This is a genomic window from Microbacterium sp. zg-YB36 (assembly GCF_024623575.2).
GTDB lineage: Bacteria > Actinomycetota > Actinomycetes > Actinomycetales > Microbacteriaceae > Microbacterium.
Genome location: NZ_JANJFD020000001.1, coordinates 1,562,921 through 1,673,449, shown reverse-complemented (window position 1 = coordinate 1,673,449; position 110,529 = coordinate 1,562,921). Strand labels below are relative to the sequence as shown.

Below are 110,529 nucleotides of genomic sequence, written 5' to 3'. Positions count from 1 at the left end.
CGCGGGGGACGCCGCGGCCGCGCTGCAGGCGCCCAGCGCGCTGCATCCGTTCGGCACGGATGCCACCGGGCGCGACATGTACGCCCGCGTCGTCTACGGCGCGGTGCAGTCGCTGTCGGGCGCCCTCGTCGCCGTCACGGTGGGACTCGTGGCAGGCACGTTCCTCGGGGTCGTCGCCGGCACCGTCGGCGGGTTCGTCGATGACGTCATCATGCGGATCGTCGACGTGCTGCTGGCCATCCCGGGGCTGCTGCTGGCGCTGAGCCTCATCATCATCCTGGGTTTCGGCACGGTGCAGGCCGCGATCGCCGTGGGCATCGGGGCGATCGCGAGCTTCGCCCGCCTCACCCGCGCCGAGGTGCTGCGGGTGCGGGGCACCGACTACGTCGAGGCCGCCTATGCCAGCGGCGGCCGGTTCTGGGCGGTGCTGCGCCGCCACATCCTGCCCAATTCGCTCACCCCGGTGCTGGCGCTCGCCGCCCTCAACTTCGGCGCTGCGATCCTCGCGATCTCGGCGCTCGGGTTCCTCGGCTACGGCGCCCCGCCGCCCATCCCGGAGTGGGGGCTGATGATCGCGGAGGGCCGCAACTACATCGCCACCGCGTGGTGGCTCACCACCCTCCCGGGTGTCGTGGTGGTCATCGTCGTGCTCAGCGCCAACCGGCTGAGCGCCGTCGCCGCCGAGAAGGGACGTCGCTGATGTCGCAGGACGTACTGACCGTCGCCGGCCTCGAGGTCGCCTACGAAGTGGGCCGTGCCCGGGCCCACGCCGTCCGCGGCGTTGACTTCACGATCGCCCCCGGCGAAGTGCTGGCGCTGGTGGGCGAGTCGGGGTCGGGCAAGACCACCACGGCGCAGGCCGCGACCGGCCTGCTGGCTTCCAACGGCAGCATCACCGGCGGCCGGGTGCTGCTGGGTGACCTCGATGTCACCGGCTGGACCGACCGGCAGTTCCGCTCGGTGCGGGGCACCCGCATCGGGTGGATCCCGCAGGACCCGCATTCCTCCCTCAACCCGGTGGCCCGCATCGGCGACTCCGTCGCAGAGGTGCTGCGCGTGCACCGCTGGCAGGACAAGGACGCACGCAAGCGCCGGGTGCTGGAACTGCTCGACCGCGTCGGCATCCCCGAGCCCGACGTACGCGCCCGCCAGTACCCGCATGAGCTGTCCGGCGGCATGAAGCAGCGCGTGCTCATCGCGGCGGCGATCGCGCTGCAGCCGGCCCTGCTCATCGCGGACGAGGCGACCAGCGCGCTGGACGTGACGGTGCAGAAGACGATCCTCGACCTCATCGACGACCTGCGCCGCGAACACGGCACCGCCGTGCTCATGGTCACCCACGACCTGGCCGTCGCCGCCGACCGCTCCCACCGCATCGTGGTGCTGCAGGACGGCCGGGTGCAGGAGGCGGGCGACACCACGCGGGTGCTGGAGGACCCGCAGAGCGCCTACACGCGCCAGCTGATCGCCGACGCGCCCTCGTTCGACATCGCGGTGCGCGCGCCGCGGTCGGTGCCGGCAGCGGGGACGGATGCAGCGGCATCCGTCGAGCCCGCCATCGTCGTGTCCGCCCTCACCCAGGAGTTCCCGCGCGGCCGCAAGCGCGCACCCCTCCGCGCCGTCGACGACGTGTCGTTCCAGGTCGCGCCGGGCACGACCCACGCGATCGTCGGCGAGTCCGGGTCCGGCAAGACCACCATCGCCCGCATCGTGATGGGGTTCCAGCGGCCCACCGCCGGCTCCGTCGTCGCCGGCGGGCACGACGTGGCGCGGCGGGACCGGGCCAGCGCCGCGGCGTTCCGGCGCGACGTGCAGATGGTCTACCAGAACCCGTTCGCCTCGCTCGACCCGCGGCAGCAGGTCGCCGCGATCATCGCCGAACCGCTCGTGAACTACCGGCTCGGTACGGCCGACGAGCGCCGCACGAGGGTCGCCGACATCGTCGACCGGGTGGCGCTGGCATCCACCGTGCTGCAGCGGCATCCCCGCGAACTCTCCGGCGGCCAGCGCCAGCGCGTGGCGATCGCCCGCGCACTCGTGCTGAACCCCCGCGTCGTCGTGCTCGACGAAGCCGTGTCGGCGCTGGATGTCACGGTGCAGGCGCAGATCCTGCGGCTGCTGGAAGACCTGCAGCGGGACCTGGGCGTGACCTACCTGTTCATCTCGCACGACCTGGCCGTCGTCCGCCGCATCAGCGACACCGTCTCGGTGCTGCGGCAGGGACGGGTCGTGGAATCGGGCACCACCGAGCGGATCTTCACCGACCCGCAACACGACGACACCGCACGACTGCTCGCCGCCATCCCCGGCGGCGCGCGGCGATCCGCGCCGCTCCCGGCAGCCGTGCCCACCGAAGGAGTACCGGCATGACCAAGCGCCTGGCACTGTTCACCCGCCTGCTGGACGACGCCCCGCCGGCGGAGCGGTTCCGTCTCGCCACGGCGCAGATCCAGCAGGCCGAGCGGTTCGGGATCGGCCGCGCCTGGGTCGCGCAGCACCACTTCCGCGCCGAAGAGGGCGGCCTGCCGTCGCCCTTCGTCTTCCTCGCGCACGTCGCCGCGCACACCGAGGCGATCCGCCTGGGCACCGGAGTGGTCACGCTGACCCTCGAAGACCCGATCCGCGTGGCGGAGGATGCCGTCATCGCCGATCTGCTCTCCGGTGGGCGCATCGACCTGGGGCTGGGCAGCGGCGGCTCGCCGGCGACCTTCGTGCCGTTCGGCATCGAGCCGCACGAGAAGACGCTGCAGTACGAGCGCAAGCTGGCGGTGCTGCAGGCGGCGCTGTCCGGTGGCGACATCGGTGGCGGCGCGACCCTGTATCCGGCCGCCGGGTCGCTGGCCCAGCGCGTCTGGCAGGCCACGTTCTCGGCCGTCGGCGGCACCCGGGCGGGCGTGAGCGGCGACGGGCTGCTGCTCTCGCGCACCCAGCCGCGGCCGCATGACGCCCCCGACGCGACGCTCGCCGAGATCCAGGATCCGATCATCGACGCGTACCTCCAGGCCCTCCCCGCGGGCGCGACGCCGCGCGTCACGGCCTCCCGCACGGTGTTCGTCGCCGACGACCGGGACGAGGCCCGCCGGTATGCCCAGGTGGGCCTGCGCCGGGCCGCCGAGGGGCTGCGCCGGTCTGGTCACGTGCTGCCGGACGATCTCGACGGCCTCATCCGCGCCACCGACACCCACCTCGGCACGCCGGAGGACGTCGCCGCGTCGCTCGCCGCCGATCCCGTGCTCGCCCGCGCCGATGAGATCGCGTTCCAGGTGCACTCCATCGACGCGCCGCACGAACTGGTGCTGCGCTCGATCGAACTGTTCGCCACCGAAGTCGCGCCCGCGCTGGGCTGGCAGGCTGCGGCATCCACCCCGTCCCTCGAATGGAGCCACGTATGAGCACCGCCACCCCACCGGACGTCGTCGACGCGATCGTCGGCATCGAACCCGGGTCCGCCCTCGACGCGCTGCGCCGCCGGCGGCCGGTCACGCGCACCGAGACCCAGACGAGCTTCGACGCACTGTTCGCGCCGCGCAGCGCCGACGAGGTGACCGTCGCCGAGCGGGCCCTGGTGGCGGCGTTCGTCACGCGTGTCACCGGCGACGACGACACCGCCGCGTTCTACCGCGACCGGGCCGCGGCGATCGACCCCGACCGTGCCGGGATCGTGGCCGCCGAGGCATCCGCCGCCGCAGCATCCGGACCCTTCGGCCGCTACGCCGAGCCGGGCCTACAGCACGAGAACACCGAGGGGCTGCGCTATCGGGCGGACGACGCCGTCCGCGCCGAGCTCGGCGAGCGCCTTGCCACTGCGCTCGAACACGCGCACCTGCTGGTGCTGCGCCCCCGCGAGGCGGATGCCGCCGCACTCGCAGCCCTGAGCGACGCGGGGTGGTCGGTCGACGGCGTCGTGACGCTGTCGCAGCTGATCGCGTTCCTGTCATTCCAGCAGCGGGTCGTCGCCGGCCTGCAGACCATCACCGAGGAGGCCGCGGCATGAGCACCACGACACCCACCACGAGCGTGCCGGAGCGCTTCACGCAGGACCAGGTCGGCTGGACGCCGCACCTCGAGCCCAAGCCCATCGACGACCTCGACGAGCGCGACTACGACGGCCTCGTCGACCGGGGGCGGGCATCGAGCGACTACTTCCGGCTGCTCGTGCGCGACCCGGAGATCCTGGGCGCGCGCACCCGCGTGGACAAGGACATCTTCTACAACACCGACGGCGGCCTTCCCCGGGCCGAGCGCGAGCTCGCCGCCACGGCGGCGTCGCGGTTGAACGGGTGCGTGTTCTGCGCGTCGGTGCACTCGCGGTTCGCCGCGCACCACTCCAAGCGTCATGACGACGTGCAGCGGCTGCTGGACGAGGGCATCGACGCCGACCTGGGCGAGCGGTGGAACGCCATCGTCGCGGCATCCGTCGCGCTCACCCGCACACCGTCGCAGTTCTCACCCGAACACGTGCGGCGGCTACGCGGCGCGGGCCTGGACGAGCTCGCGATCGCCGACGTCGTGCACGGGGCGGCGTTCTTCAACTGGGCCAACCGGCTCATGCTGTCCCTCGGCGACCCCGTCGCGCCGGCCTGACCCGCGCCGCGCGCGGGGTCAGGCGACGCTGAAGTTGTCGCGGAACAGCACCTCGGGGTCATAGCGGCGCTTCACGTCGCGCAGCCGCGCGAGCGTGGCCGGCGGGAACGCCTGCTCGATGAGGGCCGGGTCGGTGCGCGACTCGAAGCTGATCGCGGTGACCGAGAACGCGGCATCGCGGTGCGCGTACGCCGTGGCATCCGCCGGCACGTCGGCCACCGCCCCGCCGACCGAGCGGATCTGGAACCACGGGCTCGCACCGGAGGCCACCAGCGCAGCGATGGCGTCGGCGGCGGCGTCGAGGTCGCGCAGCAATCCGGAGCGGAAGCGGGGTTCGCCCTGCCCGTTGTGCACGGCATCCGCGGCGTTGGCCATCACCGTGGCGTACGTCGACAGCTGCACCGACTGGCCCACGAGCGGCGCCAGCTGCGCGAACGGCTGCAGCCGCTGGATGATCGTGTCGGGGTCGGGGTGGTCGACGACGCCGTACACCTGCGCGATCGGCGGTTGGCCGTCACGTCCCGGTGTGAGGATCGCGAACAGCGTCACGTCGCGAGGCGCCGCCTGCATCGTGGCGCCGAATCCGCGGACGAAGCCCGCCAGGTCGGTCGCATCGAAGGCGAGCTGCACCCAGCCGAGGTCGCCGACGGGCGACGCCTCGAATTCGAACGCCACTACGATGCCGACGTTGGCCCCGGCGCCGCGGACGGCCCAGAACAGGTCGGGGTTCTCGTCGGCGCTGGCGCGCACCACCGTGCCGTCGGCGAGCAGCACGTCGGCCGCCACCATCCGGTCGATCGTCAGCCCGTGCTCGCGGGCGAGGAAGCCGATGCCGCCGGCCGTGGCGAGTCCGCCGACGCCGACGCCGCCGTAGTCGCCGCTGGAGATGGCCCACCCGTGCGGTTCGAGCGCGCGGGCGACCTGCATCCACCGCGCACCCGGGCCGATCCGCACCCGGCGGGTCGCGGGGTCGAGCACCTCGATCTGCGCCAGCGCCCCGAGGTCCACGACGATGCCGCCGTCGTTGGTGCTGCGGCCGCTGACGCCGTGCCCGCCGCTGCGGATGCCGAAGGGGAGGTGCCGATGCCGGCGGGCGAACGCGACGGCATCCGCCACTTCCGCGACATTCCGCGGTCGCAGCACGATGCCCGGGGACCCGCCGCGCAGGTAGGTGGAGCGCACCGTGCGGTAGGCGAAGTCGCCGGGTTCGATCGCGGTGTCCTGCAGCGACGCGGGCACGTCGTCGTAGGCGATGCCCTCGCGCCGGCGGGAGATGGCCGCGGCGCTGCGCCCGGGCGCGGCCACGCCGACGCGCGTGCGTTCGGCGGCGACGGCCTCGCGCACGGCGGGGATCGTCTCGGCGGCGAAACGCTGCAGCAGGGCGGGGTCGTCGCTGCTCACGATGAACGCCGACATGCCGTCCTGCAGGGCGAGTTCGATGAGCTGGTCGGCGCTCTCGCCGCCGGAGATGTTGAGCAGCCGGCGCACTTCGCCCGGGTGGCGGCCGACGCCGGATGCCGCGTCGTCGATGCGGGCGTTGCCGGCGGCGATGTCGCCCGGCTTCATATACCCCAGCGAAGGGAGCCAGCCGTCGGCCTTACGTCCCGTCAGGCGCAGCATCCGCGGCTTGTAGGCGCCGAGCCAGATGGGCACGTCGTGCGCGGGGGCGGGCCCCCGCTTCGCGCCGTGCACCGGATAGTGCTCGCCGCCGTGCACTGCTCCGCGCTCGCCGGCGGCCCACAGCTCCCGGATGAGGTCGATCGCCTCCTCCAGCGCTTCGACCGATTCACCGGCGGTGAGCCGGGGGACCCCCATCGCCTCGATCGCGTCCCAGAACGCCCCCGCACCGAGGCCGAGGTTCAGGCGCCCGCCCGAGAGCAGGTCGAGGGATGCCGCGGCGCGCGCGAGCACCGGCGCCGGTCGCATCGGCAGGCTCGTGACGTTGGGGGCGATCTGGATCGTCGTGGTGGACGCGGCGACGTACGACATCAGCGTCCAGGTGTCGAGGAACCGCGGCTGGTAGGGGTGGTCCTGGAAGGTCGCCAGGTCGTAACCCAGCTGCTCGCTCAGCTGAGCCAGCTGCACGACCTGCTGCGGGTTGGCCGCCGCCGGGGTCAGAAAGGTGCCGAAGAGCAGGTCATGTCCGTAGTCCACACCCGACGCAACGTGCCGGGGGCGCGTTTGCTTCCCGCGCGGCATCCGACGACACTCCGACACGGGGCGTCATACGACGAAAGGCGTTGTCACACACCGCGCACGGGGGTGACGCGGCGCCGCGAAGTTCCTAGCCTGAAGGCACCGCCCCTGCCTGCTCGTGACGCCGGCGACCGACCCCTCGGGAGAACCATGTCCCTCCTCATCACCCCCGACGCCCTCGCCGACCTGATCGCAGGTTCCGCCCCGGTGCGCATCCTCGACGTGCGCTGGCGGCTGGACCGCCCCGATGGGCGCCCGGAGTATCTCGCGGGTCACATCCCCGGCGCCGTGTACGTCGACCTCGGCCGCGAGCTGGCCGCCCACGGCGAACCGACCGACGGGCGCCACCCGCTGCCGTCGGCGACGCAGCTCGGCCAGGCTGCGCGGCGCTGGGGCATCGACGACGGTGACACCGTGGTCATCTACGACGACTTCACTTCCTTCGCCGCGTCGCGGGCGTGGTGGGTGCTCGCCGACGCGGGCCTCCCCGACGTGCGCATCCTCGATGGCGCTCTCGCCGGCTGGGTCGCCTCCGGCCGCCCGCTGGAAGAGGGCACCGTCGTGCCGGAGCCCGGCGCCGTGACCCTCGGCAGGGGGTTCCTGCCCCGTCTTTCCATCGATGACGCCGCTCGGCTGCCCGACAGCGGGGTACTGCTGGACGTGCGTGCCGCGGAGCGCTACCGCGGGGACTCGGAACCGCTCGACCCGCGGGCAGGTCACGTGCCGGGTGCGGTCAACGCGCCCACGACCGGCAACGTCGACGCGGACGGACGCTTCCTCGAGCCCGAGGCGCTGCGGGAGCGCTTCGAACAGTTCGGGGTCGGCGACGACCGGCCGGTGGGGGTGTACTGCGGCTCCGGCATCACCGCCGCACACTCCGCGCTCGCGCTGACGCTCGCCGGATTCGCGCCCCAGCTTTATGCGGGGTCGTGGAGTCAGTGGTCCAACCATCCCGACCGCCCCGTGGCGCTCGGGTCCGAGCCGGGCGGGCGTCCGTGAGTCGCTACATCGTCGTGGGTGCGGGGGCAGTCGGGGGGCTGCTGGCCGCGCAGTGGACGCTCGCCCAGGTTCCCGTCGTGCTCGTCGCGCGGGAGCCGGCACACACCGCGATCGTCCGCGACGGGCTGCGCGTGCGCCGGCCGCACGGTGAAGAGGTCGTGCCGATGGAGGTGACCGGCTCGATCACCGACGCGCGCCCGACCGGGGCCGACACGATCGTGCTGGCGGTGAAGGCGCAGGATGCCGAGCGCACCGTCGCCGCGATCGCCTGGGTGCCGCTGTCCGACGGCCGCGGGGTGGTCGCGGACCTGCCGATCCTCACGGTGCAGAACGGCCTCGCCGCCGAGCGCATCGCGCTGCGCCGGTTCGACACCGTCATCGGGGTCTCCGTCGGCGTCCCCGCCAGTCACCTGGAGCCCGGAGTGATCGTCTCGGCCGCGCACCCCATCGTGGGTGCGGCGTGGCTGGGCGGGTATCCGCGGTCGCTGCCGGCCGAGGAGGAACGGCACCGCCTCGCCCTGGCGGCCGCGGGATTCGCGGCATCCGTCGAGCCCGACATCGCTGCGGCCAAGCGCCGCAAGCTCATCGCGAACCTGCGCACCGTGATCGACGTGTTCGATGCGACGCGGGAAGAGGCCGAGGATGCCGAGGCGGCGCTGGCCGACGAGGCGCGCGCCGTATTCGCGGCGGCAGGGCTGGCGGTCGCGCCGCCGCCGCGGGACGGCGCACGGCTGCAGGTGGGAGAAGTGCCGGGCCACGAGCCCGGGCGCGGGTCGACGTGGCAGAGTTTCGCGCGCGGTGCCTCGAGCGAGGTCGACTACCTCAGCGGCGAAGTGGCGCTCGCGGCCCGGTCGGCCGGAGTCGCGGCACCGTTGAACGCCGCGGTCGCCCGGGCGCTGGGTGTGTTGGCACAGCGCCGGGGCGGCCCGGGGGAGCTGCCGCTGCCGGTGGAATTCGGGTTCGAACTCGTCGGTGGGGCAGCCGAGCGGTCGCGCCGATGACGTCCGGCGCGGGGCCGCTGCGCGTCGTGGGCGTCTCCGGATCGCTGCACGCGCCGAGCAAGACCACCGTTTACCGGGCGTCGTTCACGGGACTGTTCAAGCACCTGTTCGACTTCGTCGAGCAGTACGCGCTCGTCGGGACCCCGGTCTTGGTGGCGGCCACCGGCGGCGACCGGCACGCGCTCATGCTCGAGCACCAGCTGCGCCCGCTGTTCGGGTTCTTCCAGGCGCTGACCCTGCCGGTGGGCGTCTACGCCAGCGCGGCGGACTTCGACGGCTACGTGCTGCGCTCGCCGGCGGTGCACGCCCGCATCGATCAGGCCGTTGACGGCGGGCTGCCGCTCATCCGCAAGGCCGCCGCGCAGGAAGTGTCGCCGTACGTCTCGACCTGGTGAGGTGCGGCGGGTGGCATCCGCCCGGTCAGCGCTTCTTCTTGGGAGCGTCGGTGACGTCAAGCTTGTCGTGCCCGCCGAGCGAGGACCAAGCGCTGGCCACGCCCTTCGCGGCGTGCTCGGCCGCGCGCACGGCTCGTTCGTCGGCCCACTCGTTGAGCACGTGGCCGCGGTGGCCGCGCACGTGCTCGAGCACGACGTCGGGAAGGCCCGCAGCCCGGCGCGCGTCGCGGGCGACGATGAGCTGCTCGAGCAGCTCGCGGTTCTTGGTGGCGGCGCCGGTGGAGGTCTTCCAGCCGCGGCGGCGGTGGCCGTCCATCCACGACTGGTAGGTGTCGATGGCGTACTTCGAGTCGGCCTGGATGTGCAGGTTCGGCTCGTCGGGGTGGTCGGTGATGGCCTTGAGCAGCCCCATCAGCTCGCCGATGTTGTTCGTGCCCTGCGGGATGGCCCCTGCCGCCCAGTTGCCGTCCGCGGCGACCCACGCCCAGCCGGTCGGTCCGGGGTTGCCTTTGCAGGCGCCGTCGGTGGCCACGATGTAGGGGGAATCCGGGGAAGTCACGGCCGCAACGCTACCTTCCCCAGGGATGACACCCCGACCGGCTGGTCCCCGCCGCCGCGGTTCGGTCGTCACGAACGTTCCGTCCCGGGGCGCGCGAGGGCCCTTCGTGACGACCGAAGTGGATGCCGGTGCGCTCGGTCGTCGCAAAGGGACCGGTGCGGGGCGGAAAAGGGACGTTCGTGACGACCCAGTGCGGAGGGTGCGTCAGCCGCGCCGCCACCAGCGGCGTCGGGAGCGCGCCGCAGCGTCGGCGTCGGCGACGGATGCCGCGGCGTGCCGCCGCACGCGGCGCTCGTGCCACGCGGCCACCTCTTCGTCCACGTCGCGCAGCGGCGTCACGACCGGTGGCCCGCCCTGCAACTGCCGGCGGGCTTCGATCACGCGGCGGTTGAAGTCCTCGACGTACTCGCGCACATCCTGTTCGCGGTGAAGTGCGTCGGCCCGCTCGGCGAACTCCGCGTGCTCGGTACGCAGCATCAGCGACGGCGGCCCGAGCCCGGTGAGCTTCTCGGTCTGGATCTTTCGGCGGATCCACCAATTCGGGTCGTGCTGCTCGCCGAGCCCCTCGAGCGGCTTGCCCGCACCGGGCAGGTCGTCGAACTCGCCACGACGGATGGCCTGCTGGATCGCGGTCTCGACGTACGCGGCACGATCCGTCGCGGTCGAGCTGCCGGGACTGGAGCGCGCGCGGTCCGCCTCGGGTGCGGCATCCGGCTCCGGCTCCGGTTCGCCGTCCAACTCACGCTGCAGCTTGTCCACGCGATAGCGCGCCGCCTGCAGCCGGGGATCGTCCGTCATCTGCCACCTCCCGCTCCTCCACGGTAACGCGATCCCGGCTAGACATCCCAATACCGCGTATGTATATACTCAGAAATCACATACGCAGTATGCATTGATGGGAGACACGATGTCGGTACGACAGAGCCTGCTGGCGATCCTCGATCAGGGGCCGTGCTACGGCTACCAGCTGCGGGCGGAGTTCGACCGTCGCACCGGCTCGACCTGGCCGCTGAACGTGGGCCAGATCTACAACACCCTCGACCGCCTCGAGCGCGATGGGCTGGTCGAGAAGGGTGACATCGACGAGCAGGGGCACGTGTACTGGCAGATCACGGATGCCGGCCGCGCCGAGGTGCGCACGTGGCTCGGTTCCCCCGTCGAGCGGGGGCAGGGAACTCGTGACGAGCTCGCCATCAAGCTCGCCGTCGCCGCAACGCTCCCCGGCGTCGATGTCGCCGACGTGATCCAGACCCAGCGCCGAGCATCGCTCACGCAGCTGCAGGAGTTGCAGCGTGCGAAGTATGCCGGCGCCGACCCGAACGGGCCGGAGGAGCTGGCCTGGTCGCTCGTGGTGGACTCGATGATCTTCACCGCCGAGGCCGAGGTGCGCTGGCTCGACCACACCGAGCAGCGCCTCGCGATGCATCCGCGTCACGCGATGACGCTGGAGCTGTCCACCGACAAGCCCAAGCGCGGACGCCCCGCCAAAGCACAGGCCGAGACCGAGGCCGACACGAAGCACGAGGTCGTCCGATGACCGAACCGGTGCTGCGCCTGGTCGGCGTCACGCAGCAGTACGGCGTGGGGGAGACCGCCGTCAGCGCACTGGCCGGCGTCGATCTCGACGTGGTCCGCGGCGAGCTCGTCGCCGTGATGGGCGCCTCGGGCTCGGGAAAGTCGACGCTGCTGTCGATCGCCGGAGGCCTGCAGCAGCCGACCACCGGGGAGGTCATCGTCGAGGGCACCTATCTCTCCACGGCATCCCAGCGCGAACTCGCGCAGTTGCGGCGCCGCTCGCTGGGTTTCGTCTTCCAGGACTTCAACCTCATCCCGACCCTCACGGCCATGGAGAACGTCACGCTGCCGCTCGAGCTCGACGGCTTCCGGGCCCGGGTGGCGCGCCGGGCCGGCAAGGACGCGCTCGCCGCAGTCGGTCTCGACGACAAGCTCGACGCCTACCCCGACGACCTCTCCGGCGGACAGCAGCAGCGCGTCGCGATCGCCCGTGCCGTCGTCGGCGGCCGCCGGCTGATCCTCGCGGACGAACCCACCGGTGCCCTCGACTCGGTGACGGGAGAGGCCGTGATGAAGATGCTGCGCACGCGAGTGGATGCCGGTGCCGCCGGCATCCTCGTGACTCACGAGCCGCGCCACGCGGCGTGGGCCGATCGCATCGTGTTCCTGCGCGACGGCCGGGTCGTCGACGAATCCCGCCGCGCCAGCGCCGACTCGCTGCTGAGCGACGCCCGATGACCGTCACCGCCCCGGCCCCCGACCTCGCGGGGCCGCCCTCCGCCGAACCCGCCGAGCGACCGCCCGCCGAGCGCCGCTCGCCATGGCCACGCCTGCGCGCCGACCTGCGCCTCGCCTCGCGGCAGGTGCGCCGCGGGTGGGCCTCGAGCCTGCTCGTGGTGGCCCTCATCGCCCTGCCCATGACGCTCGTTTCCGGCGGCATCGTGTTCGGCATGAGCCACGTGCCCACGACCGAGGAGACACTCACGGCGGAGCTAGGCCAGGCCGATAGCTGGGTCGCGATCGTGAACGGCCCCGATCCGTCACTGCGCCAGTACCTCGACGAGCCCACATGGTGGGAACTCGACCGTGAGGACATGACCGGCATCCCGGTGAACCCGGAGCAGCCGATGCCCGAGAGCGCCGCGCCGCTGTTGCCGGCCGGGCTCGACCCGATCGAGATCGGCTTCGGCGCCGTCACCGCAGAGACCGCGGGCGGCACCGGCTCGCTCGCCGCCGTCATCGGCGACGCGTGGGACCCCGTCCTCGAGGGACGTTTCGAGATCCGCGAGGGCCAGGCCCCCCGCGCCGCCGACGAGGCGATGGTCTCGCCCGGCGCACTCGAGCGCCTCGGCGCTCGGGTCGGCGACCACCTGGTGCTCACCGAGCCTGCGGCATCCTTCACAATCACGGGAGTCATGACGCAGGCCGAGGACCCCGATGCCGCCGAGCTCGTCTTCCTGCCGGCGACCGCGTCACTCCGGGCCCTGCAGGTGGACGTGACGTCCACGCGCTGGTTCCTCCCGGAGTGGAGTCCCACCGCCGACGACGTGGCAGAGCTCAACAGCGAAGGCCTCGTCGTGCTCGACCGGCAGCTGTACGCCAACCCGGGGGCCGGTGCGGCGCCGGGCTCGTCCGCCGCCTCGGTCTGGTCGATCGTGGCGATCGTGGCTGCTGCCGCAGCGTTCAGCGGCTACCTCGTGGTGCTGCTGGCGGGTGCCGCGTTCTCCGTCAGCGCCCGGCGACAGCAGCGCGCGCTCGCTGTCGCCGCGAGCGTCGGCGCCGGTCGCGGAGACGTGTTCCGTATCGTGCTGCTGCAGGGCACCGTGCTGGGTCTGGTCGGCGGCGTCATCGGCTCCGGACTCGGCATCGGGCTCGGCATCCTGTTCCTGCACCTGCTCGACGACGGTTCGGCTGCCGCGTTCTGGGGGCTGCACGTCCCGTGGCCGGCGCTCGTCGGTGTCGTCGTGTTCGCCGCGATCGTCGGCACGCTCGCCGCGCTGATGCCGGCGCGCGCCGCCACCCGCGGCGAGGTCATCGCTGCGCTGCGCGGCGCGCGGCGCCCGGTGCGCGTGCGCACCGACCGGCCGCTGTGGGGCTCGCTGCTGCTGGCGATCGGCATCGGCGTCACCGCGGCATCGGGGACCGTGCTCGCCACGGTCGAACCGATCGAAGGGGGCTCCCCGCACCCGCTGTGGGTCGCCGGCATCATCGGCATCATCGCCGGCCCGCTGCTGCTGCAGGTGGGCGTCATCCTCGCCGGTCACTGGCTGCTGACATTGCTTGCCCTCGTGTTGTCGCGGCTGGGCCTGGCCCCGCGCATTGCGGCCCGCGACGCCGCGGCCAATCCGGGCCGCATCGTTCCGGCCCTCGCCGCCATCGCCGCCGTTGCGTTCCTGTCGTCGGCTGCGCTCGGTGGGGTCGCGGTGGGCTTCGGTGCCGCGGAGCGTGGCTGGTTCTACCAGGCACCAGTCGGCGGCGTCGCCCTCGTCGCGTCGCTCGGGAACGGGGACGGGGACGACCGGGATGCGCTGCTCACCGTCGGCGAGGAGCGAGCGCGATCGTTACTCGCCCGCACCGACCCGGCAGCGGTCGCGCTCGTGCGCACCCAGGGCTGGCCCGGCGTGTACGACGAGTCCGGCCGGTTGCAGAATCCCGAAGCCACGGTGGTCGCCCCGGCGCTGCAGGACTACGTCGACTGCGCGGATGCTGCGCCGGGAAACATGGACTGCCTCCCGGCCGGTGCTGCGGCCCTTCAACACCACCACGCCCTGGCCGTGGTCGACGGCGCCGACCTCGAGGCAGCGCTCGGGCTTGCCGTGCCAAGCTCCGCCCGCGCGGCCTTCCGCGCCGGCGCGGCCATCGTCACCGACCCCCGGTTCCTCACCGACGACGGCCGTGTCGAGGTGGGCACGGTGACCGTGAAGCAGATCGACGGTGCCTGGGATGCCACCATAGGGGAGTCGCGCGAGGGCCGCTCGCTCGAGGTCGTCGATCTGCGTGCGCCCGTGGCGTTGCCGTGGGGCGTGGTCATCGCGCCGCAGACGGCCGAGCGCCTCGGCGTCGGGTACGGCGGTTTCACCCTCGTTGCCGCGTACGACGAGCCGCTGTCCGTGACCGCGATGGACCGGCTGCGCGCCGGCACCGAGGCCGCGTCGCGGACAGACGGCGACGTCTATCTGTGGCCCCACTTGGAGAGCGGCCCGCCCGCACCCGCCAGCTGGCTGTGGCTCATCCTCGGCGCCACGAGCACGCTCGTGGTCGCCGCGAGTGCGGTCGCTCTCGGCCTCGCGCGGGTCGAGCGCCGTCCTGACGACGCGACCCTCGCCGCCGTGGGTGGCAGCAGGCGTCTGCGCCGCGGCATCGCGCTGTGGCAGGCGCTGGTGATCACCGGGCTGGGCACCGTGACGGGTGCGATCGCCGGCATCCTGCCGGTGTGGGGCGTCGTGCTCGCCAGCCAGAACAACTACAACCCTCCGCAGCTCACCGACCTGCCGTGGGGCTGGCTCACGCTGCTGGCCGTCGGTCTGCCGCTGGCGATCGCGATCGTGTCGTGGCTCGTGCCGCCGCGGCATCCGGATCTCACCCGCCGCACCGCCATCGCATAGCCGCCGCGATCGGGTGGCCGGGGCAGATCCCGGCCGCCCAGAACTCCTCACCAAACCTCTTGTGAGCGCTAACAGTGAGCGCTAACATCATGGCCACGATCCCAGCCGGGTCGCCCATGCACCAAGGCGCACAGCCGCGCCGAGGGGGGAACAGGGAGGTTTGTTCAATGAAGAAGAAGCTCATCTCGATCGCGGCGGCAGCGGGGCTGCTGCTCGGTCTCGCGGGCTGTGCCAGCGGGGGCGGCGGAGCCGGAGGCGGCGAAACCGAAGGCCCCAAGGCCGTCGAGGATCTCGTCGTCGGCTTCGCCCAGGTCGGTGCCGAATCCGGGTGGCGCACGGCCAACACGAAAGACATCCAGTCCGCGTTCGAGGAGGCCGGCATCGAGCTGAAGTTCTCCGACGCGCAGCAGAAGCAGGAGAACCAGATCAAGGCGATCCGCTCCTACATCCAGCAGGGCGTCGACTACATCGCCTTCTCGCCCGTCGTCGAGACCGGCTGGGACGCGGTGCTCAACGAGGCCAAGGCCGCCGGCATCCCCGTCGTGCTCACCGACCGTGCCGTCGACTCGCAGGACGAGTCGCTGTACGTGTCGTTCCTCGGGTCCGACTTCATCGTCGAGGGTGAGAAGGCGGGGCAGTGGGTGCTGGAGGAGTACGCCGACACCACCGAGCCGGTCAACATCGTGCAGCTGGAGGGCACGACCGGCGCCGCACCGGCGCTGGACCGTGCCGAAGGGTTCGCCGAGGTGATCTCGGAGAACCCGAACCTCACCGTCATCGCCAGCCAGACCGGCGACTTCACCCGCGCCGGCGGCAAGCAGGTGATGGAGGCGATGCTCAAGTCCAACCCCGACATCGACCTCGTCTATGCGCACAACGACGACATGGGTCTGGGCGCGATCGAGGCGATCGAGGCGGCGGGCATGGTGCCCGGCGAGGACATCAAGATCGTCACGGTGGATGCCGTCAAGGACGGCATGCAGGCCCTCGCCGACGGCAAGATCAACTTCATCGTGGAATGCTCGCCGCTGCTGGGCCAGCAGCTCGTCGACATCATCACCACCCTCAACGAGGGCGGCGAAGTCGAAAAGCGCATCATCACGGAGGAGACGACCTTCACCCAGGAGCAGGCGATCGAGGCGCTGCCCGACCGCCAGTACTGATCGGAAGGACGAGGGGCGGATGCCGCCGGGCACCCGCCCCTCGCCCCACGCCCTGACCGACGCCGGCACGTTCGACGGAGAACACGCACATGACCGAGCCCACCCGCCCCGCTCCACCGGCCGGCCACCCCGACCCGATCGTGGAGATGACCGACATCACGATCTCCTTCCCGGGAGTCCGCGCGCTGGACGGTGTCTCCTTCCGCATGTTCCCGGGCGAAGTCCATTCGCTCATGGGCGAGAACGGCGCCGGCAAATCGACCCTCATCAAGGCGCTGACCGGCGTCTACCAGATCGACTCCGGCTCGATCCGGCTCGCCGGCGACGAGGTGCTGTTCCGCACCACCGCGCAGGCGCAGGATGCCGGCATCTCCACGGTGTACCAGGAGGTCAATCTGCTGCCGAACCTGTCGGTTGCGGAGAACATCATGCTCGGCCGCGAACCGCGCCGATTCGGGTCGATCGACGTCCGGCGCATGAAAGCGCAGGCCGCCGAGGTGCTCGAGGGCCTGGGCCTGGCCATCGATGCCGGGTCGCTGCTCGGCTCGCATTCGCTGGCCATCCAGCAGCTCATCGCCATCGCCCGTGCCATCAACGTCGACGCCCGGGTGCTCGTGCTCGACGAACCCACCTCGAGCCTGGACGCCGACGAGGTCGCGGAGCTGTTCCGCATCATCCGCTCCCTGAAGGAAAGCGGCGTGGCGATCCTGTTCGTCTCGCACTTCCTCGACCAGGTCTACGAGATCGCCGACCGGCTCACGGTGCTGCGCAACGGACGTCTCGTCGGCGAGTACTTGACGCCCGACCTGCTGCGCATCGATCTCGTGCAGAAGATGATCGGCAAGGAGATCGCGACCCTGGAAGACCTGGAGCAGCGGGTGCGGGAGGATGCCGGACCGGGCGACGCGACGGTGTTCCTGCGCGCGCGGGGTCTCGGCCGCAAGGGCGCCGTGGCACCGCTGGACCTGGAGATCCACGAGGGCGAGGTCGTCGGCTTCGCCGGCCTGCTCGGCTCCGGGCGCACCGAGATCGCGCGGCTCCTCGGCGGCGTCGACCGTGCCGACACCGGGGAGCTCACGGTGCGCGGCGACGCGCGGCGGCTGCGCACGCCGCGTCAGGCGCTGTCCGCGCGCATCGCGTACTCCAGCGAGAACCGCCGCAGCGAAGGGATCGTGGACGAACTGACGGTGCGCGACAACATCATCCTCGCGCTGCAGGCCGACCGCGGCTGGTTCCGCCCGATCCCGAAGAAACGCCAGCAGGAGCTGGCCGACAGCTACATCCAGGCCCTCAACATCCGCACCCCGGACGCGGATGCCATCGTGCGCAACCTCTCCGGCGGCAACCAGCAGAAGGTGCTGCTGGCCAGGTGGCTGGCCGTCGCCCCGCGCCTGCTGCTCCTGGACGAGCCCACCCGCGGCATCGACATCGGCGCGAAGGCCGAGATCCAAAAGCTCGTCGTGAGCCTCGCCGAGAACGGCATGAGCGTCGTCTACATCAGCGCCGAGCTGGAAGAGGTGCTGCGCCTGAGCCACCGCATCATCGTGATGCGTGACCGCGAGAAGGTCGCAGATCTCCCCAACGACGACCTCACCGTCGACAGCCTGCTCGCCCTCATCGCCGAGGGTGAGCCCTCCGAATCCGAGTTGCCGCTCACCGACCAGGGAGAACGCGCATGACCGCCGCCCTTGCCCGCTTCGTCTCGAACCGGCTGTTCTGGCCACTCGTGATGCTCGTGGTCCTCTTCCTCATCAACGTGGTCGCCTTCCCCGGGTTCTTCACGATCACGATGCGCGACGGCAACCTCTACGGGTCGCTCATCGACATCCTCCGCAACGGCGCACCGACGCTCATCATCGCCGTCGGCATGACGCTCGTGATCGCCACCCGGGGGATCGACCTGTCCGTCGGTGCGGTGTGCGCGATCTCCGGGGCCGTGGCCTGCAGCATCCTGCTCGGGGCGTCGAACCCCGCCGATCCGGGCGTCGTCGCCGTCGCGGTGCTGACCGCCATCGCGGTGGGCCTGGTGTGTGGCCTCTGGAACGGGTTCCTCGTCTCGGTGCTCGGCATCCAGCCGATCATCGCGACACTCATCCTCATGACCGCCGGCCGCGGCATCGCGATGCTCATCACGGAGGGGCAGATCCTCACCGTGAACAGCCCGCCGTTCAAGGTGCTCGGCGCCGGGTTCTGGTTCGGCATCCCGGTGGCCGTCTACATCGGCGCGACCGTCTTCCTCATCGCCGCCGCACTCACCCGGCGCAGCGCGCTGGGGATGCTCATCGAGTCCGTCGGCATCAACCCCGAAGCCAGCCGTCAGGCCGGTGTCCGGGCGCGGGTGCTGCTGTTCGCCGTCTACACGTTCTGCGCCCTGTGCGCCGCCGTGGCCGGTCTCATCCTCACCGCCAACACGATGGCGGCGGATGCCAACAACGCCGGCCTGTTCATCGAACTGGACGCGATCCTCGCCGTCGTCATCGGGGGCACATCGCTCGCCGGCGGCCGCTACTCGCTCACCGGCACGCTCATCGGGGCGCTGGTGATCCAGACGCTCGTGACCACGGTGTACACCGTCGGCATCCCGCCGATCGCCACGATGGTGTTCAAGGCCGCGGTCGTCACGATCGTGTGCCTGCTGCAGTCGCCGACGACCAACGAGGCGTTCCGGGGATTCCGGCGACGACTGGCCCTGCGATCGGGCAAGGGGGTGGCAGCGGCATGACCATCTCCCTGGCCCCGACGCCCGCCCCCGTGCGCAGCCCGCTGCAACGGGCGACCGGCGGCATCCGTGGCACCTTCACCAGCCCGAAGTACGGACCCGTGCTGGTCACCCTCATCCTGTTCGTGGCGGTCTTCATCGGCGGCGGCATCCGTTACCCGGGCTTCTTCTCCGGTCAGGTGCTGCTGAACCTGCTCGTGGACAACGCCTACCTCATCGTGCTGGCCGTCGGGATGACGTTCGTCATCCTCACCGGCGGCATCGACCTGTCGGTGGGCGCCGTCGTGGCGATGTCGACGATGATCGCGGCGAGCCTGCTGCAGTCGGGATGGCCGGCGTATGCCGTCATCCCGCTGATCCTGCTGGCCACGAGTCTGCTCGGCCTGCTGGTCGGGATCATGGTGCACTACTTCAAGGTGCAGCCGTTCATCGCGACGCTCGCGGCGATGTTCCTCGCGCGGGGCCTGTGTTACATCATCAGCCAGAACTCCATTTCGATCAGCGACCCGACGTTCATCGCCCTCGGGGTGGGCCGCATCCCGCTGGGTGGCGGGCTGTCGATCACCCCGAGCGTCATCATCGCGGTCGTCGTCGTGGTCATCGCGGTGTGGGTGCTGCACCGCACCCGGTTCGGGCGCACCGTGTATGCCCTCGGTGGCAGCGAGCAGAGTGGTCTGCTCATGGGCCTGCCGGTGGCGCGTACCAAGGTGCTGGTCTACGTGATCAGCGGGCTGTGCTCGGGGATCGCAGGCGTGCTGTTCACCCTGTACACGCTCTCCGGGTACCCGCTGACGGCGATCGGCACCGAACTCGACGCGATCGCCGCGGTCGTCATCGGTGGCACGCTGCTGGCCGGCGGCTACGGCTTCGTGCTCGGGTCGGTGCTGGGAGTGCTCGTGCTCGGCATCATCCAGACGATCATCTCGTTCGAGGGCACCCTGTCGTCGTGGTGGACCAGGATCTTCATCGGGGCGCTGCTGCTGGTGTTCATCGTGCTGCAGCGCGTGTTGACAGCGCGACGCCGATGACCGCCGGCGCGGAACGGCCCCGCGCCCCCGGGATAATGATGGGCGAGGCGCGGACGACGACGGCGCCCGAGGGGAGCCGGCGGAGCAGGTGAGTGGCAACGGCGGTGATCGCGGGCGCGTCGCGACGATCTTTGATGTCGCGCGTCTGGCCGGCGTCTCGCACCAGACCGTGTCGCGTGTGCTCAACGACCTGCCCAACGTGCGCACCGCCACCCGCGAGCGGGTGGAGCAGGCGATCACGGAGCTGCGGTACGTGCCCTCGCAGGCGGCGAGGGCCCTGGTCACCCGCCGCTCCCGCACGATCGGGCTCGTGGCCACCGGGCTGCCCGATTTCGGCCCTGCTAGCACCGTGCGCACCGTCAACGAGTCGGCGCGCGACGCCGGCTATGCCGTCATCACGATGAGCCTGGCCGATGCCGAGGTGCCGTCGCTGCGCTCGGCGGCGGAGATGCTCATCCGCCAGTCGGTGGAGGCGATGGTGCTGGTGGTCGACGAGCGCGCCGCACTGGCCGCCTTCGACGGCTGGGAGCTCGGTGTGCCCCTCGTCGCGGTGGCATCCGACGCCCGGCGGCGCGCGCAGCGCGTGACGATCGACCAGTGCGAGGGCGCCCGTGCCGCCGTGTCGCACCTGCTCGAGCTCGGGCACCGCGACATCCGCCACATCGCCGGCCCCGAGGGGTCGATGGATGCCGAGGAGCGGTTGCGCGGCTGGCGGGAGCGGCTCGACGAAGCGGGTGCGCCGGTTCGCCCGGCGGTGCGCGGCGACTGGTCGCCGGATTCGGGGTTCCGCGCCGGGCAGCAGCTGCTGGCCGACGGCGTACCAGGTGCGGTGTTCGTGGCGAGCGACCAGATGGCCGTCGGGCTGCTGCATGCCCTGGAGGCGGCGGGGCTGCGGGTGCCCGACGACGTCAGCGTCGTGGGGTTCGACGACATCCCGGAGGCGGCGCACTTCTCGCCGCCGCTGACGACGATGAGCCAGGACTTCGTCGGGCTCGGCCAGGACGCGATGGCCGCGGTGCTGGCGATCCTGCAGGACGAGCAGTCGCCGCAGTACCCCGAGCCGCGGGTGCCGCAGCTGGTGCTGCGGGCGAGCACGCGCCGGGTCTAGCGCGCAATCGCCTGATCACCGTAACTTCCAGGAAACCCGCCGCCGAGCCACAGAAGTTTCGTGGCAGGCAACCTACGCATCCGATCCGCTCCACGGCGCGGGGGAGAGGATCCAGAGGAACTCGGCCGGGACCGTCCCGTCGTTGCGCCACGTGTGTGCGTCTTTGCCGCGAAAGGTCAGGGTGTCGTGCGGCCGGAGCGCGATCTCCTCATCCGTGAAGACCAGGGTGATCGAGCCGCTCAGGATGAGCACCGTCTCGCTCTCGCAGTTCATCGAGTAGAGGTCGCGCCCGCCGGAGGCGCCCGGGTCCGCGCGTGACCACAGCAACTGCGTGCGGGGCTCGCTGCGGGGGGTGAGCAGCCACTCGGCGACCCCCCTGCCGCCCATGTTGATTGCAGGCGCCGTGGCGAGCGAGATGACTTCGCGCTCCGGCGTGGTGAACAGGCTCCCGATCTCCAGGGACAGCACCTCGCACAGCGCGACCAGAGTTGCGACGCTGGGGGATGCGACATCCCGTTCGAGTCGGCTGATGAAGCTTTTCGTCACACCAGCGGCGTCGGCGACCTGCGCGATGGTGAACCCGCGCTGCTGCCGCGCGTGGCGCAGGCGCGGACCGATCTGCGGCGGGGCCGTCGTGGGGGTCGGCACCACAGGTCGCATGGAAACTCCTCGATTGGTTCTTCGTGCGCGGGATGCGAAAAGGTGCGTGAGTGTCAACTTCCTGGCCTCGCCGCATCCGTCGGCGGCGAGCGGGAAGGGAAACCTGTATGTAACAACCGTTGCCTAGTGTTCAACACGTTACTTCCTCGACGGATCCCGAACCACCGAGCACCAGGAGACTCCCCATGCCTCAGCGCACCCTCGGCCGGATGACTTTCGCCATCACCGGCCTCGCCCTCAGCGCCGTCCTCGTTGCCGGCTGCGCCGCCACCTCCGATGCCCCGGCATCCGCTCCCGATCCGGCAGCGAACGCCGAGAACGAGTTCTTCCAGGCACTCCCCGCCGCTGTGCAGGAGGCCGGCTCGGTCAGTGTCGGCACCGAGGCGTACTACCCGCCCTATGAGTACATCGACGCCGACGGTTCCACGATCGTCGGCCTCGACATCGACCTGTTGGATGCCGTCACCGAGCGCCTCGGCATCGAGTACGAGCTTGACAACGTCGCCTTCGACACCCTGTTGCCTTCGCTGGACGCGAAGCGCTACGACCTCGTCGTCGCGGGGATCACTGACACCGTGGAGCGCCAGGCCAACTACGACTTCGTCGACTACTTCGCCGCAGACCAGGCGATCATCGTCGCGGCAGGCAACGAGGCGGGCATCTCGTCGATGGCCGACCTGTGCGGCCTGACGGTGTCCGTGCTTGTCGACTCCACGCAGCAGAGCCTGCTCGAGGAGGAGAACGCCGGTGCGTGCGCGGGCGAGCAGATCGACATCCTCACGCAGCAGAGCGACACCGAGGCGCTCATGCAGGTGCAGTCCGGCCGCGCCGCGGCGCTGCTGACGCAGGAAGCCGTCGGCATGTACAACGCATCGCAGATCGGCGGCGGCACGGCCTTCGAGGTCGCCAACGAGGGATCCATCGAGCCCATGCCGCTCGGCTACGTCTTCGCCAAGGGCAATGACCAGCTGCGCGACGCGTTCCAGAAGGCGCTGCAGTCGCTCGTCGACGACGGCACGTACGGCGACATCATGAGCTCCTACTCGCTCACCAACGCCGCCCTCGACGAGATCACCGTCAACGGCGCAGAGTGACCCGACCCATGACCGCGACACACATCTCCGAGGCGGCGGGACGCAGGGTCGTGCCCGTCCGGCACTACGGACAGTGGGCCGCCGCCATCGTCGTGCTCGCCCTCGCGGGTGCGCTCGTCTGGCAGGTCGCCACGCGCAGCGTCGTCCGCTGGGAGCTCATCTTCTCCCGCGTCGGTGCGACGGCGATCCTCGAAGGCATGACGATGACGGTGCTGTTGACCGTCGTCAGCATGATTGTGGGGGCGGCGCTCGGAGTTGTGGTCGCGGTCATGCGGGTCTCCGGCAACCGGATGCTGGCCTCGGCGGCGTGGCTCTTCGTCTGGATCTTCCGTGGCACCCCCCTGCTCGTGCAGATCCTGATCTGGTTCAATCTGGCCCTGTTCATCCCCACGATCGGGTTCGGCGCCGCGGAGATCAGTCTCAACGTGCTCATCTCCCCGTTCACCGCCGCGATCCTCGCGCTCGCACTCAACGAGGCCGCCTACGTGTCGGAGATCGTCCGGGGCGGACTGCTCTCGGTGGACCGGGGCCAGTACGAGGCAGCGGATGCCCTCGGCATGGGCCGCGGCCAGGCCCTGCGTCGCATCATCCTGCCGCAGGCGATGCGGTCGATCCTCCCGCCTATGGGCAACGAGCTCGTGACCCTCCTGAAGGAGACCTCCCTCGTCTCGGTGATCGGCGCCGGAGAGCTGCTCTACCGCGCCCGCCAGATCGGAGCCGCCGACTACAGCGTCATCGAGATGCTCTTGGTCGCGAGCGTCTGGTACCTGATCCTCACGACGATCGCCGGCATCCTGCAGGGCTGGCTGGAGAGGCGGTTCTCGCAGAGCCTGCAGCAACGTCAGCCCGGGTGGGCGGCGCGCATGTTCGGGTTCCGTCGTGATCGGGGCGGTGAACCGGCGCTTTTGACCGGACCGGCCCCCGTCATCGCCACCACTGACAGTGTCCGCACGGATGGAGGATCCCGATGACCGGCATATCGAACCCGCCCCTGGTCGTCGTGGACGGCGTGCGGAAGGCGTTCGGCCCACACGAAGTGCTCACCGATGTCAGCCTCCATGTGCAGGCCGGCGAAGTCGTCGGCATCCTGGGGCCGTCGGGATCAGGGAAGTCGACCCTGCTGCGCTGCATCAACCACCTCGAGGAGATCGACCGCGGTGAGATCCGCGTCGACGGCGTCCTGGTCGGGTATCGCGAGCACCGCGGGCGCCCACACGAACTTCGGCCCCGCGAGGTCGCCGAGCGCCGCCGGGAGATCGGGATGGTGTTCCAGCGGTTCAATCTGTTCGGGCACATGACCGCCTTGGAGAACGTGGCTGAGGCGCCCGTCCGGGTGCTGCGCCGGTCCAAGACCGATGTGCGCGCCGAGGCGCTCGCCCTCCTCGACCGCGTCGGGCTCGCCGATAAGGCCGGTCACTACCCTGCCCAGCTGTCCGGGGGACAGCAGCAGCGCGTGGCGATCGCGCGCGCGCTGGCGATGCGCCCCAAAGTCATGCTGTTCGACGAACCCACGAGTGCGCTCGACCCCGAGCTCGTCGACGACGTGCTGGGCGTCATGCGCTCCCTCGCTGATGACGGCATGACGATGATCGTCGTCACGCACGAGATCGCCTTCGCCCGCGACGTCTGCGACCGGGTGGTGTTCATGGCCGACGGCGTCGTCGTCGAGCAAGGACCGCCCGCGCAGGTGATCGACGACCCGCAGCACCAGCGGACCCGCACGTTCCTGCGCCGCGTGCTCGGTTGACCCGTACACGATCCAAGGAGACCGAACGATGAGACTTGGCGAAGCCGTCGCCCACCAGCTGGCGCTGCGCGGCGTGGATACCGTGTTCGGCATCCCCGGCGTGCACACGATCGAGATGTACCGGGGGCTCCCGGCCGCAGGCATCGCGTCGCACCCGGCCCGGCACGAGCAGGGCGCCGGCTTCATGGCCGACGCCTACGCACGGCAGACCGGCGAGGTCGGCGTCGCACTCCTGGTGACCGGCCCCGGACTGCTCAATGCCCTCACGCCGCTCGCGCAGGCCTGGCACGACTCGGTGCCCGTCCTCTTTCTCGCCGCGGACACTGCGACGGCAGACCTCGGTCGGGGACGAGGCCCCCTTCACGACGTGCGCGATCAGGTGATGGCCGCGTCGGGGGTCACCGCTCACGCGTGGCGACTGACGGATGCCGCGGACCTCCCGGCGCTCCTCGACGCGGCCTGGCGGGCCCTGCGCGCACCGCGACCGCGACCGGTCGTCATTTCGCTGCCTATCGACCTGCTCGCCGCCGATGTGTCGGACGCCCTTGCCGCCGCTGCGCCGGCACCGCTGCCGGCGCTCGCCGCGCCGGACCAGGAGACCGTGGAGCAGGCGGCGGCGGCCCTGCGCACGGCGTCGGCGCCCGTCATCCTCTGTGGGGGAGGCGCGCGGGGCGCGACGGCGCAGGTGCGCCGCCTTGCCGAACTGCTGGACGCCCCGGTCATCACCACGGGAAACGGCGCCGGCGTCCTGCCGGGCGACCACCCCCTGTCCGTGGGGCCGCTGCTGCCGCTGGAGGGCGGGCACGCGCTCGTGCGGGACGCCGACGTGGTGCTCGCGGTGGGCACCGAGTTCTCCGGCGCGGACATGCTCTACAGTGGCCGCACCGTCGAAATGACGGGCACCCTCGTGCGTATCGACACCGATCCCGCGAACCTCCACACGCCGCTCGCCGCCGATATCGCCCTGTGCGCCGACGCCGCACTCACGCTCGATGCCCTCGTGGCTGCTCTCCCGGTGCGCTCGCCGGCCACGGGGGACACGGGGGCCGCGCGAGCTGCGGCGGCGGTCGCTGCGAGCGACTGGACCGACCAGTCCCTCGCCCACCTCCCGTGGGTGACGGCGATCGGACGGGCCATGCCGAGCAATGCCGTGCAGGTGCTCGACTCCACGCAGCTCGCGTACACGCTGCATCAGGTCGTCACCCCGGACGAGCCGACGGCGCGCATCGCCCCGTACGGACTCGGCACGCTGGGACCTGCCCTGCCCATGGGCATCGGCGCCGCCATCGCGGAGCCTGAGCGCCCCGTACTCGTGATCGCCGGAGACGGCGGCGCCCTGTTCACACTGACCGAGCTCGCCGGCGCCGTGGATCTCGGACGGCAGTTCACGCTCCTGATCTGGGACAACCGCGGGTACGGCGAGATCCGCGACTCGTTCGACCGGGCGGGTGCTCAGCGCATCGACACCGAAGTGACTGCGTTCGACCACGTGCTGATCGCGCGCGGCTTCGGCGCCGAGGCCGTGGGTGTGGAGACTCCCGAGGCCCTCGAGCGGGAACTCTTCGCCGCCATGCGGCGCGACATCGCGACGGTCATCGTCGCCCGAGGATTCTGACCGCGTCGACGGTCGATCAGACAGTGGAAGAAGGACGCAGATGAGCGAGTTCGATTCGACGATGGAGGTTTCCGACGGGCGGTTCCACCGCCTCATGGGTCCCGAGGGTGCCCCCGGCTTCCTCGACCATGCGGAGCTGGAGAGCACGTGGGGGCGCCGCTGGGGAGCCGCCGACGAGGTCGGCCGTCTTCGCGCTGTCCTCATGCGCCGGCCCGCCGCATGCCTGGCCGAGCTCACCGCCGACATGTACGACGCGTCCGTCGACGCGCTCGTCGAGCCGCACGGTCGCGGGTACTGGACCGGCCGGGAGGCACCGGACATGGACCGGGTTCGCGCCGAGCACGACGGGTTCGCCCAGCTCCTGCGCGACAACGGGATCGAGGTCGTGTACGCCCCCGATCTCCCGACATTCCCCAAGGCGGTCTACACGCGCGATCCACTCGTCACCATCCCGGGTGGGGCCATCATCGCCCGCACCGCCGCGCGCATGCGCCGAGGTGAGGAACAGACCATCACGCAGGCCGTCGCGGGGGCGGGAATGCCGATCCTCGGCACCATCACGGGGGAGGGCATCGTGGAGGGCGGTACGTTCGTCAAGGTCCGCCGCGACCAGGCGTTCCTCGGCACCTCGGTCCGGACCACACCGGAGGGATACCGCCAGCTCGCGGCCCTCCTCGACATCCACGGCATCACGCTGCACCGGGTATCGCTGCCCGGATACCTCATCCATCTCGACATGTGCTCGTCGATGGTGGACGACGATCTCGCCCTGGTCAACACGCGCCTCGCGCCGTACGACTACATGGCAGCCCTGGAGGCTCTCGGTATCGAACTCGTCGAGGTCCACCCCGCGGAGGAATGGGCCAGCAACCTGCTGGTGCTCGACCGCCGCCGCGTCGTCATGCCCGATCACCTGCCACGTACGGCCGAGCGGCTCGCAGCGAAGGGCGTCGAGGTGCTGACCGTCCCGTACCGCGAGATCCTGAAGAACGGTGGCGGGCTGCACTGCTCGACCATGGAGCTGCAGCGGGACTGGGCATGAGCGGCGTCGACGCGCAGGACTTCCTCGCCGACTTCGTCCGGATGTCGGCTTTCGGCGCGACCGCGGGCGGCGGCGTCGACCGGCAGGCCGGAACGGACGCCGACGGCGATGTGCGCGCCTGGTTCGCCGAACTGCTCCGCGCACACGGCTTCGTGGTGCACCAGGATGCCATCGGCAACCTCTTCGGACAGGTCGAACTCGTCCCCGGCGCACCGTATGTGCTGTTCGGCTCGCACCTGGACAGTCAGCCGCTCGCCGGCCGGTACGACGGCGCGTACGGCGTGCTCGCCGCCGTACACGCAGCCGTCCGCGTTCTCGCCGCGCACCGCGAGGCCGGGACGCGCCCGCGCTACAACATCGCCGTCGTGGACTGGTTCAACGAAGAGGGATGCCGGTTCAAGCCGAGCATGATGGGTTCGGCTGTGGCAACCGGCAAGCTCCCGCTGGAGGTCGCCCTGGACACGACAGACCCCGCCGGGACCACGGTGCGGGAGGCGCTGGAGCGGCTGGGCGCCGCCGGCGCATCCTCTCTGCCTGAGATCGCCGCCTACGGTGAGATCCACATCGAGCAGGGCCCCACAATGCAGGAAGCGGACGTGACGATCGGCGCGGTCGCGCAGACGTGGTGCGCCAACAAATACGAGGTCGTCGTCCACGGCGAGCAGGGGCATACCGGATCGATGCGGATGGCCGACCGCCGCGACGCCCTCCTCGGGGCCGCGCACGTGATCACGGCGGTGAACGACCTCATCCGCTCCTTCCCGGAGGAGACTCTGCACACGACGGTCTCGGAGATGTACCTGGAGCCCAACTCGCCCGTGACCATCGCGCGGGAAGTGCGGATGCTCATCGACCTCCGGGCCGAGACCACCGACGAGCTCGAGCGTGCGTTCGCACTGCTGCAGCAGCGGATCGCCGACATCGAGGAACGCACCCGCACGCGCGTCGAGTTCCTCTCCAGCTCGGTGTGGCGCTCCGGCCCCTTCGTCGAAGCCGGAGTGCGGCTCGTGGAGGAGGCAGCCGCCGGCCTGGGGCTCACCCACACGCGGGTCAAGACGCTCGCCGGTCACGACGCGACCAACGTCAAGGACATCGTGCCCACGGTCCTCGTGTTCATCCCCAGCGTCGACGGCATCTCGCACAATGAGAAGGAGTTCTCCACCGACGCGGACATGCTGGCAGGACTCGACGTCTTCGAGAGAGTCGTCGCTGGCCTCGCCGACGGCGTCCTCGACGCGGTGCGCTCATGACGGCGCGCCCGGTCGCCCTGATCACCGACGTCACCGATCTGTCTCCGCAGCCGGCGCTCCGCATCCTTGCGGACGCCGGGTTCGACGTCGAGGTGCTCCGCTGGGACATCACGCACGAGGTGCCGGAGCACGCGCGCAGTGCGGTCGCGGCACTCGCCGGCTACGCCCAGCTGGGGCCCGACTTCTTCGCGGCGTTCCCGCACCTGCGATGGATCGGCACAGCGTCCACAGGCAGCGACATGGTGGATGCGACGGCCGCCGCCGCGCACGGCGTGACGGTGCGACCGCTCGCCGGGGCGTCCACGGAGGAAGTCGCCACGCACGCCCTCGCCCTCACGCTCGCTGTCGAGCGAGACCTGCACCGCGCGCAGGGTGTGGTCGCTGCGGGTCAGTGGACGGATGCGTTCGACCGCCTGCCGCGCCGTCTGAGCGAGCTCACGCTGGGGCTCTGCGGGCTCGGACGCATCGGCGCCCGGTTCGCCGAGCTGGCGCGCCCGCTGTTCGCCCGCGTCATCGGGTACGACCCGTCGGCCAACGCCCCCGGCGTCGAGCCCGTGGGCTTTTACGAGTTGCTGGCGCAGAGCGACGTGCTGTCGCTCCACCTGCCTCTGCTGCCGCAGACCCGCGGCCTGATCGGCGCGTCGGAGATCGGGCGGATGCGTCCCGGAGCCTCGCTCATCAATGTGTCCCGCGGGGAGCTCGTCGACCTCGCCGCCCTGGCAGCTGCGCTCGACGACGGGACGCTGCGGGGAGCCGGACTCGACGTGCTCGACGCGGAACCGCCGCGATCCGACCACCCCCTTCGCACACACCCCCGCGCTGTCGTCACACCGCATGTGGGTTTCCTGTCGGCGGCCTCACTGCGCACCTACGAGTGTGAGCCCGCGGAGGCGCTTGTCGCGTGGTGGTCCGACCTCGGCTAGGACGCGATGACCGGGGACGCTCCGGCCGCCGCGATGATCTCGGCGAGGTCGCGCGGACGGCTCCACATGGGCCAGTGGCCGGTCGGCAGGTCGACGAACTCGACATTCTCGAGCTTGGCCACCTCGGCGAACATGGGGTGGCCGGCATCGGCCAGCTCCCTCCCCTGCGCGCTGGGGATCGAGCAGCACACCAGGGTGGCGGGGACCTGCAGCCGTGCCTCGTCGGTCAGCTCCACCGGCTGGCGCAGCACGGGGCCGGGCTGCGGGACGGCGCGGGACCGGAAACGCGCGAGAGCCTCGGCGCTCAGGCCCTCAAGGCTCGCCTGCGCACCGAGCGTCTCGAAGGGCGGCAGCGGAAGCTCGTCGAGGTCTTCGGGGGTATCCGGGGCGAAAGCCATGCCGGGCGTCGCCGGGCCGCTGTCGACCCAGACCACGCGCCGCACCAGTTCGGGATGCCGGTCGAGCACCAGGCTCACCGGGCCGTTGGCGCCGCTGTGCGCCACGACGACCACAGGTTCGCCGTCGGCAGCTGCGGCCATGACCCGCTCGATCGCCGCCACCTGGTCATCGAGGGTGCGGGAGGCTCGTTCGGAGTCCGCCTCGTCGAGGCCCGGCAGGGTCACGGGGAGCGCTCGACAGCCCCTCGTCGTGAGGTGCTCGAGGACTTCATCCCAGGCCCAAGCGCCGAGCCAGTGGCCCGCGATCAGGACGGTGGTCGCCTCGTTCGTGTTCGTCGCCATGTCCCGATCTTCGCAAGCGCTCTGGACAACGGGTTGTCACTATTTCTGGCAGGATTTGTCCCGGGGTGGGCACATGAAGCGAGCGGAGCGGCTCCACGCGATGTCGGAGATGCTGCGGCGCAGCGGCTCTCGCGGATGTACCGCGCAACGGCTGGCATCCGAGTTCGAGGTGTCCGTGCGCACGATCAAGAGGGACCTCGACGCACTCGAGAACAGCGGTGCGCCGATCTGGTCCCGCCCCGGCCCCGGCGGCGGCTACGGACTGGCGGCTGCAACGAACCTGCCGCCGGTCAGCCTGACACCCGCCCAGGCCGTGGCGCTTCTCGCGGCGGTCTCATCTGCCCGCGATGCCCCCTATGCGGATCTCGCTGCGGTCGGCGTTCGGAAGATCTTGGACGTCCTCGACCCTCGAACCCGAATGAAGGCCGACGAGCTCGCCCGGCGCGTCTGGATCGACTCTCCAGCTCCTGCAACCCGGGCGATCAGGTCCGCGATTGAAGAGGCGATGGCCGACCAACGCGTCGTGCGCATCCGTTACACGTCGGGCGACGGCACCGAAACGAGCCGCGACGTCGAACCCCTGATGTTCGCATCGATGAACGGCCGCTGGTACGTGGTCGGCTGGTGCCGACTGCGCAGCGATATCCGGTGGTTCCTCGTGAGCCGCATCCAGCACGCCAGCGCAACCAAGATCCCCTGCGGTGACCACAGCATTCAAGAAATCGGCGCCCCGCCGGCTACAGCCAGATCCGTGGAACGCGTTTAGCGGACTCGCCCCGCGGGGTCCGGCGCCGGTGCGGGCGCCGACGAACGACGGACGATGACCTCCGTCGCGCGCCGTGGAGCCGGCGGTGGCGCGGCGCCCTCGATGCGCGCGATGAGGCGCTGCACCGCCGCGCGCCCGGTGGCGTCGAAGTCGTTGCGCACTGTCGTCAGCGGCGGATCGAAATATGCGGCTTCCGGAATGTCGTCCACGCCCACGACGCTCACATCGTCGGGTACGCGCAGACCGCGCTCTTTGAGGGCCAGCATGACGCCGAGGGCCATCTGGTCGTTTGCGACCACGTAAGCCGTGGCATCCGGGAGCTCGGTCAGCTCCGCCACCGCCCGATACCCCGAGCCCGCGGACCAGTCGCCGTGAAGCGCCCCGGCAGACTCCAGCCCCAGGTGAGCGGTCGCCGTCTCATACGCGTGCTGGCGCCCGCGCGCGGATGACCAGGTCATCGGTCCCGCCATGTGCAGCAGTCGCCGATGCCCGAGCGAGGCGAGGTGCTCGACGAGCGCGGTGGTCGCCGTCTCGGAGAAACTCGAGTGGGTTGCCGCTTCGGTCTCCAACTGCACGGGAACCCCGAAATCCACCTCGGCCAGCGCGCGGAGCATCGCGTCACTGGAGGCAAGGGCCAGCACGCCCGCAAAGGCGTGCCGTGTCAGCAGTTCGAGCGACTGCTCGATCGCGGCGGGGCTGTGCATGTCCACGAACACCAGATCCAGCACGTACCCGGCGTCCCGTGCCGCGGCGCTTGCCCCCTCTGCGATGCGGCTGGGGCCCACCTCCGACGCCTCGTGGGTGAACGCGGCGATGCGGTGCGACCGGCCGGACTTCAGGCTCCGCGCGGTGAGATTCGGGCGGTAGTCCAGCTCCTCGAGTGCCTGCACGACCTTCGCGCGGGTCTCGGGGCGGATTCCCTCATACCCCTTCAGCAAGCGGCTCACGGTCTGATGCGAGACGCCGGCCGCCGTGGCCACGTCGTAGATCGTGGAGGGACGGCGCGACTCGGTCGGCGCCCCGCCCAGCGGCGCCATGTCGGGTGTCATTGGCCGATGTCCTCTCGGGTAGCCCCGCGATCCTACTCTTGACGCGGTGATGTTGTCGGCAACATAGTAGGACGCGAGCCGACGATGTTGTCGAAAACATGCGACGTCCATCGTCCCCGGATACGACGATGGAGCCGAGAAGATGACCTCCCACCCGCGGCCCGAGTCCAGTGGCATCCTCTTCGGAGCCGCTTACTACGCCGAGTACCACCAGAGCGAGCGCACGGCGACCGATCTCGATCTGATGAAGGATGCCGGGTTCTCGGTGATCCGCGTGGGTGAGTCGGTGTGGTCGACGTGGGAACCGCGGGATGGCGAGTTCGACCTCGAGTGGCTGCAGCCGGTTCTGGACGGAGCCCACGAGCGGGGAATTTCGGTGATCCTCGGCACGCCGACGTATGCGGTGCCGCCCTGGCTGCAATCGGCCTACCCCGAGATCGCCGCGGAGGTCCGCACCGGTGAGCCGATGCCGTGGGGGTCTCGTCAGGAGGTCGACTATTCGCACCCCGCCTTCCGGTTCCACGCGGAGCGGGTGATCCGCGCCGTGGTCGCGCGATACGCCGACCATCCGGCCGTCATCGGGTACCAGGTCGACAACGAGCCGGGCATGCTGCTGTTCCACAACCGCGGCGTCTTCCGGGGCTTCGTGCGCTGGCTCCAGGCCGTATACGGCGATGTCGACACCCTCAATCGCGAGTGGGGCCTGACCTACTGGTCGCACCGGCTGGCTGATTGGTCGGAGCTGTGGACGCCCGACGGCAACTCGCTGCCGCAGTACGACCTCGCATGGCGGCGCTACCAGTCGGAGCTCACGACCGACTTCATCGCATGGCAGGCGGGGATCGTGCGCGAATATGCGCGCCCGGGGCAGTTCGTGACGACCTGCATCGCGTACGCGCGCCCCGCCGTCGACGACGAGAAGGTGGTCTCGGCGCTGGATGTCACGGCGGGCAACCCCTATTACGCGATGCAGGATCACCTCGACGCGACGCTCGACCTGCCGCCGGCCACTCCGTGGTCGTCGACGGGGGTGGCTGCCCTGTTCCGGCAGGCCGACCGCCTGTACTCCTCGAAGCAGGACCGGTTCCTGGTCACCGAGACCGACGCGCAGTCCATCGGCGGTGCGGATTTCAACCTCCCGCCCTACCCGGGCCAGCTGGTGCAAGTGGCGTTCTCGCTGATCTCCCGGGGCGCGGCGATGATCGAGTACTGGCACTGGCACACCCTGCCCTACGGCACCGAGACCTACTGGGGCGGCGTGCTGCCGCACAGCCTGCGGCCCGGTCGGGTGTACCGCGAAGTGTCGGAGATCGGCGCCGCGCTGCGGGCGATCGGCGACGCGCTGGACGGCTTCGTACCGGATGCCGACGTCGCGTTGCTGTGGTCGAACGACAGCCGGTACGCCTTCGAGTTCGCCCCACCGCTGGCCGCTGCCGATGGCGGGCCTGATCGTCAGTCGTACCAGCACATCTTCGATGCCTTCCACCGCGGGGTCATCGACGCCGGTTCCCAGGCGCGCGTGCTGCACGTCGCGCAGGCGCACGCGTTGGGTGCGGCGGAGCTTGCCGCGCGCTGGCCGGTGTTGGCGGCGCCCGCGCTGTATGCGGCATCGGATGAAGACCTCGACCTGCTGCGCGAATACGCCGCCGCCGGCGGGCACCTCATCGTCGGGATCCGCACCGGCTACGGCGATCAGGAGGCGCGGGCACGCACGGAGGTCGCGCCGGCCCGGCTGGCGGATGCCGCGGGGGTCAGCTACGAGGAGTTCTCGAACCTGGCATCCGACCTCCCGGTACGCGGCGCCGGCGGGTTCGAGACGACCGACGGGACGGCCCAGCGCTGGGCGGACGGGCTGATCGCAGGCGACGCAGAGGTGCTCGCCCGGTACGACCACCCCCGTTTCGGTGATTTCGCCGCGATCACGACCAACGGGCACGGCGGTGGGCGCATCACGGTTGTCGGCACCGTGCCGTCGCCTCGGCTCGCCGCCGACCTCGTCCGCTGGGCGGTGGCCCGGCCGGTGGCCGAGGCCTTAGCGCCCGAGCGCGCACTGCCGGTCACGGTCTCGTCGGGCACGCTGCACGCCGGCGGCCGCGCCTGGTTCATCTTCAACTGGGGATGGGAGCCGCAGGCGGTCACGCTCGCGGCATCCGTGTCCGACGCCGTCAGCGGAGACACCCTCGCCGCCGGCACCGACGTCTCACTGCCGGCCTGGTCGACGAGGGCCTTCCTCGAGCGGTGAGCACCAAGGGATCACACGATCCGACAATCACAGGAGGAACACCATGAGGAAGTCGCGGAGTACAGCAGTGGTGCTGCTCGGCGGAACCGCCGTGCTGGGGCTGGTGCTTACCGGCTGCACGGGCGGAACCGGTGGCGGCGGGGAAGCGCAGGGTGACATCACGCAGGAGGACATCGATGCGGCGATGGAGACGCCGACCGAACTGACCTTCTGGACCTGGGTGCCCGACATCGACCAGCAGGTGGCGATGTTCGAGGAGACCTACCCAGAGATCGACGTCACGGTGGAGAACGTCGGGCAGGGGCTGCCGCACTACCAGAAGCTGCGCAGCGCCATCGAAGCAGGCGAAGGTGCGCCCGACGTCGCGCAGGTCGAGTACCAGTACATCCCCTCTTTCGTGCTGAGCGAGTCGCTGCTGGATCTTGCCCCATACGGCGCGGACGACATCTCCGACGACTATGTGGAGTGGGCGTGGAACCAGGTCTCACCCGACGAGGCGGTGTGGGCGATCCCGCAGGACGTCGGGCCGATGGGCAATCTCTACCGTGAGGACATCCTCGCGACGGCGGGGATCACCGAGCCGCCCGCGACGTGGGAGGAGTACGCGCAGGCGGCGCAGGCGGTGAAGGATGCCACCGGCTCGTACATCTCCAACCTCGGTGCGACACAGGCCGGCCAGATGATCGGCTTCTTCTGGCAGGCGGGCGTCAAACCCTTCGGCTACGACGGTGCCGAGACCGTCACGATCGATGTCAACAGCGACGAGGCGAAGGCGGTGGCCGACTACTGGACCCAACTGATCCAAGCCGACCTGATCTCCACCGACGTCGACTTCAACGACGAGTGGTACCAGGGCCTGGCCAACGGCAAGTACGCCGGCTGGCTCACCGCCGCGTGGGGTCCGGTGTTCCTGCAGGGCACCGCAGAGGGCACGTCGGGTTTGTGGCGCGCCGCGCCGTTGCCGCAATGGGAAGAAGGAGAGAACGTCTCGGGCAACTGGGGCGGGTCCTCCGACGCGGTGCTCGCCACGAGCGAGAACCCCATCGCCGCCTACGTGCTGGCCGAGTTCATCAACCACGACCAGGAATCGGCGATGAGCCTGGCCACGGAGCAGTTCCTGTTCCCGCCGCAGGTGTCCGTGCTGGAGGATCCGGCGTTCGTCGACCTGAAGTCGGAGTTCTACGGCGGACAGGAGGTCAACAAGCTGTTCGCCGAGATCTCGGAGACGGTCGACACCGACTTCCAGTGGCTGCCGTTCATGGACTACGTCTACTCCAGTTACGAGGAGACCATGGGCACCCAGATCGCCGCCAAGGGTGACATCGCCGCTGCGCTGGATGCCTGGCAGGACCAGCTCGTCTCCTACGCCGAGGACCAGGGCTTCACCGTCGAGTGAGCCACGGGCGGGGCCCGGTCGCACCATCGCGACCGGCCCCCGCCCCCTCACACAACATCAAGGAGCAGCAATGTCGCACTCCCACAGCGCCACCGTCGCCGACGCGCCGCCGCGTCGCGCCGCACCCATGCCGCCGCGGCGCCGCAACGCCGCCACCCGCCGCCAGCATCGCGCGGCGTATCTGTTCATCCTTCCGTTCTTCGCCGTCTTCCTCACGATGCTCGTGGCTCCGCTGGTCTACGCCGGGTACCTCAGCTTCTTCGAGAGCAGGCTCATCGGCGGCGAGCAGTTCGCCGGCCTGGCCAACTACACCCGCGCGTTCGCCGACCCCAACTTCTGGGGCGGCCTCGGTCGCGTGGCGCTGTTCCTGGTCATCCAAGTGCCGATCATGCTGGGGCTCGCACTGTTCCTCGCGCTCGCGCTGGACACCGGCCGGGCTCGGGGATCGCGCACCATCCGGCTGCTGATCTTCATGCCGTACGCGGTGCCGGCGGTGATCGCGACGCTCATGTGGGGCTACCTTTACGGCCCCGACTTCGGTCCGCTCGCGCAGATCGCGCGGGGCATCGGCTGGGGGACTCCGGATTTCCTCTCGCCGGGCAGCATCCTCGGCTCGATGATGAACATCGTCACGTGGGAGTTCATCGGCTACAACATGATCATCATGTACGCCGCTCTCCGGGCGATTCCGATGGAGCTGTACGAAGCAGCCGAGATCGAGGGTGCCGGTCAGTTCCGCATCGCGTGGAGCATCAAGATCCCCTCGATCCGCCCGGCGATCCTGCTGACGGTGATCTTCTCGATCATCGGCTCGTTCCAGCTGTTCAACGAGCCGAGCCTGCTCAATGCGATCGCTCCGGATGCCATCACCAACTCGTTCACGCCGAACTACTACGCCTACAACCTCGCGTTCATCAACCGCGAGCTCAACTACGCCGCCGCGATCGCATTCCTGCTGGGGCTGCTGATCGCCGTGGTGTCCTACGTCGTGCAGTTGGGCGAGCAGCGCCGTGAGCGCCGCGATCGAAAGGGGCTGCGATGACCACGCTCGACACCAGGGCCGTCGTCACCGGCCGACCCGCTCGCGGCGGGCGACGCGCGCTGCGCCGGTATGTGCCGGAGAAGCGGCGCAGCTGGCTGCTGACCGTACTGCTGTGGCTGTGCGCGTTGTACTTCATCCTGCCGCTGTGGTGGCTGATGGTGGCATCCACCAAGGACACCTCCGCGCTGTTCGCGACGTTCGGCCTGTGGTTCGCCCCGGAGTTCTCGCTCTGGGACAATCTGGTCGAGCTGTTCACGGTGCGCGGCGGGCTGTTCGCCCGGTGGATGCTCAACACGGTGGTCTACGCGGTCGTCTCGGCCCTCGGGGCCACGCTGTTGTCGGCGATGGCCGGCTACGCGTTCGCGAAGTACGAGTTCCCGGGCCGCCGGGCGCTGTTCTCCGTGACGCTCGGCGCGGTCATGATCCCGGTGACCGCACTCGCCCTGCCGACCTACCTCCTGTTCGCCCGGGCGGGCCTGACGGATACCCCGTGGGCGATCATCATCCCGTCGCTGGTGAGCCCGTTCGGGGTGTACCTGATGCGCGTCTACGCCGCCGATTCGATCCCCGACAGTCTCATCGAGGCGGCTCGGGTGGACGGCGCGGGGGAGTTCCGCATCTTCTGGCAGGTCGGGTTGCGACTGCTGGGGCCAGGCCTGGTGACGGTGTTCCTGTTCTCGCTCGTGGGGACCTGGAACAACTACTTCCTGCCGCTGATCATGCTCAACACGTCGGAGCTGTACCCGATCACGGTGGGACTGGCGCAACTGCAGGCGGCGGCGTCGGCGGGCGGTGGATCGCAGGCGGTGTTCTCGACCGTCATCACCGGTTCGTTCGTGTCGATCCTGCCCCTGGTGATCGCGTTCCTTTTCCTGCAGCGCTACTGGCAGTCCGGACTCGGAACGGGAGGGGTCAAGGGATGAGGAGACAGCATCGCGCGCTAGCCTGAGCGGCATGCCCGACCCCGCCGTTCCCCGCACCAAGGTGGGCGTGCGCGACGTCGCCGCACTGGCGGGGGTGTCGCCCCAGACGGTGTCGCGCGTGCTCAACGACCACCCGCACATCCGCGACGAGACGCGCCGCCGCGTGCTCGACGCGATGGCGGCGCTGGGCTACCGCGTGAACAACGCGGCCCGCTCGCTCGGCACCGCCACGACCCGCACACTCGGGGTCATCGCCTCGGATGCCACGCTCTACGGCCCCGCCGTCGGCATCGCAGCGCTGGAGACCTCGGCGCGCACGGCCGGCCGCTGGATCGCCACCGCCTACGCGGACGCCGCCGACGCGGCATCCGTCGCCGCCGCCGCGGAGCACCTGCTCGCGCAGGGGGTCGACGGCGTCGTCGTGGTCGCTCCGCACGAGCGCACCCTGGAGACCCTTGCGGAGCTGGGGCTGCCCGTCGCGGAACTGCACGGCGGGCCGGGTGCCGACCGTCAGCGCGAGGGAGCGGCAGCGGCGGTGCGTCACCTCGTCGACCTCGGGCACATGCGCATCGCCCACCTCGCCGGGCCCGCCGACTGGCGCGAGGCCGCCGCCCGCGATGCCGGCGTACGGGCCGCTCTCGCGGCGGCCGGGGTCGAGCCCGGACCGCGGTGGGAGGGCGACTGGTCGGCCGCGGCCGGTGCGGCCCGCGCCGCCGAGGTCGCCGCAGCCGTGCGCGCACCGGGCGGGCCGACGGCGGTCGTCGTCGCGAACGACCAGATGGCACTGGGTCTGATCGCGGGCCTCGCCGCGCGCGGTGTCGACGTTCCGACCGACGTCAGCGTCACGGGCTTCGACGACAACCCGGATGCCGCGTACTACCGGCCCGCCCTGACCACCGTGCGCCTGGATATCGTCGGCGAAGCGCGTCGCTGCATCGGGGACGTGCTGGGTCTGGAGGTCGCGCAGGCCCCCGTGCCTGCGCCGCCGGTGCTTGTGGCGCGCGCGTCGACCGCCCCGCCTCGCTCGTGACACCGATCCCTGTTACCGGTAACATCGACGCAGACACCAATGGAGGATCCGTGAGCATCACGCCCACCGCCACCCGCGACGCCGCGATCGGCGAGGCGATCCGCGCCGGACGCACCTCGCTCGGCATCGAACTCGGCTCGACGCGCATCAAGGCGTGCCTCATCGGGGAGATCCCCACCGACGTGCTCGCCGTCGGCAGCCACGCGTGGGAGAACACGTTCGAGGATCGTCTGTGGACCTACTCCCTCGACGACGTGTGGTCTGGGCTGCAGGCCGCGTACGCCGACCTCGTCGCCGACGTGCAGACCCGGTACGGAGTAACCCCCGACACGTTCGGCACGATCGGCGTTTCGGCGATGATGCACGGCTACCTCGCGTTCGACGCCGCGGGTGACCTGCTGGTGCCGTTCCGCACCTGGCGCAATACCAACACCGGGCCCGCCGTCGCCGTGCTCAGCGACCTGTTCGAGGTCAACATCCCGCACCGCTGGTCGATCGCGCACGTCTACCAGGCCGTGCTCGATGAAGAGCCGCACGTGCCGCGCATCGACTCCGTCACGACCCTCGCCGGCTACGTCCACTGGCGCCTCGCCGGCCGCCGCGTACTGGGCGTCGGCGACGCGTCGGGCATGTTCCCGATCGACTCCGCCACGCACCATTACGACCGCGACCTGCTCGACCGCTTCGCCGGCCTCGGCACCGGCCTGGATCTGGCCGCCCTCCTCCCGGAGGTACTCGTCGCGGGTACTCCCGCGGGCGAGCTGACCGCCGACGGCGCGGCACTGCTAGACCCGACCGGCACCCTCCGCCCCGGCATCGCGCTGTGTCCGCCGGAGGGCGACGCCGGCACCGGCATGGTCGCCACGAACGCCGTCGCCCCCCGCACCGGCAACGTCAGCGCCGGGACGAGCATCTTCGCGATGGTCGTGCTCGAGCACCCGCTGCGCCACGCCCACCACGAACTCGACCTCGTCACGACGCCCGCCGGCGACCCCGTCGCGATGGTGCACTGCAACAACGGCGCCAGCGAACTGGCCGCCTGGGTGGGCATGTTCGCCCGCTTCGCCGAGGCGTCGGGGCAGCCCGTCGACATGGACGCCGTGTACGAGACGCTGTTCCGCGAGGCGCTCACCGGCGACCCCGACGCCGGGGGACTGCTCGCCTACAACCACCTTGCCGGCGAGCCGATCGCCGGCCTTGCCGAGGGCCGCCCGCTGTTCGTGCGCACCCCCGACAGCTCCTTCACCCTCGCCAACGCCATGCGCGCGCAGCTGTACGGCGTGTTCGGCACCCTCGCCCTGGGCATGCGGGTGCTCGAGGACGAAGGCGTGGCGCTGGATCGCATGTTCGCCCACGGCGGCATGTTCCGCACCGCAGGCGTGGCGCAGCGCTTCCTCGCCGGCGCGCTCGGCGCCCCGGTCGCCGTCGGCGAGACCGCCGCCGAAGGCGGCGCCTGGGGAATCGCGGTACTGGCGGCCTACCTGAGCCGCGCAGAAGACACCGACCTGGCCACCTACCTCGACTCTCATGTGTTCGCCGACGCCGATATCGACGTCGCCGAGCCCCGCCCCGAAGACGTCGCCGGATTCGCGACGTACCTCGATCGTTACCGCGCCGGCCTGGCTGTCGAAGCCGCCGCCGTCACCGCACTCTGAACCGCTAGCGAAGGAACTGCCATGCCCCTTTCCACTTCCCTCGACGGCTACGAGGTCTGGTTCGTCACCGGCAGCCAGAACCTGTACGGCGAAGAGACCCTGCGCCAGGTGGCCGAGCAGTCGCAGGCCGTCGTCGACGGCATGTCCGCTCTTCCGGTGCGCGTGGTGTGGAAGCCCGTGCTGAAGGATGCCGACAGCATCCGCCGCCTTGCCCTCGAGGTCAACGGCCGCGACGACGTCATCGGCGTGATCGCGTGGATGCACACCTTCAGCCCCGCCAAGATGTGGATCGGGGGCCTGGACGCGCTGCAGAAACCGCTGCTGCATCTGCACACGCAGGCGAACGTCGAGCTGCCGTGGGAAGACATCGACTTCGACTTCATGAACCTCAACCAGGCCGCCCACGGCGACCGCGAGTTCGGGTACATCCAGACGCGGCTGAACGTCGCCCGCAAGACCGTCGTCGGTCACGTGTCCAACCCGGTCGTGCTCGAGCAGATCGAGCAGTGGCAGCGCGCCGCCGCCGGCTGGCAGGCCGTCCGCACCCTCAAGCTCGCCCGCTTCGGCGACAACATGCGCTTCGTCGCCGTCACCGAGGGCGACAAGACCGAGGCCGAACTGCGCTTCGGCGTGCAGGTGAACACGTGGGGCGTGAACGAGCTGGCGGATGCCGTCGCCGCGGCATCCGACGATCAGATCGACGCCCTCGTGGCGGAGTATCTCGAGCGGTACGACGTCGCCGAGGAGCTCCACCCCGGCGCGGACCGCCACCAGTCGCTGCGTGACGGCGCCGCCATCGAGATCGGCCTGCGGTCGTTCCTCGAGGAGGGCGGCTTCGGCGCCTTCACGACGAGCTTCGAGGACCTCGGTGCGCTCACGCAGCTGCCGGGGCTCGCGGTGCAGCGCCTCATGGCCGAGGGGTACGGCTTCGGCGCCGAGGGCGACTGGAAGACGGCGATCCTGGTGCGCGCCGCGAACGTCATGGGTTCGGGCCTGCCCGGTGGTGCGAGCCTCATGGAGGACTACACCTACGACCTCGTGGCGGGCGACGAGAAGATCCTCGGTGCCCATATGCTCGAGGTCTCGCCGTCGCTGACCACCGCCAAGCCCCGCCTTGAAGTGCACGCGTTGGGCATCGGCGGCAAGGAAGACCCGGTGCGCCTGGTCTTCACCGCCGACCCCGGTCCCGCCGTCGTCGTCGCGCTGTCGGACATGCGCGACCGCTTCCGCCTCGTCGCGAACGTCGTCGAGAACGTCGAAGCCCCCGACCTGCCGAACCTTCCGGTGGGCCGGGCCGTGTGGAAGCCCGCCCCCGATTTCGCCACGAGCGCCGGATGCTGGCTGGCCGCCGGGGCCGCACACCACACCGTCATGACCACTGCGGTGGGCATCGAGGTGTTCCAGGACTTCGCCGAGATCGCGAAGACCGAACTGCTCGTGATCGACCAGGACACCACGGTGCGCGGGTTCCAGAAGGAACTGCGTTGGAACGCGGCGTACTACCGGCTGGCGCAGGGGATCTGACATGGCGCACCTTCCTGCCAGCGGCATCCAGCACACCCTCCGCCACGGCAACTGCGAAGCGGTCGTCGCGAGCGTCGGCGCCTCGCTGCGCTCGCTCACCCACGCCGGTCGCAACCTGGTCGTGCCGTTCGCCGCCGACGAGGTGCGCCCGGCGTATCGCGGCGCGACGCTGGTGCCGTGGCCCAACCGCATCGTCGACGGCCGCTACGTCTTCGCCGGCGTCGAGCACAAGCTCGCTCTCACCGAGCCCGACCGCCGACACGCGCTGCACGGTCTGGGTGCGTGGCTCGACTACGACGCCGTCGACAAGGGTTCCGACCACGTCACCCTGACCGCGACGATCGAGCCGCAGACCGGGTACCCGTGGCGGGTGCGGGTGACCACGACCTTCACGCTCGGCGACGATGGGCTCACCCAGTCGGTGCGCGCCGAGAACCTCTCCGCCCACCCGGTGCCGTTCGGCACCGGCCCTCACCCCTACCTCGTCGCAGGGGAGGGGACGGTGGACGACTGGACGCTGGAACTCCCGGCATCCGACGTGCTGTCTGTCACGCCCGACCGGCTCATCCCGACCACGCTGGGCCCGGTGGATGCCGCGTTCGACTTCCGCACGCCGCGGCAGATCGGCGCGACCGAGATCGACCACGCATTCACGGCGCTGCAGGCGGATGCCGCGGGCGTCGCGACCGTGCGCGTGACCGATGCCGCCGGTCGCGGAGTCGGCATCGCATGGGACGCTGCGTGCCCGTGGGTGCAGGTGCACACCGCCGACCTTCCAGGCGGCCCCGCTCAACCCGGGCACCGCGGCGGCCTCGCCGTGGAGCCGATGACGTGCGCGCCCGACGCGTTCAACGCGCCGCGCTACGACTTCGACCCGGGCCTGCTCGTGATCGAGCCGGGCGCCGTCGCCGAGGCGGGCTGGCGCATCTTCGCGATCTGAGCCGGCTCAGCCCGGCCGGTGCGCACCACGTCGATCGCCGCGCTGTCGCGCGAGGACGCCCGCGGTGGCGCTGTACACGGGCCCGGTCGTCACGGCGGGACGGCCGGCGGCTGCGGCTGAGGTATCCACTCACGACGAAGGGCCCCGGAGTCTCCTCCGGGGCCCTTCGCTTCGTGGGACTTAGTCGCGCAGCTTTTCCTTGACCTCGTTGCGCGTCTGGACGGACTCGCGCTCCGCCTCGGCCTTCTTCACGTCGGATTCGGCCTTGTGCTCGTCGGCCTTGTCCTTGATGCGGTCGGCGGTGTCGTCGAGTGCATCCTTGGCCTTGCGACCTGCGGTCTCGGCGGTACTCTTCGCGTCATCGATGAAACCCATGATTCGCTCCTTTCGTGAAGGCGGCCCGGGTGCTACCCGTCCGTCTAGCGTGACTCCGACGCTATTCGGCGTGCGGCCCGCGGTCACGGGGTTGAATCCGCCGCGCGCAGGTGATATCAGCGCGGGGCACCGCCCGGTCCGCCCATGCCTCCGGCGCTCTGCTGCCCGGCGACGGCGGTGGCGATCGTCGCACCGTCGGCGACGAGCGTGTACGTCTCGCCGTTGGTCAGTCCCGGCGCGGAGAACACCACGTTCTGCGCCTGCTTGGTCGCCGTCACGGTGCCCAGCTGCTCGCCGGACGCGGACACGATCGTGAGCACGGTGCCGGGGGCGATGCCGCCGTTCGCGGTGAACTGCACGGTGGCCTGCGCCGAATCGGCGCTCGGGGCCTGCGCCATGCCGGCGGGGCCGAGGGCCAGCAGCGTGCCGCCGGAAATCGTCACGCCGCCGTCGGCGTCGACGGCGCCGTTCCCGTCGGCGGTGGGGCCGTGAACGATCACCGTGCCGCCGGTGATCTCGATCGGGCCGTTGGCGTCGAGGCCGTCGCCGCCGGCGTCGACCACGAGTTCGCCGCCGGCGATGACGAGGGTCAGCTCCGCCGTCCCGGCGTCGGGTTCGGAGACGTTGATGGCATCGTCGCTGGCGGTGAGCGCGATCGTGCCGTCCTCGACGGTGATCTGCCCGCCCTCGAGGGCCTCGACCGACGAGGTCACGGTGACGTCGCCGTCCGAGACGACCAGCTGCAGTTCGGCGTGCGCCGCGTCATCGCCGCTGGCAAGCGTCACGTCCGCGCCAGCCAGGTGCAGGTAGGCGTTGGTGTTGATGGCGTCGTCCGCGGCGTCGATGTTCACGACTCCCGACTCCAGTACGGCGATCGTGCCGGCCACGATCCCCTTCGCCCCCGACTCGGGGTCGGAGGTCGACCCGCGCCCGGCTTCGATGTCCACGGTGCCGCCGGTCTGCACGACGTCGGTGTACGCGTCGATGCCATCGCCACCGGACACGAGGGCGACGGTGCCGTCCTCGATCGCGACGTAGCCGCGGTCGGCGTCCTCTTCGTTGTCGGCCTTCAGTCCATCCCCGCCGGCGTCGACGGCGATGTCACCGCCGCGGACGACGAGGTGGTCCTTGCCGCGGATGCCGTCGTCCACCGCGTCGACGTCGATGGTGCCTGACTGGATCACGAGGCCGTCGCGCGACGCGATGCCGTCGTTGCCGTTGCCGGCGACCGACAGCGCCCCTGATCCGGTGATCGTGAGGTCGGCGGCGCTGGCGAGGGCCGCGTTCGCCTCGACGTCCTCGGCGTAGCCGTTCGCGTCGCTCAGGGTGCTGGCCGAGCCTTCGGCCAGCACGATCACCGCCTCGTCGGCGGCGGCGATGTCGATGGCAGCGCCGTCGGCGTTGCTGATGTCCACGCCGTCCAGCACGAGGGTGACCGCACCCTCGTCCTCGCTGTCCACGACGAGCTGGCCTTCCAGGTCGCCGCTGAGCAGATAGGTGCCGGCGGCGGAGATCGTGACGGTGGCGCCGTCGATGGTGACGTCGGCCGAGTCCGACGCGCTGGCGCCGGACCCATCGAGCTCGATCTTCACGGCATCCGCTTCGGACCACTCGCCGGCGGCGGGGTCGTCGTGCGTCTGCTGGTTGCCGGCGAGCACCTCCTCGGCGGTGGCGAACCCGGTCAGCGTCGTGTCGACGGTCGTTTCGGGCTCGGCCGTGCTGTCGGGGTTCGCCGCGGGGGTCGCGGCGCCGCTCGCGCAGCCGGAGAGCGTGAGCGCCAATGCGGCGGGAGCAGCCACCAGCCACAGCCGGCGGCGCGACGGGGTCTCGTGAAGGGGTGTCATCTGGTCCTTTCACACGGGGGAAGCAGCGCATTCGGGATGCTTCCATTACGCAAAAGGCAGCTATGTGATCGCTAAGACAGCCCCTAGTCGCCGCTTCGAGTTCACCGCGCGATGGGCGTCGTGGTATCCACCGCGTCCCGCAGTGGTCGGCGCATCACCGCCCAGTAGCGCGTCGGTGTCACGCGGGTGAGCACGTCCACGAGCCGCGCCTGGCGACCGACCATGGTGCGCGGGCGCCGGTGGATCGTCGCGGCGATGATGCGGTTGGCGGCGTCTCCCGGCTCGGTGCGGTACATCGCGGACTGCGCGGCGGCTGCCCGGGCGGCGATGGCCGGGTCGAGCGCCGCGGCGTATCGGCCCCGCAGGATGATCCCCGTCTTCACGCCGGCGGGGTAGATCGCGCCTACCGAGACGGTCGAACCCTCGAGCTCGTGCCGCAGCGCCTCGGTGAACCCCCGCACGGCGTACTTGCTCATCGCGTACGGGATGCGCCCGGCGGGGGCGGCCAGCGCGTAGATCGAGACGAGGTGGGTGATGTGGGCTGCCGGGGAGAGGCGCAGGGTCGGCAGCAGCGCCTGGGTGATGTTGACGGTGCCCCACAGGTTCACGTCCATCAGCCACCGCATCTCGGCCATCGTGAGCTGGTCGATCGACCCGAGCATGGACGAGCCGGCGCAGGTGATGAGGGTCTGCACGTGCCGGTGGGATGCCGCGATCTGCCGGGCCACGTCGGCGACGGCGTCGTCGTCGGTCAGGTCCACGACGTGCGTGGTGTGCCCGGAGCCGGCCAGAGTGGCCGTCACGGCATCCAATCCGCCGGCGTCGTGGTCGATCAGCGCGACGCGCGCGCCCCGGGCGGCGAGGCGTCGGGCCACCTCTGCTCCCATGCCGGCGGCGGCCCCGGTGATGACGCTCGTCGCGTCGCGGACGTCGAGTACTGGCATCCCGGCCCCTTTGCTGGTTTCCTGCGTCGATTCTGGCGCATCCGCCGCCCTAGGATCGTTGCAAGGGGGTGCCGTGGCGCAGCGCAGGAAGGCGAAGCACGACGACATCGTCGCCGAGGGTCTTTACATCGCGTCGGCGGCGACGCGGCTGGCGCTGAAGAACCGCATCCTGGTGGATATCCTCACCGGTGGTCAGGACTTCAAGGTCGAGCAGTTCGTGCCGCACGCGAAGGAGACCCTGCTGGATCTGGCCGAGGAGGCCGAGGCCGACGCGGAGCGCGCCGAGCGCGAGCGCAAGGCGGCGAAGGGCCGTCACTCCGACTCCGGCGGCACGCACGACTACCGCAGCAAGGACGTGCGCAACCTCCGCAAGCGGGTGCGCCAGTCCCGGCACATCGCCAAAGAGCTGCGCGAGCGATCCGAGAACGCCGAAGAGCTCGAGAAGCTGGTGGAGGATGCCAGGGATGCGGCGTGGTCCGAGGTCGCCAAGAACATCGACCGCACGCTGAGCATCGAGGCGGCACGGCCGGACCTCGAGCCCGACTACGGGCAGATGCGCCTCGCGCGCATGCAGGCGCTGCGCATGGTCGACCTGCCGAAGCTGCGCGCACATCGCCGCGCCGTGGAGCGCGCCGTCGCCGACCGCGGCGCAGCCGACGGCTGACGCGCCGACACGGGGCCGATTCGCGCACCGTGCTCACGTCGGGTAGGCTTATCGACGGCCCGAGCGAGAGCAAAGGCCATGCGCCCGTAGCTCAATGGATAGAGCATCTGACTACGGATCAGAAGGTTGGGAGTTCGAGTCTCTTCGGGCGCACACTGTGTTGAGACAGTAAGAAGGCCGGAACTACGCGGATCGCGTGGGTTCCGGCCTTCTGTCTTGTGTGGCGGGTCTTGGTCGGTCCGGAAGGCGAACAGCTCCGGAACAGCTCCTAGCTCCCGACCGCGCGGAGCTGCGTGACCGGGGCGACCTGCTCTCGCGCCCGGGATGCTGCGGCGTCGAGGGCGTCCATGTCGTCGCTGTCGTTGAACAAATGCGTGTAGGTCGAGTCGGTGATGTTGATGTTCGCGTGGCCCATCCACCGACTCACCTTGCGAATGTCATAGCCCGCGTCCGCGCACAGGCTCGCGAAGTAGTGGCGGAGGTCGTGCCACGTCATGCCCTCGATGCCGAGACTGGCGAGCACCGGCTTGTAGTAGTAGCGCTCCATCGAAGGCGCGTCGAACTGGCGGTCGTAGTCGAGCAGACGCACGTCGCCCGCGCCGCCTGGCACCCGTCCTGGCCACAGTGGCGCGTCTGGCTCGTTTCGGCGTGGGTGCTGGGCAAGGTACTCGGTCAGCTCCCCGATGAGCGAGCGCCCAAGCGGCACATCGCGGGAGCCTCGCGCCGTCTTGGGCGTGCCGACCGCCCAGCCACCTTTGACGCGGGCAACGGTGCGGCGGACTTGCACGTGGGGCGAGCGCCCGAACAGCCGCACGTCGCCGACCCGGAGCGCAGCCATCTCGCCTTGGCGCAGGCCGGTGCTGGCTGACATCCGCACGATCAGGCCGTACGGCTCGAAGGCGTCCATCGCGGTTGCGATCGCGGCGACCTCGGCGGGGTGGAAGAAGCGCCGTTCGACGTGCGGCACGCGCGGCTTGTCGATGACGGAGCAGGGGTTCGCGGTGATGAGACGGTGCTTGACCGCGTAGGCGAACGCCTTGGACAGGGCGACGAACGCGCCGTGCACGCTGGCGGGGCTGTAGCGCTCGCCGGTCTTCGGCGCGATCTTCGTCTGCATGTCCGCGATCCAGGCCTCAATCTCCATGCCCGTGATCGTGGCGATGCGCTGATTCCCGAATACCGGGTAGATGTGCAGCCTGTAGGCCATCTCGTAGCCTGCGGCGGTCTTGGGCTTGAGGCGGTGCGCGCTCGCCGTCATCGAGGCCTCGGCCACGTCGCGGAATGTCTTGGAGTTCTTCACGAGCGCGTCGGTGCTGTTGCCGTCTGCAATCTCGTTTTCGACGCGGAGGGCGAACCGCTCAGCCTCGCGCTTGTTCGGCAGGGTCTTGCGTTGGAACTTGCCGGTCGCGTTGCGCCAGCGGATCGTGTAGCTCTTGCGGCCGTCTTGCAAGGTGTTCTCTTCGACGAATGCCATGAGGTGCTCCTTGGTGAGGAATCGGGATTGCGGATTCAGTACTCGCCGGGGAGTGCCCGGTCGAACATGTGGATGGGGTTGAACTTGCCGAGGAACCAGCTCTTGCCGGTGGCGCGTTCCCAGACGTAGTTGCCGTGGATCGTGACGCTGCCTCTCGCCGAGTTGAGCTGCATGATGATGACGGGGTGGTCGAAGTCCTCCATGACCACGTCGCCGACGCGCAGTGCACCCGCCCGCACCCGCTCGGTGTCGGGGCGCAAGTTGAACTCGGTCCCGAGCGACTTTCTGAGAGGGAGCGGGCGGGTGCGCACGTCAGACCGCCAGGACAGCGGCGCGGAACTCGCGCGTGGCGGGCAGGTCGCCCAGGAGTCGAGGCTCGACGCCTCCGCCTTCGTTCGCGTTGACGACATAGACGCGCACTCGGCCGTCCGGGATCGGCACCAGGTCAGTCACGCGGGCGGCGTGCGTGGGAATCGGCAGGCCAGGACGGCCCTTGCGCTCGCGGAGGAAGACGGTGTCTCCGACTTCCAGCGCGCCGACAGTCACGACGGCTCCGGGGTTGTATTCGGCCATGATGTTGCTCCTTCTGTTCAGGCGGCGTGTGCCGCGCTGGTCGGTTCCTTGGTGAGGCTGGTGGCGTCGGCGGTCGCCTTGGCCGAGAGGCGCTTCTGCACCTTCGCGACGGTGTTGACGGACCACGGCTCGCCGGTCGCGGTGGTGAGGCCGTCTGCATTGAGGGCGTCGGCGGTGGCCTGGAGGGTCAGGGTGAGGCGCAGATGCAGAAGGCGCTCGGCGGTCGTGGCCGGCAGCGCAGAGGGGACGCCGAACCGCTGGCCTCGACGCTTTGCGGCCTGCATGGCGGCGCTCGTCCTCGCGCCGATGATCTCGCGCTCCCACTCGGCGACCGACATCATCACGTTCGCGACGAGCCGTCCGGTCGGCGTCGAAGTATCCACGCCCAGGTCGATGGCGACGACAGACCACTTCCGCGCGTTGGCAAGGGCCAGCAGGCCGGAGAAGTCGTGCACGGAACGCGAGAGGCGGTCGAGCTTCGCCACGACAATGCCCTGCACGTCGCGCTTCTTGGGGTGCAGACGCGCGAGCGCGGCCTGGAGCTGTGGGCGGTCGAGCGACTTCGCGGAGACACCGGCGTCCTCGTACCAGACCACATCCCAGCCGTGGCTGTCGGCGTAGCGCTGGATGGTGTCGCGCTGGGCTTCGAGGCCGAGGCCGGATTGTGCCTGCTCGTCGGTCGAGACCCGCAGGTAGCCGATCATGGTGGTCATCGGTTCGTCTCCTCGGTCGGTGCAGATGCGGATGCAGCGGGATAGGTCTGCACCATTGGCTGGGGTTGCCAGCGCTCGTGCACCAACTCCCAGCGGTCGACGCCGGGGATGAGACCCAAGATTGAGCCGTTGCCCCAGGCAATGTGCAGCGTTCCGGCGTCGTCCGTGTGGAGGATGCGGCCGGTTGCGCCAGGGGTGAGGCGGGTGTGCGGGTCGCTGGTCGAGATCAGCCGCACAAGGCGTTCGGGAGTCTCGTCGTACAGGTCGCCCTCGACGTAGCGGGCGCGAGCACCGGTGTTTGGGTGTCGCGCGGTGTACAGATACGTGGCCTCGATGAAGTCGATACGCCAGCCCGCGTCGTGCAGAGCGTCAGAGAGCTGGTCGTCTGCACCATCGCCGAAGAAGGCCTGACCGCTGCTGGGCGGCTCGAACGTGTCGAGGATCGCCTTGAGCCCCGCGAAGGTGTCAGGCCGCTCAGTGCGCACGCGAGTGAGGGTCGCGTCGTATGCGACCCAGTAGGCCTCGATGCCGCTCACGCCTGGGCCTCGATGTCGATGTGCTGCTGCTCGGCGATGACGACGCCCTCGGCCGTGGCGACTGTGCTGCCCTTGGTGGGGCGGCGAGGAGCGCGCTTCACTGTGGCCTTGGGTGCAGCCTTCGGGGTTGCCTTCGGTGCGGGCTTGTCGGCCTTGGGCTCAGCTGCCTTCTTCGCGGCGGCGGCTTCACGCTCGGCTCGCGCCTTGGCCTTCGCCGCATCCTGTGCAGCACGCTCCTTGGCCGAGTCCGCGATGCGCTTCTGGTTGGCCGGGGTCTTCTGGAACGTCGAGCGGAGTTGGCTACCGATGTAGACGCTCATCGGGTCGACCTTGTAACCCGTCTGCTCGGTCAGCCACTCGGCGTACGCGGTGATGACGGGGCTGACCTCGGCCGGGATGCGGTGGGCCAGGGGAGCGGTCGTCTTGGAGTTCTTCGTGGTGGTCATTGCGTTCCTTCGGTGGTGTCGGTTCGAACGGATGTTCGGATGTCCTGACGAGAGAAGAATGCCTGAAGGGGACCCAGTAGGCAAACTGCTTGGTGTACCGGCGAGTCATGGCGCATTGTGCTCAGCACTCGCTGGGCCAGGGAGCCAACGGGATGGCCGTACCCCTCCCGGGGTAGCCGGAGGCCGTTCTCTTGTGGGAGCGGCCATCCTCGTGTGGCTCCGGTGCGCTACCGCTTGCGCCTCTCGCCCCGACCGTCCGTCATGGTCGCCTCGGACGTGCGCGCCCGCCGCTCGCCGGTGCCTCGGGAACCGGCAGCTCGCCCAGCGGCCTCGGCTTCCTCGGTGGTCGCCCCGTTGTCGAGCGCGGCCAGGTACGCGGCGCGAGCGATGGTCGGGTCCACGAGGCTGGTTGACGTGGACTGGTGCTGGGCGAGCGCTTCGGCCTCCAAGCGCTTCCGCTCGGCGGCGCTGAGTCCGGTGCGGTTCATGCGCCTGCGTTCCTCGGCACGACCCTGCTCGACCTCGGCAAACGCGCGCCGGTCGTGGCGGTTGCCGTCGTACACGGCGTCGGGGTCGCGCGGCACGAGCGGAGTGCGCTCAGCTTCGAACTCCTCCACGACGTACGCATCCTCGACATAGTCGCCGTGGTCGTCCATCACGAGGTCTGCAACCACATCGGACGTGATGTCCTCGAAGGTGCGACCCTTCTCCACGGTCAGCTCGACCGCCTGCGTGCCCGACAGGTTCGCCCGGTCGAGTCCGTCGCGGATTGCAACCAGCCGTGCAGCGACCGGCTGCTTGTCGTCCAAGGCGATCTTCAGCAACGCCGCCATGAGATTGTCCGCCTGCATCAGGAGCCGTACCTGAGCCGCCCTGCGTACCTGCGGGGCTGAGCCTCCGTGCATCCGACACACGCTCGCGCCCTTGACGGCATAGTTCAGACACTGCGTTCCATTCCGCCTCCGTGCAGTGCATACGGTCCCCGAGTCCATACGGTCCAGACCTGATTTCGTCATGTCATCTCTCCAACTTCTGTTTCTCGATCGATATGTGTTCCTAGTGGTCATTTGGTCTGCCGGACCGGGCGGGCTGGGCTTCGTGAAACTTCTCCTCGGGAGGCTCATAAGGGAAAAGTTCTCCGTAGGGCGGACCGCCCGGTCCGGCGTGCGTAATTCATGGGTTCTGCTTCCATCGCAATCCCGACCAGATGCGCTGTTTGCCAGTGAGCGGGGCGTCGTCGGAGGGAGTCTTGAAGCGAGGTCCGTTGACGGATCGTCCGGGGCGAGACACATCGAGCGAATCGACGCGCGGACGGGAGCGATGCACGCCGTGATCCTTGAACATCGGGTGCTCCTCGAAGCGATCGGCGTAGGTGTTGTTCGACCAGCCCTGCTTGTTGTGGAGCTTCGCCCAGGCGTCGAAGGTCTCCCACAGGTCGTTGGCGAGGACGACGCCGGTCTTGTCGAAGACCAGGTGCTCCTCGGCGAACTGCATTACGTCGTCTGCGAGCAGTCGCCAGGCATCCGTCGCCGCCACGATGGCGTCGGGAGCGGGGTCGGGCGTGCGCATTCCGAGCGAGTACCAGCGGCGGGCACCCTCAACCAGCCACGCCAGCACGGCCTCCTCGGGAACCGTGCGGAAGTGGTGCCGCAGTGCTGGGTCGCCGCGCTTCTCTCCGCGCTTGAGGGTCGCGGTGCGGACGAACCGATACGGGAACACGATCATCTGCAACCGACGCCAGGTGCCGTGGTCAGTCTCCGTGACCGGTGGGCGGTGGTTCGACGTGACGAACATGGTGTGTGTCGCTTGCCACACGACCGTCTTGCCGTAGAGCGGACGACCGTCGAGGGTCGCCGTGCCGGCCACATCCTTGAGGCGCTTCGTGCTGAGGCGTCCGCCCTGAGGCATCTCCTCCAGCACGACGAGCCGCTTCCCGCGAAGCTCCATCATCTCGGGCACGGACTCACCCGGCTTGGCGAGCATCACCTTCTCGGGCACCGGTCCCGCGAACGACCCCAGGGCGAGCTTGATGCCGTCGAGGATGCTGCTCTTGCCGTTCTCGCCGCCGCCCTGGAGGAAGGTCACCTTGTCGTGATCGGGCGGGAAGCCGGTGATCGCCTGTCCGAACAGAATTTGCACGTGGTCGTGCAGCTCTTCAGGCAACGCTTTGAGCGCCTTCGTCCATCGGGCGGACACGGCCTTGGGGTTGTAGTTGACGCGGGTGATCGCGGTGAAGCGATAGGCGTCGCTGTGCGGCTCGATGATTCCGGTGCGCAGGTCCACGACGCCGTTGGGCGTGTTCAGGTGGTTGGGATGGTTGTCCCATGCGCCGTAGGACTCCTCCAGAATGCCCTTAAGCAGCGCCGCGACATTCTCGATTCGTGCTCGCTTCAAGAGCGCCGTGATTGCGGTGAGATTGGTGCTCTTCGCCAACTCCATGTCGAAGACTCGCTTCAACTCGATTCGCACGGCCTCGACCACTGCGGTGGAGGACGACGGCTTCCAAACCGTTCCCTTGTTCTCCAGCCAGTCTTTGAGCTGCGAGACATAGGCGAACTGACCCCGGAACCGCTCACCGACGTACACGGCCAGCGGGCCATCTTCGAGCGACGGTGCACCCTTGTCTTCGCCCTTACCCGACGGCTTGCGCGGCTCCCGCGACCAGGCTTGCTCGAGATTGACCTTCGCGGCGGATTCCGAATATGGCGGGTCGTCGTCGTCCTCCACGGCCTGCTGATACGCCTCCACGATGGGCCATGCCTCGTCCTGCGTGTAGCGCTCGTCGCGGAGCTGGCACGCCAGCCACAGCCCGGTGTTGTCGCGTCCTTCATCCTCGGACTTGTCGAGCGCCATCCGGAGCAACTCGGTCGAGTCCCGCCGCGAGGTCTGACCGTGGATCGGTGAAGCCTCGATCAGCTCCAGCAGCTCCTCGGTAGTGCGACCGGCCTTGAACCAGTCGTTGAGGTCTGTGCCCTCGGGGAGAGAAACGACGCGCAACTCTCGAACGGCTGGCGCGAGAGCTGCGACCCACGACTTCGTTGCTTTGCGTCCAGCGGCGTCCGCATCGAGTGCGAGGGCCACCCGGCGACCGGCGAGATGGTCAAGGCCGAGCTTCGGCACGCTGCCTTCGCCATTGGACCCGAACACGACGGACATGCCGCGTGATGCAGGCGCGGCCCAGTCGAACTCGCCTCCGCCGACTGTGACCCAGGCGTCGTCATCCGCGAGGAGGTGGATTCCGGCGAGCCTGGTAGGGCTGCCCTGGCCGCGCGTGTTGATCGTCTTTGGGATGTCGCCCTTCGGATTCGGAAGGTGAAGTCGAACGTTGACGACATCCCCATCGGCATCACGGACGGGGATGCCGATGCGATTGCCGACGCGGTGCCAGCCTTCGGACTCGGCGAACTCGCGACTGACTCCGCGCTCGGCGATGTAAGCGAGGTCGCGGGCTGACAAAGGGGCGAGCTTGGGTGGTGTGGGCGGCGGGGTCGCGACCGCCTTCGCTCCGGTCAGCCGGATCGTGCGTGTGCGTGTACTCATGAGCGAGCTCTCTCAGGTCGTCCTTGGTGAGACGGAATCGTGATCGGGAATCTCGGACGGGGTCACTTCACCCGCGCGCTCACGACGGCACACCACCCTTGGCGGGGATGCGGCAGGACTCCAGATAGGCGTCGAGCTGCTGGATCGAGTACCGCACGACGTTGCCGAGCCGGTAGTACTCGATCTTGTGTTCCCAGCGAGCGCGGTCGAGCTGGGAGGCGGTCAGGCCGGTGTACTCCATGGCCTGTGGCTTGTTGAGCAGGCCGCGGGATGCAGGGTGCTCAGAGGTGGATGTGGCGTCCATTGCAGATTCCTTAGATGAATCGCACTCCGCGAGTCGCGGCGCGCATCAAGATCGCGACATCGGTGATGTCGAGATGGATGCGCCGCCTTTTCTCTCAGCGGGCTTCTTGCCGGACGCCTCCGGGCTTTCGCCAGTCTCCTGGACTTCTTGCCGAGTCTCCTCGGTCTTCTGCCGCCTTTGCTTATCAGCGGACTTGTGCCGGCCACCCGGCGCTTCGCTCCGTCCCCGGAGCTGGTCTTGCTTGCCTGCGACGCGGACGCCGCTGGACTTGAGAGGTTACCCTACGCCATTCGCAGGGCGGCGCGGGGCGCGACCCGTTTGAGTGCCGTGGTCAGTCTCACTGTCTCGAACTCGAACGGGTCGGCGCTAGTTGGCATGGAGCACCAAAGCTGGGTGCCGCAGACCGACAGCCGATCGATGCCGCGCAGCACGTCGAGTCCGAGCAGAGGCATGTTGCCGCCGCGTCGACCGTCGCCGTGGAAGAACAACGCTTGGAAATTCAGTGCCATCTCGTAGGCCGACAGGCTGTAACCGCGTCGATCCTTCCAAATCGCGGCGCGGATCGACGCCTCGGTAACGAGGCCTCGGGTGGTCGGTCGCCACGTCTTCGCCGGGGCCGCGTGCAGCTCCAGCGTGGCGAGAGCGATGGCCGGCAGTGCCAGCATCTTGGTTCGCGGGGTCAAGCCCAGTTCCGGCTCGCTCTCCACTTCCCAGAACACGTCGTGATAGGGGTCGAGCGGGGTCGTCAGCGGAACAAATGCCTGGTCAGGTAGGCTTGTTGCTAGGGATGACATGTCGTGTGTTCCTCTCATAGGGTGATGTTCAGATGAGGGCCGGTGCCAGTGGAAGGCACCGGCCTTCGTCATGCTCAGGGGCGACGTGGCCGCAGCGGCCGGAAGCTGGAGTTGGGCATCTTGGCGATGACTTTGTTCTGGACACGGCCATAGGGGTCCTCCATGTTCGGCAGGTGGCTTTCCTCGATCATCTGAAGCGCGCGGACCACCTTGGGGAGCGCCATCGTGATCGCCTGGTTCTGGAGCTGCTTGAACCGCTCGGCGAGCTGGCTGGCGGGCGTCCCCCTTTCGAGCTGGGTGACCAGGTTGTTGAGCTGGGTCACGATGCCCTCGGTGGACTCGAGCAGGCCGGGGGGCACGGTGTCGCTACCCTTGCGCTCGACCTCATCGATCAGGTGCTCGGCGCGAGCGGCCATGCTTGCCTCCACGGGGCGGACGCGGTCGAATGCGGCCTGGTCGATGTCCATGACCGCCTCGATCTCGGCCTGGCGGTTTCCGTACTGGGCTTCGCGAGCGGCGATGCGCGGGCCATCGAGCTGATTCGGACCGATGACGTTGACGATCGTTCCGCCCATGTCGCGGTAGCGGACGTTCTCTTCGGGCTGCACGTCCGGGGTGATGGACTCGGGGCCGGTGACTTTCGTTGCCATGATGGGGTTCCTCTCAGATGCGGCGCTGGTTGCGCTTGTTGGTCAGATTGTCGATGCGAGCCTGTGCGGCTTCCTTGCGGTCCTCAGCGTCCAGTGCGTCGGCGAACTCGCTCAGCGCACGGTCGATGGCGGCTTCGGTACGAGCGATGGTCGTCTGGAGGCTTTTCTGCACCCGGCGGAGCTTGACCTCGGTGCCGGACGTGGATCGCGGGTAGGCCGGGAGGCCGGTGGCTTCATCGAACTGCTTGTGACTCGCGTCGATGATGTATTTCGCGGGCATGGTGTTCCTTTCGTTGGGTTGGTTTCGAACGCCTACGCGGCGCTCGTCTCGGTCACCGGCGCATTGGCGAGTGCGGCGGCGAGTTCGGGGTTGGTTTCGGCGAACTGCTGCAAGCCGATGAGGATCGCCTGGCGCAGGATCGCCGCCTTGCTCACCCCACCGCTCGCGGCCACGAGGTCATCGACCGCCGCGCCTACCTCAGCGGGAATCTGGGTCTTCACGGACACGCTGCCTTCGGGCAGTGTGCGGCGGCGTCCTCGGGGCATTTCAGCTGCTCTCATTTGGTGGGTCAGTAAGTTAAGTCTTCCCTGCCGGTGGGTCGCGCCGCTTGAGAATCAGAGAATCCGATGGAATACCATTCCGCCGCTGATCTGGGACTTTGCAAGGCCGATCTTGCATGCGTCAGGATTACCCCATGAACCCTCCTGGGAATTCCGACATCGTCGCCGGTTTCAACGCGAGCATCCCCGATGCGGAAAAGGCCGTCGTTATGGCCGCGAAGAATGTCGCCACGTATGCCGATGTAAAAGGCGACCTTGACGTGCTGCGGCTTTACTCGAACGTCCAGTTCTTCATCACACAGGTCGATCTGGACATCCGCGTCAGCCTTCGCAATCTCCTCGCCGACCCGTCCGCGCGCATCACGGCGGAGAAGTATCTGGCCTTGGCACTCATCGAGGCCGAGCGAGGCGTCGGCATCTTGCTCAATCAACTTCGGGCGGCTGCAGGAAAGCAGCATGGTCGGCTCGCAACCTTCGTGGAGATAGACAAGTTCCAGGAAGCGCGCGACGCGATCGAGGCTCGCCTGAAACCCATGCGCGAGGACAAGCGGTTCAGCGCTGACCTGACGCTCATCCGAAACGAGGTCGTGGCCCACTTCGTCAGCAAAGAGTCGGGCGTCGAGAACTCGGCGAAGTGGGCGCTGTCGCGGGATGCGCTCGATAAAGGCGAAGACGCCATTCTCAGGAGCAAGATTGTGGAATTTGCCATCGCATTGTCGTTGGGCCTGCGCGAGCTGTCCCAGGGAATGACGAAGGCCACTGAGACCTGGATGAAGGCGAACGTGAAGGTGTGACTCCGCCATTCTGCGCGCGTCCGGCTTCATGCGAATGAATGCCATTCTGGACGCATGAGACTCGCTCCGAAGCTTGCCGTCGTCGTCGTGATGGCTTTTGCGTTGTCCGCCTGCGCACCCAGCACCCCGGCAACACCGTCTGCGACCTCCGAACCCGTTGCCTCCGCTCCACCCAAGACCGCGCCCTCTGAGGAGGTCACAGAGTGCCCACCGACGCCAATCGACGTCACGATCACCTACGAACTGGTGGTCGATGCGAGCGGCGGCATCACAATCGACGCGGCGTCAAACCTTCCGGATGGCGCGGCGTTGGGCGCGAGCTTCTTCGTGGAGGGCGGGTACTTCGCTCAGGACGAGGGAACGCTCGAAGACGGCAAGGTCTCCTTCGGGCCGTTCTCGGACAAGGGCACGCCGCTCAAGGGCACCTATGAGATGTCCATCACGTTGCCGATCGCGAGGAATCAGCCCGACAGCGTTCAGGCCTGTATCGGCTCGGCTGGCGAGCTGTTGACGGGACCGCTGGTGTCGGCGGAAGAGATCACCGGCGACAACGTCGCGAGCCTCGACGTGATCGTCACGGTGGAGTGACCTAACCGCCTGCCCTCGTGGCGAGGATGGCCAGAGACCAACGCAAACGGCGCGGTAGGGGAAGTTGCCCCGACCGCGCCGTTCTCGTGCGCCTACGCCCAGCGTGGGGTCCCGCGGATCGCCGAGTGGTCTGCGAAAATGCGGTCATCTCGCCCGCGCCCGATGGAGGACACCTTGGCCAATACCTATCCGTACATATCTGGCCCTGGCGCGCTCATAAAGACTTTGGAACAATTCCGTAAATCGTTCCCCAGCGCCGTCGACGCCGCCTATTTCAAGCGCATGGGAATTGCACCTGGTAACGAGTCCTACCTCATCAACGTCTTGCGTTTCCTCGGACTGATTGACGATGGGGGTGCGAAGGTCGAGGAAGCTGCCAATGCCTTCTATGGGAGTGACGAGCACTTTCACGAGGGTCTGACTGCGCTGCTTCAGAAGGCCTACAAGCCGGTGTTTGACGAGCTGGGACCCGACGCCTGGGTAGCGAGTCGCGAATCGCTGTCGCACTGGTTCCGGATGGTCGACAAGACGACCGACCTGATCGGCGGGCGACAGGCGTCTACATTCCTCACCCTCGCGGGTGTGTCGGGCAATGGTGCTCCTGTTGAAGCGCGGCCAGTGTCGAAGCCAACGGTAAAGAGCCCCGCGAAGACGCCACCAAAGAAGGCCGCTGCCGCCAGCGATGCGCCGCCGAAGAACGACGTTAACCAGCAGCCCTCAGGTAGTCCGATGCTGAACCACGGGGTGTCCAATGGTGGACCGATCGGGCTCTCTGTGCGTGTCGAGATCAACGTGCCGGTCGGAGCGACGGCGGAAGAGTACGACGCGATGTTCGCGAGCATCCGGAAGCATCTGTACCCGGCGTGAACCTAGACGATCTTGAAGAGCTTGCGCGGGCCTATCCCGCGCAAGCGGTTGAAGTCGAGGAGCGGCCAGCAGACTTGCACCCGTTCGAGGTCCGCAACATCCATCCCGACCTTCCCGCGAAGGTGCGCAGACAATACGACGATGGCTACTTCGATGACGCCACTTTCACCGCGTTCAAGTTCATCGAACAAGAAGTGAAGCGACTCAGCGGCCTCCGTCGCCTGACGGGCAATGCGTTGATGATGAAGGCATTCGATGAGAATGGCCCGGCGCTCCAGATCAACAGCGCCACAACGGACTCTGACCGTGACGAGCAGTTCGGCTATCGATACATCTTCGCGGGTGCCCAGTCTGGAATTCGGAATCCACGCGGCCACGAGGTCGACATTCCAGATGATCCCGACACCTGTCTGGACCATCTCTCAATTGCCTCGGCTTTACTGCGCAAGCTCGATGCCGCAGGTCTGCGGACGTGAATCAGCTCGGAAACAGCTCCGGCGCGCTCCCACGACGGCCTGCGACGACCTCCGAGAGTTCGCCGGGAAGGGCGGAAATACGGGGCTGAACGCGGGTCGGAGCGGGTAGCCGTTGGTGGTCGTAGTGCCACCCGTTCCCTCTACGGATCAGAAGGTTGGGAGTTCGAGTCTCTTCGGGCGCACACTGTGTTGAGACAGTATTGCCGCGGTCACCGCGGGGCCTTCGTTGTTCCCGGGCTGACACGCGCACCGCGACTGGGTTGAATGGATGCCATGTCGCGCCAACAGGGTTCGGAGCGGTCGTTCGTCGTCACCGGGGGAGCGCGGGGGATCGGCGCCGCCATCGCCGCGCGGCTCACGCAGGACGGGCACGTCGTCGTGATCGACACCGCGGACACACTTGGCGACTCGGCACGCCCCTCGACCGAACTCGTCACCGGGGACGCCGGCGATCCGGCCATCGCGAGCAGTGCGGCCGAGCAGGCCGAGTCCGTCGCGCCGCTGGCGGGGTGGGTCAACAACGCCGCGATCTTCCGGGACGCGTCCCTGACCACGGCGACCGCCGCCGACATCCTCGCCCTCATCGACGCGAACCTGCGCCTTGCCGTCACCGGCTGCCACACAGCGGTGGGCCACTTCACCCACCGCGATCGCCCCGGCGCGATCGTGAACGTCTCCTCCCATCAGGCGCAGCGCCCGGTGCGCGGGGCACTGCCCTACGCGACGGCGAAGGCCGCGATCGAGGGACTCACGCGGGCGGTCGCGGTCGATCACGGGCCGAACGGCATCCGGACTAACGCCGTCGCGCTGGGCGCGATCGCCACGGCCCGGCTCGATGAGTACCGCAGCACGCACCCCGAGGTCGACGCACAGCTCGCGGAACTGCAACCCCTCGGCCAGGCCGGCACCGCCGACGAGGTGGCCACAGTCGTGGCGTTCCTGCTGTCGGGCGCGGCGGCTTTCATCAACGGCGCGATCCTCCCCGTCGACGGTGGCCGGTCGGTCAATGGACCCGATCCCGAGGCGGCTGCCAGGCCCCGCTAACCCCTTGGCACTCTCGCTGCCGAGTGCTAATCTGGACTTACTTGAGTCAAGGAGACTCAAGTTTAGAGACCTATGGATGCCGGATGTCCGGCACCGCTCGAGAGGAGACGAAATGGCGACCTACGACCCGCTCCGCGACCTGGAGCGTTTTGCGACCAACCTGATGGACCCCACGCGTCGCGGCCCGCGGCAGATGCCGATGGACCTCTACCGTGAAGGCGACCACTACGTGCTTGCCGCCGATCTGCCGGGCGTCGACCCGGGTTCGGTCGACATCGACGTCGACGGCCAGCTGCTGACGATCCGCGCCGAGCGCACCCTCAACGTCGGAGAAGGCGTGAAGTGGATCACCCGGGAGCGCGAGGCCGGCAGCTTCCTGCGCCAGCTGAGCCTCGGGCAGGGACTCGACACCGAGCACATCGCCGCGACGTATCGCAACGGCGTGCTGAGCGTGAGGATCCCGGTCAGCGAGAAGGCCAAGCCCCGCAAGGTGGAAGTGACCACCGACGACTCGAGCCCCACGCTCGAAGTCAGCGAGTCGCACCAGGCGTAACGCGTCGCAACGACGCCACGGAGCCCCGGACCGCCCGTCCGGGGCTCCTTCTCTTCCGACAGCGCATGGGAGACTGCCCGACATGAAACTGCAGCAGGTGGCACAGCACGCCGACGACCTCGACCGTGCCGAGGCGTTCTATTCGACGCTGCTCGAGACTGAGCCCAGGGCGCGCTTCGACGACCCCGGGCTGCTCTTCTTCGACCTGGACGGCGTGCGTCTGCTGCTGGACCGCAGTGCGCCGTCCGCGCTGATCTACCTGCACGTCGACAACGTGCACGAGACCCTGGAGCGCCTCGCCGGGGTGGAGGTCGTCACCGCGCCGCACGTGATCTTCCGTCACGACGATGACACCCTGGGACCCAGTGGCCATGAGGAATGGCAGACCTTCCTGCGGGACTCCGAGGGCAACCTCGTCGGGCTCATCGCGTTCCAGCGTCCCTGAACACCCGCCCGAGAGGCCTCGAGGTCGTAGGCTCGAGGCGTGAGCGCCTATGTATCGGCGTTCGAGCTGTTCTCCATCGGAGTAGGACCCTCGAGCTCCCACACTGTCGGTCCCATGCGGGCCGGCCGTGACTTCGCCGCCCGCCTGCGAGACTCCGACGGGCTGCCCCGCGTCGCGCGCGTTGCCTGTTCCCTCTACGGCTCCCTCGGCGCCACCGGCATCGGCCACGGCACGCCCGATGCCGTCGTGGCCGGGCTGCAGGGCCACGCCCCCGAGACCGTCGACCCCGACGCCGTGCGCCACGCCTGGACGAACTGGCCCGAGGGGCAGCACCTCCACCTCGACGGCACACATCCGGTGCCGTTCACGAAGGACCACATCACCTTCGCCCCCCGTACCCGGCTGCCGGGGCACCCGAACGCGATGACGTTGACGGCGACGGATGCCACCGGCGAAGCCGTGGCCGAGGAGACGTACTACTCCGTGGGTGGCGGCTTCATCCGCCGCGATGGGGCGCCGCCACCGGTCGCGAGCCGTCCCTTCCCGTTGCTCTACGACAGCGCCGAAGAACTGCTCGCGCTGTGCGACGAACGCGGCATCACCATCGCCGAAGCAGCGCGCCTGAACGAGCAGGCCCTGCGCACCGAGGAGCAGGTCGCCGCGGGCCTCGACGCCGTCTGGGATGCCATGACCGCGTGCGTCGAGGCGGGCCTGCTGGCCGACGGCGTGCTGCCGGGCATGCTCAAGGTCAAGCGTCGCGCCGGCGCGATCCGCGCCCAGCTCGATGAAGCCGAAGCCGGGGGCCGACGCGAACTGCCGGGGGAGTGGCTGGGTGCGTTCGCGCTCGCCGTCAACGAGGAGAACGCCGCCGGCGGCCGCGTCGTCACCGCGCCCACCAACGGGGCGGCAGGCATCGTGCCGGCCGTCGCGATGTACTGGTGGCGGTTCCTCGCCGACTCGGGCCTGGGCTCCGGCAACGCCGTCACCCCTTACGGCGAGCTGGTCGGCAGCGCGTTGCTGGGCTTCCACCCGTCGACGGAGGGTGCCGCAGCGGCGGCCGATGCCCCGGCGCTCGCCGACGCGAATCGCCGCCGCGGCATCCGCCGGTTCCTGCTGACAGCCACGGCCCTGGGGTCGCTCTTCAAGGCGAACGCCTCGATCTCGGGCGCCGAGGGTGGATGCCAGGCCGAGGTCGGCTCCGCGTGTGCGATGGCTGCCGCCGGGCTCACTGCCGTCATGGGCGGCACGAACCGCCAGATCGAGAACGCCGCCGAGATCGCGATGGAGCACCACCTGGGGCTCACCTGCGACCCCGTCGGCGGGCTGGTGCAGATCCCCTGCATCGAACGCAACGCCATCGCGGCGTCCACCGCCGTCACGGCGTCACGACTGGCACTGCGAGGCGACGGCACCCACTATGTCTCGCTGGACGCGGTCGTCGAGACGATGCGCCAGACCGGCATCGACATGTCGACGAAGTACAAGGAGACCAGCGAAGGCGGGCTCGCCGTCAACGTCATCGAGTGCTGACGGATGCCGCGGCCGCGCGCCGCATAGGATCGATGCACCCGAATTCCGGTCCGTCAGCGAGGAAGCCGATGTCCGTCCCCACCCCCACGCCCGCACGCGTACGGCTGCCGCGCGTGGCAGGCCGCACCTGGTGGGTCGTCGTGCTCGTCGGCTTCGTCGGGCAGCTCGCCTGGACCGTCGAGAACATGTACCTCAACGTGTTCGTGTACGACACGATCACGACCGATCCCACCGTGATCGCGGTGCTGGTCGCGGCATCCGCCGTCGCCGCCACGCTGTCGACGATGGTCGTGGGCGCCTGGTCGGATCGGGTGCGCCGGCGGCGCCCGTTCATCGCGATCGGCTACATCCTGTGGGGCCTGACGACGGCGACCTTCGGGCTCGTGCAGCCCTCGGCCGGCGCGCAGGCCGCGCAGTTGGTCGGCACCGCGGTGGTGGCCATCATCCTGCTCGACTGCGTGATGTCGATGTTCGGCTCGGGCGCGAACGACGCCGCGTTCAATGCGTGGGTGACGGATGCGACGACCCCCGCCGACCGCGGCCGGGTCGACTCGGTGCTGTCGGTGCTGCCGCTCATGGCGATGCTGCTGGTGTTCGGCCTGCTCGACGGGCTCACCCAGGCCGGCGAATGGAAGCTGTTCTTCGGGATGATCGGCCTCGCCACCGCGGCCGTCGGCGTGCTCGCCTGGTTCCTGGTGCGCGACGCCCCCGACATCCGGACGCCCTCCGACGGCTACCTGCGCGCGCTCGTGCATGGCCTCCGGCCGTCGACGCTGCGGGCGCATCCGCGGCTGTACATCCTGCTCGTGGCGTGGGCCGTCGTCGGCACGAGCTCCCAAGTGTTCTTCCCGTACCTGATCATCTACATCCAGCGGTACCTGCGCATCGACGGCTACGCGATCATCCTCGGCAGCGTACTGACCCTCGCCGCCGTGATCAGCATCGTCGGCGGGCGGGTGGTCGACCGGGTCGGTAAGACGCGCGCGATCCTGCCGGCGGTGTTCTTCATGATCGTGGGGCTGGCCGGCATGTTCGTCGTACGGGACATGCTGAGCGTGATCCTGTTCGGCACGATCATGATGGGCGGGTTCATGCTGTCGACGGCGTCGCTGTCGGCGAGCGTGCGTGATGCCACCCCGTCGGACCGCATCGGCATGGTGCAGGGCCTGCGCATGATCTTCGTCGTGCTGATCCCGATGGTGATCGGTCCCTTCATCGGCTCGGCGGTCATCATCGGTGCGAATGAGACGTACGTCGACCTGGGTGTGGTCAAGCAGGTGCCCACGCCCTGGATCTTCCCGGCCGCCGCCCTGGTGGCCCTGTTCGTCGTGGTGCCGATGCTCGCGCTGCGGCGGTTGCCGCAGGAGGTGGATGCCGCATGAGTGCACCGATGTTGACCCCCTGGGGTGAGCGGCTCGACCGGGACGCGCCGCTGCCGGAGTATCCCAGGCCGCAGCTGGTGCGCGAAGGCTGGACGAACCTCAACGGTGTCTGGTCGTACGCGATCACGCGGTTCCAGGCATCCGACCCGCTCGACGTCGCCGACCCGGTCGCCGCACCGACAGTGTGGGACGGCGAGATCGTGGTGCCGTTCTCGCCGGAGATGCCGCTGTCGGGCGTGGGCCGTGCGCTCGGCGCCGCCGAGACGCTCTGGTACCGGCGCGCCTTCACGCTGCCGCAACGCGCCGCCGACGAACGCGTCCTGCTGCACTTCGGCGCGGTGGACCAGTCGTGCCGGGTCGCCGTCGACGGCGTCGAGGTCGGCGGGCACACCGGCGGCTACCTGCCCTTCACGATCGATGTCACCGCGGCGCTCGCCGGCGGCGACCAGCACGAACTCACCCTCGCGGTGCGCGATGTGACGGATGCCGCATGGCTCGCCCGCGGCAAACAGTCCAGTCGCCGCGGCGGCATTTGGTACACGCCGCAGTCGGGCATCTGGCAGACGGTGTGGCTCGAGGTGGTGCCGCGCGTCGCGGTGGACGCCCTCGTGCTGACCCCGGATCTTGCCGACGGCGCGGTGGAGATCACGGTCGGGAGTGTTCACGGTGCGGACGCCGCAGCGCACGTGGAGATCTCTGCGGAGGGCGCCGTCGTGGCCACCGCGACCGTGCCGGTGGGTCGCGCCGCCCGCGTCGCCCTGCCGGTGCCGGTGCGGCCGTGGTCGCCGGCGGATCCGTTCCTCTACGACGTGGCGGTGACGCTCGGCGACGATGCGGTGCGCAGCTACGTCGGCCTGCGTTCGTTCAGCGTCGGAGTCGACGATCGCGGATACCCGCGGCTGCTGCTGAACGGTGCACCTTATCTGCCGGTCGGGCTGCTCGATCAGGGCTACTGGCCCGACGGCGGGTACACCGCCCCGAGCGACGCCGCGCTGGAGTACGACATCCGCCTCGCCCAGCGCCTGGGCTACACGATGCTGCGCAAGCACATCAAGGTCGAACCGCTCCGCTGGTACCACCACTGCGATCGCCTCGGCATGCTCGTCTGGCAGGACGCGGTCAACGGCGGCACCCGCTACCGGCCGAGCATCATCACCGCGCCGGTGTTCGGCGCACCCTCGCTCGACGACACCCGGCACGCCCGGTTCGGGAGGGCGGATGCCGTCGGCCGCGAGCGGTTCGAAGTCGAGCTGATCGAGATGGTCGAGCATCTGCGCAGCGTGCCGTCGCTGTCGCTGTGGGTGCCGTTCAACGAGGGGTGGGGGCAGTTCGACGCTGCTCGCATCGCGGTGCTCCTGCGCCACCTCGACCCCACGCGGCCGACCGACCACGCCAGTGGCTGGCACGACCAGGATGCCGGGGACCTCCGGAGCCTGCACGTCTACTTCCGCCCGGTGCGCGTGCCCCGCGGGAGCGACCGGCGCGTGCTGGCGGTCACCGAATACGGCGGCTACAGCTTGGCGGTGCCGCAGCACACCTGGACGCGCAAGGTCTTCGGGTACCGCCGCTACCGCTCCCGCACCGCGCTGCTGCGCGCGATCGAGCGGTTGCACGACCGGGAGATCGCGCCGGCGATCGCACGCGGGCTCGCGGCGACCGTTTACACGCAGCTGACCGACGTCGAGGATGAGGTCAACGGCATGGTCACCTACGACCGCCGATTCGTGAAGGTCGACGAACTCGCCGTCCGGGCGATGAACGACAGACTGCGCCAGGCGGCATCCACCCGCGCCGCGGTGCGAGAGGAGCACGCGTGACCCTGCGTGAACTGACCGAGCCCGTCTCCCTCACCGCCGGCGACGGCCGCGTGCTCAATCGTGCGGCGGTGGGGTGGGCGCGACAGCCGCTGGTCGACGCGTCCCGCGTGCACACCCGCTCGTGGGGGCGCAACAAGCGCTGGGAGTACTGGAACGTCACGACGCCGACGCACATCCTGGCGCTGACGGTGTCGTCGATCGACTACGCCGCGGTGCACGAGGTGTGGGTGCTCGATCGTGCCACCGAGCGCACCTGGCACGCCGAGGCCACCGTCATCCCCGCGCGCGGTGTGACGCTGGCGCCACGGCTGGAGCAGGGATCGTCGCGCGCACGGGCCAAGGGCCTCGAGATCGACATCGACGAGGTGCCGGGCGGCACCCGGCTGCGCGCGCGCATCGCGGGCGTCTCGTTCGACGTCGTCGCGGAGCTCCCCGACGGCCACGAGCGCCTCGCCGTCGTCGTGCCGTGGAGTTCCCGGCGCTTCCAGTACACCGTGAAGGACCTCGCGCGCCCCGCAGTCGGCACCGTGACCGTCGAGGGGGTCACCTCCGACGTGCCGGCGGGACAGTCCTGGGCGGTACTCGACCACGGTCGTGGCCGCTGGCCGTACGACGTGGAATGGAACTGGGGCGCCGGGTCGGGAGTCTCGGGCGGTCGCGTCATCGGCGTGCAGGTGGGTGGCAAGTGGACCGACGGCTCCGGCAGCACCGAGAACGCGATGCTCGTCGACGGTCGGCTGCACAAGATCCACGACGATCTGGTGTGGGAGTACGACCTCGCCCAGTGGCGACGGCCGTGGCGCATCACCGGCGGGGGATTGGATGCCACGTTCGCGCCGTTCTACCGCAAGGTCGGCAGCACCGACCTGGTCGTGCTGTCCTCCCGCACCGAGCAGTGCTTCGGCCACTGGTCGGGCACGTTCACGACCGACGACGGCGAGACCGTCGCGTTCGCGGACATCCTCGGCTGGGCCGAAGAGGTGCACAACCGCTGGTGAAGCGCACCTCTCGCATGTGAGCGACGGCAGGGCCACGATGGGCGTATGACGACGCATGCGGATGCCGCAGTCGACGTGCGCGACCTGGTGGTGCGGCGCGGCCGCACCACGGTGTTCGATGGTCTCGACGTGCAGATCCCACGCGGGCGCATCACGGGGCTGCTGGGTCCCAGCGGCGGCGGCAAGACGACGCTGATGCGCGCGATCGTGGGGGTGCAGATCGTCGCAGGCGGCACGGTGACCGTGCTCGGCGAACCCGCCGGCGCCCCTGCGCTGCGCCATCGCGTCGCGTACTCGACACAGGGCGCGTCGGTGTACGACGACCTCACGGTGGAGCAGAACCTGCGCTACGCCGCGCGGGTCTTGGGCGTCGCGGCATCCGAGGTTCCTCGCGTCATCGCCGACGTCGGCCTCACCCGGCGGCGCACCCAGCTGGCAGGGGCGCTGTCAGGCGGGCAGCGCAGCCGGGTCTCGCTCGCCGTCGCGATGCTCGGCTCGCCCGAGGTGCTGGTGCTGGACGAGCCCACGGTGGGCCTGGACCCGATGCTGCGCCAGAGCCTGTGGGCGATCTTCCGCCGATTGGCCGATGCCGGTGCGACGCTGATCGTGTCGAGCCACGTCATGGACGAGGCGATGCGGTGCGACGATGTCGTGCTCATCCACGATGGGCGGGTGCTGACGCACACCACGCCGCGCGGGCTGCTCGAGATGACAGGCGCCGCCGATCCCGACGCGGCCTTCCTGGCGCTGATCGAGCTGGACGTCCGCGGTGCGGACGAGCATCCGCGGCGTGAGCGCCGTCGCGGGAGCGCGGCATGAATCCCGCTCGGACGTTCGCGACGGCGGGGCGGGTGCTGCGCCAGCTGAGCCACGACCCTCGCTCGATCGCGCTGATGCTGGTCGCACCGAGTCTGCTGGTGGGGCTGTTCGCCTGGCTGTTCAACGACCGGGAGGGGGTGTTCGACACCTTTGGCGGGCCGATCCTGGCGCTGTTCCCGTTCGTGGTGATGTTCCTCATCACCTCGGTCACGACGCTGCGGGAGCGGCGGTCGGGGACGCTCGAACGGCTCATGACGACGCCGCTGGGCAAGGCCGACTTCATCCTGGGCTACGCGCTGGCGTTCGGGCTGATGGCGACGCTGCAGGCGGTGGTGACGGTGTGGTTCGCTGTCGGGGTGTGCGGCCTGCAGGTCGACGGAGCGCTCTGGCAACTGGGGCTGGTCGCGGTGATCGACGCGATCCTCGGCACCGCGCTGGGGTTGCTGGCAAGCGCCTTCGCGCGCACCGAGTTCCAGGCGGTGCAGTTCATGCCGCTGCTGGTGTTCCCGCAGATCATCCTGGGCGGGCTGCTCATGCCGCGCGATGAGATGCCGGACGCGCTCTACACGATCAGCCAGTTCCTGCCCCTCAGTCACGCCGTCGACGCGATCAACGCCGTGACCGCCGGGGAGGACGGCAGCGACCTGTGGGGGCCGCTGCTGATCGTCGTGGCGTTCGCCGTCGGATTCCTCGTGCTCGCACCGCTCACGCTGCGACGGCGAACTCCGTAGTGCGCGGTTTCTCAGCGGTGGCGGAGCTTGGTGGCGAGGTCGCGCAGTTGGCGCAGTTCGTCGTCGTCGAGCACCGACATGCGGGCGGCGATGCGCTGCCCGTGGGCGGACGCGAGTCGGCGGAAGATCGCCGTTCCTTCCGGCGTCGCGCGCACCACCGCGCCGCGGCCGTCGTTCGGGTCGGCGCACTTCGTGATGAGGCCCCGCACGACCATCCGGTCCACCAGGCGCGACACGCTCGGCTGACTGATCAGCATGTTGGCGGTGACTTCACGCAGTCTGGCGCTGAGGTCGGCGCAGCGGGTGACGGTGAGCAGCACGTCGTACTCGGCCTGCGACAGCTCGGCATCCTGGAAATCGACGTTGATCTCCTCGAACACCTCATGCTGCGCCCGAAAGAGCGCCTCCCACGCGTCCACGGCGAGGTGACGGTCGGTCATGGGGACCACTGTAAGCCCCAATAGGCTGTGCACCATGATGCGGATCGTCAGACGAATCAGTGTCGCGCTCGGAGCGATCGCGGTGATGGCGGTGGCATCCGCCGGGGCACTTCTTCCCGCTCAAGCCGACGCGGTGGCCGCCGGGCCGATGCCGGGGGCGGTTTCCGCTGACGTCGACGACTTCACGTTCGACACGCTCGACGTGGACTACACGCTCACCCGCGCCGAGGACGGCACCAGCCGGCTGCGAGTGGTCGAGACGTTCACCGCCATCTTCCCCGAGATCGATCAGAACCGGGGCATGCGCCGCGCGATCCCGTCGTCGTACAACGGGCAGCCGCTGCACCCGTCGCTCGTGTCGATCACCGACGAGAACGGGGCCGAGCGGCCGTCCGAGACCGATTCTGATGACGGCGTGTACGAGATGACCTCGCGCGCCGACGATTTCGTGCACGGCGTGCAGACCTACGTGTTCACGTACGACCTCGAGAATGTCACGTGGACCTTCGACGACGGCGGGCAGGAGTTCTACTGGGACGTCAACGGCGTCGACTGGCCGCAGTCGTTCGGACGTGTGACGGCGACGGTCAAGGTGGATGCCACGCTGGCCGATGCCCTGACCGGCCAGCAGGCCTGTTATGTGGGTGCGCAGGGGTCGACCCAGCAGTGCACTGTCTCTGTGGTGCGGGGGGAGGGCGGCGACACGGCGGTGACGGCGGATGCCACCGGCGTCGGCCCCCACGAGACGATGACCGTCGCGGTGGGGTTCGAGCCCGACACCTTCGCGGAATTCGATTCGTCGTTCTTCGCGTCGGAGTGGGGCTGGGCGCAGGGCAGTGCCATGGTCGCTCTGCTCGCCGCGCTGGGCGGGGCCTTCTGGGCGCGACGGCGCTGGATGCGCGATGAGCAGGGTCGGCCCACGATCATCGCCGAGTACACCCCACCTCCGGGGATCGATGCGCTGGAGAGCGCGGTGCTGCTGGGCAAGACGACGAAGGCGATCCCCGCCGAGGTGCTCGAGCAGGCGATCGTCGGGTCGATCCGCATTCTTGAGGGGTCGCACAAGATGTTCGGCGGCTCGAAGATGCAGGTGGAGCTGGTCGATCGGTCCTTGGCGGACGGGGACGGGCAGATGCTGCTGGACGGCCTGTTCGGCGCGACCACGCCCGCGGGCGCCACCTTCGAGTTCGGCACGCAGGACACCCGCCTGTCGAAGGTGGCATCCAAGATCCTGAAGGCCGCGAGCGAGCAACTGGATCGCCAGGGCCTGCGGCGGCCGGTGCCCGTCGCAGCCCGTGTGTGGCCCGCGGTGGCGGTCGTGACCGCTGCGGCGCTCGTGGTCGTCTTCGGCGTGCTGGCACTGGATGCCGGGGTCATGGCCGTCGGGCCGCTCCTGCTGATCCTCTTCGCCGCTGCGGCCTTCGTGCTGGTGCTGTTTCTGGTATCGCACCGGCCGCTGACTGCGGCTGGCGCTGAGGTGCGGGATCACCTTGCCGGGCTGAAGGTCTTCATCGACTGGGCGGAGGCGGATCGCATCCGCATGCTGCAGTCGCCGATGGGTGCCGAGCGGCGGCCGGTGAATGTCGATGATCCGCGCGAGATGATCTACCTCTACGAGTCGTTGCTGCCCTATGCCGTCGTGTTCGGCCAGGAGAAGAAGTGGGCCGATGAGCTCATGGTGTTCTACGGTGCCGCCGGAGTGACCCCCGCCTGGTACTACGGCACCGGGGCGTTCAACGCCGCGACGTTCTCGTCGAGCATCGCCTCGCTGTCGTCCGCGGCGATGGCGTCGTCGTCGACCTCGGGCGGTTCGTCCGGTGGCGGCTCCGCCGGTGGCGGTGGTGGTGGTGGTGGCGGTGGTGGCGTCTGACCCCGCGCCCCCGCACCAACGGCCCGCCGTCCGGCAGTGCCGGATAGGCGGGCGGGTGCCCCGCACCTAGAACGGTGGGGGTGCGCCGCTGCTGGCGGCGGCGATGAATTCGAGCGTGCGCTGCGGGATGTCGGGGTAGACCCTCCCGGTGGGGCTGGTCCACACCAGGATCCCGCCGGGGTGTTGTTCCACGGTCCAGGCGGTGTTGTGTTTGAGCATGTGGTGCCGTTTGCACAGGTGGGCGAGGTTGCACACCCGGGTGGGGCCGCCGTGGGCGTAGTCGACGGTGTGGTCGATGTCGCAGTGCCACACTGCGGCGCGGCAGCCGGGGAACCGGCAGTGCTCGTCCCGGCCCCGCAGGAACCGGCGTTGCGCCCTGGAGGGCCGGTAGGTGTCGGTGTTGTCGATCGCGCCGGTGCGGAGGTCGTAGAACAACCGGTCCCAGGCGGTGGCGTGGGAAGCGAAGTGGCGGGCAGTGCCCGGGTCCATCGGCCCGTGCCCGACGAAGGTGGCGGGCACGTCCGCGCCGGTCAGGGTCGCAGCGGGCACGGTCACTTGGATGTGCGCGACGATCGCATCCGTCTCACAGACGGTCCCGTCGGACGCTTCCGCGGTCGCGTGCCCGGTGAGCAGCAGATCGGCGAGCACGTCGGCGCGGCGTTGGTCCATCGTGCGGGTGTCGACCGGCTGGGCCTCACCCGCGGCATCCGGGGCGCTGTCGTTGGTCGCCGTGCCGCCGTCTTCGGCGAGCAGCATCCGGGCGCACTGGGTGATCCGGTCCATGATCCCGTGGACGAGGTGCGCGGGGAGCAGAGCACCCAGCTCGGCCATGCCGTCCGCCAGGTCGTGCACCCACACCCGACGGGCTTCCGCCGCGGTCGCATACCGTTCCACGAACGGAACAGGGTCGATGCGTTGCGCGAGCGCGAGGATCGCCGGCCGCGCCCGCCCCGCGGTCTCCTTCTCCGCGACCGCGAGGGCGGCCTGTTCTAACAGGGCGCGGGCATCGGGGTCGGTGAGCCGGGCACCGGCTTCTTCGATCACCCGCAGGTGCCCGATGTCGATGCGGCCTTCTGCCAGTGCGGTGACGGTGGCGGGGAACCGGTCGCGCATCACCCCGGCCTGGTGGATGCGGTTCTGCATCCCCCGATCCGACCGGCGCGTGGCGGCCGCGAGCTCCGCCGCGATCGACCGCAGCGGCAGTTCCCGTTCCCGTTGCGACGAGAGCGGGATCGCGGCGGTCTGCGCCGCCGCAATGTCCCCGGCCCGGCCCAGAAGCACCAGTTGCCGGGCCTGGATCGCGGCGAGCTGCCGGTCGGTCTCCACCATCGCCGCGACCACGTCCGACGCCGACATCACGTCGGTCGGGGTGGTGGTCGGGGAGGCGTTCATACCCCCAAGTCTGCCGACCCCCTCCGACATTGAGAGGTCTAAAACCCAGGTCCCACCCGCATTGTGGAAAAGGCACACAAAAAAATCCTGGGGAGGAAGCGGCGCGAAGAGACGGCAAGAGTAAGGGCCGGTCGGAGAGGCTTCCGACCGGCCCTTGTCCCTTGCACCAAGAGTGTCCTGCAATCACATGTCGGTAGCTGCCACAGCAAAACAACTACCGTGCGAGCACTCTATAACGGAGAGATAACGGGCCACAAGGGTTCGTCGTTACCAATTTGTAATCGATGCAGCGATGGACGATGACGGGCGTCAGGACCCTGTCCGCCGCTCACCGAGCGCGAGGAGCAGGCGTACGCGAAGGTCGCGCGAGCCCTGACAGAACGGTCCTGTGATGGTGGACGGCCTCGGCGAGCGTGCGGATGCCACGGCTGATCTGGTGCTCGTCGACGTTGCCGAATCCGAGCACGAGGGATGGCGGGAACTCGGTAGGGAGCAGGTCCGATTCAGCTTCCGAGTTCACAGGCACGAATCGGTAGCTTGCGAGGCCGCTGACACGAACGCCCATGGTCGCCGCGGTCGACACGACGGCGCGTTCAGATGTGCCGTCGGGGAGGCGCAGCAGGGCGTGGCAGCCCGCCGCCAGCCCATGCAACTGACCTGGCCCGAACGCGAGTTCTGCCTCGGTTGCCAGCATGTCCCGGCGGGCGCCGTAGGTCTCCCGCATGCGACGCAGGTGCCGGTCGAATCGGCCTGTCTCCATGAGCAGCGCCAGCGCCTCCTGGTCCAGTCCGGGCGCTCCGCGGCTGCTGAGCCGCTTCTCCTCGACGATCCCCGACACGAACCGCCGCGGTGTGAGCACCCACCCCAGGCGGATGGCGGGCGCGAAGGTCTTGCTGACCGATCCGAGAGCGATCACACGGTGCGGGTTGAGGCCCTGGAGGGAGCCGACCGGTTGACGGTCGTAGCGGAACTCGGCGTCATAGTCGTCCTCGAGGATCACCCCGTCGACCTCGTCTGCCCAGGCACTCAGCTCACGCCGCCGTGACGGTCCGAGTGCGACACCGGTCGGGCACTGGTGGGCCGGGGTAACCAAGACAGCCCGCGCTCCCGTTCGCCGCAGGCGGTCCACGTCGATGCCGTGGTCGTCGACCGGAACCGGGACAGCGTCCAGGCCCGCGCGGCGCGCGATGACGTCATGCTCGCGTGGGCCTGGATCTTCGAGCGCGATGCGCTGGATCCCGTGCCGCGCCAGCGTCGCAAGGGCGAACACCAGCCCCTGACGGAACCCGGAGACGATAACCGCGTCCTCGGTGACCGCGCAGCCCGACCGGACGCGACGATGGTAGGCGGTGACGACCTCTCTCAAGTGCCTCGAACCGGCCGGAACCTCGTCACCCAGCCCCGCTGTCGGAAGTGTCCGCGTCGCCTCCGACACCGCCCAGCTCCAGTCGGTCAACGGTACCGACCTGAGATCAGGGATGCCGTACTCGAAGTCGACCTCGGCGGACCGGGGTGCGTGCGAGGCTGACGCCGGGCGGCTGTGCAGCGAGTGGCGGGTGGGTCCGCCGTCGGGTATCGCGGCTACCCGCGTCCCCGAGCCGACCGCCGCCTCGAGGTACCCCTCGGCCACCAACTGCTCGTAGGCGTCGACGATCGTGCCACGGGAGATGCCGAGCAGTTCCGCCAGACGACGCGTCGATGGTAGGCGTTCACCGGCGGCGAGCCGTCGATCCCGGATCGCCGCACGCAGCTGGTCCTGAATCTGCACGCCGAGCGGAGCGGCGCCGCTCTCCAGCACCACCAGAAGGTCGGGGCCTCCGCGCGCCCAATCCACGGTCACGCGCGGATTGTATCGAATGGTCCACTCAACCGGTCGACGAGTGGCCCTTAACACTGGACCGTGAGGCTTCTAGGTTGTGTCCCGTGAATGTCGGAATCCTGCTGGCACTCTTGTCGGCAGTCGCATACGGAGCGTCGGACTTCCTCGGTGGCATAGGTGCGCGCCGGTTCTCCCCGTGGCAGATCGTTTTCGGCGGGCAGGTGGCCGGCGGGGTCGTCATGCTCGCTGGCGGCCTGATGCTGCCGGGCAGCCCCACCCCGGCGGACTTCGTCTGGGCGCTTCTCGCGGGCGTCGGTTCGGCGACCGGCAGCATCTTTCTGTTCCGCGGGCTCGCCCGAGGCCGGATGGGCCTGGTCGCACCGATCTCGGCGGTAGGGGCAGCGGTCCTGCCCGTCGTGGCTGGTGTGGCCTTCGGTGATCGCCCCGGCTGGCTGGCCTGGGTAGGCATGCTCGCCGCTCTTCCCGGGATCTGGCTGGTCTCTCGCGGGACCGCCGCAGATGGAGCGGTGCATGCGCGCGGATCGCTCATCGACGGCGCCGTCGCTGGTGTGGGTTTCGGGATCCTCTTCATCGCACTCAGCCAGATCTCCGGTGGTGCCGGCCTGCTGCCGCTCGCCGCCAACCAAGCCACCGGCGCCATCCTCGCAATGGTCGCCGCCGCCAGCCTCGGTCAGCCGTGGCGTCCCTCGCGCGGAGCGCTTGGATGGGCCACAGCGTCCGGTGTGCTCGGTGCCTCGGCCACGCTCGCATTCATGGTCGCGACCGGTGCGACCAGCCTCGGCATTGCCGGAGTCCTCGCTTCCCTCTACCCCGCCGTCACGGTGATTCTGGCCGCCACCTTCATCAGGGAGCGGGTCGGCGTGGCACAACGCGTGGGTATCGCGATCTGCACACTCGCGGTTGCCGCGATGGCGCTGGGCTGAACACCCGCATCTCGCAGAGGAGAAGCATCATGAAAGCGTCCATCAAGATCACGCCCATCCACGTCGGTGACCTGACGGCCGAAGGCGATGTGATGCCCGTCTACGTGCACCTCATCGAACATCCCGACGCGAGAGTGCTCGTGGACACCGGCTTCACCGACCTCCACCCCGCAGCAGCTGATCTCGACCCCCGGCCCTATCCTCTGCACGAGCAGGCGTTCGACCTCGGCAGCGTCGACATCGTCGTCAACACCCACCTGCACTTCGACCACTGCGGCGGGAACCACCTCTTCCCGCGCACGCCGATCTACGTTCAGCGCCAGGAACTGGACGATGCCCGCGCCGAAGACAACTACACCATCCGAGAATGGGTGGACCCGCCCGGCGTGCACTACGTGCCGGTCGAGGGAGAGATCGAACTGCTTCCTGGGATTCGCCTCCTCCCGGCTCCGGGCCACACGCGCGGCTCGCAGATCGTCGTCGTCGACACAGGTGAGCGGCCGACGATCATCGCCGGCGACACCGCGGTGTGGTTCGGCGAACTGGACAACCCCGAGACCGCAGGCCAGCTACTGATCCGCTCGCTGCATCCTGAACGCGTCTGGATCGCTCACGAGCACACGGCCTGGACCGGATGGGGGAAAGATGCCTGCTGAGGCTGCGGCAGGCGCGCGGTATTATAGGTGTCGTCATCCCGAACAGCAAGAGATCTCGTGGATTGGGAACGAAAGCCCAGGTTCGGGTTAGATGTACTGGTCACTGCAGGCGCCGCGCACACCGGCCGGCGTCCTCCGACGAAAGAGAGAAAATCATGCTCTGGACCATTCTTGGACTCCTGCTCGTCGGCCTCATTGCCGGCTTCATCGCTCGCGCCGTCATCCCCGGCAAGCAGAGCATGAGCATCCTGATGACCATCGTCCTGGGAGTCGTCGGCTCCTTCGTGGGTGGGTTCCTCGGCTTCCTGATCTTCGGAGCCGACCCCGCAGGCGGCTTCCTGCAGGCTGCCGGCATCATCGGCTCCATCATCGGTGCGATCGTCGTGCTCGCGATCTACGTGTTCGCCACCCGCCGCGGAGCTCGCACCCGCTGATCAACTGAGGGTGCCGCGGAGAGTCGAACTCACTCCGCTGAGACCACCCGACGGGGGCTGCGCGAGAGCGCAGCCCCCGTCGTCGTTTTTTCACAGGCTGAGTTCGCGATGAGGGCTCCCGGCAACGCCCCTTTTTCCGCTAGGAAAGGCGCGATGACGCCTCAGCCGATCTCACCGCCGGCCACCGTCTCGGCCAGCGCGTGCACGCGGGGGAGGTGGTGGGCACCGTAGAAGTCCGCCGACGTCAGTCGTGCGGCATCCACGTCCGATGCAGTCCCACGGCCGAGCACGGCGAGCACGGCGAGGGCGTGCATCCACCCGCCTGCCAGCGTCCCGAGCAGCATCAGGTAGGGCACGCTGACGGCATACGCATCGCGCGGCGAGGCCGCGAAGCCGAGCAGGTCGGCGGTCGCGCGTCTCGATGCCTCGACGGCGCGCCGCAGCCGATCGGCCGTGCGCACGGCGACGGGGTGATCGAACCCGCGCAACTGCGCAACGGTCGCGTCCACCTGGCCGAACAGTTCCGCCACGGTGGCGCCGCTGTTGCGCAGCACCTTGCGCCCGACGAGGTCGTTCGACTGGATGGCCGTCGTGCCCTCGTAGATCGTGGTGATGCGCACATCGCGATAGTGCTGCGCGGCGCCGGTCTCCTCGATGAAGCCCATGCCGCCGTACACCTGGATGGCGTCGCTCGTCACCGCGATGGCATCCTCCGTCGTCCAGCCCTTCAGGATGGGCACGAAGAACTCGGCGAGCTTCGTCACGGAACTGTCGGACTCCGCCCGGTCGAGCAGGTCGCCGACGTAGACACCGAGCGCCCGCATCGCGAAGATCTTGCTCGACATCGACAGCAGCAGGCGGCGCACATCCGGGTGCTCGGCGATCGGGGTGCCGGTGGGGCGTTCGAGCACACCGCCCTGCAGGCGGCCGGCGGCATAGGTGGATGCCTGCTGGTACGCCCGATCGGCGATGCCGGTGGCCTGGAAACCCATGCCCGCCCGGGCGGAGTTCATCATCACGAACATCCCGGCCAGGCCCCCGCCGACCTCGCCCACGAGGTACCCGGTGGCATCCTCGTAGGCGAGCACGCAGGTGGGGCTGCCGTGGATTCCCAGCTTGTGCTCGATCGCCACGGTGGTGACGGCGTTGCGCTCACCGAGCGACCCGTCGTCGTTCACGAGGATCTTCGGCACGACGAACAGCGAGAGCCCTTTCGCGCCGTCGGGCGCCCCGGGTGTGCGGGCGAGCACCAGGTGCACGATGTTCTCGGCGATGTCGTGGTCGCCCCACGTGATGAAGATCTTCTGACCGCGCAGCGCCCAGCTGCCGTCGTCGCGGGGCGTGGCCATCGAGCGGATCGCACCGAGATCGGTGCCGGCGTCGGGCTCGGTGAGATTCATCGTGCCGGTCCACTCGCCCGAGACGAGCTTGGCGAGGTACGTCTCGCGGATACGGTCCGATGCCGCGGCATCCAGCGCGTGAATCTGCCCCGACGTCAGCAGCCAGCACAGCGCGAACGCCGCGTTCGAGGCGTTCCAGATCTCCCCGAGCCCCGCACGCACCGCACCCGGCAGACCGTCGCCGCCCGCGGAGACCGGCGCCTCGGCGGTGACCCAGCCGGCGTCCACGAACGCGCGATACGCCGCGGCGAAGCCGTCGGGCAGGTGCACCTGGCCGTCCACGAGTCGTGCTCCGACGGTGTCGCCGATCACTTCGAGAGGGGCGATGACGGATGCCGCGAAGTCGCCTGCTCCCGCGATGATGTCCGTCGCGTCCTCCGCCGTGAGCTCGCCGGCGGTGGCCCGCGCGACCAGATCGAGCCCGAACGCGTCGGTGAACAGGAACGCGTAGTCCTCGACGGGCGGGGTGTAGGGGGATGCGTCGGCCATGACGGACTCCTCGGGTTTCGACCAGTGGTACCGCGGTTCATCCTACGCGGCACTCAGTCCCATCTGGCGGCGCGCTCAGACCCCCGACACGACCGCGTTGTCGAGCTGGTCGGCATCCACTCCCGGCCGATCCACGCGGTTCGTCAGCAGCACGTAGGCCACTCCCGCCGTCGGATGCACCCAGAACTCCGTGCCAGCCCAGCCGCCGTGGCCGTACACGTCCTGGTCGATGAGGCCCGGAGCGCGGGAGCGCAGGTTCCAGGTGAAGCCCCAGTCCTGGCCGCGTGAAGCGGGGTACGGCTCGAGCCGCGGAATGTCGCCGGTGAGGGGGCGGCGCATCATCGCGAGCGTTGCGGGCCGCACGATCTCGCCGGCGTCGCGAAGCAGCGCGGAACCGATCTGCAGCAGGTCCTCTGCGCGCCCGAGAAGACCGGCCCCCGGATGCCGCAGCGCGGCGAACCGCGGCAGATCCAGTCCGTTCTTGGCCCCGTCGACGACCTCGTGCGGATTGGAGGTCTCGTCGAGCGTGAGCCCGGTGGCGCCCACCGGATCGAGGGCATCGGCGACCGCGGCATCCCACGTGCGCGACGTGCGTGCCTGGATCATCCGCGCGATGCCCTCGAACGCGATCGTGGAGTACCGCGATGCGCTGCCCGCGACGAAATCCCGCGGGCCGAGCAGGCCCGCCTCAAGCCCGGCGGCATCGTCCATCGGCGGCTCGGCGATGCCGGACGTGTGGCTGGCGAGGTGGCGCAGCCGCACGACGTCGTCCCGGTTCCTGCCGAACGCCGGGACGTCCTCCTGCAGCGGCGTCTCGGGCGTCGCGAGCCCGGCCTCGATCATGCGCGCAGCGGCCAGGCCGACCAGCGGCTTGGTGATCGAGAACAGTCGGTAGTGATCGTCCACCTGTGCCGGGCGGGCGCCGGTCGCACCGAACGCGTCGAGCGCCTGGATACCGGACGCCGTGGCCACCCCGAGCACCGCGGTCGGCAGCGCTCCCGTGTCGACCTGGCGCCGTGCCCATTCGAAGGCGTGCGAAAACGGTGCGGACAAGACGGCTCCTGACGATCGGGGTGGCGGGCGTGTGGGAACCCCGACAGCGCCCGCAGCGCCGTGAGTTCCCCGGACCCGGCCCGGCTCGAACGGGCGGCCACCCTCACCGAACTGCGGGTAGGGCGCACCCTTACCGGGTAGATGCGCCTTGGGCGGGCTCATTCGCAGGCTAGCACCGCGGTCGCTTCGCCCAGCGCGCGATCAGTCGAGCCCGGCGGGCACCACCGTTCCCTGGTGAAAGCGCAGCGCGGGCGTGCCGGTGGTGGTGTCCCAGATGGACGAGTGACGGCTGTGCTGCCCGGACTCTGTACGAAGCAGGTAGGTCACCAGCACGAGGTTCGGAGCGACCTCGTTGAAGAGCCACTCGTCCGGGTCGGGCGTGACGTGATCGCGCTCCGCCGCGAGCGCGGCGATCATCTGCTCGCGCGTCCAGCGGCGCCCCGACCGCCCGATCTCTTCGAAGTCGGCGTGCAGCAACTCCTCGACCTTCGCGCCGTCGCGCCGTGTGTCACCTGCCAGCAGCGCGAGCTCCGCATGTTTGATCGCCTGAAAACGCTCGGCTGACTCCCACATGAGTCGTCACGATAGCCCGGATCGCCGGCCTGCTCGGCTACGCGTACGATTCCGCGACGCCCAGCGGCACCCCGGCCCGCCAGTAGTGCGACGCGCACCACGCGCCGACACCGATCAGCAGGATGCCGCCGACCAGCATCAGCACGAAGGGCAGTGCTTCGCCCATGGTCAGCGGGAGGGGCGATATCCCCACCAGCAGACCACCGACTCCGGCCAGCCACAGGTCGAAGCGCCAGCGGAACGTGAACCAGCGCCAGAACCCGCTGGGCTGCTCAAGCAGGCGCGGGTCCTCTGCCGCCACCATCGCGAGGTACCGACGCTTCTTGAGGAAGGACGCGAGCAGCACACCGGCGATCGCGGCCGACAGTCCGCCGTACATGCCGAGGGTGGCCCACACGTACCCCTGCGGCATGTCGTCCACGGTGATCGGCCATCCGCCGCCCATCGCACTGACGATCGGAACGATCACCAGCGCGACCCAGAACGCCACGGCGACACCGAGCCAGAGCAGGTGCAGTCGCGGCGCGAGAATCGGCGTGATGGACACGACCGTGCCGCCCTGTAATCCCTCCCGTTCGCGGGTGCCCACCTTGCCGCGCATGATCCATCCGGTGCCGATGAAGCAGAAGGCCAGCAGCGCCAGTCCGCCTGGGACGGCGACGAAGAAGGTCGCCTCTTCGATCGCGGAGGGGGAGAGGCCGAAGAAGCCGCCCGGAACGATCACGTCCGTCTGCCACTCCGAGATCTCTTTGACGCGGGAGAAGAAGAACAGGTTCACGCCCACCGCGAGAGCGGCGAGCACAGCGATCACCAGGCCGATGACCAGCACCACGCGTGTCCACAGCGGCGCCCTGGGCGTGCGTCGTTTCGATCGGTTGTGGGGTTTCGGTCGGGTATCCGTCTGAGTATTCGACAAGCTCTCCACCTTCCTGGCAACGCGTGCCGGTTTACCGCTGACTACACGTACGACTCGCCGGCGCCGAGGGGCACCCCGCCCCGCCAGTACTGCGTCGAGCACCACAGACCCAGGCCGAGCAGCACGGCGCCGATGGCCATTCCGATGGCGAACGCCGTGACATCACCGCTGGTCAGGATGAAGAACGAGATTCCCACCGCCATGCCACCGATTCCGGCCAGCCACAGGTCGAACCGCCAACGGAACGTCATCCAGCGCCAGAACCCGCTGCTCGCCTGGAGCATGCGCGGGTCTTCCGCCTGGACCATCGCCAGGTAGCTGCTCTTCTTGAGGAACGAGGCAAGCAGCACGGCAGTGATTGCGGCTGCCAACCCGCCGTACATGGCGAGCAGGAGCGTGACGGACTCCCACGCGTCGTGCTGTAGCCCGTTCGGCCACCCACCGAGGATGGAGCTGATGGATGGAACGACGGCCAGGGCAACGAAGAATGCGGTGGCGACTGCGACCCACATGAGATGCAGTCGCGGGGCGAGAATCGGGTTGATCGAGACGAATGTGCCGCCCTGGAACCACTTCATATCGCGCACATACAGGGGGCCGCACAGTGCTCGCCCGGTGAAGATGAAGCACATTGAAACGAGAAAGAGGATGGCGGGGGCGACCGCGAAGCCTTCCAGCGCCTCGAGTTGAATTCCCGTGAGTCCGATGAAACCGGCGGGAACGGGCTCATCGGGGTGGAGGGACGAGATCCGGTGCACCAGGGAGAAGATGAGGAGAAGCGCGCCGACCACGAGCACTCCGATCACGGCGAGGCCGATGCCGATGGGTACCAGCGCCCTCATCCAGATGGGCACGGTGGCCGGTTCAGGCTGCTTCGACCGGGGATCGGTTTGCGTCTTCGACAAGCTCTCCACACACTTCTGGCACTGATGCCGATTGGAGGGGCGTCGCGTCGGTCATGAACCGCTGCGGTGTCCGCTCTTCGCTCAGGATATGGGCGCGGTGGGGTGCTGGTTTACCACGAGGCGGGTAGCGGAGCGAGGTCTGGCGCAACCCAGCCCGTCCTCGCAGCCACGCTCGCGAGCGCCGACGATCGGTAGTACCTCGACAAGAGCCGTTTGTCGAGCAGGGCGGGATTGCGTTGGATGAAATCCGAGAAGTCGCTCTCGTGGCCCGCCCTGATGTGATGGGCGACAAGTCGCACCCATGCCTGGGAGATCGTGGCGTTGTACTTCTGCGGCGCTTTCGCGTAGACGGCCGCGCGGCGGATGCCGTGACAGATGATCGTCACCGCGTGCGATTCGCCGTGCTGGCGAATCGCGAGCCACGTGAGGTGCAGGTGTTCACGATGCCCGAACCCTGAAGACGTGTCGACCTGTTCGTACAGCTCGTCGAACTGGACATCCAGATCGACGGACCCGGCGCTCACGGCGACTCCGCCGAAAGGACCCGCAGCATCCGACGCAACTGCGCGACGTCCTCCGCCGTAAGGCGAGCGCCCAGGTCGGCATCGATCTCGCTGATGGCCTTGCGAGATTCGCCGGCCAACTCCCGGCCCGCCTCGGTGAGGCCGACGACGACCGTTCGCCGATTCGTCTCGGGTGTACGCCGCGTGATCAGCCCGCGTTTGGCGAGGCGGTCGAGCAGGCTGGTCATCGTCGACGGAGGCGTCCCGATGCATCGACTGAGTTCGGACACGGTCTGCTCATCCCGTGCGGCGAGGTTGGCCAGCGCGTTGATCTCGCCGGCCGTCGATGCGACGGACCGCCCACGGACGCCGCGGCATCCGTCTCCCCAGAACAGGAAGACTCCCGGGTACAGGACGTTTCCGCCGGAATTCTCCTGTGGCGGTGAGTCTTCCTGTGTCGGGGAGACGGCGGATGCCGCACCGCGCTTTTCTAGGATGGAGAGCACGAGTCGGTGAGGGAGTGATCGAGATGAGCGCACGGGTCCGCGTCGGGATCTCCGGGTGGCGCTATCCCAGCTGGCGAGGCGACTTCTACCCGAAGGGGCTCGCGCAGGCCCGCGAACTGGCCTACGTCGGTGAGAAGATGTCGACGCTCGAGCTCAACGGATCGTTCTACTCGCTGCAGCGTCCGACCAGCTACCAGCGGTGGCGCCAGGCAGTGCCGGACGACTTCGTCTTCGCGGTGAAGGGCTCCCGCTACATCACGCACATGCTGCGGCTGCGCGGCATCGAGGTGGCGCTGGCGAACTTCTTCGCCTCCGGGGTGCTCGCGCTGGGGGAGCAGCTGGGGCCTGTCCTCTGGCAGCTGCCCGAGCGGGAGGAGTTCGACCCCGCGGGCCTGGAGGAGTTCCTCACCGCCCTGCCGCCCACGACGGGGGCGGCGCTCGAGCTCGCGCGGCGCCACGACGAGCGGCTCGACGGCCGCGACTGGCTCGAGATCGAGCGCGACGTCCCGATCCGGTACGCCTTCGAGCCGCGGTCGACGACGTACGAGGATGCTGCGGTGGCGCCGATCCTGCATGGCCACGACGTCGCGCTGGTCGTGGCCGACACGGCGGGCCGGTTCCCGGCGTTCGGCGAGGCGACGGCATCCTTCGTCTACATACGCCTGCACGGCGCGGAGGACCTCTACACCAGCGGTTACACCGACGCGCAGCTGGACGAGTGGGCCGCACGGATCGTGGCCTGGCGGGACGGCAGCGCGGACGGAACCCCGCGCGACGTCTATGTCTACTTCGACAACGACGCCCACGGTCACGCCCCGCACGACGCGCTGGCCCTCGCGCAGCGGGTCGGCGACGTGCCGACGGCCTGACGCCGCGGCATCCGTCTCCCCAGAACAGGAAGACTCCCGGGTACAGGACGTTTCGGCTGGAATTCTCCTGTACCGGTGAGTTCGCCTGTCTCCGGGAGGCGGATGCCGGGACCGCGCGGCCGCCCGACCGTCACCGCGGCAGGGCCGACAGTCCCATCGGCCGCACCAGCACCCGGCGGCGGTCGCGCACCCAACGCACCCGGTCGCGGCGGTACTCCGCGTGCGTGGCGAACCGGTAGCGGTACGACACCACCCGCACCCACCGCGGCCGCTGCTTTTCGAACGGCGCGGACCGCAGCAGCGCGAGCGTCGCGGCATCCGCCTCCAGCAACCGCACCAGCAGCACCGTGAACCAGTCATCCAGCGACCGCCCCAGCGGCAGGAACCACATCAGCCAGTCCAGCCGCAGGTGATATGGCGCGTACTGCCGCTGCACCCGCCGCACGTCGCCGGGTTTGCCCTTGAAGGTGTACTCCTGCCAGCTCGCTCCGGTCGGATCGGCATCCATCGTCGCCTCGATCACATACTCGATGCGTTCCTTGGTGACGGTGCCGAATGCGCCGTACGCGTTGGCCAGCTGCCAGCGGTTGAAGCTCGCGTTCATCAGCTGTCGGTGCGCCACGAGGTTGCGCAGCGCCGGCCAGCTGATCACGAGGTACAGCACGCCGACCCCGCACGTGACGATGAGCCACGGCAGCGGCAGCCCGTCGATGATCCAGGGCGGGTCGGATGCCGCGGGGGCGCCGGACCCGGGGATCGACACCGCCGCGAACGCCAGCACGATGCTCGCCCAGTTGAGCCACGCGAAGTTGCCGGTGAGTACGAGCCACAGCTGCGTGGCCACCACGATGCCGGCGGCGACGTTGCCGACGATCGCCGGGACGGGCCCGGGGATCCACAGTGCCAGCAGCGGTGCGAAGAGGAACCACGGCACCACCAGCTGCGAGAAGTGGTTGCCGATCACCTCCAGCTCGTGGAACGCCCGCGGCAGCAGGTGCGCCTGGCGACTGAGCGGCCCGGGCATCGGCTGCGTCTCGTGGTGGTAGGTGAGGGCGGACAGGTCCCGCCACTCGCGGCCGCCGCGGATCTTGATCATGCCGGCACCGAACTCCAGCCGGAACAGCAGCCACCACAGCAGCACGATCACCACCGTCGGCGGCGGCTGATCGTTCGACCCCAGGAACGCCGCGAGGAACCCGGCTTCCAGCAGCAGCATCTCCCACCCGAACCCGTAGAACGTCTGCCCGATGCTGACCACCGACATGTACCCCAGCCACAGCAGCAGGAAGCACGCCATCGGCAACCACGGCGGCGCGAGCTGCGGCAGGCCCGCCACCAGCGCCGCGCTCACCACGAGTCCGGCCACGCACAGCGCGACCAGCCGCCGGTCGGTGTACCGCACCCGGCGGAACAGGGTGGGCCCCACCATGCGCGCACGGCGCGCGGATGCCGCCACCCACGAGAGCAGCTCTGGGGCCGGCAGCAGCCCCCGCTCGCCCAGCAGCGCGCGGAACTGGTTGAGCGTGGACAGGAACGCGACGAAGTACAGCGCCGGGATGCCTCGTTGGAGCACCTGCCGCGCGAACTCGAAGTCGACCGCCGCGAAGCCGTCCATGGACGCACACGCTAAGGGAGCCCACGCCGGGAAAAGAGGGGGTTGCGCGCGGCGGCCATCGTTCTCCCGCGCGAGGGTAGCGTGCCGGGGCGCAGGAGGAAACCGGATGAAATCCGCTCCGTGAATGCGTCAGGATCGTGGTGCGGGGAGGCGCCCAGCACCCCGAATCACGCCACGACGAGAGGAACCGACATGAGCGACTCAGGACCCTCCGAACCCGACGACCGTTTCGACGGCGGCGTGGGCGACGGCGAAGGCACCGCCGCTGAGGCCGATGCCCGCTTCGGCGACCCGGGCCCGCAGGACGCGGCATCCGCCGGTGCGGAGGTCGGCGCGCCCGGCGTGCTGCAGCCGGAGACGCAGGGGCAGGATCCCGTCATCGCCGAACTCGGTGAAGACGGCGAAGGCGATCTCGCCCCCGAGGACATCTGACCAGACGCCGACGGCGCGCGTGTGGGGGTCAGATCTCGCCGAGGATGCTCTGCATCACTTCCAGCGAGATCTCATTGCGCTCGCCGTCGGCGCTCTCGTGGATGCGGAACGGCACGCCCTGGTCGAGCAGGAACGCCGCGGTCTTCTCCAGTCGCGGCGCGACGTGGATGTGGTCGGCGCCGAACAGCTCGCAGGTGTAGAGCGGTTCACCGGATGCCGCAGCCAACCGCATCTCGACCGTCGAGCGGCCGTTGATGCGGTACAGCGCCTGCAGCGCGGCCGGCGACAGCACGGTGACGCCGTCGAGCGTGAGCGACATCGACACGGTGGAATCGTCCATGCTCCCATCGAACCATGCCGTGGCGGCGTCGCTCACACGCCGCTGCGGCGCACGGCACGGGTGAGCGGGTCGGTCGCCGACAGGGCGAGCCCGACGACCGCGAATCCGCCGGCGAAGGTCGCCGCGACCACCAGGGTGGGAACCGGGGATGTCACGAGTGCCGATCCGACCATCGGTAGGCTCAGCGCGACTCCGACCGCGGCACCGCCCACGGCCGCCCAGCGCAGCGGCAGCATCACCCCGGTGCGGCGAGCACGCCGCAGCTCGTCCTCGGGAACGCCGAGGCGGTCAAGCCCCACGATCAGCTCGCGGTCTTCCAGCACGGATGCCGCCTGGGTGACGCCCACCGAACACGCCAGCAGCACGAACGCCGCGGCCAGCGTCACGATCACCCCGGTGCGGATGTCGGCGAGCACGGTGCCCTGCTCGTTCTCGCCGATCGTCTCCAGCAGGCCCATGCCCGCCCCCGCGACGACGGCGATGAACGCGATCATCGCGATCCCCGACACCCGGCGCCACGCCTGCCCGGCGTGGGCCGCCAGCTCGCGGCCGGCGATCAGCTGCGCCGCCGACGACGCTCGTCGCGCCAGCGAACGGCCGCGGGCGGCGACGATCGGCGTGCCGATGAGGTTCACCAGTCCCATGGCGCCGGCGAACAGCCCCATCAGCACCGCAACGCCAATGACGTCGAAGACGAGACCGATGTTCGCCACCACGGCGATCACGACGACCAGCAGCAGCAGGCCGATGACGATCAACGCGAGCCGCTTGGGCGCGGCGTTCGTCCGGCGGCGCACACCGAGCGGCGTCAGCCGCACTTTGCGCAGGCTCAGTGCCGCGCTCGTGGTGGCAAGTGCGGTGACCACGAACACTGCAGCGGCCACTGCGGGCACGCCCGCCCACACCGCGCCAATGCCGATCGGTCCGCCGAAGAACGGCAGCAGCCCCACCAGGGGGAGCAACAGCAGGTAGAGCACGACACCCCCGAGGGTTCCGAGGAACGCGGTGGTCGCCGCTTCCAGCACGGTCATCATCGACACCTCGGACGTCGTCGCGCCCAGGAGGCGCAACGTCGCGAGCCGGTCGTTGCGGCGGCGGCTGGACAGTCGAGCGGCGGCGGCCCCGAGCGTGAAGACCGGCACCGCCAGCAGCACGAGGGCCAGCGTCGCGAGCATGCCGTACAGCACGTCCCCGTTCGTGCGCGGGTCGGTGTGGAACATGATCGTGCCGCCGACGACCACCAGCAGCAGCGCGGTGGTCACGGCGAACGCGATGACCGGAAGCACGAGGGCGGCCCGGCCCTGGCGGGAGGGCCGCGCGAGCAGCGCGGTGAGGGTCGCCACGCGGCGAAGTGACCCGGAGGACCGCGCCGCCGGCGGGGTCAGGACGGATGCCGCGATGACGCTCATCGACCGGCTCCGGCGACCGTCGTGGCATCCGACCCGGCGGCCGGCGTCGCCTGGCCGACGATGCTGCCGTCACGCATGTGCAGCACGCGGTCGCAGCGCGCCGCGACCTCGGCATCGTGGGTGACGACCACGAGGCTCCGGCCCTGACCGGTCGTGGCGTGCAGCAGTGCCGTCATCACCTCGGTGGACGTCGTCGAGTCCAGCGCGCCGGTGGGCTCGTCGGCGAACACGATGGCGGCACCGGTCACCTGGGCGCGCGCGATGGCGACCCGCTGAGCCTGTCCGCCCGAGAGTTGCCCGATGCGGCGATCTTCCATGCCGGCCAGTCCCAGCGCCGCCAGCCAGCCGGCGGCATGCTGCTCGGCCTGCCGGCGCGCGACGCCGGTGACCAGCAGTGGCAGCGCGACGTTTTCGACCGCGGTCAGTTCCGGCAGCAGCAGATGCTCCTGGAACACGAACCCCACCCGCGAGCGGCGCACCGCCGATCGCTCGTCCTCGCTCATGCCGGCCAGCTCCAGCGGCGCCGCACCGGGCACGCCGAGTCGCACCGACCCGGCATCCGGAGCGATCACGGCGGCGAGGCAGTGCAGCAGGGTGGTCTTGCCGGATCCCGAGGCGCCCATCACCGCGACGGACTCGCCGCGGGCGATGGTCACGTCCACGCCGGCGAGCGCTGTCAGGGGGCCGTACCGCTTGATGAGCCCGGTGGCGACCAGGGCGAAGGTGTCAGAAGTGTTGTTCACCCTGCCAGTCTTCGCACTCGCGCGCGCCGCGTCGTCGGCCCCGGGAGGTATGCGGCATCCACCGCGCGGATGATTCACGACCCCCCCTCGACCCGTCTGCGATCCCGGGTTAGAGTCGCGGGCGATGGCCCTGGATGCCGCGCCGACCGGTCCCGATCGACCCGCGCACCCGTCGCGAAGGGAGTGGTTCCCATGTCCGACAGCCCCGCAGCCGAGATCGTCGAGAAGGTCGGCGGACCCGGAAACATCGAGAGTCTCACCCACTGTGCGACCCGCCTGCGATTCCAATTGCGCGACGGCGACCTGGCGGACCAATCCGCCGTCGAGGCGATCCCCGGCGTCATGGGCGCCGTCCCTCAAGCCGGTGACCGCTTCCAGGTCGTGATCGGCGGCGGGGTGCAGACCGTCTACAACGACATCATGGCGCTGCCGACGATGACCGGTGATGCCGAAGGCGACGTCGACGACGCCGCAGCCATCAAGGCGCGGGAGCGCGCCAAGGGCCCTCGCGGCAAGTTCGCGTGGCTCGACACGCTGTTCGAGTTCCTCTCCGACTCGTTCCGCCCGATCCTGGGAGCCCTGCTGGGCGCGTCGCTGTTCATCACCTTCATGGCGCTCATGGCCACGCTCGGGGTCATCCCCTCGTGGAACGCGCCGGGTGTCGTGCTGGAGCCGTCGTGGGCGTTCATCAACCTGATGTGGCAGTGCGTGTTCATCTTCCTGCCGCTCATGGTCGCCTACAACGCGTCGCAGAAGATCGGCGCCGACCCGTGGGTCGGCTTCGCGATCATGGCGGTGGTGATGCTGCCGGGATTCCTGGCGCTCGGGCAGGATGCCACCGCGCAGCAGATCGTCTTCCTCGGCTCGGAGATCACCACGGTGCCGATCTTCGGCATCCCGCTGACCATCTTCGACTACAACTCGCAGGTGTTCCCGCCGCTGCTGATGGCCGCCGTTCTCGGGCCGCTGTGGAAGGGCCTGAAGAAGATCATCCCCGACAACCTGCACCTCATCTTCGTGCCGTTCCTGGCGATGCTGGTGATGATCCCGCTGACGGCCTTCCTGATCGGACCCATCGGCGTCTACGCCGGTGCAGGGCTGGCGAACCTGCTCAGCTCGATCAACAACTTCTCGCCGTTGATCTTCGCCATCGTCATTCCGCTGGCCTACCCGTTCATGGTGCCGCTGGGACTTCACTGGCCGGTCAACGCGATCATGCTGCTGAACATCCAGACGCTCGGATACGACTTCATCCAGGGCCCGATGGGCGCCTGGAACTTCGCCTGCTTCGGGGCGACGGCGGCCGTGCTGGTGCTGGCGTGGCGCGAACGCGACCAGGTGATGAAGCAGACCGCGACCGGCGCTCTCGCCGCCGGCCTTCTCGGTGGCATCTCGGAACCGTCGCTGTACGGCATCCATCTGCGCTTCAAGCGGATCTATCCACGCATGCTCGTCGGCTGCTTCGTCGGCGGACTCATCATCGGCATCGGCGGTGGGGTGCGAACCGAGGCGTTCGTCTTCACGTCGCTGCTGACGATCCCGGCCTTCCAGCCGATCATCCTGTACGGCATCGCGGTGGCCGCGGCCTTCATCACCTCGATGGTGCTCGTCATGATCTTCGGCTACAAGCCGAAGGAGCCGGTCGAAGCTCCGGCCGAGGCCACCACCGCGAGCGCTCCCGCCGGTGCGAGCGCGCCCACGACCACGGCGTCGACGACGGCGGGCGGGGCCGGCACGGCCGGAGCGGCCACCGCCACCGCAACGCTCGCGGGGCCCGGGACGACGTCAGAGGTGGCAGCGGCGCTGCAGGTCATGTCGCCGCTGGACGGCACGGCCGTCGCCCTGTCGGAGGTACCCGATCCGGTGTTCGCGGGCGGCACGATGGGGCCGGGGGTGGCGATCGAGCCCACCGGCGACACCGTCTACGCCCCTGGTGCCGGTACGGTCGCCGCGGCCCAGCCCACCGGTCACGCCTTCGGGCTCGTGCTCGACGGCGGTATCGAGCTGCTCATCCACGTCGGCATCGACACCGTGAACCTCAAGGGCGAGGGGTTCGACGTCAAGGTGAAAAACGGGGATCGCATCGAGGTGGGAACGCCGCTGGTGACCTTCGACCGTGCGGTGATCGAGAAGGCCGGCTATCCGCTCATCACCCCGGTGATCGTGCTCAACGCCGACCAGTTCGACGCCGTCGATCCGATCGCGCTGGGCCCGACCACGGCCGGTGCGCCGCTGCTGTCGGTGGAGACGAAGGCCGGATCGTAGCGGTCGGGTGGGTTGCCCCGGGTTGCGGGGCTCAGTTGCCCGCTGCCGCCACGACCTCGCGCAGGCGCTCGCCGTCGGTGCCGTCCTCGCGGATCTCGAACGTGGTGCCGTCGACGACCAGGAGCGGGACATGGTCGACGGCGGTGTCGCTGGCGACCACCTCGCCCAGCCAGTGATCGTTGCTCGCCTGCACCCACGTGCCCATCGTCTGGCCCTTGACGCCGTCGGCGAGGTCGGCTTCGACGCCGGCCTCGGCGGCGAAGTCGAGCAGGGCGTCATCGGTGGGAGCGCCGTCGGCGTCGACCTGGTTGGCCTGTAGCAGCGAGTACAGGGGGAGTACGGCGTCGAGTTCACCGGCATCCGCCGTCAGCGCCAGCAGGTTCGCGGCGCGGGTGGAGTAGTCGGTGGTGTCGCCGCGCTTCTCGCTGACGTAGTTCATCGGGTGGATGGCCAGCGTGACGGTGCCCTCATCGACCCATCCGGCGATGTTCTCACCGGTGGCCTCATCCAACACCGCGCAGTGCGGGCACGACAGGTCCGTCCACAGCTCGATCGCGATCGACCCGTCGCCGAGCACGATCCCGTCGGCGGCGACCAGCGAGCTCTCCGCAGGGGGCGGCGCGGCCGACTCGGGGGCCTTGGCGGTGCAGGCGGTGAAGGCGAAGACGGTGGCCGCGACCAGCGCGACGAGGGCGAGGGGGCGGTGTGGTCTCACCTTTCGTTCTTACCGCGCCGCGGGCGATCCGCCACGTCTGTCGTGGGGGATCTACGAACGGCATCCCCCTTGTGGTCTGACCACATGGAGAACCTCTACGGATGCCCCTCGGGGGCCGGGGTTCACCTGTCGCGCGCTGTCCCTTCGCGGGTGAGGCGCCCGCATCACGCGACAGGCGAGCGCGGATGCTGCCACCGCCGTCGCCGCGAAATGAGCGGTGGAGAGGCTTTCGCGAAGCGGCACCATCGCGCTACTATCGTTTTTCGATAGCCGACGACCGATAGACGATAGGTCAGCTCATGAGATCTCCTCTTGTCACAGTGACGAAGGCGTTGATCGTCGTGCTGTGCGCGACCGTGGTCGCCTGCCAGGTCTGGATGGTGCCGATGATCGCGGCCGGGTTCGCGACGACGGCGCCCGAGTTCGCCCATCTCGAGACGCCAGGCATCGTGCTTGTCGGCGCGCTGCTGGCATGCGGCGAAGTGGTGCTCGTGTCGGTGTGGCGGCTGCTCACCTTCGTCTCCCGCGACAGTGTGTTCGACGCGCACTCGTTCCGATGGGTCGACGCGATCATCGCCGCGGTAGCCGCAGCCGGAGTGATCGTCGTCGTCGGGATGACGGTCATCGGCGACGCGCAGGCGGGGAGTCCGTTCCTCGCGTTGACCGGCACTATCGCGCTGGTCACCATCGTCGGGCTCGCCCTCGTCGTCCTGGTGATGCGCAGGCTGCTGCGGCAGGCGACGGCGCTGCGGCTGGAGATGGCCGAGGTGGTCTGATGCCGATCATCGTCGACCTCGATGTCGAGCTCGCCAAGAAGAAGATGAGCGTGTCCGAACTCGCCGCCGCGATCGAGATCACCCCGGTCAATGTCTCCGTGCTCAAGAACGGCCGCGCGAAAGCGGTACGGTTCTCGACCCTCGACGCGATCTGCCGAGTGCTCGACTGCCAGCCCGGCGACATCCTGCGTTGGGTGCCCGAGACCGTGCCGGTACCCGAAGGGACGCGATAATGACCCGCCGCATCGTGATCGCGGCCGCAATCGCGGCGGCGGTCCTGGTTCAGATCACGGGGTGCGGCACGAATCCCGAAGAGGATTACCTCAGGGCTCTCGATCAGAGCGCACCTGCCCTGTACGCAGCGCATTCCAGCCGGGACTTGGCAGCGAGGGGCCGCGAGGCGTGCAACGCACTGGCGACCGATGCGCTCCCGACACTCTTCGATGGACGGGTCGCAGACGGCTCGAGTGGCGCCACGGAATGGACTCGCATCCTCGACGCCGCGGTTGACACCCTCTGCACCGAGCACCGGAATCAGCTTGATGAGTGGATGAACGGGCACAAGTAGCCCGTGAGTAGAAATCCGGCCTCCGGGGGCGGGTCGGCTGACGGTCCGGGCGCCGGTGCGGGTGTTGCTAGCGTGGAGCGCGTGCCGACGACGCCCTTCGAATCCCTTGCCGACTACATCGCCCTCCCTCGCATCGAAGGGCTCGCGCTTTCCCCGGACGGCACCCGGGCGGTGCTGACCGTCGCCACGCTGACGAAGGATGCCACCGGCTACGAGCGCTCGCTCTGGCAGGTCCCCGCGAGCGGTGACGGCACCCCGCGACGCCTCACCCGGTCGGCCAAGGGCGAGTCCGGTGCCGCGTTCCTCCCCAGCGGCGATCTGCTCTTCGTCTCGGCGCGTCCCGACACCGAGGCCGAAGACAGCGAGGACGCCGGGCAGCTGTGGCTCCTCCCCGCAGCCGGCGGGGAAGCGCGCCCCATCACCCGGCTCGCGGGCGGAGTGACCGACATCGCCGCCGTCGCCGAGGCGGCCGAGCGCCTTGTGATCGCAGCCGATCTGCTGCCGTCGGCGCAGACCCTCGAAGACGACGCCCGCCTGCGCGCCGAGCGCACCAAGCGCAAGGTGTCGGCGATCCTGCACGACACCTACCCCGTGCGGCACTGGGACCACGACCTCGGTCCCGCCGAGCCGCACCTGCTCGCGCTCGATCTCGCCGACCTCTCCGACACCCTGGCCGTCCTGGCCGACGAACCCGCAGGTGAAGAATCCGACCCGGCCGGCGCAACGGATGCCGAGAAGGCGAGGCCCTACCCGGTCACCCTGCCCCGCCCGGTCGACCTCACGCCGCGCCCCGGTCGCACCGCCGACACCGCAGGTACCGCCGTCACTCCCGACGGCGCGACCGTCATCGCGGCCATGTACGTCCCCTCGGGTCTGACCGGTCGCTACCGGCTGGTGTCGATCGACGTCGTCACCGGCGCGCACACGGTGCTGCGCGACGAAGAGGGCGTCGACTTCGAAGCACCCGCGATCAGCCATGACGGCGCGATGGTGGCGTACGTGCGGACGGTGAAGACCACCCCGGCCGGACCCACGGAACAGGAGTTGTGGGTGAGTGGGGTCGACGGCTCGTCGCCCCGCCGCATCGCTGCGGACTGGGACCGGTGGCCCAGCGGCATCCAGTTCGATCACGACGACCGGGCGCTCGTGGTGACCGCCGATTCCGACGGGCGGGGTCCGGTGTTCCGGGTGCCGCTGGAGGGCGGCCCGGTGCAGCAGGTGACCCACGACGACTTCACCTATACGCACGTCCGCGTCGATCGGCACACCGGTGACCTCGTGGCCCTGCGGTCGTCGTGGGTGACGCCGTCGCACCCGGTGCGCATCGCGCGCGACGGTGCGGTCACGCCGCTTGCCTCCCCGGCGCCGGTGCCGTCGGTGCCTGCGACGATGACCGAGGTCGACACCATGGCCGCCGACGGCGCGCGCGTGCGTGGCTGGCTGCTGCTTCCGGAGGGCGCCTCGGCACAGTCTCCGGCGCCGCTGCTGCTGTGGATTCATGGCGGCCCGCTCAACAGCTGGAACGCGTGGAGCTGGCGCTGGAACCCCAACCTCGCTGTCGCGCGGGGATACGCCGTGCTGCTGCCGGACCCTGCCCTGTCCACCGGGTACGGCCTCGACTTCATCGCGCGCGGCTGGAACAGCTGGGGCGCGGCGCCCTTCACCGATCTCATGGCGATCACGGATGCCGTGGAAGCGCGGGCCGACATCGACCAGACCCGCACCGCGGCGATGGGCGGCTCGTTCGGTGGCTACATGGCCAACTGGGTGGCCGGACACACCGACCGTTTCCGGGCGATCGTCACGCACGCGAGCCTGTGGGCACTGGACCAGTTCGCCGGCACCACCGACCACGCCGGGTACTGGAAGAGCATCTTCACGACCGAGGCCATGGTCGAGAACTCACCGCACCGGTCGGTGGCGGAGATCCGCACGCCGCTGCTGGTCATCCACGGCGACCGCGACTACCGGGTGCCGATCGGCGAGAGCCTGCGCCTGTGGGCGGAGCTGATGGAGCATCACGGCAACGACGACGGCACCACCGTGCACCGGTTCCTGTACTTCCCCGACGAGAACCACTGGGTGCTCAAGCCCCAGCACGCCGTGCTCTGGTACGAGACGGTGTTCGGGTTCCTCGCCGAGCACGTGCGCGGCGAGGCCGCGGACCGGCCCGCCGGCCTCGGCTGACGCGGCCCCGCGAGGCCTCAGTACTCGCGGTGGGTGCGGTAGTACTCCAGGAGCGCGCGGGTCGAGGCATCCTGCGCCTGGAGTGCCGCCTCGTCGCCCTCGATGGCCGGGGCGATCTGCATCGCGAGCTGCTTGCCCAGCTCCACGCCCCACTGGTCGAACGAGTTGATGCCCCAGATCACGCCCTGGGTGAAGGTGATGTGCTCGTAAAGCGCGATCAGCTCGCCCAGCACGCGGGGCGTGAGGGATGCGGCGAAGATCGACGTGGTCGGCCGGTTTCCGGGGAAGGTGCGCGCGGCCACGAGCGGACCGGTGGTCCCCTCGGCCTCGACCTCGGCGGCGGTCTTGCCGAACGCGAGCGCCTTGGTCTGGGCGAGGAAGTTCGCCAGGAACAGCCCGTGCACGTCACGGCCGTCGTCGGTGAGCGGGTAGGCGGGGTTGGCGAACGCGATGAAATCAGCCGGGATCAGCCGCGTTCCCTGGTGGATCAGCTGGTAGAAGGCGTGCTGCCCGTTGGTGCCGGGCTCGCCCCAGAACACCTCACCGGTCTCGGTGGTGACCGGAGTTCCGTCCCACCGCACCGACTTGCCGTTGGATTCCATCGTCAGCTGCTGCAGATACGCCGCGAAGCGGTGCAGCTGCTGCGCGTACGGCAGCACCGCGTGCGACTGAGACCCGAGGAAGTTGGAGTACCAGACGTTGAGCAGGCCCATCAGCACCGGCACGTTGCGCTCCAGCGGCGTCGTGCGCACGTGCTCGTCGACGGCGTGGAACCCGGCGAGCAGCTCGCGGAAGATGTCGGGGCCGAGCTCGATCGCCAGCGACAGCCCAATGGCCGAGTCGACGGAGTAGCGCCCGCCCACCCAGTCCCAGAACCCGAAGGCGTTGGCCGGGTCGATACCGAACGCGGCGACCCTGTCCAGCGCAGTGGAGACGGCGACGAAGTGGTGCGCGACGGCATCCGTGCGTGCCCCCTCGCTGCCGTCGATCGCGCCGGCCTTCTCAAGGTGGGTCCACAGCCAGTCGCGCGCGAGCCGCGCATTGGTGAGTGTTTCCAGCGTCGTGAAGGTCTTGGATGCCACGATGAACAGCGTCGTCTCGGGGTCGAGCCCGGCGGTCTTCTGCGCGATGTCGGTGGGGTCGATGTTCGACACGAATCGCGCCGAGATGCCGGTATCCGCATAGGGCTCGAGCGCCGCGGACACCATGACCGGCCCGAGGTCCGAGCCGCCGATGCCGATGTTGACGATCGTCTGCACCTTCTTGCCGGTGACGCCGAGCCACTGCCCTGAGCGCACCCGCTCGGCGAACGCGGTCACCGCCGCGAGCACATCCTGCACGTCCTGGTCGACGTTCTGCCCGTCGACGACGAGGGCAGGGGAGGCTCCGGCGGGGCGGCGCAGCGCGGTGTGCAGCACGGCGCGGTCTTCGGTGGTGTTGATGTGCTCACCGGCGAGCATCGCGGCGTAACGCTCGGCGACACCGGTCTGCTCTGCCAGGCGAACCAGCGATGCGAGCACCTCGTCGGTCACGAGATTCTTCGACAGGTCCACGTGCAGGTCGGCCAGCGGCAGGCTCAACCGTTCGACGCGACCCGGGTCGGCGGCGAACCAGCCACGCAGATCGGGGGCGAACCCATCGCGCAGTGCGGTCAGTTCGGTCCAGGCGGACGTGGTGGTGGCATCGATCGGGGCGGTCACGTGATCAACGCTAGCCCCGTCACGAGCCATCCGCATCAGCGCAGCGCTCGTCGCGCCCGTCGCACGAGGGAGATGTGGGTGGCGAAGCTGCGCCGCATCTCTCGAGTGTCGTTGAAGTTCATCACGAGCTGCACTCCGTCCCCCGCGAACAGGTGCACGCCCGTCACACCGAGATGCCCGGTCATCGGCGGCATGCCGGCGAACAACGGGAAGAAACCGCCGTAGCGCAGCTGCATGAGGCCTGCGCCGTAGTGGATGCCGGGCCGGAAGCGGTTCTGGACATCGGCCATGTATGAGAGGGATTCGGCGCCGACCAGTGCTCCGCCGCGCCAGGCATCATCGAAGCGCAGCAGGTCGTCCAACGTCGTCACGACGCCGCCGCCGCCGTAATCGCAGCTGAGGCTCTCAGCGCGGCTGAGGTCGATGCCGCCGATCAGTATGGGGGCGATGTCCAAGGCCGCACCGGGTCGCTCGGGCGAGGGGCCGCCACCCGGCGCAGTGTGGAACATCAGGCACGAGCGATCCATCCCGGCCGGCCCCAGGATGCGTTCGTGCAGTTGAGTCCCCAGCGTCGCGCCGCCGGCCTCCTCGATCACCCGCGCCAGCAGCACATACCCCGTGTCGGAGTACTCGAATCGCTCCCCGGGTCGGCCCACCGGCCGCTGCCACTCCCGGGTGTAGTCGAGCAGTTCCGACGGAGTCCAGCGGTGATCCAGGTCGCGTGTGATCTGCCGTAGGTACGGCTCCGGGGCGCGGCTTCGCCCTTCGAAGTAATCCGCGACGCCACTGGTGTGCTGCATCAGGTGTCGCGTGGTCACCTCCGTGGCCAGGTCCACACCGTCGCGCAGGAACAACCCGCGCCACTCGGTGCGCGGCAGTACGCGGGGCAGGGGCGCGTCGAGGTCGAGCGCGCGCTGCTCGGCGAGCTGCAGTGCAAGCGTGGCGGTCATCATCTTGCCGACGCTGGCGGGGTGGAAGGCTCGATCGCGGTCACCCGAGGAGAACTCGATGCCGTGTGCCCGCAGCAGGATCTGCGGCGGGGGCAGCCCGTGGCGGCGACCGGCGCGTTCGGCGATCCGTTGCAGATCGGCGTACAGCTGCAAGTCACGCGAGGCGGTGGGAGACGGTTGGGTCGTCATTGTTACCCTCCAATGTATCTCTGAGATATATTGGAGGGTAACGGAGCGGAGGTCGATTGTGAAGTATGTCGTCTTGGGATTGCTGATGATCCAGCCGTTATCGCTGTACGACCTGCACAAGGCGTTCCGCGCGGGTATCTCGCTGTTCTACAGCGCAAGCTTCGGGAGCCTCCAACGTTCGCTGTCGCAGCTGATCGAGGAGGGGCTGGTCGTCGCCGAACCCGAGCCGGGCGATCCTCGGGGCAAGAAGCGGCACACCATCACGGATGCCGGGCGCATCGCGTGGCGGGACGGGATGCTGACACCCCCTGTCGGTGCCGACGCCGAGACGGTCATGCTCTCGCGGGTGTTCTTCCTCGGCCTGCTGGACGCCGACGATCGGAAGGTCGCCGTCGGGCTGCTCCGGTCGCGCGCCGCCGATGACCTCGCCAACCTGCAGGCCGTGGCGGTCGAGCTCGACTCCGCCGAGATCCCGGCGGACCTCGCCGGCGTGTTCAAGTATCAGCGGGCCACGCTGGACTACGGCATCCGCTCGCACACACTGGCGCAAACCTGGTTAAACGAGCTGCCGGAGTGACCGGCGCCTCCCATGACGGAGGGCCGGTCGGAAAGATCCGACCGGCCCTGATCCCTTGCACCAGAGATGTCACACCGAAGCAGTTCAGAGAAGGAACTGCGACGCTCCGAATGTATAACGGCACGGTAACGGCGCCAACTCCTCCCGCGCACGTGGCGTGTCGCGCGGGGGAGGAGCGCGTCGGGTCAGCGAGCGGCGCGCAGGCTGACGTTACCGGCCGACACCGTGACCGTCACGACGTTCGTCGCGTCCGAGGCGGTGTCGAGACGGTTGTCCAGGTCGCCAGCCGACACCTCGGAGTCGACGTGGTAGACGTCGTCGGGGAGGGTCAGGTCGAGCGAGCCTGCGCTGACGTCGATGCGGACGTCTTCGGGTGCGGTGCCGCTGAAGAGGGCGTTCAGATCCCCGGCGCTGACCCTGAGGTCCGCCGCCTTCACACCTGCCAGTTCGACCACGGCGGTACCGGCGCTGACCTGCGCCGACACATCCTGGGCCGACCCGGCCAGGTCGAGGTCTCCGGCGCTCATCTCCAGGTCGAGCTCGCCGAACTCCCCGTCGACGGCGAGTGAACCCGCCGACAACGTGAATCCGGCATCCAAGCTCTCGCCCTGCAGCGACTCGGGCAGTTCCACGGTCACCCGCTCGGTGTTGCCGAACCACCAGCCGAAGAGTCGGTCGGGCGAGCGCAGCACCAGCGTTTCGTCGCTTCGCTCGAAGGTCCAGTCGTCGGCACCCCAGCCGCCGACCACCTCGAGGGTGGCCTCGGTGGTGTCGGTGAAGCGCACCGTGACCGCCGCCGCAGACACGTCGACGTCGAGGTTGTCCACTCCGCTGACGTCGGCGGCGTACCGCTCGGTCGACCCGGTCGCCGTGCTGGCGATGGCGCGCACGGCGCCCCAGCCGAGGGCGCCGAGCAGCAGCACGGCCCCGACGGCGATCGCGAGGATCGCGACGACCTTGGATGCTCCGCCGCCGGAGCCCCCGGAGGCGGGGGGCTGCGCCGGCTGCTGGGGGGCAGTCGGCGGAATCAGTGTGGTGCTCATCGTGATGCTCCTGTCTGCGGCAGTTCGCCGCCGTACTCGAGATGAACGAGCGCGGCGAGCACCCGCCGGTTTCCTGCTTCGTCTTGCTCGAGGTCGAGTTTCTGGAAGAGAGAGGTGATGTACTTCTCGACGCTCGCCTCGCTGACGTGCAGCGTGCGGGCGATGGCCTGGTTGGACTTGCCTTCCGCGATGAGCGCCAGCACGGTGCGTTCGCGATCGGTCAGGCGGGCCATTCGTTCGTCGCGGGTGCGACGCATCAGCAGCTGGGACACGACCTCGGGGTCGAATACCGTGCCGCCGGAGCCGATCTGGGCGACCGTCTCGACGAACTCGGTGACGTCGGCCACGCGGTCCTTCAGCAGGTAGCCGAGCGCACCGCCGCCGCCGGCGATGAGTTCGGACGCGTACCGCTCCTCGACGTACTGGCTCAGCACCAGCACCGGCAGGTGCGGGTTGGCTGCGCGCAGCGTGAGCGCGGCGCGGATGCCCTCGTCGGTGAATGTCGGCGGCAGTCGCACATCGAGGATGCACAGGTCCGGTGCCGTGTCGGCCACGACGGCGTCGAGGTCGTGGGCGTCCGGGATCGCAGCGACCACGGTGTGGCCCGCGTCCTCCAGCAGTCGCACCAGTCCCGCGCGCAGCAGCGCGGAGTCCTCACAGATCAGGATGCGCATGGCACGCTCACCTCCAGGGAGGTCGGGCCGCCGACGGGGCTGTCCAGCCGGACGGTGCCGCGGGCGGCGACGATGCGGTTGAAGATGCCGTCGAGTCCGCCGCCGGGCAGCACCCGGGCGCCGCCGGTGCCGTTGTCTTCGACGCGGGCCCAGAGGGTGCCGTCTTCGCGGTTGCGCACGGTCACGCGGCAGTCGCTGGCACGAGAGTGCTTGGCGGCGTTGGTCAGGGATTCGGCGATGGCGAAGTAGACCGCCGCCTCCGCCTCTCGGGTGCACCGTCCGTCGACCCGGATGTCCAGGTGCACGGGTACGTGCGACCGGGCGGCGAGAGCCGACAGTGCGGCATCGAGCCCGCGATCGTCCAGCACAGAGGCGTGGATGCCGCGCGCCAGTTGGCGCAGTTCGGTGATCGCTGCCTTGGTGGAGGTGTGCGCCTCGGCGATGAGTTCGCGAGCGGCATCCGGATCGGAATCGATCTTCTGCTGCGCCAACCCCAGCGTCATCCCCACCGAGACCAGCCGAGGCTGGACGCCGTCGTGCAGGTCGCGTTCGATGCGGGTGCGCTCCACCTCGCTGGCACGCACGGCCCCGGCACGCTGCACGTCGGAGGTGCGTGCGCGTTCGGCCAGCATCGCCTCCTCTGAGGGGACGAGGATCGCCCGGGTCAGCACGCCGTCGAGGACGGCGATGCCCACCAGCAGCGCAGCGCTGACGATGATCGCGACGACGCCGGCGACGACGGCCCAGCCGGTCGCGGTGGTCACGCTCAACCAGGGCAGGCGCACGGATTCCCCGCTGTACAGCGGGGAGAACAGCAGCGCGATGCCGGCTGCCAGTGTTCCGACCAGCCACAGCACGACCGAGCCGAGTACCGTCGCGATCGCCGCGCTGGCGACGCCCCGCCACATCGGGCCGTCGATGAACTGCTGCCAGAGCATGCGCAGCCAGCCGCCGAAGCCCGGGCTGGGCATCCGCCGGGTGCGCAGCGACGGCAGGCCGTAGTCGTAGAGGCCGTCCGCGCGCCCGTACTCCAGCCACCCGGTGAAATAGAGCACGTAGATGAAGGCGATGAGGAAGAGGGCGCCGATGCCGAGGACGAGCAGCAGGCTCAGTCCTAGGCTCAGCAGCACGGCGAGGATCGAGAACAGCACGGTCCCGGCGACGGCCATCGCGGCCAGTTGCGCCAGGGCACCGAGAACGCGCAGCGCCTTGTTGCGCGGCGCTGTCGCGGCCGGTACGGCGGGGGCGGGGGAAGTGGTCATGGCTCAAACGTAGGACTCGGCTGGGTGCGCCACCGCCCCGGCATCCGGAGTCTTTCCTTCGGGTTATCCCGAGCGCAGCCGTCGGCGCGTAGCGTTGCCCCCATGGTCACCATTCCCACGGTCACTCTCAATGACGGCACGGACTTTCCCGAGCTCGGGCTCGGCACCTACAACCTGCGTGGTGCGGAGGGCGTCGACGCGATCACCGCGGCGATCACCGGCGGGTACCGGCTGCTGGATTCGGCGGTCAACTACACGAACGAAGCCGAGGTCGGCGAGGCGGTGCGCCGCAGCGGCATCCGCGATGAACTGATCGTCACCACGAAGCTCCCCGGCCGCCACCACGGCTACGACGAGACGATCGCCAGCGCGGCCGGCTCGCTGGAGCGGATGGGGCTGGAGCGCATCGACCTGTACCTCATCCACTGGCCGAACCCCTCGGTCGACAAGTACGTCGACACCTGGCGCGCCATGATCGAGCTGCGCGAGCGCGGCACGGTGCGCTCGATCGGGGTATCCAACTTCACCGAGGCGATGCTCACCCGCCTCATCGACGAGACCGGCATCACGCCCGCCGTGAACCAGGTCGAGCTGCACCCGTACTTCCCGCAGGCGGCGCTGCGCGAATTCCATTCCGCCCGCGGCATCCGCACCGAGAGCTGGAGCCCGCTGGCGCGGCGCAGCGAGTTGCTCACCGAGCCGGTGCTGGCCGAGGCGGCAGCCGCGCACGGCGTGACCCCGACGCAGGTCGTGCTGCGGTGGCACACCCAGCTGGGGTCGACTCCCATCCCGAAGTCTGCCGATCCCGACCGGCAGCGGGAGAACGCCGACGTGTTCGGCTTCACCCTGACCGATGCCGAGGTCGCCGCGATCAGCGCGCTCGAGCGCGGCCGGCTGTGGGGCGCGGATCCCGAGACGCACGAAGAGATGTGAGCGGATGCCGCTACGCGCGGGATCCGCTCAGCGTCGCGAGCCACTGGCCGAACGTGCCGGTGCCGCGATCGGCGTCCGGTCCGGGGAGCATCGTGCCGTCACGCTGCGCCCGGCCGAAGCGCCCCGGCAGCGGCACGGCCGGGATCCATCCGCCCCGGCCGGTTGCCCGCGCGTAGGCGCGGACCATCGCCGCCAGCGACTCCTCGCGGGGGCCGGCGAGATCGGTGGCCCGGCCGGCCGGCGCTGCCTCGGCGAGGTCCACTAGGCGCGCGGCGACTTCGCCGATCGCGACCGGCTGCGTGCGCATCCGCGGGGCGAAGCGCAGCGGGCCGACCCGGGCCTGGGTGAACATCTGCGCCGCGAAATCGTGGAACTGCGTCACGCGCAGGATCGTCCACGGCACCTCGCCCTGCGTCACGAGCGATTCCTGCGCGACCTTGCCGGTGTAGTAGCCGTACGGAGCGCGGTCGCAGTTGACGATCGACAGGGCCACGTGATGTGCCACGCCGACGTCGCCCTCGGCCGCCAGCAGGTTGGCGGTCGTCGCGCGGAAGAACTCTTCGGACTCGCGCGCGTCCAGCGTCGCAACGTTGAGGGTGTCGACGACGACATCGGCGTTCGTGAGCGCATCGCGCAGTCCCGCCCCGCTGGCGGCATCCGTCCCGCTGCTGCGGGAGAGGGCGACCACGTCATGCCCGCGCTCGCGGGCGGTCGCCACGACCCTGCGGCCAGCCAGACCGGTGCCCCCGGCGACGACGATTCTCACTGGCCGCGGTCCCCGGCGTCGACGGCGACCATCCAGGCGATGCCGAACCGGTCGGTGAGCATGCCGAAAAGCCCGCCCCACGGTGCCGGCTCCAGCGGCATGGTGACTGTGCCTTCTTCGCCGAGGGCGTCCCACATTCTGCGCTCCGCCGGCTCGTCGTCGCCGCTGATCGACACCGAGAAGCCCGACGCGGGGGCATACGGCATGCCGCTGGGGGTGTCGGATGCCATGAGCGTGAAGCCCTGCGGGGTCTCCAGTTGCGCGTGCATCACCAGGTCGGCGTCGTCGGGATTCTCGCTGCCTCCCGCCGAGCCGAACGTGTCGATGCTCAGTTCACCGCCGAACACGGTGCGATAGAACTCCATCGCCGGGCGGGCCTGGTCCTTGAAGGACAGGTACGGGTTCAGCGTCAGCATGTTGTTCCCTCTGCGTTGAGGTCATGGATGCCGGTGCCCCGGCGGTGTTCTGTATTCAACCACGGCGCTCGGAGGTGATGCATACCGTCGTCGCGGCGCTTTCCCGGGTGCCGCGGATGAGTAAGTGAGCAAGACCGCAGTCTCTGCCCAGCCTGGCCTTGCACAGTGGGCTACCGCGTCTTGCCCGAAGACGCCGCGCCGCCGTGCCGGCGCTCGTCCTGTGAAGGAAGCACGTTCACCATGCATCCAATTCTTCAGTCCGTCATGTCCCGGCGCGTCCTGCGCGCCGAACGCCGTCGCCGCTCACGCCGGCGGCTGGCCGTCTCGGCCAGCATCGCCACGGGTGTCGCGACGAGCGTGCTGGTCGCCACGGGAGCGGCGGCGGCCGCCGTCGTGCTGCCGTCGGCGGTGGATAGGCCCGGGGCGACGACGTTGCGGGAGGTCACCGCCGAGGCCGAGGCGACGGCGGATGCCGCCCACGCCGCGCTGGCCGGCGCCGAGTCCATCACCACCGAAATCGCCGAATCGGGGCTGGACCTCGGTGTCGAAAGCACCGAAGTCGACACGACGGATCTGCGCGAGGCGGTGGAGCGGCTGGAAGACGTCCACATCATGCCGATCCTGCCGATCCCCGATGTCGTGGACGACACCGCGGAGCACACAGAGTCGGTCAACGCCCGGGTGGCCGAACTGCGCACCCGGCTCGACGAGGCGAAGGCGCAGAAGGCCGCCGAGGAGGCCGCCGCCGCAGCCGCCGCGCAGGCGCAGGCCGAGGCTGAAGCCGCCGCCGCGGCGCTTGCCGCCGGCAACACCGTCGAAGGCGCGAAGGCGACGGCATCGCACCTGGCCGCGACCCAGTACGGCTGGGGGAGCGACCAGTTCCAGTGCCTGGATTCGCTGTGGCAGAAGGAGTCCGACTGGAACTACCAGGCGGTCAACCCCTCCAGCGGCGCCACCGGCATCCCGCAGTCGCTTCCCGGCCACAAGATGGCCGCCGCCGGTCCTGATTGGCAGACCAACGCCACGACCCAGATCCGGTGGGGGCTGGATTACATCGCCCGGGCGTACGGCACCCCGTGCGCCGCGTGGGCCCACTCGCAGGCGACCGACTGGTATTGAGTCGCTCAGTGCGGCGCGTGGTACTCGCTTTCGCCGCGCTTCCAGTAGCCCTTCGTCACGAACGCGTCGGTCGGCAGCGCCCATCGCTCCTGCAGCAGGGCGCGGGCCGGCTTGACGATCGCCTGCTCCGCCGCGACGAACGCGAACACGTCCCCGTCGGGGCGGTTCGCGGGGGTGAGGGCATTCAGTCGGCGCGCGAGCGCGACGCCGGCGGCATCCGTCCCGCGGTGCAACTGCTCCACGATCACCCCGGCCGGCGCATCGATCGGCAGCTCGTGGTCGGCGTCGGCGACCTCGACGATGATGCGGCCGACCGAAGCGGCATCCATCGACCGGGCGTATCGGCGCATCGCGGGCACGGCTGTCTCGTCGCCTGCCAGCAGCCAGCCGTCCGGGCGGCCCGTGATGATCATCGATCCACGGGGACCGCCGACGCCTGCGACTGCGCCGAGTTCGGCGGTCGCCGCCCAGGACGCTGCGACACCGCCGCCGTGGATGGCGAACTCCAGGTCGAGCCAGCCCGCTTCGGCATCCCACCCGAGCGGGGTGTACTCGCGGCTTGGGGCCGCGCGCAGCTGCTCCACCGTCTCCGGCGCGGAGTCGGGGAAGAACACCCGGATGTGGTCGTCCGCACCCAGCGAGTCGAAGCCGCGCAGGTCCTCACCCGCGAGCCGCACCCGCACGTAGCCCGGCGTGAGCCACTGCCGCGCGGCGAGGCGGGTCATGCGGAAGCGCAGGTCGAGCGGACGACGCTCGAGGCGGAAGGATGCCGGAATGGTCGTCGAACTCATGAAGGTTAGGCTAGCCTATCCTCAGGCCGGTCGATCGGGATCGCCGGTCGATCCACCCTATCGACGTTGACGTCGGACGCGCCATCGGTCGATGCGCACGCTCCGACGCCTGCCGCCCCAGGAGAAAACTGACCCATGCGCACGACTCGCCCACTGATCGCGGCATCCATCGCCCTCGTGACCGCCGCCGCCCTGACCGGCTGCGCGACCGACTCCGCAGAGGCCGAAGCCGACGCCCCGGAGACGAGCGAGTCCAGCACGGTCGAGTTCACTTGGGACCGCAACCTCGCCGGTGAGGACGAGGAGCCCAACTACGAAGAGACCACCGTCGAGGTGCCGAAGAACCCCGAGTCCATCGTGGTGTTCGACATGGCGAGCCTCGACACGATCGGTGCTCTCGGCGGCGAGATCGCCGGTGCGCCGCTGGAGTCGGTCCCCGACTACCTGCAGGGCTACCTCGCCGAGGACGCTTTCAACGCCGGCACGCTCTTCGAGGCCGACCTGGTCGCGATCGAGGCGCAGCAGCCCGACCTCATCATCATCGGCGGCCGCTCGACGGCGCTGTTCGAGGACCTGAGCGAAATCGCCCCGACGGTCGACCTGAGCATCAGCGGCACGTTCCTGGACACCCTCGAGCGAAACACCACGTTCCTCGGTGAGGTTCTCGGCGCCGAGGATGCCGCAGCAGACGCACTCGCCGAACTCGAGGCGGGCATCGAAGACGCGAAGACCGTCACCGCTGACGCCGGCACGGGCCTGGGCCTCATGATCTCGGGCGGCCGGCTCAGCGCCATGGCCCCCGCGGGCGACGCCGCAACCGGACGCAACGCGCGTGGCGGACTGATCTACGACGTGTTCGGCGTCGAGCCGGTCGTCGAGGACGTCGAAGCGGCCACCCACGGCGAGCCGGTCTCGTTCGAGTTCCTGCTCGAGCACAACCCCGACTTCCTGTGGGTCGTCGACCGCGATGCGGCCACCGGCGAGGAGAACGCGCAGGCGGCTGCGGCCGTCCTGGACAACGACATCGTGAAGCAGACCACGGCGTTCCAGGAAGACCAGATCGTCTACCTCGACCCCACCGCCTGGTACATCGTCTTCGGCGGGATCGACACCACCCGCATCATGATCGAGGACGTCCTGCAGATCGCTGAATGAACGCCTGAAATCCGAGATTCCGCACTCAGGTGACTGCCACAGTCGTCGCGACGAGCACCCCCACCCCCACCCGCCCCCGGCGGACGTGGGTGGGGGTGCTCATCGGTGTGTCCCTGGTCGTTCTCGGCGCCGCGAGCCTGTTCATCGGCGTCTCCGACGTCTCGCCTGCGGCACTGCTCGAGGGCGGCGCCGACAGCACCGCCGCGTTCCTGCTGGCCGCCAGTCGTCTGCCGCGCACCATCGCGGTGCTGCTCGTCGGCGCGTCGCTGGGCATCGCCGGACTCATCCTGCAGATGCTCGTGCGCAACAAGTTCGTCGAGCCGGGGACGACCGGTGTCACCGAGTTCGCCACCCTCGGCATGCTCGTGGCGATCGTGCTGTGGCCGGGTATGGCGGTGATGGGCAAGATGGGCGTCGCCGCGGCGTTCGGCCTGGTCGGCACGTGGGTGTTCCTGCGGGTCGTGCGCGCCGTCCCGGTGCGCCAGCTGGTGCTGGTGCCGCTGGTCGGCATCATGCTGGGCGGCATCGTCGGCGCCGTGACGGCGTTCTTCGCGTACCGGCTCGACCTGCTGCAGTCGCTCTCGCAGTGGTCACAGGGCAGCTTCGCGACGATCATGGCCGGCCGCTACGAGTATGTCTGGATCGCGGGCATCATGGTCCTGGTCGCGTGGATCGCCGCCGACCGGTTCAGTGTCATCGGAATGGGCGAGGAGTTCGCCACGAACCTGGGGCTGAACTACCGCCGGGTCGTCGCCATCGGCATGGTCGTCGTCGCCGTGATCACGGCCGCAGTGCTGGTCACCGCGGGCATGATCCCGTTCCTGGGCCTGGTCGTCCCCAACATCGTGAGCCTCATCATCGGCGACAACGTGCGCCGGGCGATCCCCTGGGTCGCGGGGCTCGGCGCGGTCTTCGTGCTGGCGTGCGACATCGTCGCCCGCACCGTGCGGTTCCCCTATGAGATCCCGCTGTCGGTCATCGTCGGCATCGTGGGTGCGGGACTGTTCCTGTGGCTCCTGCTGCGGAAGGGGAGCCGTGCGCACTGACATCACCGCCGCGCCGCCGCCCGCCGTCGCCGCCGCCACTGGCCGCTCCCGCCTGGCCGCGCTCTGGGCTCGTCCCGGGGTGCGTCTGGGGCTGCTCGTCGCCGTCGTGGCCGTCCTCGTCGCGGTATACCTGTTCACCGCCGTACCCGGGTCGCTCAGCTATGCGCTGAAGATCCGCGGCCTGAGCGTGATCGCCATGGTCGTGGTCGCCGTCGCCGTCGGCGTGTCGACGGTGGTGTTCCACACGATCACGCAGAACCGCATCCTGACGCCGTCGATCATGGGCTTCGACGCGTTCTACATGCTCATCTCCACCGTCATCGTGTTCTTCCTCGGCTCGACAGCGTTCCTCCGCGCCGATCCGGTGACCCTGTGGCTGCTGCAGGTGTCGGTCATGGTGGCCTTCAGCGTGTTCCTGTTCACGTGGCTCTTCGGCGGCAAACGGCGCTCCATCCACCTGATGCTGCTGGTCGGCATCGTGCTGGGTACCTTCTTCCGCAGTCTCACCGAGTGGATGCAGCGGATGCTGGATCCCCTCGACTTCCAGGTGCTCACCGACACCGCTTTCGCCTCGCTGACCCGCCCGGACGAGACGTTGCTGCTGCTCACCGGCATCCTCGTGGTGCTGGCATGCCTGGCCATCCAGCCGCTGCTGCGCACCCTCGACGTGCTCACCCTCGGGGAGCCGACCGCGGTGGGGCTCGGGGTGAATCACCGCCGCGTCATCATGGCGCTGTTCGCGATCGTGTCGGTGATGGTCGCGGCATCCACCGCCCTGGTCGGGCCGATCCTGTTCTTCGGACTCATCGTCGCCAACCTCGCCTACTCGTACGCCGGCACCTTCCGGCATCGCTGGACGCTGCCGACCGCCGCGCTCCTGGGCGTGGTGTTCCTCCTCGGCGGCCAGCTGCTGCTGGAGCGGCTGTTCGGGTTCGGTGGGAGCCTGTCGATGGTCATCGAGTTCGCCGGCGGACTGTTCTTCCTCTATCTCGTGCTGCGAAAGGGGGCGCGATGATCGCGCTCGAAGGCGTCACCAAGCGCTACAACGGGCACACCGTGCTCGACGACGTCTCCATCACGCTCGGGGAGTCGGGGGTGACCGCGCTGATCGGACCCAACGGCGCCGGCAAGTCGACGCTGTTCAGCCTGGTCGGGCGCCTCATCCGTGCCGACGAGGGCACGGTCACCATCGACGGCACGGACGTGCGCAAGGCGGCATCCGCAGACCTCGCCAAGACGCTCGCGGTGCTGCGACAGGACAACCACATCGCCGCGCGGCTGACGGTTCAAGACCTCGTGGAGTTCGGGCGCTTCCCGCATTCGCGGGGACGGCTGACCGCCGTGGACCGCGAACAGATCGACCGCGCGATCGCGTATCTGGATCTCGACGCGTTCCGCGACCGTTTTCTCGACGAACTCTCCGGTGGGCAGCGCCAGCGCGCGTTCATCGCGATGGTGCTCGCGCAGGACACCAAGTACGTGCTGCTGGACGAACCGCTGAACAACCTCGACGTGCGGCACATGGGCGAGATCATGAAGCTGGTGCGGCGCATGGCCGACGAGCTCGGCAAGGTCGTCATCGTGGTGCTGCACGACATCAACTTCGCGGCGACCTACTCCGACCGCATCGTGGCGATGCGCGAGGGCCGGGTCATCGCCGACGCCCCGGTCGCGGAGATCATGCGGCCCGAGGTGCTCGCCGAGGTCTACGAGACCCCGGTGGACGTACGCGAGATCGACGGCAGGCCGGTCGCGCTGTACTACGCGTGACTACAGCTGCGCTCCGTCGTCGTCGCGGTCGTAGATGCCGGTGTTGTGCCCGCGCCAGGATTCATAGGCGATGAGCCAGCCCACCGAGACGGCCCCGGCGAGGACCAGTCCCAGCCAGAGGTTGCCCATGATCATGCCGAAGAGCACGCCGAGCACCAGCAGCAGGGCCGTGCCGGCGATCCAACCGACGCGGCCGCGGGGCCAGCCCGAGCGGGAATCCGTCATGGTGCCAGCCTACGAGGTCACCGGTCGCGGTGGTCCTCGGGATGCAGTCGCGGCCCGCGGCGCGGCTCGCGCACCCCGCTGACGCCGATGAGCCGGATGACCCGCTGCCGGTGACCGGCCCAGGGCTCGAGCAATTCCAGCATCCCGTCGTCGTCCACCCGGTGCCCGGTGAGCGCGAAACCCACCTCGTGGGCGACGTGGTAATCGCCCACGCTGACGGCGTCGCGGTCGCCGAAGGCGCGGATGCGCGTTTCGGCGGAGGTCCAGATCCCGACCCCGCGCAGGCTCATCAGCACGCGGTCGACGTCTTCGCCGGTGGATGCCGCCGTCGCGGCGGCCACGACGGATTCGCCGCGCCGGGCCGTCTCGACAATGGTGCGCGCCTGCGGCGGTTCCAGACCGGCGCGGTGCCACGCCCAGCTCGGAATATGCCGCCAGCCGCCGATCGTCGGCGGCGCGAACATGGGCTTCGGGGTGGGGCCGGGCGCCCGCTCCCCGAACCAGGTGACCAGTGAGCGCCAGGCGCCGAACGCCTGCATGACCGTGACCTTCTGCTCGACGATCGCGCTGGCGAGCGCGTCGAAGACGAGGTCGGTGCGGCCGATGCGCAGGTCGGGGTGGTGGCGGTGGGCGTCGGCGATGAGTGGATGCCGCGACGCGTCGAATCCGTCGGGATCGTCGAACGCGCCGCACAGGGCGGGAAGCTGGTGCAGCGCCCACTCGGCGCCGGGCCCCCACGCGGCGGCGCGGACGCGGTCGCGGTCAACGCGGATCGCGAGCGTCGCGACGCCGTCGGGAGTGCGGCTCGCGCGCCACAGCACGCGGCCGTCGACGGTGAACGTGGGATCGCTGGCGCCGTGGCGCTGGTAGCGGATCGCGCGCGCCGCATCGAGGGCGACCCGCGGCCGGTACTCGGTCTCCAGCGGACGCGGGTGCGCGTGAGTGGCGGGCGCGGCGGGGAGGGTTGCGCGTGGCATCCGTCCCGCTTGTGCCGTCCTCATGTCGTCGACCCTACGCGCACCCCGCCGACATCCGGCTGGGTGGGTGCCGCGCGCCTGTCGCGTGCCTGTCACGAGAACAGACGCCGCGTTACGCAGTGGCGCCTTCGTCGAAGAGGAACAAGTCCTCGATGCTGCATTGGAACGTGGCTGCGAGCCTGAACGCAACGGGCAGCGACGGGTCGTAACGGCCTTTCTCAATCGAAATGATCGTCTGGCGTGACACTCCGAGTTCGTCGGCTAGTCGTTGTTGAGACCAGCCCAGATCTTGGCGGCGCTGCGGCAGCGTGTTCCGCATCAGGCGGCGGACTTCTTCAGCCACAGGTAACGCGCTGCGATGTCGAGCATGGTGAAAAGCAGGACCCCAGCAAGCACCAAACCGACGGATGCCTCGATCTGTAGGAGCGAGAATCCGGCTGCGCCCAGCCCGCCGACGATCAGCAGGTCATGGAACGCACCGCTCGCCGCCTTCTGGTACCAGAAGGACTCGACGGAATCGTCGGGGTTCTCGATTGCTTCCGAAAGGGTTGAGCGGTCGAGGAACAGCACCCAGCCCAGTGCTGTCGCGACGGGGAAGGTCCCCACCATGACGAGCGCGAAAGCGAGTATCGGGCGTTCGGTGGGGGTCACTGACACGAAGAGTCCGCCCGCGCCGGCGGAGACGAGCCCGCCCATTAGTAGTGACGCACCCAACAATGTTGCGGAACCGCCGCCGAAGTGAGCGCGTCCCCAACGGCTCCGCGTCGTTGTGCTCTCATCCATGTCGTCCGCCTTTCTCCGAGGCGGAGCGTCTCTGTGCGCCAGTCCCCGATGTACAGGAAACTTTACAGACAAGGTCCCTTTACATCAAACGCGAAACCGGCGGGTCAGAAGCGGTCGGGCGACGGCGAGCCGTGGCCGTAACGGATGACGACGTCGGCGTGCCGGTCGAACCGGTAGCCGACACCGCGCACCGTGCGCACGATGTCCTCGTACCGACCGAGCTTGGAACGCAGTCGGCGCACGTGCACGTCGATCGTGCGCTCGCCGGGGGCGTCATCGTCGGTCGTGCCCTGCCACAGCGACGACACCAGCTCGGTGCGTTCGATCGTGCGGCCCTCGCGCAGCACCAGGTACTGCAGCAG

At 69.5% G+C, this 110,529-nt stretch carries 114 protein-coding genes, 1 tRNA gene and 1 pseudogene (2 of these 116 only partly in view); 65 read left to right on the top strand and 51 right to left on the bottom strand.

From position 1 onward, the window contains the following. The 5 genes in view from NQ151_RS08615 to NQ151_RS08595 are tightly spaced (each overlapping or abutting the next) and all read left to right on the top strand, a layout consistent with a single transcriptional unit that may run on beyond the window. Positions 1-700: the 3' portion of an ABC transporter permease gene (locus tag NQ151_RS08615; protein ID WP_257527753.1), read on the top strand. The gene continues 215 nt to the left of window position 1, outside the view; 700 of the gene's 915 nt are visible here — the last part of the coding sequence; its start codon lies off the left edge, out of view; the stop codon is at positions 698-700. Next, positions 700-2,370: a dipeptide ABC transporter ATP-binding protein gene (locus tag NQ151_RS08610; protein ID WP_257527752.1), complete on the top strand. Its 1,671-nt coding sequence runs from the start codon at positions 700-702 to the stop codon at positions 2,368-2,370. The genes NQ151_RS08615 and NQ151_RS08610 overlap by 1 nt, the downstream gene beginning before the upstream one ends. Continuing rightward, the gene (locus NQ151_RS08605) at positions 2,367-3,392 is read left to right on the top strand and encodes a putative FMN-dependent luciferase-like monooxygenase (protein WP_257527751.1); all 1,026 of its coding nucleotides are present in this window, start codon (positions 2,367-2,369) and stop codon (positions 3,390-3,392) included. Before NQ151_RS08610 ends, NQ151_RS08605 begins: the two co-directional genes overlap by 4 nt. Beyond that, positions 3,389-3,994: a CMD domain protein gene (locus tag NQ151_RS08600; protein ID WP_257527750.1), complete on the top strand. Its 606-nt coding sequence runs from the start codon at positions 3,389-3,391 to the stop codon at positions 3,992-3,994. Before NQ151_RS08605 ends, NQ151_RS08600 begins: the two co-directional genes overlap by 4 nt. Then, a complete protein-coding gene (locus NQ151_RS08595) occupies positions 3,991-4,584 on the top strand; it encodes an alkylhydroperoxidase domain protein (RefSeq protein WP_257527749.1) in 594 nt (197 codons plus the stop codon). Before NQ151_RS08600 ends, NQ151_RS08595 begins: the two co-directional genes overlap by 4 nt. An 18-nt stretch (positions 4,585-4,602) precedes the next feature. Here the strand turns inward: NQ151_RS08595 and NQ151_RS08590 are convergent, their stop codons facing one another. Next, on the bottom strand, positions 4,603-6,738 hold the full coding sequence (locus tag NQ151_RS08590; protein ID WP_257527748.1) for an LLM class flavin-dependent oxidoreductase: 2,136 nt from the start codon (positions 6,736-6,738) through the stop codon (positions 4,603-4,605). Between the two features lie 192 nt (positions 6,739-6,930). On the opposite strand from NQ151_RS08590, the gene NQ151_RS08585 reads away from it, so the two are divergent. From NQ151_RS08585 to NQ151_RS08575, 3 genes are read left to right on the top strand one after another with little or no spacing between them, the layout of a single operon-like run. After that, complete coding sequence (locus NQ151_RS08585) at positions 6,931-7,779, top strand: sulfurtransferase (protein ID WP_257527747.1); 849 nt, start codon at positions 6,931-6,933, stop codon at positions 7,777-7,779. Continuing rightward, complete coding sequence (locus NQ151_RS08580) at positions 7,776-8,780, top strand: ketopantoate reductase family protein (RefSeq protein WP_257527746.1); 1,005 nt, start codon at positions 7,776-7,778, stop codon at positions 8,778-8,780. Before NQ151_RS08585 ends, NQ151_RS08580 begins: the two co-directional genes overlap by 4 nt. After that, complete coding sequence (locus tag NQ151_RS08575) at positions 8,777-9,175, top strand: NAD(P)H-dependent oxidoreductase (RefSeq protein ID WP_285891694.1); 399 nt, start codon at positions 8,777-8,779, stop codon at positions 9,173-9,175. Before NQ151_RS08580 ends, NQ151_RS08575 begins: the two co-directional genes overlap by 4 nt. Before the next feature lie 25 nt (positions 9,176-9,200). Here NQ151_RS08575 and NQ151_RS08570 read toward each other — a convergent pair whose 3' ends face one another. Both NQ151_RS08570 and NQ151_RS08565 read right to left on the bottom strand, forming a co-directional pair. Continuing rightward, positions 9,201-9,734, bottom strand: a complete 534-nt coding sequence (locus NQ151_RS08570; RefSeq protein WP_257527745.1) for a ribonuclease H family protein — start codon at positions 9,732-9,734, stop codon at positions 9,201-9,203. 204 nt (positions 9,735-9,938) lie between these two features. Then, complete coding sequence (locus NQ151_RS08565) at positions 9,939-10,532, bottom strand: DnaJ family domain-containing protein (protein ID WP_257527744.1); 594 nt, start codon at positions 10,530-10,532, stop codon at positions 9,939-9,941. Positions 10,533-10,641: 109 nt separating this feature from the next. Between NQ151_RS08565 and NQ151_RS08560 the strand changes: the two genes are divergently transcribed. The 8 genes from NQ151_RS08560 to NQ151_RS08525 all read left to right on the top strand — a co-directional run bounded on the left by NQ151_RS08560 (position 10,642) and on the right by NQ151_RS08525 (position 20,872). Next, complete coding sequence (locus NQ151_RS08560) at positions 10,642-11,271, top strand: PadR family transcriptional regulator (RefSeq protein WP_257527853.1); 630 nt, start codon at positions 10,642-10,644, stop codon at positions 11,269-11,271. Next, a complete protein-coding gene (locus NQ151_RS08555; RefSeq protein WP_257527743.1) occupies positions 11,268-11,987 on the top strand; it encodes an ABC transporter ATP-binding protein in 720 nt (239 codons plus the stop codon). Before NQ151_RS08560 ends, NQ151_RS08555 begins: the two co-directional genes overlap by 4 nt. Beyond that, positions 11,984-14,854 (top strand): FtsX-like permease family protein, encoded by a 2,871-nt coding sequence (locus NQ151_RS08550; RefSeq protein ID WP_257527742.1) that lies wholly within the window; start codon positions 11,984-11,986, stop codon positions 14,852-14,854. The genes NQ151_RS08555 and NQ151_RS08550 overlap by 4 nt, the downstream gene beginning before the upstream one ends. Positions 14,855-15,021: 167 nt before the next feature. Beyond that, positions 15,022-16,017, top strand: a complete 996-nt coding sequence (locus NQ151_RS08545; protein WP_257507778.1) for an ABC transporter substrate-binding protein — start codon at positions 15,022-15,024, stop codon at positions 16,015-16,017. A gap of 89 nt (positions 16,018-16,106) precedes the next feature. After that, positions 16,107-17,696, top strand: a complete 1,590-nt coding sequence (locus NQ151_RS08540) for a sugar ABC transporter ATP-binding protein (protein ID WP_257527741.1) — start codon at positions 16,107-16,109, stop codon at positions 17,694-17,696. Next, complete coding sequence (locus NQ151_RS08535; protein ID WP_257527740.1) at positions 17,693-18,739, top strand: ABC transporter permease; 1,047 nt, start codon at positions 17,693-17,695, stop codon at positions 18,737-18,739. The genes NQ151_RS08540 and NQ151_RS08535 overlap by 4 nt, the downstream gene beginning before the upstream one ends. Then, positions 18,736-19,764, top strand: a complete 1,029-nt coding sequence (gene yjfF / locus NQ151_RS08530; protein WP_257527739.1) for a galactofuranose ABC transporter, permease protein YjfF — start codon at positions 18,736-18,738, stop codon at positions 19,762-19,764. The genes NQ151_RS08535 and yjfF overlap by 4 nt, the downstream gene beginning before the upstream one ends. Positions 19,765-19,852: 88 nt before the next feature. Further along, the gene (locus tag NQ151_RS08525) at positions 19,853-20,872 is read left to right on the top strand and encodes a LacI family DNA-binding transcriptional regulator (RefSeq protein ID WP_257527738.1); all 1,020 of its coding nucleotides are present in this window, start codon (positions 19,853-19,855) and stop codon (positions 20,870-20,872) included. Between the two features lie 72 nt (positions 20,873-20,944). Here NQ151_RS08525 and NQ151_RS08520 read toward each other — a convergent pair whose 3' ends face one another. Continuing rightward, positions 20,945-21,532 carry a helix-turn-helix domain-containing protein gene (locus tag NQ151_RS08520; RefSeq protein WP_257527737.1) on the bottom strand — a complete coding sequence of 196 codons (588 nt, stop codon included), beginning with the start codon at positions 21,530-21,532 and terminating at the stop codon, positions 20,945-20,947. Positions 21,533-21,717: 185 nt separating this feature from the next. On the opposite strand from NQ151_RS08520, the gene NQ151_RS08515 reads away from it, so the two are divergent. From NQ151_RS08515 to NQ151_RS08485, 7 genes are read left to right on the top strand one after another with little or no spacing between them, the layout of a single operon-like run. After that, on the top strand, positions 21,718-22,626 hold the full coding sequence (locus NQ151_RS08515; RefSeq protein ID WP_257527736.1) for an ABC transporter substrate-binding protein: 909 nt from the start codon (positions 21,718-21,720) through the stop codon (positions 22,624-22,626). 8 nt (positions 22,627-22,634) lie between these two features. After that, positions 22,635-23,597, top strand: coding sequence for an amino acid ABC transporter permease (locus tag NQ151_RS08510; RefSeq protein ID WP_257527735.1), 963 nt, complete (start codon positions 22,635-22,637; stop codon positions 23,595-23,597). Then, positions 23,594-24,373 carry an amino acid ABC transporter ATP-binding protein gene (locus NQ151_RS08505; RefSeq protein ID WP_285891693.1) on the top strand — a complete coding sequence of 260 codons (780 nt, stop codon included), beginning with the start codon at positions 23,594-23,596 and terminating at the stop codon, positions 24,371-24,373. The genes NQ151_RS08510 and NQ151_RS08505 overlap by 4 nt, the downstream gene beginning before the upstream one ends. Positions 24,374-24,401: 28 nt before the next feature. Further along, positions 24,402-25,988, top strand: coding sequence for a thiamine pyrophosphate-binding protein (locus NQ151_RS08500; protein WP_257527734.1), 1,587 nt, complete (start codon positions 24,402-24,404; stop codon positions 25,986-25,988). A 40-nt stretch (positions 25,989-26,028) separates the two neighbouring features. Continuing rightward, complete coding sequence (locus tag NQ151_RS08495) at positions 26,029-27,030, top strand: dimethylarginine dimethylaminohydrolase family protein (RefSeq protein ID WP_257527733.1); 1,002 nt, start codon at positions 26,029-26,031, stop codon at positions 27,028-27,030. Beyond that, positions 27,027-28,280 (top strand): M20 family metallo-hydrolase, encoded by a 1,254-nt coding sequence (locus tag NQ151_RS08490; protein ID WP_257527732.1) that lies wholly within the window; start codon positions 27,027-27,029, stop codon positions 28,278-28,280. The genes NQ151_RS08495 and NQ151_RS08490 overlap by 4 nt, the downstream gene beginning before the upstream one ends. Then, positions 28,277-29,203: a C-terminal binding protein gene (locus NQ151_RS08485; protein ID WP_257527731.1), complete on the top strand. Its 927-nt coding sequence runs from the start codon at positions 28,277-28,279 to the stop codon at positions 29,201-29,203. Before NQ151_RS08490 ends, NQ151_RS08485 begins: the two co-directional genes overlap by 4 nt. Here NQ151_RS08485 and NQ151_RS08480 read toward each other — a convergent pair. Then, entirely contained in the window at positions 29,200-29,943 is a 744-nt protein-coding gene (locus tag NQ151_RS08480; RefSeq protein ID WP_257527730.1) for an alpha/beta fold hydrolase, read from the bottom strand. The two genes, NQ151_RS08485 and NQ151_RS08480, sit on opposite strands and share 4 nt — an antisense overlap. Positions 29,944-30,016: 73 nt before the next feature. Between NQ151_RS08480 and NQ151_RS08475 the strand changes: the two genes are divergently transcribed. Beyond that, entirely contained in the window at positions 30,017-30,709 is a 693-nt protein-coding gene (locus NQ151_RS08475; protein WP_257527729.1) for a helix-turn-helix transcriptional regulator, read from the top strand. Here NQ151_RS08475 and NQ151_RS08470 read toward each other — a convergent pair. After that, positions 30,706-31,758 carry a LacI family DNA-binding transcriptional regulator gene (locus tag NQ151_RS08470; protein ID WP_257527728.1) on the bottom strand — a complete coding sequence of 351 codons (1,053 nt, stop codon included), beginning with the start codon at positions 31,756-31,758 and terminating at the stop codon, positions 30,706-30,708. The genes NQ151_RS08475 and NQ151_RS08470 overlap by 4 nt on opposite strands. A gap of 142 nt (positions 31,759-31,900) precedes the next feature. Here NQ151_RS08470 and NQ151_RS08465 point away from each other — a divergent pair, with 142 nt between their 5' ends. From NQ151_RS08465 to NQ151_RS08430, 8 genes are all read left to right on the top strand, one after another. Next, positions 31,901-34,000, top strand: a complete 2,100-nt coding sequence (locus tag NQ151_RS08465; RefSeq protein ID WP_257527727.1) for a beta-galactosidase — start codon at positions 31,901-31,903, stop codon at positions 33,998-34,000. A 43-nt stretch (positions 34,001-34,043) separates the two neighbouring features. Further along, on the top strand, positions 34,044-35,396 hold the full coding sequence (locus tag NQ151_RS08460) for an extracellular solute-binding protein (RefSeq protein WP_257527726.1): 1,353 nt from the start codon (positions 34,044-34,046) through the stop codon (positions 35,394-35,396). A 70-nt stretch (positions 35,397-35,466) separates the two neighbouring features. After that, the gene (locus NQ151_RS08455) at positions 35,467-36,438 is read left to right on the top strand and encodes a carbohydrate ABC transporter permease (protein WP_306817145.1); all 972 of its coding nucleotides are present in this window, start codon (positions 35,467-35,469) and stop codon (positions 36,436-36,438) included. After that, positions 36,435-37,361 (top strand): carbohydrate ABC transporter permease, encoded by a 927-nt coding sequence (locus NQ151_RS08450; RefSeq protein ID WP_257527725.1) that lies wholly within the window; start codon positions 36,435-36,437, stop codon positions 37,359-37,361. Before NQ151_RS08455 ends, NQ151_RS08450 begins: the two co-directional genes overlap by 4 nt. A gap of 31 nt (positions 37,362-37,392) precedes the next feature. Next, positions 37,393-38,391, top strand: coding sequence for a LacI family DNA-binding transcriptional regulator (locus NQ151_RS08445; RefSeq protein ID WP_257527724.1), 999 nt, complete (start codon positions 37,393-37,395; stop codon positions 38,389-38,391). A 50-nt stretch (positions 38,392-38,441) separates the two neighbouring features. Beyond that, positions 38,442-40,046, top strand: coding sequence for a xylulokinase (locus NQ151_RS08440; protein ID WP_257527723.1), 1,605 nt, complete (start codon positions 38,442-38,444; stop codon positions 40,044-40,046). A gap of 21 nt (positions 40,047-40,067) precedes the next feature. Then, on the top strand, positions 40,068-41,570 hold the full coding sequence (gene araA, locus NQ151_RS08435; RefSeq protein ID WP_257527722.1) for an L-arabinose isomerase: 1,503 nt from the start codon (positions 40,068-40,070) through the stop codon (positions 41,568-41,570). Position 41,571: 1 nt separating this feature from the next. Next, complete coding sequence (locus NQ151_RS08430) at positions 41,572-42,510, top strand: aldose 1-epimerase family protein (protein ID WP_257527721.1); 939 nt, start codon at positions 41,572-41,574, stop codon at positions 42,508-42,510. A gap of 180 nt (positions 42,511-42,690) precedes the next feature. On the opposite strand, the gene NQ151_RS08425 is transcribed toward NQ151_RS08430, so the two are convergent. From NQ151_RS08425 to NQ151_RS08415, 3 genes are all read right to left on the bottom strand, one after another. Further along, entirely contained in the window at positions 42,691-42,885 is a 195-nt protein-coding gene (locus NQ151_RS08425) for a hypothetical protein (protein ID WP_257507793.1), read from the bottom strand. A gap of 116 nt (positions 42,886-43,001) precedes the next feature. Continuing rightward, complete coding sequence (locus tag NQ151_RS08420) at positions 43,002-44,729, bottom strand: carbohydrate-binding domain-containing protein (RefSeq protein WP_257527720.1); 1,728 nt, start codon at positions 44,727-44,729, stop codon at positions 43,002-43,004. 101 nt (positions 44,730-44,830) lie between these two features. After that, on the bottom strand, positions 44,831-45,673 hold the full coding sequence (locus NQ151_RS08415; protein WP_257527719.1) for an SDR family NAD(P)-dependent oxidoreductase: 843 nt from the start codon (positions 45,671-45,673) through the stop codon (positions 44,831-44,833). 73 nt (positions 45,674-45,746) lie between these two features. Between NQ151_RS08415 and NQ151_RS08410 the strand changes: the two genes are divergently transcribed. Both NQ151_RS08410 and NQ151_RS08405 read left to right on the top strand, forming a co-directional pair. Beyond that, entirely contained in the window at positions 45,747-46,337 is a 591-nt protein-coding gene (locus tag NQ151_RS08410; protein WP_257507796.1) for an asparagine synthase, read from the top strand. Positions 46,338-46,417: 80 nt separating this feature from the next. Beyond that, positions 46,418-46,490, top strand: a tRNA-Arg gene (locus NQ151_RS08405). 115 nt (positions 46,491-46,605) lie between these two features. Here the strand turns inward: NQ151_RS08405 and NQ151_RS08400 are convergent. The 14 genes and pseudogenes from NQ151_RS08400 to NQ151_RS08340 form a co-directional block, all read right to left on the bottom strand. Continuing rightward, complete coding sequence (locus tag NQ151_RS08400) at positions 46,606-47,811, bottom strand: tyrosine-type recombinase/integrase (protein ID WP_257527718.1); 1,206 nt, start codon at positions 47,809-47,811, stop codon at positions 46,606-46,608. Positions 47,812-47,846: 35 nt separating this feature from the next. Further along, positions 47,847-48,122 carry a hypothetical protein gene (locus NQ151_RS08395; protein WP_257527717.1) on the bottom strand — a complete coding sequence of 92 codons (276 nt, stop codon included), beginning with the start codon at positions 48,120-48,122 and terminating at the stop codon, positions 47,847-47,849. A 1-nt stretch (position 48,123) separates the two neighbouring features. After that, positions 48,124-48,384 carry a DUF5641 domain-containing protein gene (locus NQ151_RS08390; protein WP_257527716.1) on the bottom strand — a complete coding sequence of 87 codons (261 nt, stop codon included), beginning with the start codon at positions 48,382-48,384 and terminating at the stop codon, positions 48,124-48,126. A 17-nt stretch (positions 48,385-48,401) separates the two neighbouring features. After that, complete coding sequence (locus NQ151_RS08385) at positions 48,402-49,097, bottom strand: recombinase family protein (protein ID WP_257527715.1); 696 nt, start codon at positions 49,095-49,097, stop codon at positions 48,402-48,404. Beyond that, the gene (locus NQ151_RS08380; protein ID WP_257527714.1) at positions 49,094-49,633 is read right to left on the bottom strand and encodes a DUF4314 domain-containing protein; all 540 of its coding nucleotides are present in this window, start codon (positions 49,631-49,633) and stop codon (positions 49,094-49,096) included. The genes NQ151_RS08385 and NQ151_RS08380 overlap by 4 nt, the downstream gene beginning before the upstream one ends. Then, positions 49,630-50,079 (bottom strand): hypothetical protein, encoded by a 450-nt coding sequence (locus tag NQ151_RS08375; RefSeq protein WP_257527713.1) that lies wholly within the window; start codon positions 50,077-50,079, stop codon positions 49,630-49,632. Before NQ151_RS08375 ends, NQ151_RS08380 begins: the two co-directional genes overlap by 4 nt. Before the next feature lie 227 nt (positions 50,080-50,306). Further along, the gene (locus NQ151_RS08370; RefSeq protein ID WP_257527712.1) at positions 50,307-50,930 is read right to left on the bottom strand and encodes a hypothetical protein; all 624 of its coding nucleotides are present in this window, start codon (positions 50,928-50,930) and stop codon (positions 50,307-50,309) included. 51 nt (positions 50,931-50,981) lie between these two features. After that, positions 50,982-51,071: pseudogene (locus NQ151_RS16760) on the bottom strand (hypothetical protein); the annotation flags it as partial. A 181-nt stretch (positions 51,072-51,252) separates the two neighbouring features. Then, positions 51,253-53,619, bottom strand: a complete 2,367-nt coding sequence (locus NQ151_RS08365; protein ID WP_257527711.1) for a DNA primase family protein — start codon at positions 53,617-53,619, stop codon at positions 51,253-51,255. Positions 53,620-53,698: 79 nt separating this feature from the next. After that, complete coding sequence (locus tag NQ151_RS08360) at positions 53,699-53,923, bottom strand: MerR family transcriptional regulator (RefSeq protein ID WP_257527710.1); 225 nt, start codon at positions 53,921-53,923, stop codon at positions 53,699-53,701. Positions 53,924-54,204: 281 nt separating this feature from the next. Next, on the bottom strand, positions 54,205-54,717 hold the full coding sequence (locus NQ151_RS08355; RefSeq protein WP_257527709.1) for a hypothetical protein: 513 nt from the start codon (positions 54,715-54,717) through the stop codon (positions 54,205-54,207). A 74-nt stretch (positions 54,718-54,791) separates the two neighbouring features. Continuing rightward, positions 54,792-55,367, bottom strand: a complete 576-nt coding sequence (locus NQ151_RS08350) for a hypothetical protein (RefSeq protein WP_257527708.1) — start codon at positions 55,365-55,367, stop codon at positions 54,792-54,794. Positions 55,368-55,380: 13 nt separating this feature from the next. Then, a complete protein-coding gene (locus NQ151_RS08345) occupies positions 55,381-55,647 on the bottom strand; it encodes a hypothetical protein (RefSeq protein ID WP_257527707.1) in 267 nt (88 codons plus the stop codon). A 32-nt stretch (positions 55,648-55,679) separates the two neighbouring features. Next, positions 55,680-55,868, bottom strand: a complete 189-nt coding sequence (locus tag NQ151_RS08340) for a hypothetical protein (protein ID WP_257527706.1) — start codon at positions 55,866-55,868, stop codon at positions 55,680-55,682. A 194-nt stretch (positions 55,869-56,062) separates the two neighbouring features. On the opposite strand from NQ151_RS08340, the gene NQ151_RS08335 reads away from it, so the two are divergent. The 13 genes from NQ151_RS08335 (at position 56,063) to NQ151_RS08275 (ending at position 67,972) form a co-directional block, all read left to right on the top strand. After that, complete coding sequence (locus tag NQ151_RS08335; protein WP_257527705.1) at positions 56,063-56,722, top strand: hypothetical protein; 660 nt, start codon at positions 56,063-56,065, stop codon at positions 56,720-56,722. Between the two features lie 54 nt (positions 56,723-56,776). Then, complete coding sequence (locus NQ151_RS08330) at positions 56,777-57,310, top strand: hypothetical protein (protein ID WP_257527704.1); 534 nt, start codon at positions 56,777-56,779, stop codon at positions 57,308-57,310. A 162-nt stretch (positions 57,311-57,472) separates the two neighbouring features. After that, complete coding sequence (locus NQ151_RS08325; RefSeq protein WP_257527703.1) at positions 57,473-58,177, top strand: DUF5343 domain-containing protein; 705 nt, start codon at positions 57,473-57,475, stop codon at positions 58,175-58,177. Further along, complete coding sequence (locus NQ151_RS08320) at positions 58,174-58,653, top strand: TIGR02391 family protein (protein WP_257527702.1); 480 nt, start codon at positions 58,174-58,176, stop codon at positions 58,651-58,653. Before NQ151_RS08325 ends, NQ151_RS08320 begins: the two co-directional genes overlap by 4 nt. Before the next feature lie 273 nt (positions 58,654-58,926). Beyond that, positions 58,927-59,697, top strand: a complete 771-nt coding sequence (locus NQ151_RS08315; RefSeq protein WP_257527701.1) for an SDR family NAD(P)-dependent oxidoreductase — start codon at positions 58,927-58,929, stop codon at positions 59,695-59,697. 112 nt (positions 59,698-59,809) lie between these two features. Next, positions 59,810-60,250 (top strand): Hsp20/alpha crystallin family protein, encoded by a 441-nt coding sequence (locus NQ151_RS08310; RefSeq protein ID WP_257507798.1) that lies wholly within the window; start codon positions 59,810-59,812, stop codon positions 60,248-60,250. 82 nt (positions 60,251-60,332) lie between these two features. Further along, positions 60,333-60,695: a VOC family protein gene (locus NQ151_RS08305; protein WP_257507799.1), complete on the top strand. Its 363-nt coding sequence runs from the start codon at positions 60,333-60,335 to the stop codon at positions 60,693-60,695. 39 nt (positions 60,696-60,734) lie between these two features. Further along, complete coding sequence (locus NQ151_RS08300) at positions 60,735-62,225, top strand: L-serine ammonia-lyase, iron-sulfur-dependent, subunit alpha (protein WP_257527700.1); 1,491 nt, start codon at positions 60,735-60,737, stop codon at positions 62,223-62,225. Positions 62,226-62,293: 68 nt separating this feature from the next. After that, positions 62,294-63,607 (top strand): MFS transporter, encoded by a 1,314-nt coding sequence (locus NQ151_RS08295; RefSeq protein WP_257527699.1) that lies wholly within the window; start codon positions 62,294-62,296, stop codon positions 63,605-63,607. Beyond that, positions 63,604-65,424, top strand: a complete 1,821-nt coding sequence (locus tag NQ151_RS08290) for a glycoside hydrolase family 2 protein (protein ID WP_257527698.1) — start codon at positions 63,604-63,606, stop codon at positions 65,422-65,424. The genes NQ151_RS08295 and NQ151_RS08290 overlap by 4 nt, the downstream gene beginning before the upstream one ends. After that, positions 65,421-66,422, top strand: coding sequence for a DUF2804 domain-containing protein (locus NQ151_RS08285; protein ID WP_257527697.1), 1,002 nt, complete (start codon positions 65,421-65,423; stop codon positions 66,420-66,422). The genes NQ151_RS08290 and NQ151_RS08285 overlap by 4 nt, the downstream gene beginning before the upstream one ends. Positions 66,423-66,467: 45 nt before the next feature. Beyond that, positions 66,468-67,241 carry an ABC transporter ATP-binding protein gene (locus NQ151_RS08280; RefSeq protein ID WP_257527696.1) on the top strand — a complete coding sequence of 258 codons (774 nt, stop codon included), beginning with the start codon at positions 66,468-66,470 and terminating at the stop codon, positions 67,239-67,241. Beyond that, on the top strand, positions 67,238-67,972 hold the full coding sequence (locus NQ151_RS08275) for an ABC transporter permease (protein WP_257507805.1): 735 nt from the start codon (positions 67,238-67,240) through the stop codon (positions 67,970-67,972). Before NQ151_RS08280 ends, NQ151_RS08275 begins: the two co-directional genes overlap by 4 nt. An 11-nt stretch (positions 67,973-67,983) precedes the next feature. Here NQ151_RS08275 and NQ151_RS08270 read toward each other — a convergent pair whose 3' ends face one another. Then, positions 67,984-68,412 (bottom strand): MarR family winged helix-turn-helix transcriptional regulator, encoded by a 429-nt coding sequence (locus tag NQ151_RS08270; RefSeq protein WP_257507806.1) that lies wholly within the window; start codon positions 68,410-68,412, stop codon positions 67,984-67,986. 34 nt (positions 68,413-68,446) lie between these two features. Here NQ151_RS08270 and NQ151_RS08265 point away from each other — a divergent pair, with 34 nt between their 5' ends. Further along, entirely contained in the window at positions 68,447-70,282 is a 1,836-nt protein-coding gene (locus tag NQ151_RS08265; protein ID WP_257527695.1) for a DUF2207 domain-containing protein, read from the top strand. A 66-nt stretch (positions 70,283-70,348) separates the two neighbouring features. Here the strand turns inward: NQ151_RS08265 and NQ151_RS08260 are convergent, their stop codons facing one another. Next, positions 70,349-71,674: an HNH endonuclease signature motif containing protein gene (locus NQ151_RS08260; protein ID WP_257527694.1), complete on the bottom strand. Its 1,326-nt coding sequence runs from the start codon at positions 71,672-71,674 to the stop codon at positions 70,349-70,351. Between the two features lie 328 nt (positions 71,675-72,002). After that, on the bottom strand, positions 72,003-73,514 hold the full coding sequence (gene pdxR / locus NQ151_RS08255) for a MocR-like pyridoxine biosynthesis transcription factor PdxR (RefSeq protein ID WP_257527693.1): 1,512 nt from the start codon (positions 73,512-73,514) through the stop codon (positions 72,003-72,005). 83 nt (positions 73,515-73,597) lie between these two features. Here pdxR and NQ151_RS08250 point away from each other — a divergent pair, with 83 nt between their 5' ends. The 3 genes from NQ151_RS08250 to NQ151_RS08240 all read left to right on the top strand — a co-directional run bounded on the left by NQ151_RS08250 (position 73,598) and on the right by NQ151_RS08240 (position 75,527). Continuing rightward, positions 73,598-74,437, top strand: coding sequence for a DMT family transporter (locus NQ151_RS08250; protein ID WP_257527692.1), 840 nt, complete (start codon positions 73,598-73,600; stop codon positions 74,435-74,437). Positions 74,438-74,466: 29 nt separating this feature from the next. Then, positions 74,467-75,093 (top strand): MBL fold metallo-hydrolase, encoded by a 627-nt coding sequence (locus NQ151_RS08245; protein ID WP_257527691.1) that lies wholly within the window; start codon positions 74,467-74,469, stop codon positions 75,091-75,093. Positions 75,094-75,248: 155 nt separating this feature from the next. Next, positions 75,249-75,527 (top strand): GlsB/YeaQ/YmgE family stress response membrane protein, encoded by a 279-nt coding sequence (locus NQ151_RS08240; protein ID WP_257507812.1) that lies wholly within the window; start codon positions 75,249-75,251, stop codon positions 75,525-75,527. A 161-nt stretch (positions 75,528-75,688) separates the two neighbouring features. Here NQ151_RS08240 and NQ151_RS08235 read toward each other — a convergent pair whose 3' ends face one another. From NQ151_RS08235 to NQ151_RS08205, 7 genes are all read right to left on the bottom strand, one after another. After that, a complete protein-coding gene (locus NQ151_RS08235; RefSeq protein ID WP_257527690.1) occupies positions 75,689-77,416 on the bottom strand; it encodes an acyl-CoA dehydrogenase family protein in 1,728 nt (575 codons plus the stop codon). Positions 77,417-77,491: 75 nt separating this feature from the next. After that, a complete protein-coding gene (locus tag NQ151_RS08230; RefSeq protein WP_257527689.1) occupies positions 77,492-78,469 on the bottom strand; it encodes a serine hydrolase domain-containing protein in 978 nt (325 codons plus the stop codon). Positions 78,470-78,670: 201 nt separating this feature from the next. After that, complete coding sequence (locus NQ151_RS08225) at positions 78,671-79,042, bottom strand: nuclear transport factor 2 family protein (RefSeq protein WP_257527688.1); 372 nt, start codon at positions 79,040-79,042, stop codon at positions 78,671-78,673. A gap of 37 nt (positions 79,043-79,079) precedes the next feature. Next, complete coding sequence (locus tag NQ151_RS08220) at positions 79,080-79,871, bottom strand: hypothetical protein (RefSeq protein WP_257527687.1); 792 nt, start codon at positions 79,869-79,871, stop codon at positions 79,080-79,082. 128 nt (positions 79,872-79,999) lie between these two features. After that, positions 80,000-80,863: a hypothetical protein gene (locus tag NQ151_RS08215; RefSeq protein WP_257527686.1), complete on the bottom strand. Its 864-nt coding sequence runs from the start codon at positions 80,861-80,863 to the stop codon at positions 80,000-80,002. Positions 80,864-80,973: 110 nt separating this feature from the next. Next, positions 80,974-81,387, bottom strand: coding sequence for a hypothetical protein (locus NQ151_RS08210; protein ID WP_257527685.1), 414 nt, complete (start codon positions 81,385-81,387; stop codon positions 80,974-80,976). Next, complete coding sequence (locus NQ151_RS08205; RefSeq protein ID WP_257527684.1) at positions 81,384-81,872, bottom strand: MarR family winged helix-turn-helix transcriptional regulator; 489 nt, start codon at positions 81,870-81,872, stop codon at positions 81,384-81,386. The genes NQ151_RS08210 and NQ151_RS08205 overlap by 4 nt, the downstream gene beginning before the upstream one ends. Before the next feature lie 23 nt (positions 81,873-81,895). Between NQ151_RS08205 and NQ151_RS08200 the strand changes: the two genes are divergently transcribed. Continuing rightward, positions 81,896-82,741, top strand: a complete 846-nt coding sequence (locus tag NQ151_RS08200; RefSeq protein WP_257527683.1) for a DUF72 domain-containing protein — start codon at positions 81,896-81,898, stop codon at positions 82,739-82,741. A 130-nt stretch (positions 82,742-82,871) separates the two neighbouring features. Here NQ151_RS08200 and NQ151_RS08195 read toward each other — a convergent pair whose 3' ends face one another. Further along, a complete protein-coding gene (locus tag NQ151_RS08195) occupies positions 82,872-84,356 on the bottom strand; it encodes a lipase maturation factor family protein (protein WP_257527682.1) in 1,485 nt (494 codons plus the stop codon). Between the two features lie 192 nt (positions 84,357-84,548). Between NQ151_RS08195 and NQ151_RS08190 the strand changes: the two genes are divergently transcribed. After that, the gene (locus tag NQ151_RS08190; RefSeq protein WP_257507822.1) at positions 84,549-84,788 is read left to right on the top strand and encodes a hypothetical protein; all 240 of its coding nucleotides are present in this window, start codon (positions 84,549-84,551) and stop codon (positions 84,786-84,788) included. Between the two features lie 28 nt (positions 84,789-84,816). Here NQ151_RS08190 and NQ151_RS08185 read toward each other — a convergent pair whose 3' ends face one another. From NQ151_RS08185 to NQ151_RS08175, 3 genes are read right to left on the bottom strand one after another with little or no spacing between them, the layout of a single operon-like run. Continuing rightward, complete coding sequence (locus NQ151_RS08185; protein ID WP_257527681.1) at positions 84,817-85,128, bottom strand: hypothetical protein; 312 nt, start codon at positions 85,126-85,128, stop codon at positions 84,817-84,819. 32 nt (positions 85,129-85,160) lie between these two features. Continuing rightward, the gene (locus NQ151_RS08180; protein WP_257527680.1) at positions 85,161-86,537 is read right to left on the bottom strand and encodes an FtsX-like permease family protein; all 1,377 of its coding nucleotides are present in this window, start codon (positions 86,535-86,537) and stop codon (positions 85,161-85,163) included. Beyond that, a complete protein-coding gene (locus tag NQ151_RS08175; RefSeq protein WP_257527679.1) occupies positions 86,534-87,280 on the bottom strand; it encodes an ABC transporter ATP-binding protein in 747 nt (248 codons plus the stop codon). Before NQ151_RS08175 ends, NQ151_RS08180 begins: the two co-directional genes overlap by 4 nt. Positions 87,281-87,472: 192 nt before the next feature. Between NQ151_RS08175 and NQ151_RS08170 the strand changes: the two genes are divergently transcribed. Further along, a complete protein-coding gene (locus NQ151_RS08170; RefSeq protein WP_257527678.1) occupies positions 87,473-89,545 on the top strand; it encodes a glucose PTS transporter subunit IIA in 2,073 nt (690 codons plus the stop codon). Positions 89,546-89,576: 31 nt separating this feature from the next. On the opposite strand, the gene NQ151_RS08165 is transcribed toward NQ151_RS08170, so the two are convergent. Then, positions 89,577-90,260: a DsbA family protein gene (locus NQ151_RS08165; RefSeq protein WP_257527677.1), complete on the bottom strand. Its 684-nt coding sequence runs from the start codon at positions 90,258-90,260 to the stop codon at positions 89,577-89,579. A 299-nt stretch (positions 90,261-90,559) separates the two neighbouring features. On the opposite strand from NQ151_RS08165, the gene NQ151_RS08160 reads away from it, so the two are divergent. The 4 genes from NQ151_RS08160 to NQ151_RS08145 all read left to right on the top strand — a co-directional run bounded on the left by NQ151_RS08160 (position 90,560) and on the right by NQ151_RS08145 (position 93,791). Beyond that, positions 90,560-91,036: a DUF2975 domain-containing protein gene (locus tag NQ151_RS08160; protein WP_257527676.1), complete on the top strand. Its 477-nt coding sequence runs from the start codon at positions 90,560-90,562 to the stop codon at positions 91,034-91,036. After that, entirely contained in the window at positions 91,036-91,269 is a 234-nt protein-coding gene (locus tag NQ151_RS08155; protein ID WP_257507829.1) for a helix-turn-helix domain-containing protein, read from the top strand. The genes NQ151_RS08160 and NQ151_RS08155 overlap by 1 nt, the downstream gene beginning before the upstream one ends. After that, on the top strand, positions 91,269-91,604 hold the full coding sequence (locus NQ151_RS08150) for a hypothetical protein (protein ID WP_257527675.1): 336 nt from the start codon (positions 91,269-91,271) through the stop codon (positions 91,602-91,604). Before NQ151_RS08155 ends, NQ151_RS08150 begins: the two co-directional genes overlap by 1 nt. Before the next feature lie 81 nt (positions 91,605-91,685). After that, positions 91,686-93,791 carry a S9 family peptidase gene (locus tag NQ151_RS08145; protein ID WP_257527674.1) on the top strand — a complete coding sequence of 702 codons (2,106 nt, stop codon included), beginning with the start codon at positions 91,686-91,688 and terminating at the stop codon, positions 93,789-93,791. 17 nt (positions 93,792-93,808) lie between these two features. Here the strand turns inward: NQ151_RS08145 and pgi are convergent, their stop codons facing one another. Then, positions 93,809-95,521, bottom strand: coding sequence for a glucose-6-phosphate isomerase (gene pgi, locus NQ151_RS08140; protein ID WP_257527673.1), 1,713 nt, complete (start codon positions 95,519-95,521; stop codon positions 93,809-93,811). Positions 95,522-95,526: 5 nt separating this feature from the next. After that, positions 95,527-96,630: a serine hydrolase domain-containing protein gene (locus tag NQ151_RS08135; RefSeq protein ID WP_257527672.1), complete on the bottom strand. Its 1,104-nt coding sequence runs from the start codon at positions 96,628-96,630 to the stop codon at positions 95,527-95,529. 85 nt (positions 96,631-96,715) lie between these two features. Here NQ151_RS08135 and NQ151_RS08130 point away from each other — a divergent pair, with 85 nt between their 5' ends. Continuing rightward, the gene (locus NQ151_RS08130) at positions 96,716-97,207 is read left to right on the top strand and encodes a hypothetical protein (protein ID WP_502883562.1); all 492 of its coding nucleotides are present in this window, start codon (positions 96,716-96,718) and stop codon (positions 97,205-97,207) included. A gap of 185 nt (positions 97,208-97,392) precedes the next feature. Here the strand turns inward: NQ151_RS08130 and NQ151_RS08125 are convergent, their stop codons facing one another. Genes NQ151_RS08125 through NQ151_RS08115 form a run of 3 tightly spaced genes read right to left on the bottom strand, consistent with a single transcriptional unit; the run spans position 97,393 to position 100,186 of the window. Then, the gene (locus tag NQ151_RS08125) at positions 97,393-98,250 is read right to left on the bottom strand and encodes a DUF4097 family beta strand repeat-containing protein (protein ID WP_257527670.1); all 858 of its coding nucleotides are present in this window, start codon (positions 98,248-98,250) and stop codon (positions 97,393-97,395) included. Continuing rightward, positions 98,247-98,924, bottom strand: coding sequence for a response regulator transcription factor (locus NQ151_RS08120; RefSeq protein ID WP_257527669.1), 678 nt, complete (start codon positions 98,922-98,924; stop codon positions 98,247-98,249). The genes NQ151_RS08125 and NQ151_RS08120 overlap by 4 nt, the downstream gene beginning before the upstream one ends. Then, on the bottom strand, positions 98,912-100,186 hold the full coding sequence (locus tag NQ151_RS08115; protein WP_257527668.1) for a sensor histidine kinase: 1,275 nt from the start codon (positions 100,184-100,186) through the stop codon (positions 98,912-98,914). The genes NQ151_RS08120 and NQ151_RS08115 overlap by 13 nt, the downstream gene beginning before the upstream one ends. A gap of 102 nt (positions 100,187-100,288) precedes the next feature. On the opposite strand from NQ151_RS08115, the gene NQ151_RS08110 reads away from it, so the two are divergent. After that, complete coding sequence (locus NQ151_RS08110) at positions 100,289-101,119, top strand: aldo/keto reductase (protein ID WP_257527667.1); 831 nt, start codon at positions 100,289-100,291, stop codon at positions 101,117-101,119. 10 nt (positions 101,120-101,129) lie between these two features. Here the strand turns inward: NQ151_RS08110 and NQ151_RS08105 are convergent, their stop codons facing one another. Together NQ151_RS08105 and NQ151_RS08100 are read right to left on the bottom strand one after the other, a co-directional pair. Beyond that, on the bottom strand, positions 101,130-101,885 hold the full coding sequence (locus NQ151_RS08105) for an SDR family oxidoreductase (RefSeq protein WP_257527666.1): 756 nt from the start codon (positions 101,883-101,885) through the stop codon (positions 101,130-101,132). Next, positions 101,882-102,301 (bottom strand): VOC family protein, encoded by a 420-nt coding sequence (locus NQ151_RS08100; protein ID WP_257527665.1) that lies wholly within the window; start codon positions 102,299-102,301, stop codon positions 101,882-101,884. The genes NQ151_RS08105 and NQ151_RS08100 overlap by 4 nt, the downstream gene beginning before the upstream one ends. A 264-nt stretch (positions 102,302-102,565) precedes the next feature. On the opposite strand from NQ151_RS08100, the gene NQ151_RS08095 reads away from it, so the two are divergent. Further along, positions 102,566-103,420, top strand: coding sequence for an aggregation-promoting factor C-terminal-like domain-containing protein (locus tag NQ151_RS08095; RefSeq protein ID WP_257527664.1), 855 nt, complete (start codon positions 102,566-102,568; stop codon positions 103,418-103,420). 5 nt (positions 103,421-103,425) lie between these two features. On the opposite strand, the gene NQ151_RS08090 is transcribed toward NQ151_RS08095, so the two are convergent. After that, positions 103,426-104,211, bottom strand: a complete 786-nt coding sequence (locus NQ151_RS08090) for a siderophore-interacting protein (protein WP_257527663.1) — start codon at positions 104,209-104,211, stop codon at positions 103,426-103,428. 135 nt (positions 104,212-104,346) lie between these two features. On the opposite strand from NQ151_RS08090, the gene NQ151_RS08085 reads away from it, so the two are divergent. The 4 genes from NQ151_RS08085 to NQ151_RS08070 are packed head-to-tail and all read left to right on the top strand — an operon-like array spanning position 104,347 to position 108,182. After that, entirely contained in the window at positions 104,347-105,366 is a 1,020-nt protein-coding gene (locus NQ151_RS08085; RefSeq protein WP_257527662.1) for a siderophore ABC transporter substrate-binding protein, read from the top strand. A gap of 29 nt (positions 105,367-105,395) precedes the next feature. Next, positions 105,396-106,412, top strand: a complete 1,017-nt coding sequence (locus tag NQ151_RS08080; RefSeq protein ID WP_257527661.1) for an ABC transporter permease — start codon at positions 105,396-105,398, stop codon at positions 106,410-106,412. Beyond that, positions 106,402-107,427, top strand: coding sequence for an iron chelate uptake ABC transporter family permease subunit (locus tag NQ151_RS08075; protein ID WP_257527660.1), 1,026 nt, complete (start codon positions 106,402-106,404; stop codon positions 107,425-107,427). Before NQ151_RS08080 ends, NQ151_RS08075 begins: the two co-directional genes overlap by 11 nt. Further along, on the top strand, positions 107,424-108,182 hold the full coding sequence (locus NQ151_RS08070) for an iron ABC transporter ATP-binding protein (RefSeq protein ID WP_257507843.1): 759 nt from the start codon (positions 107,424-107,426) through the stop codon (positions 108,180-108,182). The genes NQ151_RS08075 and NQ151_RS08070 overlap by 4 nt, the downstream gene beginning before the upstream one ends. On the opposite strand, the gene NQ151_RS08065 is transcribed toward NQ151_RS08070, so the two are convergent. The 5 genes from NQ151_RS08065 to NQ151_RS08045 all read right to left on the bottom strand — a co-directional run. Continuing rightward, entirely contained in the window at positions 108,183-108,407 is a 225-nt protein-coding gene (locus tag NQ151_RS08065; RefSeq protein WP_257527659.1) for a hypothetical protein, read from the bottom strand. It lies immediately after the preceding gene. A gap of 17 nt (positions 108,408-108,424) precedes the next feature. Then, positions 108,425-109,408 carry a DNA-3-methyladenine glycosylase family protein gene (locus NQ151_RS08060; protein ID WP_502883561.1) on the bottom strand — a complete coding sequence of 328 codons (984 nt, stop codon included), beginning with the start codon at positions 109,406-109,408 and terminating at the stop codon, positions 108,425-108,427. Positions 109,409-109,496: 88 nt separating this feature from the next. Further along, positions 109,497-109,703, bottom strand: coding sequence for a helix-turn-helix transcriptional regulator (locus tag NQ151_RS08055; protein ID WP_257508722.1), 207 nt, complete (start codon positions 109,701-109,703; stop codon positions 109,497-109,499). Further along, a complete protein-coding gene (locus NQ151_RS08050) occupies positions 109,703-110,167 on the bottom strand; it encodes a hypothetical protein (protein ID WP_257527658.1) in 465 nt (154 codons plus the stop codon). The genes NQ151_RS08055 and NQ151_RS08050 overlap by 1 nt, the downstream gene beginning before the upstream one ends. 104 nt (positions 110,168-110,271) lie before the next feature. Beyond that, positions 110,272-110,529, bottom strand: the end of a protein-coding gene (locus tag NQ151_RS08045) for a winged helix-turn-helix domain-containing protein (RefSeq protein WP_257507846.1). Its footprint extends 489 nt past the window's final position; only the last 258 of its 747 coding nucleotides appear in the window; its start codon lies beyond the right edge, outside the window — the gene reads right to left on this strand; its stop codon occupies positions 110,272-110,274.

Excerpts from the sequence above, each read along its gene's own strand:
- NQ151_RS08610 (WP_257527752.1), top strand. The coding sequence starts at position 700 with ATGTCGCAGGACGTACTGACCGTCGCCGGCCTCGAGGTCGCCTACGAA.
- NQ151_RS08605 (WP_257527751.1), top strand. The coding sequence starts at position 2,367 with ATGACCAAGCGCCTGGCACTGTTCACCCGCCTGCTGGACGACGCCCCG.
- NQ151_RS08600 (WP_257527750.1), top strand. The coding sequence starts at position 3,389 with ATGAGCACCGCCACCCCACCGGACGTCGTCGACGCGATCGTCGGCATC.
- NQ151_RS08595 (WP_257527749.1), top strand. The coding sequence starts at position 3,991 with ATGAGCACCACGACACCCACCACGAGCGTGCCGGAGCGCTTCACGCAG.
- NQ151_RS08585 (WP_257527747.1), top strand. The coding sequence starts at position 6,931 with ATGTCCCTCCTCATCACCCCCGACGCCCTCGCCGACCTGATCGCAGGT.
- NQ151_RS08575 (WP_285891694.1), top strand. The coding sequence starts at position 8,777 with ATGACGTCCGGCGCGGGGCCGCTGCGCGTCGTGGGCGTCTCCGGATCG.
- NQ151_RS08565 (WP_257527744.1), bottom strand. The coding sequence starts at position 10,532 with ATGACGGACGATCCCCGGCTGCAGGCGGCGCGCTATCGCGTGGACAAG.
- NQ151_RS08560 (WP_257527853.1), top strand. The coding sequence starts at position 10,642 with ATGTCGGTACGACAGAGCCTGCTGGCGATCCTCGATCAGGGGCCGTGC.
- NQ151_RS08555 (WP_257527743.1), top strand. The coding sequence starts at position 11,268 with ATGACCGAACCGGTGCTGCGCCTGGTCGGCGTCACGCAGCAGTACGGC.
- NQ151_RS08550 (WP_257527742.1), top strand. The coding sequence starts at position 11,984 with ATGACCGTCACCGCCCCGGCCCCCGACCTCGCGGGGCCGCCCTCCGCC.
- NQ151_RS08545 (WP_257507778.1), top strand. The coding sequence starts at position 15,022 with ATGAAGAAGAAGCTCATCTCGATCGCGGCGGCAGCGGGGCTGCTGCTC.
- NQ151_RS08540 (WP_257527741.1), top strand. The coding sequence starts at position 16,107 with ATGACCGAGCCCACCCGCCCCGCTCCACCGGCCGGCCACCCCGACCCG.
- NQ151_RS08535 (WP_257527740.1), top strand. The coding sequence starts at position 17,693 with ATGACCGCCGCCCTTGCCCGCTTCGTCTCGAACCGGCTGTTCTGGCCA.
- yjfF (WP_257527739.1), top strand. The coding sequence starts at position 18,736 with ATGACCATCTCCCTGGCCCCGACGCCCGCCCCCGTGCGCAGCCCGCTG.
- NQ151_RS08520 (WP_257527737.1), bottom strand. The coding sequence starts at position 21,532 with ATGCGACCTGTGGTGCCGACCCCCACGACGGCCCCGCCGCAGATCGGT.
- NQ151_RS08515 (WP_257527736.1), top strand. The coding sequence starts at position 21,718 with ATGCCTCAGCGCACCCTCGGCCGGATGACTTTCGCCATCACCGGCCTC.
- NQ151_RS08510 (WP_257527735.1), top strand. The coding sequence starts at position 22,635 with ATGACCGCGACACACATCTCCGAGGCGGCGGGACGCAGGGTCGTGCCC.
- NQ151_RS08505 (WP_285891693.1), top strand. The coding sequence starts at position 23,594 with ATGACCGGCATATCGAACCCGCCCCTGGTCGTCGTGGACGGCGTGCGG.
- NQ151_RS08500 (WP_257527734.1), top strand. The coding sequence starts at position 24,402 with ATGAGACTTGGCGAAGCCGTCGCCCACCAGCTGGCGCTGCGCGGCGTG.
- NQ151_RS08495 (WP_257527733.1), top strand. The coding sequence starts at position 26,029 with ATGAGCGAGTTCGATTCGACGATGGAGGTTTCCGACGGGCGGTTCCAC.
- NQ151_RS08490 (WP_257527732.1), top strand. The coding sequence starts at position 27,027 with ATGAGCGGCGTCGACGCGCAGGACTTCCTCGCCGACTTCGTCCGGATG.
- NQ151_RS08485 (WP_257527731.1), top strand. The coding sequence starts at position 28,277 with ATGACGGCGCGCCCGGTCGCCCTGATCACCGACGTCACCGATCTGTCT.
- NQ151_RS08480 (WP_257527730.1), bottom strand. The coding sequence starts at position 29,943 with ATGGCGACGAACACGAACGAGGCGACCACCGTCCTGATCGCGGGCCAC.
- NQ151_RS08475 (WP_257527729.1), top strand. The coding sequence starts at position 30,017 with ATGAAGCGAGCGGAGCGGCTCCACGCGATGTCGGAGATGCTGCGGCGC.
- NQ151_RS08470 (WP_257527728.1), bottom strand. The coding sequence starts at position 31,758 with ATGACACCCGACATGGCGCCGCTGGGCGGGGCGCCGACCGAGTCGCGC.
- NQ151_RS08465 (WP_257527727.1), top strand. The coding sequence starts at position 31,901 with ATGACCTCCCACCCGCGGCCCGAGTCCAGTGGCATCCTCTTCGGAGCC.
- NQ151_RS08460 (WP_257527726.1), top strand. The coding sequence starts at position 34,044 with ATGAGGAAGTCGCGGAGTACAGCAGTGGTGCTGCTCGGCGGAACCGCC.
- NQ151_RS08455 (WP_306817145.1), top strand. The coding sequence starts at position 35,467 with ATGTCGCACTCCCACAGCGCCACCGTCGCCGACGCGCCGCCGCGTCGC.
- NQ151_RS08450 (WP_257527725.1), top strand. The coding sequence starts at position 36,435 with ATGACCACGCTCGACACCAGGGCCGTCGTCACCGGCCGACCCGCTCGC.
- NQ151_RS08445 (WP_257527724.1), top strand. The coding sequence starts at position 37,393 with ATGCCCGACCCCGCCGTTCCCCGCACCAAGGTGGGCGTGCGCGACGTC.
- araA (WP_257527722.1), top strand. The coding sequence starts at position 40,068 with ATGCCCCTTTCCACTTCCCTCGACGGCTACGAGGTCTGGTTCGTCACC.
- NQ151_RS08430 (WP_257527721.1), top strand. The coding sequence starts at position 41,572 with ATGGCGCACCTTCCTGCCAGCGGCATCCAGCACACCCTCCGCCACGGC.
- NQ151_RS08425 (WP_257507793.1), bottom strand. The coding sequence starts at position 42,885 with ATGGGTTTCATCGATGACGCGAAGAGTACCGCCGAGACCGCAGGTCGC.
- NQ151_RS08420 (WP_257527720.1), bottom strand. The coding sequence starts at position 44,729 with ATGACACCCCTTCACGAGACCCCGTCGCGCCGCCGGCTGTGGCTGGTG.
- NQ151_RS08415 (WP_257527719.1), bottom strand. The coding sequence starts at position 45,673 with ATGCCAGTACTCGACGTCCGCGACGCGACGAGCGTCATCACCGGGGCC.
- NQ151_RS08400 (WP_257527718.1), bottom strand. The coding sequence starts at position 47,811 with ATGGCATTCGTCGAAGAGAACACCTTGCAAGACGGCCGCAAGAGCTAC.
- NQ151_RS08390 (WP_257527716.1), bottom strand. The coding sequence starts at position 48,384 with ATGGCCGAATACAACCCCGGAGCCGTCGTGACTGTCGGCGCGCTGGAA.
- NQ151_RS08385 (WP_257527715.1), bottom strand. The coding sequence starts at position 49,097 with ATGACCACCATGATCGGCTACCTGCGGGTCTCGACCGACGAGCAGGCA.
- NQ151_RS08375 (WP_257527713.1), bottom strand. The coding sequence starts at position 50,079 with ATGACCACCACGAAGAACTCCAAGACGACCGCTCCCCTGGCCCACCGC.
- NQ151_RS08370 (WP_257527712.1), bottom strand. The coding sequence starts at position 50,930 with ATGCAGGCGGACAATCTCATGGCGGCGTTGCTGAAGATCGCCTTGGAC.
- NQ151_RS08365 (WP_257527711.1), bottom strand. The coding sequence starts at position 53,619 with ATGAGTACACGCACACGCACGATCCGGCTGACCGGAGCGAAGGCGGTC.
- NQ151_RS08360 (WP_257527710.1), bottom strand. The coding sequence starts at position 53,923 with ATGGACGCCACATCCACCTCTGAGCACCCTGCATCCCGCGGCCTGCTC.
- NQ151_RS08355 (WP_257527709.1), bottom strand. The coding sequence starts at position 54,717 with ATGTCATCCCTAGCAACAAGCCTACCTGACCAGGCATTTGTTCCGCTG.
- NQ151_RS08350 (WP_257527708.1), bottom strand. The coding sequence starts at position 55,367 with ATGGCAACGAAAGTCACCGGCCCCGAGTCCATCACCCCGGACGTGCAG.
- NQ151_RS08345 (WP_257527707.1), bottom strand. The coding sequence starts at position 55,647 with ATGCCCGCGAAATACATCATCGACGCGAGTCACAAGCAGTTCGATGAA.
- NQ151_RS08335 (WP_257527705.1), top strand. The coding sequence starts at position 56,063 with ATGAACCCTCCTGGGAATTCCGACATCGTCGCCGGTTTCAACGCGAGC.
- NQ151_RS08330 (WP_257527704.1), top strand. The coding sequence starts at position 56,777 with ATGAGACTCGCTCCGAAGCTTGCCGTCGTCGTCGTGATGGCTTTTGCG.
- NQ151_RS08325 (WP_257527703.1), top strand. The coding sequence starts at position 57,473 with ATGGAGGACACCTTGGCCAATACCTATCCGTACATATCTGGCCCTGGC.
- NQ151_RS08315 (WP_257527701.1), top strand. The coding sequence starts at position 58,927 with ATGTCGCGCCAACAGGGTTCGGAGCGGTCGTTCGTCGTCACCGGGGGA.
- NQ151_RS08310 (WP_257507798.1), top strand. The coding sequence starts at position 59,810 with ATGGCGACCTACGACCCGCTCCGCGACCTGGAGCGTTTTGCGACCAAC.
- NQ151_RS08305 (WP_257507799.1), top strand. The coding sequence starts at position 60,333 with ATGAAACTGCAGCAGGTGGCACAGCACGCCGACGACCTCGACCGTGCC.
- NQ151_RS08295 (WP_257527699.1), top strand. The coding sequence starts at position 62,294 with ATGTCCGTCCCCACCCCCACGCCCGCACGCGTACGGCTGCCGCGCGTG.
- NQ151_RS08290 (WP_257527698.1), top strand. The coding sequence starts at position 63,604 with ATGAGTGCACCGATGTTGACCCCCTGGGGTGAGCGGCTCGACCGGGAC.
- NQ151_RS08280 (WP_257527696.1), top strand. The coding sequence starts at position 66,468 with ATGACGACGCATGCGGATGCCGCAGTCGACGTGCGCGACCTGGTGGTG.
- NQ151_RS08275 (WP_257507805.1), top strand. The coding sequence starts at position 67,238 with ATGAATCCCGCTCGGACGTTCGCGACGGCGGGGCGGGTGCTGCGCCAG.
- NQ151_RS08270 (WP_257507806.1), bottom strand. The coding sequence starts at position 68,412 with ATGACCGACCGTCACCTCGCCGTGGACGCGTGGGAGGCGCTCTTTCGG.
- NQ151_RS08265 (WP_257527695.1), top strand. The coding sequence starts at position 68,447 with ATGATGCGGATCGTCAGACGAATCAGTGTCGCGCTCGGAGCGATCGCG.
- NQ151_RS08260 (WP_257527694.1), bottom strand. The coding sequence starts at position 71,674 with ATGAACGCCTCCCCGACCACCACCCCGACCGACGTGATGTCGGCGTCG.
- NQ151_RS08245 (WP_257527691.1), top strand. The coding sequence starts at position 74,467 with ATGAAAGCGTCCATCAAGATCACGCCCATCCACGTCGGTGACCTGACG.
- NQ151_RS08240 (WP_257507812.1), top strand. The coding sequence starts at position 75,249 with ATGCTCTGGACCATTCTTGGACTCCTGCTCGTCGGCCTCATTGCCGGC.
- NQ151_RS08235 (WP_257527690.1), bottom strand. The coding sequence starts at position 77,416 with ATGGCCGACGCATCCCCCTACACCCCGCCCGTCGAGGACTACGCGTTC.
- NQ151_RS08225 (WP_257527688.1), bottom strand. The coding sequence starts at position 79,042 with ATGTGGGAGTCAGCCGAGCGTTTTCAGGCGATCAAACATGCGGAGCTC.
- NQ151_RS08200 (WP_257527683.1), top strand. The coding sequence starts at position 81,896 with ATGAGCGCACGGGTCCGCGTCGGGATCTCCGGGTGGCGCTATCCCAGC.
- NQ151_RS08195 (WP_257527682.1), bottom strand. The coding sequence starts at position 84,356 with ATGGACGGCTTCGCGGCGGTCGACTTCGAGTTCGCGCGGCAGGTGCTC.
- NQ151_RS08190 (WP_257507822.1), top strand. The coding sequence starts at position 84,549 with ATGAGCGACTCAGGACCCTCCGAACCCGACGACCGTTTCGACGGCGGC.
- NQ151_RS08185 (WP_257527681.1), bottom strand. The coding sequence starts at position 85,128 with ATGGACGATTCCACCGTGTCGATGTCGCTCACGCTCGACGGCGTCACC.
- NQ151_RS08180 (WP_257527680.1), bottom strand. The coding sequence starts at position 86,537 with ATGAGCGTCATCGCGGCATCCGTCCTGACCCCGCCGGCGGCGCGGTCC.
- NQ151_RS08170 (WP_257527678.1), top strand. The coding sequence starts at position 87,473 with ATGTCCGACAGCCCCGCAGCCGAGATCGTCGAGAAGGTCGGCGGACCC.
- NQ151_RS08160 (WP_257527676.1), top strand. The coding sequence starts at position 90,560 with ATGAGATCTCCTCTTGTCACAGTGACGAAGGCGTTGATCGTCGTGCTG.
- NQ151_RS08155 (WP_257507829.1), top strand. The coding sequence starts at position 91,036 with ATGCCGATCATCGTCGACCTCGATGTCGAGCTCGCCAAGAAGAAGATG.
- NQ151_RS08150 (WP_257527675.1), top strand. The coding sequence starts at position 91,269 with ATGACCCGCCGCATCGTGATCGCGGCCGCAATCGCGGCGGCGGTCCTG.
- pgi (WP_257527673.1), bottom strand. The coding sequence starts at position 95,521 with ATGGCTCGTGACGGGGCTAGCGTTGATCACGTGACCGCCCCGATCGAT.
- NQ151_RS08135 (WP_257527672.1), bottom strand. The coding sequence starts at position 96,630 with ATGACGACCCAACCGTCTCCCACCGCCTCGCGTGACTTGCAGCTGTAC.
- NQ151_RS08130 (WP_502883562.1), top strand. The coding sequence starts at position 96,716 with ATGATCCAGCCGTTATCGCTGTACGACCTGCACAAGGCGTTCCGCGCG.
- NQ151_RS08125 (WP_257527670.1), bottom strand. The coding sequence starts at position 98,250 with ATGAGCACCACACTGATTCCGCCGACTGCCCCCCAGCAGCCGGCGCAG.
- NQ151_RS08120 (WP_257527669.1), bottom strand. The coding sequence starts at position 98,924 with ATGCGCATCCTGATCTGTGAGGACTCCGCGCTGCTGCGCGCGGGACTG.
- NQ151_RS08115 (WP_257527668.1), bottom strand. The coding sequence starts at position 100,186 with ATGACCACTTCCCCCGCCCCCGCCGTACCGGCCGCGACAGCGCCGCGC.
- NQ151_RS08110 (WP_257527667.1), top strand. The coding sequence starts at position 100,289 with ATGGTCACCATTCCCACGGTCACTCTCAATGACGGCACGGACTTTCCC.
- NQ151_RS08100 (WP_257527665.1), bottom strand. The coding sequence starts at position 102,301 with ATGCTGACGCTGAACCCGTACCTGTCCTTCAAGGACCAGGCCCGCCCG.
- NQ151_RS08095 (WP_257527664.1), top strand. The coding sequence starts at position 102,566 with ATGTCCCGGCGCGTCCTGCGCGCCGAACGCCGTCGCCGCTCACGCCGG.
- NQ151_RS08090 (WP_257527663.1), bottom strand. The coding sequence starts at position 104,211 with ATGAGTTCGACGACCATTCCGGCATCCTTCCGCCTCGAGCGTCGTCCG.
- NQ151_RS08085 (WP_257527662.1), top strand. The coding sequence starts at position 104,347 with ATGCGCACGACTCGCCCACTGATCGCGGCATCCATCGCCCTCGTGACC.
- NQ151_RS08070 (WP_257507843.1), top strand. The coding sequence starts at position 107,424 with ATGATCGCGCTCGAAGGCGTCACCAAGCGCTACAACGGGCACACCGTG.
- NQ151_RS08065 (WP_257527659.1), bottom strand. The coding sequence starts at position 108,407 with ATGACGGATTCCCGCTCGGGCTGGCCCCGCGGCCGCGTCGGTTGGATC.
- NQ151_RS08060 (WP_502883561.1), bottom strand. The coding sequence starts at position 109,408 with ATGAGGACGGCACAAGCGGGACGGATGCCACGCGCAACCCTCCCCGCC.
- NQ151_RS08055 (WP_257508722.1), bottom strand. The coding sequence starts at position 109,703 with ATGCGGAACACGCTGCCGCAGCGCCGCCAAGATCTGGGCTGGTCTCAA.
- NQ151_RS08050 (WP_257527658.1), bottom strand. The coding sequence starts at position 110,167 with ATGGATGAGAGCACAACGACGCGGAGCCGTTGGGGACGCGCTCACTTC.